This is a genomic window from Xanthomonas sp., from assembly GCF_017163755.1.
Lineage (GTDB): Bacteria > Pseudomonadota > Gammaproteobacteria > Xanthomonadales > Xanthomonadaceae > Xanthomonas_A.
In genome coordinates this window covers 1-106133 of sequence record NZ_JAFIWC010000020.1, presented here as the reverse complement: position 1 = coordinate 106133, position 106133 = coordinate 1, and the positions used below count along the sequence as shown (strand labels likewise).

Here is a 106133-nt window from a genome sequence, read left to right as displayed (position 1 = left end):
CACCACCGGCTTGAGGTTGGCGCGCGCGGCATACACCGCCGCCGTCCACCCGGCCGGGCCGGAACCCAGGATCAGCAACTTGCTGTGTCGTGTCGCCATGGAACTACGCTCCTCGAGGAAAATCCTGGAAATGGCGCCGGCCCAGCCGCAGCGCCACGTGCACCAGCAGGATCAGCACCGGCACTTCGACCAGCGGCCCGATCACCGCAGCGAATGCCGCCGGCGACGCCAGGCCGAACGCCGAGATGGCCACCGCGATCGCCAGTTCGAAATTGTTGCCGGTGGCGGTGAATGCAATGGCCGTGGTGCGCGGATAGTCCTTGGCGATCCACTTGCCCATGAAGAAGCTGAGCACGAACTGCACCACGAAGTAGATCGTCAGCGGCACCGCGATGCGGACCGCGTCCAGCGGGATGCTCAGCACATCGCCGCCTTTCAGGCTGAACATCGCCACGATGGTGAACAGCAACGCCGCCAGGGTGATGGGGCCGATCGCCGGCAGGAAACGTTGCTCGTACCAATGCGCGCCCTTGGCCCGTTTCAGCCAGCGGCTGCTGGCGAAACCGGCGGCGAACGGCAGGCCGAGATAGATCAGCACCGCCTCGGCGATGGTCCAGAAGCCCACGTCGATCACGCTGCCATGCAGGCCGAACAGCGGCGGCAGCACCGACAGGAAGAACCACGCATAGGCGCTGAAGAACAGGATCTGGAAGATCGAGTTGAACGCCACCAGCCCGGCGACGTACTCGTTGTCGCCGCGCGCCAGCTGGTTCCATACCAGCACCATCGCGATGCAGCGCGCCAGCCCGATCAGGATCAGCCCGGTCATGTACTCCGGGTAGTCGCGCAGGAACAGCACCGCCAGGGCGAACATCAGCACCGGCCCGACGATCCAGTTCTGCAGCAGCGACAGCGCCAGCACGCGCCTGTCGGCGAACACTTTCGCCAGTTCCTCGTACTTCACCTTGGCCAGCGGCGGATACATCATCAGGATCAGGCCGATCGCGATCGGGACGTTGGTGCTGCCCACCGACAGCGCATGCAATGCGTCGGGCAGGCGCGGGAACGCCGCGCCCAGGCCGACTCCCAGCGCCATCGCGGCGAAGATCCACAACGTCAGGTAACGGTCCAGGAACGACAGGCGGCGCGGCGGGTTTGCGTCTTGCATGATCGGATCTCGGCGGTCGGGCCCATGCCCGGGCAGCGCCGCCTGGTCGGGCGGCGCTTCGATGCAGCGGCGGCGCGGGCGAGGCGTCAGCCGATCGCCGCGATCGCGTCCAGCGCCTGCTTCAGCGCGGCCCTGTCGTCCCACAGCGCGTCGGGCAGCGCCAGGAATGCGCGCAAGCGCCGCTTGACGGTCGCGTGCGCCTGCGCGAACGCGGTGCGCTTGTCCTCGTCGCTGCCGCCGACCGCTGCCGGATCCGGCAGCCCCCAGTGCGTGCGCACGAAATCGCCGAACACCACCGGGCAGGCCTCGGCGGCGGCGCTGTCGCAGACGGTCACGATCAGGTCCAGCGGCTCGGCGCCGCTAGCGGCGAACTCGTCCCAGGACTTGCTGCGCAGCCCGTCGACCGGCAACCCTTCGCTGGCCAGCTGCGCGATCGCGAACGGATTGACTGTGCCGGCCGGCTGGCTGCCGGCGCTGAACGCGGCGTAGCGGCCTTGGCCCCAGGCGCGCAGCGTCGCCTCGGCAAGCACGCTGCGCGCGGAATTGCCGGTACACAGGAACAGGACCCGCTTGTTCATCGGAGCGTCTCGATAGGATATGGGGATGGTGGTCGGAACGTCAGCGGCGTGCTCAGGACCGACGCGGCCGCCCGGTGACGTTGCGTGGCGCACGCGACGCCGCCGGCGGTGCGGCGTCGGGCAGACAGTCCGCTTCGCCATTGCAGCAGTTGTGGGTCAGGAACCCGAGCAGCGCGTTCATGCCGTCGAAGTCGGCGCGGTAGCAGATGGTGCGTCCGCGCGCCTGGCCGCCGACCAGGCCGGCGGCGGACAACTCCTTCAGGTGGAACGACAAGGTGGCGCCGGGCAGGCCCAGCCGCTGCGCGATCTCCCCCGCGAGCAAGCCGTCGCGGCCGGCCTGCACCAGCAACCGGAATACCGACAGGCGGGTGGCATGACCGAGCGCGGCAAGCGCTTGCGTGGCCTGATTTATTTCCATGTTTCTAGAATAGTCGAATGTTTTCCGGCATGCAAGCGGGGTCAGGAGAACCGCACGCGACTTGGGGCCAGCGCTGTATCCGTGGCATCGAAGCACGTCGCCGCGCATCACCGAGCCGTCGCACGTACCCCTGCTGCTGCGACCAGGAGTGAACGGTCACGAATTCGTGGCACCGCCGCTTCGCGGGAAAAGCCACGATGCCTGGGCCTGGGCCAATCGGTCGCCAGACCCCACTTCTTCCGCGAGACCGAGCAACGCCGCAAATGCACGCACAGGCTGCGGTCCCGCAAATAAATGGCTCGCCATCGCGGTCGCGGCATCGCTGGCAGCCGCGAACCAGCGCCTGCGGCAGTTCGCAGGCACGTTGCCACCGGGCACAGCGCCGACACCCGGCGTCGGGCGCTGCCGACGCAGCACGGTGCGCGTCGCCCTCCTCGCAGCGCGGAACGCATCAACATCACGTCCACGCATCGCCCACAGCGCGCATGCAAGGATGGCCGTCCCACCGCCGATACGCCCGCCATGCAGACCTCTGCCAATGCCGACGACGAATTCGCGCGTCAACGCGTCGTGGACAGCTACCGTATCGTCGACACCCTGCCCGACGGGGTCTACGACGATCTGGTCGGCGTGGCGATGGCGCTGTGCGGCACGCCGATCGCGCTGCTGACGCTGATCGACCGCGAACGCCAGTGGTTCAAGGCGCAGCGCGGGCTGGACATGCGCCAGACCCCGCGCGGCATCGCCATCTGCGACCATGCGATACGCGAGCCCGGCCGGATCATGGAGGTCCGCGACCTGCGCCTGGATCCCCGCTTCGCCGGCAACCCGTGGGTGAGCGGAGGGATTGGCGTGCGGTTCTATGCCGGCGCCCCGCTGCTGACCCCCGAGGGCGTCGCGCTGGGGACGGTGTGCGTGCTGGACCGCCAACCGCGCACGCTGACGCCGCAGCAGCGCGACGCGCTGCAGGCGCTGTCACGCGTGGCCATGGGCTTGATCGACAGCCGCCGCCGCGAGCTGGCCACGGAGCGCGACGGCCTGCTCGGCGCGGCGCACGCGCCGAGCGAGGCGATGGCCACCACCGGCGGCTATACGGTGGCGATCCTGGAATTGCAGGACTTCGCCACTGCCGTGGAGACGATGGGCGATCTTGTGCTCGAGCGCGCGTTGCAGCGCTTGCACCAGTCGCTGGAGGACTGCGTGCACGCGGAACTCGGCGACAGCGTCAACCGGGTCACCGGAAGCCCGGAATTCATCGCCGTGCTGCACGGCGCCGCAGCCGACGACAGCATGCGCCGCCTGCGCCAGGCCGCGCTGCGGCCGGGCGTGGGCGTGGACCTGCGCATCCTGGTCGGCGCGGCGAAATCCGCCCACGAGAACGAGCCACCCGAGCGCGTCTATCTTCGCGCGGACCAGGAACTGAGCCAGCTCAAGAGCCAGGCGTCGTCGGCAGCCGGGAATGCGCCGCCGGCCGACTGATCGGATGCTAGCGTTAGCGCCGTCGCCGGTGGCAAGACAACGCTCTTACCCTTAGCTGCGCTCTTACTCTTAGCTGCGTCTGGCAGTCGCGTGCGCGGCTATGTAGCCACCCGCACCGGCCGGGCCCCTGGAACTTGACCAGCGCGAACAAGTTCATGTCGTGTTCGCAGGCGCCGGCACGTCCAACTCGACCGCGGCTGAGCAGATTGGACTGTTTGGCTTTCTGATAACCCGAAAGCCAGTGCGTGGCATGCCGACTGAAGCCGCGTTCGGGTCATGGGTTGGGTGGATCGAGCCAGCCGCTTGGATTTATGAGAACGCTGAAGCGAGTGGCGTCGCAGGCCGACCGAATCCGCGCTCCGCTCATGCGGGTGAATCGAGCCAGCCGCGCGCCTGCGCGGCGGCGACGTCGTCGGCCGTATCCACGTCCAGCGCCAGCGCCGGAGCGACGACGCAGCCCACCGTGTCCCAGCCCAGCTTCTCGAACAACGTGCGCAGCCCGCGGTCGCCCGCCAGGTTCGCGTGCCGCCATTGCGACTGCGCCACCACGACTGGAATGCCGCGCACGCCGGCGTAGCCGCTGACCGCGCAGCCGGAGGCGGCGCGCCCGGCCGCCTCGAGCAGCGCGTGCAGGTGCACTTCCTCAAGCGCAGGCTGGTCGCAGCCGAGGATCAGGCTGCGCGCGATGGCCGAGTCCTCGCCCACCGCCGCGCGCAGCGCGGCCAGGCTGCTGCCCATGCCCTGCGCCCATTGCGGATGGCCGACGATCTCCACCGGCAGATCCTCCAGCACCGCACGCGTCGATTCGGCCTGCGCGCCGACCACCACCAGGCAGCGCCGCGGCGACGTCGCCAGCGCCAGCCGCACAGCGCGCCGCAGCAGCGGCTCCCCGTCGCGGGTCAGCAGTTGCTTGGGCTGGCCCAGGCGGCGGCTGCCGCCGGCGCCGAGGATCAAGGCCGCATGCGGCTTGGTCATGCCGGCGCGCTCGTTCCAAACCAGGAAACGTCCCAGCCCGCGCGAGCGGTCGCCCACGCGGACGCGAGAGGTCTTTCGGCAGGCCATGCCGCCAGCGCAAACGCCGCGCAGCTCGTGCGCTTGGATACGAAAGGATCGATACAGCGCCGGTCAACCGACATGTCACCGTCCCAGTTCGTCGAAAACGGCATCAGCGTAGGAGCAGGCATGTCGTAGCGGGGTGACTTCCGGCTGCCGCCACGCCCCAAGCGTCAGGCACTGCGATCCGACGAAACGGCAGGCAGCGGCCAGCGCCACCGTTGCAGGCACTCGGCGCCGACAACGTAGCGGTCCGCTCAGTAGAGTCGGGGGCCGCTCGGCTGGATGAGCTTCTTCAAGCCCTCCTGCACGGCTTGCTTTGCCGCGCGGCCGGCCGCATCGATCCCTTCCTCGACCGCTTCGCCAACCGCACGCTGCGCGCGCTGCTTGGCGTCGGCGGCCGCCTGCTTGGCCGATTCGACGGCGTCGTTAACGCCTTCCTGCACCGATTCGCTCAGGCGCTCTGCCTGATAGGCCGCCTCATCCAGCAACTGGATCCGTTCGTGGTCGCGATCGAGCACCCGGCGATACTGGCCCGGCCCATTGGCCTCCCGCCGGGTGCCGCTGCCCAGCACGTTGCGCACCACCCAGCCATCGAAGCCGCCGATCTCGCGCAGCTCCTTTGCTTGCGCATCGGTCATCAGCGGCATCTTGGCCGGGTGTTCGTCGTCGCTGACATTGGGGTTCTGCTGCAGCACCTTCTGCTCGAAATGGTTGAGCTCGTATTGGGCGGCCAGCGCGCGGGCGCGTACTGCGCCCTCGTACTCGCCCTCTTCCTCGTAGCGCTTGGCCTCGGCCAGCAGATGCATGCGCGCCTGGTTCTTCTTGCGGATCTCGTTGGCGAAGATGTTCTTGTCCACCTGCGATACCGGCCCGAGCAGCCAGAACCCGGCGTGCGAATCGTGCACGTAGTCGTCGAAGAAGCGGTCCACCTCCTGCGGGATCGGCGTGGCATCGTCCACCGCCGCCAGCAGATCGCGCTGCACCTGGCTCGGATTCGGCGCGACTTCGATCTTGTGCACGCCGGCACGGGTAGCTATCTGGCGCGTGGACGGACGATGCGCAGCGCGGGCGCGCTCAATGTCCTGCATCCAGTCGCGGTTGCCTTCCTCCAGGTCGACCCGGTCCTGGGCGTTTGAATGCTGCCAGCTCGACATCGCCCGGAACTGCGCTTCGGTTCGCTTGCTCGCGCGCCAGCGCCAGTAGCGCCGCATCTGCTGTTCCATGCGGTTCTCCATCACGCCGCGCTTGGAGCCGGACAGGTTCTCGCTCTTTTCGTTGGCCGGGGTCCATTGCAGGTAGGCGGAGAAGGCTTTTTCCAGCGAGGGATCGACAATGTAGTCTTGGCGCACTTCTGCCTGCAACGCGTCCAAAGGACGCAGTTTTACGCCACCGTTCGCCGCCTCGAAATACATGTCGTTGAGCGGGATCTGCGACATCAGGCTGGCACGGCCGCCGCGCGCCTTGCCCTGGTCGTTGGGGGAATAGCCCCCGCCGATATCCGAATGCGCGCCGGGGTAGACGAATTCCTTGGTGTGCGCCGGCCAGGTCCCGCCGGCGCGCACCGTGGACACCGGGAACGAGCGGCGTATCTCATGCCCGGCCACGTAGTGGACCGCGGCCTCCACCTGCGCCGGAATGCGCATGGTCTTGTTGGCCCAATCGAACAGGCCACTGCCCGCCGGCGAGGAATCGGCCAGCAGCACCGAAGCCACCGTGTCGTAGATACCGAGAAAGCGCAGGTTGACATCGGCTGCACCCACCTTGCCCTCGGTGGCCAGCGCCACCCAGTTGCAGAAGGTCCGCGCTTCGGCCGCGCCGCGCGAGAAGCCGAACACCGACAGGTGTATCCGGGTGATGCGCGGCCGCGTATCGCCGAGTTGCTTGGTCAGGCGCGCGTCCACGCATTGGAAGATCGAGCGCATCTTCCCGTCGCCGAGGCGGTACCAGGTGCGCAGGCCGGTGAAGGTGCTGGTCACCAGATCCTTAGTTTCTTTTTCGTCCAACAAGTCGAAGCCGGTCACCGACGCAGCAACGGCGTTGTAGACCTGCAACAATGCCCAGTGGATGCGATCTTCGCCACCTCGGGCCATGCTCTTGCCCTTGGCGTCCTCGCCCTTTTCGCCGATTTCCTCGAACGGGGTACCGACGCCTGGGACGTAGTAGCGGAAATGCTCCTTGCCATCTTGCTTGTGCGCATCGTACAGGCTGACGATATTGGAATGGCCCTGGCCCTGGCGGTCGCGCTTCATGTTGTTGTTGGTGCCGTCGAAGAACACGGCGACGTGGATCTCGCGCGTGCAGTCCAACCCATCGACCGAGGCCACGCAGGCCTTGCCGGCGCGCTGGCTCAGCTCACGCGGACTGGGCTTGCGCTGGCTGCGCGAGAAGTCCTTGGGCACCTCGGTGCGGCCATCGGGTTTGGCGCCGTACCTGGCGTTGTCCCAATGGTCGCCGGGCGGGGCGCTGGGCAACAATTCGTACGCGGGCGACCATTTCTTCGACAGGAACGGCTGCTGCGCAGTAGGCCGGAAATACAGGATCTGGTCGCCATTGGGCAGGACCAGTGCCGTAGCGACCACCCGTTCGGCGGTCTGGAAATACCAGGTCTCGGTGGAACCGTCCTGCTGGCGCTTGACCGCATACCATCCTGGTTTGAAATCGCTCATGGCTGCTCCTTGGCCTGGGCTGGTTGCTTGGGTGGGGAAGGTGGCGGCGGCCAGTCGTCCGGCTTGACCGGCGCGTCTGGCCCCTTGTAGCCCTGAGAACCGGCTACGCCATTCCAGATCAGCATGCGAACCTGCCCGCCAGGAAGGAAATGTACGTTCAAGCGCGTACCGGTCTTCTCGTAGCGCTCGATCGGGACCACTTTTTCGTGCCATGTCTCGGTTGGGTCGTTACCGCCCGGAATCCCACTTGAGGTAGTCCAACGCACTGTCGCAGTCAGCCCCGGCCGCCACTGGCGCGGATAGGTGACGCAGCACACGAAGCTGCCTCCGCCCTCGAAAGGATAGGAATTGCCACCCCATTGCCCATTCACGTACAGCTGGTGAATGTAGTCCTCGGTGTGGTTGTACGGGCTGATCTTGGCCGCGGCCGTGTCGTCGGCCGGTTCAGCCCGGCATGACGTTAGCACCAGCATGCACAGCACGCCCCATCCCCAGCGATGCCAGCGTCCAGGTCCACGAAACGCGGATCGAGATTGGTCGTTCGTCATCGTGATGCTCCATTTGCCATGCCTGCGGCTGGCGACGTTGTCACTGGGTTTATCGCCGGTTGTGCGGGCGAGGAAGGCGGCGGCCAGTTCTCAGGTTTGACCGGGGCGTCCGGGCCTTTGTAGCCCGGCGTACCCGCCGACGCGTTCGATATCAGCAGGCGAACCTGCGCATCGGCAAGGAAATGAACATTCAACGTGGTTCCGAGTTCATCGTAACGCTCGATCGGGACCACTTTCTCGTGCCAAGTCTCTGTCGGATCGTTACCACTTGGAATCCCGCTGGAGGTAGTCCAGCGCACCGTTGCAGTCAGTTCCGGCTGCCATTGACGCGGGTAGGTAACGCAACACACGAAGCTGCCGCCGCCCTCGAAAGGATAGGAATTGCCACCCCACTGCCCATTCACGTACAACTGGTGAATGTAGTCCGCAGTGTGGTTGTAGGGGCTGATCTTGGCCACGGCCGTGTCGTCGGCCGGCTCGGCGCGGCATGAAGCCAGCGCCAGGCACACCAGCAGTGGGTTGCATACCGGCATCAGCAGCCGTCGTCGCATCATGCGGGCGCGCCATCACTGTCGGCGGTGCGGGACGGTGCGTTGGCCTCGAGCTGGTCCCAGACATCGTCGCCCCATAGCTGCATGCGCTCGACCATGCGGTACTTGCCCAGTGCGAGATCGGCCCACAGTTCCTGGAGGCACGGCAAGCGATGGAAGTCCTCGCCGCAGCTCAGGCTCAGGACCACGAACTGCAGCCGGCTTTCCAGATCGTACACATGGTATCGATCCGCAGTGGCCAGGATGGCACACAGGTGCGCATGGAACTGGCCGCGATCGCGTGCCGGCACCAGGCTGGGCGTCTGTTCCAGCAGCAGGGCGAAGATTGCATCGGGTTCGGCCGCCGCGCGGATCCGGCGGAATTGCGCCGCGCTCAGCCGCAGATGTTCGGCCTCGTCGGCCGTTGCATCGGGTTCTGACTGCCAGTGCCGGATTTCGCCGTTGCGGCCGATCCAACCCCAACGTTGGATCAGTTGCGCAACGCGCGCGCGCTGCGCGGGGTCCAGCGCCTGCAACAGTTCCGGCAATACCCGCGTATCGGCGAAGCGGCAGTGCAGCGGAGCGACCCGGTCTTCGAGCTTGATCCGCGCAAGGTAGCTGGCGAGGCCTTGCAATGCGGTTTGCTCGGCGGCGGTATACAGCCAGCTCAATGCCGGGGCTCCGTCCGTCCAGGCCAGCAAGTCCTGGATTTGCGCGCTGGCGCGCTCGGTTGTCGGTTCCAATGGCAGCAGCCAGACTCCCTGTTCTTCGAATGCGGACAGGTTGGACGATGCATACGCATTGAATGCCGGCCATGAACGGCGCCGGAGGCGGGCATGGAACGCCGCGGCGTCGACCAGCGCCAGATCGGCGAACACCCAGGCAGGCGTGGGTTCGGCACCGATGCGCGCGGCCAGGGCCGCGCGCGCACCCGCGTCGAGATGGTCGATGGCAAAGTCGGCCGGCATGAAGGACGGCATCCCTACTGCAATACCGCGAACGGGGCGCCCGCACGGGCCGCCTTGAGCATGCACTCCACGCACACCGATTGCGGAAATAGCGGAAGTGGAGCGCTGTGGTTCGCCGGCCCCACGAACGACTTCTTGCTCGCATGCACGGTGATGGTGCCGGGGCAGGCGAAGGTGATGTTGCCGCCTTCGATCGTCACGCTGGCACCGCCGGCCACCGCCAGGTGCACCGTCTTGCCCGCGGCCAGTTCCACCTCGGCGTTGGCGCTGACCACCTTCAGCCCCTGCTTGGCCTGCACCCGCACTTCGTCCGACTGCGCCTGCACGTCCAGCTCGCCTTCGCCGCTGACCAGGCTCAGGCTGTTGGCTTGGGTCTGCCCGCCCTCCACCGCCGCGGCCAGCACGCCGATCGCCTGCCCGCTGTGCAGCCGCCCATGGCCGGCGACCGCCAGCTCGCTGCCCTGCCCGCTAGCCAGCGTCAGCGTCTCGCCCACGCTCCAGCTCAGCCCCTGCCCGGCCACCACCCCGATCCCCGCCGGCGACGCCAGCCCCAGCAACGCATCGCCGGTGTGCGGCACCCGGCCTTCGCCCGGACTGGCGCTGCGTTCGGCCGCCGCGCCCTTGGCCTCGGCATAGGCCGTGCCCGGCACCGTGGTCTTCACGCTGCTCAGCAACGCCTGCAGCGGCGCCTGGTCGGCGATCAGTTTCGATTGGTTCGCCTGCTTCGCCCCTTCGTGCGCGGCCAGCTTCACCGTCTGGTGCGTGCCGGCCGCCTGCGAAAACGTCTTGCCCAGGGTCTGCAGCTGGGTCAGCAGCGCGCTGGGCTGCGCCGCCTCGCCGGCCGGGCCCTGGGTCCGCCCGTAGCTGCTCAGCCACAGCCCCGACGTGGCGCGCAGCGCGCCCCACGCGTCGGTGCGCAGCTCGAAGCCTTCGCCGCGGAAGCTGCCGCGGTAGTTGTCGGCCTGGTGGATCAGGTGCCCCAGGCTCAGCTGCGTGGCCGCCTGCGTGGTGGCCAGCTGCAGCCGCAGCTGCTGGTCGCTGTCGTCGAACACCAGCCGGCTGTGGCCCTCGCCGCCCCACTCCTTGGACTTCACTCCCCACAGCGCGGTGGCGTTGCGGTGCGCCGCCTCGCCGCCGCCGGCGCCGTGCCAGGCCGGGGCGTGGCCGCCGGCCAGGTTCGCCTGCGCGCTGCCGCGTCCATCGCGCGCCTGCGCGTAGGCCTGGGTGTCGGCCTCGGCGGCCTGGCCGCCCGGCGTGGCCGGCGTGCCGGCCTCGCCCTTGCCGTTGTACAGCGTGCCCAGCACCACCGGGCGGTCGATGTCGCCCTCCAGGAAGCCCACCAGCACCTCCTGGCCGATGCGCGGCAGGAACTGGCTGCCCACCCCCGGGCCGGCATAGCGCTGCGCCACGCGCAGCCAGGTGCTGTCCTGCGCGGCCGACGCCGCCGCGTCCTGCTGGAAGTGGAACTTGACCCGGATCCGGCCCAGCGCATCGGCGTGGACCTCGTTGCCGCCGGCGCCGGCCTGGCCGTTGGCGCCGACCACCACCGCGGTCTGGTAGCCGGGGGCGGTGGGCCGCGGGTTGAGCCGGGCGCCGGTGCCGTCGGCCAGCACCGGGCGCCACGGCTGCTGCCGGTCCACTGCCTCGAAGGCGTTGCCGTAGCCCACCGCCTCGGCCTGGGTCCAGGTGCTGCGCGCGGCCACCGCGCTGGCCTCCGGCCACGCCGGCGGCGCGCCCAGCTGCGACTGCACCGCCTCGCGCAGGTCCACCGGCAGGTTGTTGATCCCGGCATGCCACAGCCGGGTCAGCAGCAGCTGCGCTGGCGGCGCCTGGCCTTGCTGCGGCGCCTGGGTCAGGGTGAACCAGGTCCCGGCGCGCAGCGTGCGCACCGTGCTGCGGCCCTGCCACGGCGACCACTGCGCCTCGTGCGCCTGCGCCATCAGCCCCGCATAGCGGTCCGCTTCCTGCGCGCTGGCGAAGGCGTACATCCCCACCGGCTCGTACACCTCGCGCAGCGATTGACCGCCGCCGCCGTGCAGCGGCAGCTGCGCGCTGCGCGCCTGGCGGGTCTTGAAGTCCTCGCTGAGCACCGTCAGCCGGCCGCTGCCCAGCCGCCGCGTGGCGCCGATCGCCAGCACGCTGTCGGCCGCCTCGGTCGCGTCGCTGCGGTGGTAGCGCAGCCCGCCGCCCTGCGCCGAACTGGCGTCCTGCGGCTGCGCGGCGCTGTCGGCGAACACCACCAGCTGGTGGCCGCACGGCGCCTGGTCCGACTCCTGCAGCCGCCACCCCAGCCCTTCCTCGGCCAGCAGCCGCTGCACGAAGGCCAGGTCGCTCTCGCGGTACTGCACGCAGTAGCTGCGCGGACGCGCCTGCGCCAGGAACCCGCTCACTTCCTGGCTCCACTGCCAGCTCGCCTGCGGCGCGTAGTCGGCGAACACCGCCTCCACGATCTGCACCAGCGTGCGCTCCTGGAACACCCGGCTGTGCCGGCCCTGCCCCAGCCACCACGTCCACGGCACCAGGCCCACGCGATAACGCGCCAGCCCGCCGTCGCTGCCCAGTTCGTACGCCTCATGCACCAGGCCGCTGCGCGGGCTCTCCCCGCCGCCGGCCAGCTTCGTGTACAGCGTCGCACGACGCCCCAGCCACGCCTCCAGCGGCAACCCCGCCTGCGTGCTCAGCACGTCCACCCACCATACGAATCCGCCGCCCAGGCGCTCTTCGCCGCTCCAGCGCTCGACCAGGGCCTGCGCGTCGCCGTCGGGCAATTCCAGGCGGTACAGGCGCTCGCTTGCGGACAGCTGCGCCAGGGAGGCGGCCAACAAACCCAATGCTTCCATCGCTCTACCTCGATCCTTTTTGGTCCTGGTGCCGGAGTCCTTTCCGCTCCCACACGCCGAAGTTCCACCCGCCATTGCCGCGACCGCTTGCCACTGCACACGCTGCGACTGCATCGCCGCCGCCACGGAGCCGGCGCAAGCGCGCCGCTGGCTGCAAGCCGATGCGTACGCCCGCGCCACCGCCCGAACCGGACGACGGCCCGCGGCCGACGCCTGGCCGCCCATTGTACCTTGCCGAAGCCGCCGGCCAGAGCCGGCGGACGGTGCTGTCCACTGCCGCGCCGCCAGGCCCGCCCGGCGCTTTGCGCCGCATGAATCCTGCGTCACGGGCCGCCGAAAAGCGTTCCGGTAGAGTACCGCCGTCCAATCCAGCACGGCACCGCAATTCCGTCCATGAGCCCAGACCCCGCAAGCGCCGAAGCCAGGGCCCCGGACGACGCTTCCTTCCTGCTCGGCGGTGGCCGCACCGGCGAGCTGATCGGCCGCTTCGACTGGTCGCGCACCCCGCTGGGCCCGTTGTCGGGCTGGCCGCAGAGCCTGCGCACGGTCACCGCGATGCTGTTGCGCTCGCCGCTGCCGATCGTGCTGCTGTGGGGGCCGGAAGGCATCATGATCTACAACGACGCCTACGCGGTCTTCGCCGGCGCGCGGCATCCGCAGCTGCTCGGTTCGGAGGTCCGCCGCGGCTGGGCGGAAGTGGCCGACTTCAACGACAACGTGATGAAGGTCGGGCTGTCCGGCCGCACGCTGTCGTACAAGGACCAGGAGCTCACCCTGTACCGCAACGGGCGCGCGGAGCAGGTCTGGATGGACCTGGACTATTCGCCGGTGCTGGACGACGGCGGCCAGCCGGCCGGCGTCATCGCCTTCGTCGTCGACACCACCGAGCGGGTCCGCGCGCAGGCGCACATCCAGGCCGAGCGCTCCCGCCTGACCCGGCTGTTCGAGCAGGCGCCCGGCATGATGGCGATGCTGTCCGGCCCGGAGCACGTGGTCGAACTGGCCAACCCGGCGTTCGTGCGGCTGATGGGCGGCGGCGACCTGCTCGACCTGCCGATCCGCGACGCGCTGCCGGACATCGCCCGGCAAGGCTTCATCGACATCCTGGACAACGCCTACCGCTCGGGGACGGCGTTCGTCGGCAACGCCGCCAAGGTGCAGTTGCAACACGGCGAAGGCCAGGCGCGCGAGCGCATCCTCGACTTCGTCTGCCAGCCGGTGACCGGCCCGTCCGGCGAGGTCAGCGGCATCTTCATCGAAGGCTACGACGTCACCGAACGGCGCCTGGCCGCCGACGCGCTGCGCGCCAACGAGCGGCGGCTGCGCTTCCTCGATGCGCTGACCAAGGCGACCGCGGCCAGCACCGACGCCAGCGTCATCCTCGCCATCACCACGCGCATGCTCGGCGAACACATGAGCGTGTCGGTGTGCGCCTACGCGGACATGGACCCGGACCAGGACGGCTTCACCATCCGCGGCGACTGGAGCGCGCCCGGCTCGCAGAGCATCACCGGCCACTACAGCCTGGCCGCGTTCGGCCAACTGGCGTTGCACAACCTGCACGCGGGCCTGCCGCTGGTGCTGGACGACACCCGCGCGCAATTGGCGCCGGAGGAAGCGGCCACGTTCCTGGGCATCGGCCTGGCCGCGACCATCTGCATGCCGCTGGTCAAGGAGCACCGCCTGACCGCGCTGATGGCCGTGCACGACAAGGCGCCGCGCCGCTGGACGCAGGAGGAGCAGGCGCTGCTGACCGAAGTGACCGAGCGCTCCTGGGCGCACATCGAGCGCGTGCGCTCGGAAGCGCAACGGCGCCTGGGCGAGCAGCGCTTCGTGCGCGAGCTTGAGCAAAAGGTGGCCGAACGCACCGCCGAGCTGGCGCAGAGCGAATCCAACATCCGCACCATCCTGGAGACCTCGCACCTGTTCCAGGGTCTGCTGGACCTGGATGGCCGCCTGCGCTACACCAACGCCACCGCGCTGGAAGGCATCGGCGCGCGCCTGGACGACATCAAGGGCTGGCCGCTGTGGACCACGCCATGGTTCGCCGACACCGCCGGCGCGCCGGCGCTGGTCGAGGCAGCGGTGCGCCGCGTCGCCGCCGGCGGCACCGAGCACATGAGCATGACCCTCAACCTGCCCACCGGGCTGCGCGCGTTCGACCTGTCGCTGCGGCCGGTGCAGGATCCGTCCGGCGCGGTGGTGGGCATGGTGTTCGAGGCGGTGGAGATGACCGCGCGGATCATGGCCGAGCAGGCGCTGCGGCAGGCGCAGAAGATGGAGGAAATCGGCAATCTCACCGGCGGCATCGCGCACGACTTCAACAACCTGCTGACGGTGATCCTGGGCAGCCTGGAACTGCTGCGCCTGCGCGTGCCCGACGACCCGGCGCTGCTGCGCCTGCTGGACAACGCCACCGCCGGCGCCGAGCGCGGCGCCTCGCTCACCTCGCGCATGCTGGCGTTCGCGCGCAAGCAGGAACTGCGCACCGAGCGGATCGACGTGAGGACGCTGATCGAAGGCATGACCGACCTGCTGGAACGCTCGCTCGGCGCCACCATCGCGGTCGAGCTGCAATTGCCGGCGCGGTTGCCGGCGGTGGAGACCGACGCCAACCAGCTCGAATCGGCGCTGTTGAACCTGGCGATCAATGCGCGCGACGCGATGGACGGCCAGGGCCGGATCGTCATCGCCGCACGCGCGGCGCGGCACGCGCATGCGGTCGACGGATTGCAACCCGGCCATTACGTATGCCTGGCGGTCACCGATACCGGCGTGGGCATGGACGAGGCCACGCTCAAGCGCGCCGCCGAACCGTTCTTCACCACCAAGGGCATCGGCAAGGGCACCGGCCTGGGCCTGTCGATGGTGCACGGCCTGGCCCAGCAGTGCGGCGGGACGCTGTTGATCCGCAGCGCGCCGAGCGCCGGCACCACCGCGGAAATATGGCTGCCCGCGCTGGCCGCCGGCGCCGCGGACACGGCGCCGCGCGGCCGGGCGGCGGCACCGCCGGCGCAGGCCGACGCGGCCGGGCCGTGGAAGATCCTCGCGGTGGACGACGATCCGCTGGTGCTGGCCAATACCGTGCAGATCCTCGGCGAACTCGGGCATCAGGTCGCTGCGGCCGGCTCCGGCAAGGAGGCGCTGGCGATCCTCGACGAGGACGACTTCGACCTGGTCGTCACCGACTACGCCATGCCCAACATGACCGGCACGCAGCTGGCCGTGGCCCTGCGCGCCAGGCGCCCGGCGCTGCCGATCCTGCTGGTTTCCGGCTACACCGACCTCGCGCCCGGCGCTTATCCGCAGATCCCGCGCCTGCCCAAGCCGTATTCGCGCGCCAGCCTGGCGCAGGCGCTGGCAGACGCGATGGGCGCCGGCGAAGGCGCCAACGAAGGCGAAGCGGCGGCGTCGGTGTGCGAGAACTAGGCGACGGGCCGTGGTGGCCGCCGCAGCGGGCGGTCACCGGAACGCCGTGCGGCTAGTGTTGCGCCGAGCTGGAGAACAGGTTGATCACCACGACCCCGGCGGCGATCAGCGCCATGCCGGCGATCGCCGCGGCATCGAGCTTCTGCCCGAACCATAGCCACGACACCAGCGAGATCAGCACGATCCCGATGCTCGACCACAGCGCGTAGGCGATGCCCACCGGAATGCTGCGCAAGGTGAGCGACAGGAAATAGAACGCGACGCCGTAGCCGACGACGACCAGCAGCGACGGCCACAGCTTGGTGAAGCCCTCGCTCGCCTTCAACGACGAGGTCGCGGTCACTTCGCCGACGATCGCGATAAACAGGAACACCCAGTTCTTCATCGCAAGCCACCTTCTTCCGGATTGGGGCGCAGACACTACCCGCCGCCCCCGTATTGCGGGGGTTTTTTGTTTGTGCGCAGCCGGATCCGTGGCGGCGACGCAGGGCCGATCGGATGCGTTGCGCGCTGCGGCCGCGGATCCGGCGATGCTGCGGCCATCCCGGCTCGATTCGTGGCGGCCGTACGCGGCATGCCAGCACCATGGCGTCGGCCGAAGGCGTGGTACCCGCAGCCCGCGCCGTGAGCGCCGGCGATGCGGTCGCGCAACGCCAGCGGCGCCGGAAGCCACTCAGCCATCCTTTGCCAGCCGGCCTGTAGGAAGAAGGCGCGACGGCACTTGCGTCATCCAGGCGACTGACTACGGCAGCAACCGGAACAAGGCTCGACCGTGGCCGGAGCGTGCTCTCAGCCGGTGAGCTCGGCCATGAACTCCTCGAACGACTCGCATACGAATGCCAGCTCGTCTTCGTCCATCAGGTACAGATAGATTTTCCCGTAGTCATCGTTCCTGAGCGACAACAGATAAGAGTTGCCAACACAATCGTATGCGAAGGGAACCAGGCCCTCCAATGACGGAAGGCTGTCGACCAGGTTGCGATAGACCACCTCGACCGGGGCCACGCCGTACTTGATCGGCGTGAAGCCGCCCAGCAGGAAATCGTTGTCGCCGTTGCTGTCCGACAGGTCGCCGCCATTGTGCGCCAGATAGAACTGCCTGAAGGCCTCCGGCAATTGCGCACCGAATCCGTCCTGAAACTCGATCAGTTCCTGCACCGACAGTGCCTGCCCGGAATCTTCGAGGATCAACTTCATTCGAACGCTTCTCTTGTCCTGCTCCTGAACGGGCCGCGAAAGTATAAGCCTCGCCCGCATCACGCCTGCAGGGGCGCCCACGACCGCTCACGACCGCCCGGCCTTGCCGCCATTGCCGACGGCGGCGACCGCGAAGACACGCCCCCGCCCGGATGCGTCTCGCCCCAACCATGAGGTCCAGCGCGCAACGGCGCCATGCCCGCCGGTGGCTATCGCAGGTGAAAGCGCTCGAAACGCTCCAGCGCCGCGCCGATCGCCGCCTTCAGCGCAGGCCGCTGCGGGACCAGCCAGGTCCATTTCTGGATCAGCATCCTGCCGGCCTGGCGGTCCATCTTCAGGTCGAGCGCGGCGACGATGCGATCGCCGACCAGCACCGGCAGCGCGAAGTAGCCCAGCACCCGCTTGGCCGCCGGCACGTAGGCCTCGAAGCGGTGTTCGTAGCCGAAGAACTGCTGCAGCCGCTTGCGCTGGATCAGCAGCGGATCGAATGGCGACAGGAGGTGGGCGAGCGGCTCGTCCGGCATCCGGACGGTCGCTTCCAGCAGCGCCGGCTCGGCCCACAGCGGCACCCGTTCCTGCCCCTGCAGGTGCACGGCGACCAGCCGTCCGCGGCCGACCATGGCCTCGATCAGCGCGCGCACCGCGGGCTTGGCGGCGTTGTTGCCGTAGCAGACCGAATCCACGCCGACCACGCCCTGCGAACGCAGCGCGCGTTGCAGCAGGTACTGCGCGAACTGCGCCTCGCTGGCCGCGCGCGGGCGCCGGCTCCAGCCGAAATGGCGCGCGCTCAGCTCGTAGGTCTTGAGCATGCCGCTGCGCTGGCTGACGACCAGCTCGCCGCTGAAGAAGCCGTAGCGCAATGCCGCGCGCGATGGCTTGCGGCTGCCCCAGGGATGGGTCTTCTCGACCAGCACCTCGTCGTCGATGTCGCGGATCGACAGCGGACCCTCGTCGCGGATGCGCCGCAAAAGCTTCGCGTAGTCGGCGCGATCCACGCTGCCCGCCGCGTCCGCGCGTTCGCGATAGCGCGCCATCTGCGCCACGTACATGCGGTAGTCGGCCACCGGCACGTAGGCCAGCGCATGGGTCCAGTACTCGAACACCGACTTGTCGCGCGACTGCGCCTGGTCCAGGTCGCGCTTGCGGTAGGCGGGAATGCGGCTGTACAGCACATGGTGGTGGCTGCGCTCGATCACATGGATGGTGTCGATCTGCACGTAGCCCAGATGCGCGGTGGCAAGGCGCACCGCTTCGGCGCCTTCGCCGAACGGCGCCGGCACGTTCAGTCGTTGCGCATCGAGCCAGAGCGCGCGAGCCCGGGCGGGGGCCAGCGCGACGGAGGAAGCCGGAGTCTTACGCATCGGCAATCGGGAGGTTGAGATGCGGCAAGCATAGCGGCGCAGCGGCGATGGCGCCTAGCCGCCCGGCTCGCGCCTGTCGCGCTGCGCCGGACGGGCCGAGAAACCGGCCAGGCCACGCAAAAGCCAAGCCAGCCCAACGCTCTTCCGAGTCCCGAGTCCCCAGTCCCGAAACCATCCGCGCAACCGCCCATTCGCACCCGCCTCCCCGCTTGCAGAATAAGTGCATATGCACGTAATCTGCGTCCCATGACCGAAACGCCCTGCCGCTGCACCTGCTTCCTGCTGCGTCGCGCCGCGCGACGGACCACGCAGGTCTACGACCGCGAGCTGGGCAAGGTCGGGTTGAGCCTCAACGAGTATTCGATCCTGCGCCGCGCCGGCCAGCCGCGGCAACTCGGCGCGCTGGCCGAGCGCCTGGGCATGGACCGCAGCACGTTGTCGCGCAACCTCAAGCCGATGCTGGATGCCGGCTGGGTCGAGGAACGGCGCGGCGACGATGCGCGGCAGAAGCTGGTGGTCGTCAGCGCCGCCGGGCGGCGCCTGCTCAAGCGCGCACTGCCGCACTGGCAGCGCGCGCAGGCGCGGATCGACGCGCTGGCCGGGCCGGAGCGGATCGACGCGCTGCACGAGCAGTTGCGCCAGCTCGAGCGCGCCCTGCATACCACGGGCGCCGCCGCATGAGCCGCGCCGCGCCGCATCCCCCCGGCTCCGGCCAGTGGGGGCTGCTGGTCGCCGCATCGGCGATGCTGATGCTGACGATGGGCGCGCGCCAGACCACCGGCCTGTTCGTCGAGCCGATCCACCGCGACAGCGGCGTCGGCATCGCCGCGATCAGCTTCGCGCTGGCGGTGGGCCAGTTCGTCTGGGGCGCGGTGCAGCCGGTGTTCGGCGCCATCGCCGATCAGCGCGGGCCACTGCCGGTGCTGCTGCTCGGCGGCGCGCTGCTGGCGCTGGGCATGGGCCTGGCGCCGCTGATGCCGAGCGAATGGGGCCTGATCTTCAGCCTCGGCCTGCTCGCCGCGGCCGGCGCCGGCGCCGGCAGCTTCTCGGTGCTGATCGGCGCCACCGCGCATCGCCTGGCGCCGGAGCGGCGCTCGTTCGCCGCTGGCCTGATCAACGCCGGCGGCTCGCTGGGCCAGTTCCTGTTCGCGCCGCTGGTGCAGTGGATGATCGGCGCCGCCGGCTGGGCGATGGCGATGACCGGGGTGGCCGCGCTGTCGCTGCTGACCCTGCCGCTGGCCTGGCCGCTGCGCCGCAAGCAGGCCGCGCACGCGCCGACGGCCGCCGCGGCGGCCACGCAGCCCGACGCGGGACTGCGCGCGCAGTTGCGCATCGCCGTGCGCGACCGCAGCTACTGGTGCCTGCACCTGGGCTTCTTCACCTGCGGCGTGCATATCGCCTTCCTGGTCACTCACCTGCCGGGCGAGGTGGCGCTGTGCGGGCTTCCGGCCAGCGTCTCGGCGGCGTCCATCGCGCTGATCGGGCTGTTCAACGTGGCCGGCAGCCTGGTGGCCGGCAAGCTCGGCGAGCGCTACCGGATGAAGTGGCTGCTGCTGGCCATGTACGCCAGCCGCGCGGTGCTGATCGCACTGTACTTGGCGGCGCCGCCCACGGCGCTGACGTTCTACCTGTTCGCCGCCGCGCTCGGCTTCACTTGGCTGGCGACGGTGCCGCCCACCGCGGGGCTGATCGGCAAGCTGTTCGGCCCGCGCTACCTGGGCACGCTGTTCGGGCTGACCCTACTCTCGCACCAGCTCGGCGGCTTCTTCGGCGCCTGGCTCGGCGGCGTGGCGCTTGAGCGTTTCGGCAACTACCAGTGGATGTGGTACGCGGACATGGCGCTGGCCGCTGCCGCGGCACTGGTCAACCTGCCGATCCGCGAGCGCCGGCCGGTGCCCGCCAGCGCCTGAGGCGTGTTGTTGCGCAGCATGGGCGGCATCCCGCCGCCGGTAAATTTCATCGGCCGCAAACGAATTTCCGTGATAGCAAATCCGGAACGCCACGGCGGCGCAAATTCCTTTTGACAGCGCCGCGCCGACACCGGAGGTTCGCTGCTGGATCGCCACTGCCGGCGATCGCACCCCGCATGCCGAGGAGGCCGATATGGACGGACTACGCGCTTTCGCCGTTTCGCTCGCAATCGTGGCCGGCACCGTCGCGGCGGCGCTCGCGCCGCCGGCCGCCGCGCAGACGCTGGTGTGGGAGGACAATTTCGACGGGCCCGGCATCGACGGCAGCAAGTGGATCTACGACGTCGGCAACGGCTGCCAGATCGGCCTGTGCGGCTGGGGCAACAGCGAACTGCAGTACTACACCAGCCGGCCGGAGAACGCGCGGATCGAGAACGGCCGGTTGGTGATCGAGGCGCGGCGCGAGGACTTCCAGGGCAGCGCGTTCACCTCGGCGCGCCTGAAGACCGAGGGCCGCATGCACTTCAAGTACGGCACGCTGGAGGCGCGGATCAAGACCCCGCAGGTGGGCAACGGCCTGTGGCCGGCGTACTGGATGCTGGGCACCATCGGCGTGTGGCCGGCGCGCGGCGAAATCGACCTGCTCGAGGCCGGCTCGGCCTCGGCGATCGCCGCCGGCCTGGCCAACCGCCGCATCGGCGCGGCGGTGCACTGGGACTACAACGGCTCGCAGGCCGACTACGGGCGCGACTACGACCACCCCAGCGACCTGCACACTGATTTCCACGTCTACCGGATGACCTGGGACGCGCAGTTCATCCGCGCCTGGATCGACGACCAGCCGTACTTCGAGTTCGCCATCTCCGACATCGAAGGCGCCTCGCTGCACGAGTTCCACCAGCAGTACTTCCTGCTGCTCAACCTCGCCGTGGGCGGCACCTATACCGGCGTGGGTTCGCCGGCCGGCGTCACCGCGCCGATGCCCGGCAGGCTGGAAGTGGACTACATCCGCCTGTACCAGAATCCGGGAAGCGAACTGTACGTCGGCGCGGCGCATGCGGTGCCCGCGGGCAAGTTCGGCGTCTACACCGAACGCAGCGACACCGTGGGCCAGCTGAACTTCGGCCAGGACGCCGAGCTGTACCTGTGGAACAACCTGACCCCGATCGCCGAGGCGCCGTTCGAAGGCAGCCAGGTGATGGCGTTCCGCGCCAATGCCGGCGCCTGGTGGGGCCTGGGGATCTTCATCGACTACCGCAACCTGGGCGCCTACGCCGGCGGTACGCTCAAGCTGCGCCTGAAGACCACCACCCCTTCCACCTTCAAGATCGGCATCAACACCTCCTTCGGCGACAGCTGGGTGGATTTCGTGCAGGGCGGGCCGCAATACGGCCTGGTCCGCGACGGCGCCTGGCACGAAGTGACCATCCCGTTCAGCGCCTTCTACGACCTGGACCTGCAGGCGGTGAAGCAGATGTTCATGGTGGTCGCCGATCCGCCCGCCGCCGACGTGGCGATCGCCATCGACGACGTCTACTACCAGAGCCCCTAGCGCGAAACCCGCTCGCTGGCCGCGGCGTTGGCGAAGCCCGGTTTCGCCGAGTCGGGCCGCCGGCAACCCTCGCCACGATCATTCTTCGTCGAGATCGTCCTCGGCGACCAGCCCTTGAACGAACCCGGGAAAATCCGCGCAAAGGTAGTTCTCGGACTTGATCTGATTTTCTTCGGGGCTGAGTTCGCCGTAGAAGTTGTCGGTGGTGAAATAGCTGACTCCCCCCATATCCAGATCCAGGCAAAAGAAGTTGCCGCCCAGGTCGTTCGCGAAGGGCAGCAAGCGCGCGGGAAGCACCTGCTTCTTCAGCATCAGCTGGTAGGTGGAGAGCAGCGTGTAATCGCAGTGGGCGATCGGCTTGAAGGCGGCCACTTCCACAGGATCAAAGAACTTCCCGTCGACCCAATATGCCCGCTCCGGCATGCCGCCGTTGTACTTCAGGTAATGATCTCGAAAGGACGGCGGCAGCTTCTTTCCGATCACCGATTCCGCATGGTCCAGATCCGCCGCGGTGACGGCCGCTTCGCAATCCGAGAAGGTGTTCTCAATCAATGCATGTCTCCATTCATGAGCAACGCCGGGCTCCGGTCCATGACAGCCGACCTTGCAGGCGAGCCAGAGCGGACTAGGCGCTCGATGCGGTGCGCGAAGGCGCGTCGCACCGGCGACGGGCTTTCACGCAACGGCTCAGGATAACCCAGCGCGTTTCGCAGATCGCGCAGCGTCGCGGCCGAACCGTCGTGCCATGGTTTGCCAGCGCCCGCCCAAACCGCGCCCTATGCAGTTCGGCGAGCGCGCGCCTGGGGTCGCTTCGGCACGCACGCGCTCGCACGCTGTCGCGCGATGGCGCGGGAGGAGTACAGCGACCACGCCGTGTGCAGCGGGCGGCACGGCCGTACCGCACCGCACCGCACCGCACCACACCACACCGCAGTGCATGCAGCCGCACGTTGCTCGCCTACAGCTTGTAGCTGAACCCGAGCAGGTACTGCCGGCCGTACTCGGTGTATTCCTCCGGCAGGAACAGGCCGGTGCCGGTGCCTTCGCTGACCACGGTGCGGAACGGTTCGTTGCCGACGTTGTTGATCTGGAACATCAGCGACAGGCCCTTGAGCCGGCTGCCGTCGCCGAAGTCGTAGCTCAGCTGCAGGTCGGTGACGCGTTCGCTGAGCGTGTTGCGGTACTGGCGCTGGCCGAACAGCGAGCTGTACTCGCCGCGATAGCCGTCGCGGTAGCGCTGGCTGACCCGTGCGCCAAAGCCGTGCTTCTCGTAGAACAGCGTGGCGTTGGCCACCACCTTGGACAGGCCGGGAATGGTGTCGGTGCCGGGCGAGCTGTCGTTGGGGTCCGGGTCGACCGACGATTCGGTGTAGGAGCCGTTGAGCTGGACGCCGAAGCCGTCCAGCGCCTCGGCGAACACATCGCCGGTCACCGTCGCAGCGAACTCCACCCCGCGCAGGTAGCCGCCGGTGCCGTTGGCCCAGGTGGAGAAGGTGCCGATGTCGGAGATCGGCACTTCGCCGTCGGGATCGTAGCCGCTGAAGTCCCACTGCAGGTTCTGGCGGTAGATGTAGGTCTCCAGGTCCTTGTAGAACAGCGCCAGGCTGACGTAGCTGGCCGACCCGAAGTACTTTTCCAGCGACAGGTCGACCGCGTTGGCGCGGTACGGCTCCAGCGTCGGATTGCCGCCGCTGCCGTTCCATTCGCCGGTGGTCTGGTTGACGCTGGCGTCCGAGTCGGCGCTGAGGTAGTTGATCGGCGGGCGCATCAGCTGCTTGGCCGCGCCCAGCCGCGCCATCCAGCCCTCGCCGAAGTCGAACACCAGGTTCAGGCTGGGCAGCACGTCGTGGTAGCGGGTGCCCAGCGTCTGCGAGCCGACCACCGCGCCGCCGTTGGCGTTGAAGCCGGTGGAGGACTGGTCGGTGCCGATGTACTGCATGCCGGCGTTGCCGCGCACGCGCACGCGCTCGCCCAGGTCCATGTCGATGTTGGCGCGGACGAAGAAGGTATTGACGTCCTCCTCGACCACGTAGTCCTTGCGCAGGTCGTCGTTGCTCTCCGACAGGCTCACCTCGTAGTAGCGGTCGAGCAGCGCGCGCGGATCGTAGCTGAGCACCCCGCCGATGCCGACGAAGCCCAGCGAGGTCGGCGACATCAGCAGCGCCGGGTCCACCCGCACCGGCACGCGTCCGGGCAGGTCGGCGAAATACACCTCGGCGCGCTTGTCCTTGCTGCGCCGGTTGAGATTGACCCCGACGTCGAAGCTGCGCACGAAGGCGGTATCGACGTTGTAGTTGAACTCGAAACGCGCGGCCTTGATCTCGTCCTTCTGCCAGGAATTCTCCAGCCGGCCGTCGTGTCCCCAGTGCTGCGGATCCCACAGATAGACCGCGCCCGGGTCGGCCATGTCCGGCAGCGCGTAGCGGCCGTAGCCGGGGCTGAGCGGCACGTCGAAGCCGATGTCCTGCTGGCCGAGCAGGCCCGCGTAGGTCTCCAGTTGCGACTGCCGGCGCTCGGCGCGCGAGTAGTTCAGGTCCAGGGTCAGCGTCCACGGATCCCAGGAAAAGGTATTGGCCCATCCGGCGGACAGGATCTTGTCCTGGCGCCGGTTGCTGTCGTTGCGGATCACCGGCTGGGCGCCGGTGAGCGTACCCTGGACGATCACCGGCACGCCGTCGCGGTCGGTGGTGACCACGTCCCGGTAGCCGACCTGCCCGCCGGCATCGTTGGTGAAGAACGGGTCGTTCGACCACATCGTGCCGTGGGTGACCTCGTCCTGGTCGAACTTGGAGTAGTACAGGTCGAGCAGGCTGTGGAAGTGCTCGTTGGGCTTGAACTCCAGCGCGCCCATCACCCCGTCGCGGGTGAGGTCGCGCGACTTCACCCACGCCTCCGAGCCCTGCAGCGCCACCGCGTCGGCCGGCTTGCCCGGCTGCGGCGCGCCCCACACGTCGGTGTTGGCCCACCACCACTCCTTGTAGTGCTTCTCCTGGAACGGCGAGTTGAGCCGCGCCACGCCCAGCGCCACGCCGATGGTGCCGTCGGCGAACTGGTCCACGTACGACGCGCTGGCGCGGTAGCCGCTGTCGTCGCCGTCGTCGCTGAGGCTCCCCAACGAGTTCCTTTCGCCGTGGCCGCTCACCACGATGCGGCGCTCGTCCAGGTCCAGCGGGCGGATCGTGCGCAGATCCACCGTGCCCGACAGCCCCTGCCCCATCACCGCCGCGTCGGCCGTCTTGTACACCGTCACCGCGTTGATCAGCTCGGCCGGATACTGGTCGAACTCCACGCCGCGGCTGTCGCCGGTGCTGACCTGCTCGCGGCCGTTGAGCGTGGTGCCGACGAACTGCTCGGACATGCCGCGGATGTTGATCACCTGCGAACGCCCGTCCACGCGCTGGGTGGCGATACCGGGCAGGCGCGAGATCGAGTCGGCGATGCTGATGTCCGGCAGCTTGCCGATGTCCTCGGCCGAGATCGCCTCCACGATCGAGGTGGACTCGCTCTTGGTCTCGATCGAGGTCTCGATGCTGTGGCGGATGCCGGTGACGCTCACCGTCTCGAGCGTGGTCGCCTCCTGCCGGGCCTGGGCAGCCGAATCCTGGGCCTGCGCGGCGGCCACGGCGCCCAAGGCGATGCAGCAGGCCATGGCCAGACGGCATGGGTTCCCCAGCAAGAATGCGCCGCGCGCGATGCGCCGCGACGCGATGGCGTTGGCTGTCATGAGCTCCCTCCAGGCCCGTGTCGACCACCGTGACTTACGTTCCGCGCGGCGCGCATGTCAACTTCGGCGACAGCGCGCCGCCGCCACGGCCGCGGAAAGACCTTGAATGCAGGGCCTGCGCGGGTGCGCCGCATTGGGCGGATGTGGCAGCGCAGCATCGCTATCGCGCCGTTTTCCCGTACCGTTGCGGCCTATCGCGCAGCCGCAGGAGGCCGCCCATGCCCGCAACCAAGCGTCCGTCCGTCACGTTCTGGCGCTGGGCCGCGTTGGCCGCGTGCATGCACACGGTCCCGGCGTTCGCCGCCGATGTCGCGGTCTGGACCACGACCGCCGATGGCGCCAGGCAACTGGATGCGAGCACGTTGCCGTTCGATAGGAATGGCGCCGGCGCGGCGGCGCAGATCCGTATCGACGCCGAATCGCGCTTCCAGTCCATGGTCGGTTTCGGCGCCTCCATCACCGATGCCTCGGCGTGGCTGATCCAGAACAAGCTTTCGCCCGAACAACGCCAGGCGTTGCTGCGCGAGCTGTTCGGCCGCGACGGCGGGCTCGGCCTGAGCTTCTCGCGCCTGACCATCGGCGCGTCCGATTTCTCCCGCAGCCACTACAGCCTCGACGACCCGCCGGGCGGCGCGGCGGATCCGCCGCTGCGCCATTTCAGCATCGCGCTCAACCGCGACGACGTGATCCCGGTGGCGCGCGCCGCGCTGGCGATCAATCCGCAGCTGAAGATCATGGCTTCGCCATGGAGTGCGCCGGCGTGGATGAAGGACAGCGCCAGCCTGGTCAAGGGCCGCCTGCAGCCGGAACACTACGATGCGTTCTCCCGCTACCTGCTGCGCTACGTGGACGCGTACCGCGCCGAAGGCATACCGATCTTCGCCCTCACCGTGCAGAACGAGCCGGACTTCGAGCCCGAGGACTACCCGGGCATGCGCCTGAACGCGCCGGCGCGCGCGCGGCTGATCGGCGACCACCTGGGACCGATGCTGGCCGCGCGCAAGGACGCGCCGTTGCTGTTCGACTGGGACCACAACTGGGACAAGCCGCAGGAGCCGCTGGCGGTGCTCGGCGACGCCAGGGCGGGTGGCTACGTCGATGGCGTGGCCTGGCATTGCTACGCCGGCGAGCCGGCCGCGCAGAGCCCGGTGCGCGATGCGTTCCCGGACAAGGACGTGTACATGACCGAGTGTTCCGGCGGCACCTGGGAGCCGATCCGCAGCGGCGGCATGACCCTGATCGCCCGGCGCATGCTGATCCAGCCGGTGCGGCACTGGGCGCGCGGCGTGCTGTTCTGGAACCTGGCGCTGGACGAGAACCGCGGCCCGCATGCCGGCGGCTGCGCCACCTGCAGCGGCGTGGTGGCGATCGATTCGCGCAGCGGCGCGGTCACGCGCAATGCCGAGTACTACGTGCTGGCCCACGCCAGCCGCTTCGTGCGGCCCGGCGCCGAGCGCATCGCTTCCAGCGATACCGGCGGCGCAGGGCTGGACAACGTCGCCTTCCGCAACCAGCACGACGGCTCGCAGGTGCTGCTGGTCGCCAACTCGGCCGCGCATGCGCAGGCGATCGCCGTGCGCGACGGCGAACGCGGCTTCGCCTACCGGATGCCCGCCAGGAGCGTGGCGACCTTCGTGTGGGCGGCGGCGTCCACGCGCGCGGCAGGCGAGCCGCCCGCCGCGGCCGCGCCGGCCGACGCGCGCTAGGGCCTAGCCGGGCAGCCCCGCCGAGCGCGCGGAGAGCGCGCCGCGGCGGCCGGCGAACACGCTCAGCATCGGGCTGGTCATCACCGTGGTGGCCAGCGCCATCACCAGCAGCATGGTGAACAGCTGCGGGCCGATTAGCCCGGCGTCCAGGCCGACCTTCATCACGATCAGCTCCATCAGCCCGCGTGCGTTCATCAGCGAACCGACCGCGAAGCTGTCGCGCCAGCCGAAGCCGCTGAGCCGCGCCCCGGCCGCGCCGCCGAACACCTTGCCGACGGTGGACGCGAGCACGATGACGAGCAACGCGCCCAGGCCCGCGCCGACGAACGCGTCGCGCGTGGTGTTGAGCCCGGCCAGGGCGAAGAAGATCGGCATCAGCACGGCGATGGACACGTATTCCAGCCGCTCGATCATGCTCTTGAGCAGGCGGTCGTCGCGCGGCAGGCAGGCGCCGAACAGGAACGCGCCGAACACCTCGTGCAGTCCCAGCCACTGGGTGACCGCCGCGCAGGCGAAGGCGCCGACCAGGATCGCCGCCAGCACCATCATCGGCGGATTGCCGTCAGGTGCGGTGCGCCGCAGCAGCCACGCATAGGCCGGGCGCAGGATCCCGAACAGCACCACGCACAGCACCACCAGCCCGACCACGGTGCGCAGGAAGCCGGCGTAGCCCCCGTGGCTGCCGATCATCGCCACCACGAACGCCAGCATGATCCACGCGAACACGTCGGCGAGCGCGGCGCTGGACAGCGCCAGCCGCCCGACCGTGGTGGTGGTGAGCTGCCGGTCCTTGAGGATGCGCGCGAGCACCGGGAACGCGGTGATCGACATCGCCGCGGCCATGAACATCGCGAACGGCCAGAACCCGGTGCCCGCCGGCGCCAGCGGATGCAGCAGCGGCGCGGTGGCGATGCCGAGTCCGATCGGCAGCGCCACGCTCAGCACGCCGACCCAGCCGGCCTGGCGCATCTGCGCGCGCACGCCATCGGGGAAGCGCAGCTCGACCCCCACGATGAACATGAACAGGATCAGGCCGATGGTCGACAGCGAGGTCAGCCCGGGCAGCGAGGCCTTGGCGAACACCATCGCGTGGACCTCCGGCAGCCACGCGCCGAACACGATCGGACCGAGCAGCAGGCCCGCCGCCATCTCGCCGATCACCTGCGGCTGGCCGACGTACTTGAGCAGCATGCCGCACAGCCGCGCGGTCACGATGATGATCACCAGTTGCAGCAACAAGGGGCTATGGGCCATCGCAGGGTTCCTGGTCGGAAAAGACGCAACACGGAGCCGCCACGGCACGTCGCGCGACCGCGCACAGATCCGCGCGGCCGCGTTCGGACGCCCGCTCCCCCGGCGCCCGCCGCGATCATAGCGCCATGCGGCGGAGGATTGCCGCCCTTGGGGCAGACGAAGGAAGCGCCAGCGGCGCGCGCGGCGCCGCCGCCTGGGCGGGCCGGACGCACCGCTGCAGCGCCGGTCCAGGACGACCGCCGCCGGCGACCTAACCTGCTCGCCGCCGATGCGACCGGAGCGTGCATCGAAGCCAGGTCCCTGGCTGTCCAGACGGCGCGGAGCGCGACGATCGTTGCCAGTGACGATGGCCAGGCCCATGTTGCCGCGCGCCTCGTCTGCCGGGAACGCGCCTGGCGATCCCGCGGCCTGCCCGGTCGGCGGGGTCACGCCGCGAAGGCAGTGCCCGTCGTGCGCGGGAGCGCGGCATGGGCAAAGCTAGGAATGCGACGCAGATGCCCTGCCGCCGCATCGCGACCGAAGCCGCTCCGGCACCTAGCGCAGGCGCTTGTTGAGATAGATGCGTTCGTGCCCGCCCGGGAGCCCGCCCACGCGTGCGAGGACGCCGTAGCCCAGCTTGAGATAGAAGGACTCGGCCTGCCACGAGAACGTGTCCAGGCATGCGACCACCGCACCGTGCTGCAGCGCCTGGCGCTCGGCCTCGCCGATCAGCGCGGTCGCCACGCCATGGCCCCGGTAGGCCGCGTCCACCCACAGCACGTCGATCTGCAGGCAGCCCGCGCAGGCGTCGCCGAACACGCCGCCGATCGCACGGCCGCCGGCCTCGCGCGCCACGAGCCGGATGTGCGCCGAGTCCAGCGCCTGCCCCGACGCACGTCGATTGAAGGCCAGCAGCCGGTCGCAGACGGCCTGGACTTCATCCGCACTCGCTCGATCCAAGGTGACGTTCATGGCATCCGCAAGCGGCATCGGGATGGCGATTCTAGAAGACGGCGCGGCCAGCGGATCGCGCATCGGAGGCGGCGCGTGGCCAGCAGTTCGTACGGGCCGGCACGCGGCGCGGCGCGCGGCGCCCGACGCTTGCATCGGTGGCCCACGCACGCAACCAAGAACGTGACAGACGAACCGTCACTGCGGCGGGCGCGGCCAGGTTTTCGTCGCCCGCGCCAGATGGTAAGCCACCAGCGCATTGGCGTGGCCATGCTCCAACGGGTGTTCGGCCTTACCTGCTAAGAAGACAGCTCCGGGCTGTCGAACGGCACGAAGTCCATCAGCGAGTTGACCGCATCCTCGGCCGCAGCGCCGTCCAGTTCCGCGGCGACATAGATCTGGAACGCCACCTTCGGCGGTTCAGGATGGTAGGGCCCGGTCGCATGCCGGTAGCGGCGTCCGTCGATCTCCAGTACGGGGGGCGAGTCGGCGCATACGCTCCTGCCATGCAGCGGCCCGCCCGCCAGCCAAGTTCTGATAGGCATTGCAGCTTCCCCAGGGCGCCTGGGTGGCGCGCGAGAAATCATACGCTTCACCGGATTGTCTTGGAAAACCGCAGCCTAGGAATCGGCGGCCGAAGGCGACGTGGCTGCCGGGTGAAGGAGGCGTCGCGACCGCCCCCGGTCGGTGCGCGGTGCCGGGCCGGTGCCGGGCCGGTGCGGGGACGGCCGACCGGGCCGCCTGCGCGGCCGCCGCGGCGGCAGGTCCGCGCCGGCTTGCGCGCCCGGCACCACGACGCCCATTCGCACACCGCCCTGCCGCTCATCCGTAGCCCGGCGCGCCCCTCGCTGCGACACCGCTGCTCCCTGGGAGCCGCCCACGCCTCGTCGCTCCCCACCGGCGCGTGGGCGCCAACGGCGGTGTCAAAAAAAATTCATCGAAAAAGCGGTGCCCGACCGGCGCTCGCCGCCCTCGTAGTCAGGCATGCGCGAACGATCCCGTCTCGCCACGCCCGTCACCACCCCACCGGACCCTACGATGCGCCGAACCCTGTTCCTCTCGATCGCCCTTGCCCTGCAGGCCGCCACCGTCACCGCCACCGCGCAGGACGCCGGCATCGCGACCGACGCCATTCCGTCGCAGCCGCTGGACCGCGCGCTCAACGCGCTGTCGCGCCAGACCGGGCTGCAGTTCGTCTACAGCGCGCAGGCGGCCGGCAACCTGCGCACCCGCGCCATCCCGGCGGGGTTGCCGCCCGAAGAGGCGCTCAAGCAGCTGCTCGGCGGCACCGGGCTGCGCTACCGCTACCTCAACCCGACCACGGTGACGATCGAGGCGGACGCCGGCACCCCGAGCGCGCCGGCCACCGCGCCGCCGGCCGCCCAGGCGCTGCCGGATGGCGCCGCCCCCGCGCTGGCGCACGCGCAGGCCCCGCTGCAGGAGCTGGAGAGCATCGAGGTGGTCGGCAGCTACAGCCGCAGCCTGGAGCAGGCGGTGGACATCAAGCGCTCGACCATCGGCTTCTCCGACTCCATCGTCGCCACCGACGTGGCCGACTTCCCGGAGCAGAACCTGGCCGAGGCGCTGCAGCGCATGCCGGGCGTGACCATCGAGCGCAACAAGGGCCTGGGCAGCAAGGTCAACGTGCGCGGCCTGCCGTCCGAGTACACCCACGTGGCGATCAACAACCTGGCCACGGCCTCGGGCAGCGGCGGCCGCGACGTGGAATTCGACATCTTCGCCTCGGAGATCATCCAGCAGGTGACGGTGCAGAAATCGCCGACCGCCGCCGACGAGGAAGGCGGCATCGCCGGCTCGGTGCAGATCTCTACCGCGCGCCCGTTCGACTACCAGGGCCGCACGCTGGTGGCGTCCGCCGAAGGCGCCTACAACTCCATTTCCGAGGAGACCGATCCCAAGTTCTCGTTCCTGGCCAGCGACACCTGGGGCGACTGGGGCGCATTGGCCTCGTTCTCCAAGGCCAAGCGCACCAACCGCACCGATTCGACCTCCGGCATCAACTTCCGCCCCATGTCGCGTTTCCTCGGCGCATCGGGCTCCCGCGGCACGCAGGCCGCCGCGGTACTGGCGCGCGATGCCGGGGTGATCGTACGCGACCGCACCGACACCGACGAGACCAACCTGATCGTGTTCCAGGACAAGGTCGGCGACCGCGTCTACCTCAACGAGCAGGACAAGTGGGGCGCCACCGCGTCGCTGCAATACAAGCCCAGCAACGACTTCAGCCTGACCTTCGACGCGATGGTGGGCGCCTACGACACCACCGAGGACGAGTACGACGCCGCCGCCTATTCCGCCTCCAGCCGCAGCACGCTGGGCACCATCCACGAGTACGACGCCACCACGTTGTCCGAGTACGGCATGGTGGTGCTGCGCGACGTGTCCTACACCGCCACCCAGCACGAGATCCTGAGCAAGGAGCGCATCAACAAGACCGACTACAGCCAGTACAGCGTGGCGCTGGACTGGAAGGGCGAGGGCTGGAACCTCGACACGATGCTCGGCTACTCCGGCGCGGAAAAGACCCTGGACTACTCCAACCTCAAGCACGTGGCCTACGCGCCCTCGCGCACGCGCTGGAGCGGCCACAGCGGCGAAACCGTGCCCAGCGCCAGCCCGGGCAGCATCGACATGTACGACGCGTCGGACAAGTACCTGTTCGAGGCCTACGAGACCACGCTGGAGAAGGTCACCGACGACAAGTACGCCGCGCAGCTGGATTTCGCCAAGACGCTGGACCTGGCCTTCCTGCCGGCGCTGCACAAGGTGCAGTTCGGCGCGCGCTACACCGACAAGTCGAAGGAGCGCAACTACGGCGAACTGAAGATCACCGGGCCTGGCGCCGGCAACACCTCGTGGGTCAATACCCGCACCCTGGCCGACAACCCGCTGCAGTGGATCAGCGACATCGTCCCCGGCGGCGCCTACAGCGTGAAGGACCTGGACTGGATGCAGGTCTCCAACGACTACGCGCGCGGCGCCTACCGCTATCCCGGCTTCGTCACCCCGTTCGAAGACGGCCAGTACTACCGCGTGGACGAGGAAGTCACCAGCCTGTACGCGATGGCCGACCTGGCCTTCGACATCGGCCGGGTGCCGCTGTCGGTGAACGCCGGCGCGCGCTATGTCGACACCTCGGTGCTGTCCTTCGGCTACCACCAGGTCCAGAACGCCAACGGCAGCACCGGCTACACCGACACGCCGGTGTCCAAGAAGGGCGACTACGACGACGTGCTGCCCAGCCTGAACATGACCGCCGAGCTGTCCGAAGGCCTGCTGCTGCGCGCCGCCGCGTCCAAGACCCTGATCCGCCCGGCGCTGACCGACATCGCCTACAAGCGCACCGCCAGCTGGAGCTCGTTCCGCTTCACCGACGGCAATCCGGACCTGCAGCCCACCTACGCCAAGCAGTGGGAAATCGGCGTGGAGCGGTACCTGGACAACGGCGGCCTGCTGGCGGCGTCGTACTTCCACAAGAAGATCGACGGGGTGGTGGTCAACTCGCTGACCAGCGTGGTCCAGGACGTGGCGGTGTACAACGCCAACGGCACCCTCAACGGCTACTACGACTTCGACGTCTACCAGCCGGTGAACGCCGACGGCACCTACGACGTCGACGGCGTGGAGCTGATCGCGCAGTTGCCGCTGAGCGCGCTGCACAGCGCGCTGGACGGCTTCGGCATCAACGCCAACTACACGATGCTGGACAGCTCGCTGGCCGGAGAATCGGACCTGGGCATCAGCACGCCGATGCCGGGGCTGTCCGAGAAGACCTACAACTTCACCGTGTACTACGAGAACGACCGCTTCGACGCGCGCCTGTCGTACAACCACAAGGACGAGTACGTGGAGTCGATCGGCTACGACATGTACCCGATCTGGCGCGACGCGTACGGGCAGCTGGACGTGTCGATCGGCTACCGCCTGACCGACAACGTCAAGATCAGCCTGAAGGGCATCAACATGACCGACGAGGAGACCACCGGCTACACGATGGATCCGTCGTTCCCGACCATGTACGAGCGCTCCGGCCGCCGCGTCAGCCTGGGCATCCGCGCCGACTTCTGAGCTGGGCCACCGCCCCGCCGTGGCGGTCCTGACGACCGCCATGGCCGCTATCGCGCGAGCACCTCGCGCGCTACCCGGCGCCGCTGCCGAAGAACCAAGGAACATCCGATGCGCCTGCTGCTCCTGCTGCCGCTCGCCGCGCTGATCGCGTGGCCGGGCCCTGGCCATGCGGCCGAAAACGACGACGGCCGCCGCTGGCAGGCCGGCGACCACCACGTGCACAGCGAGTGGAGCGTGGACTGGGACCGCACCACCTCCCCGCCTACGCCGATCCGCGGCGGCGACTCGCCCTACTCGCGCACGCGCAACGCCCGGCAGGCGCTGGCGCATGGACTGAGCTGGATGGTGCATACCGACCACGGCGGCCCGGGCCACTCGGTGGTGAGCCGCGACCATGCCTGGCCGGCGCTGCTGCAGGCCAGGCGCGAGGTGCCGGCGTTGCTCCAGTTCAACGGCATGGAATTCGACGTGCCGGCCGGCGAGCACGCCTCGCTGATCATCGCACCGGGGCCGCAGGAGCGCGAACAGCAGCTGGCGATCGAGCGCGACTACAGCCGCGCCGAGCCCCTGCAACCGGGCAGCCGCGACGACGGCCGACTGATGCTCGACGCGCTGGCGCACATGCGCGCGCTGCCGGTGCCGCCGCTGGTGTTCGTCAACCATCCCTCGCGCACCGCCACCGGCGTCGGCCGCTGGGGCGAGGTGGATCCGGCGGAGCTGCTGGCCTGGCACGACGCCGCGCCACGGGTGCTGGTCGGCATGGAAGGCGCCCCCGGGCACCAGGCCACGCCCGTCCACCGCGGGCTGTACCGCAACGCCGGCGCGCCCACGTTCGGCGGCTTCGACCAGATGACCGCGCAGGTCGGCGGGGTGTGGGACGCGCTGCTGGCGCAGGGCCGGCGCTTCTGGATCACCGCGACCTCCGACTCGCACGTGAACCTGCGCGACGGCGGCCGCGACTTCGATCCCGGGCAGTACAGCAAGACCTACGTGTGGGCGCGGCACGAGGCGCACGACATCCTCGACGGCCTGCGCGAGGGCAGGATGTTCGCGGTGACCGGCGACCTGATCGACGCGCTGGAACTGACGGTGCAGGCGAGCGGCGACGCCGGGCGCAGCGCCACGATGGGCGGCACGCTGGCGGTGCCGGCCGACGGTACGCTGCAGGTGCGGTTGCGGGTGCGCCAGCCGGCGCAGCCGAACTTCAACGGCCAGCGCCCGGCGCTGCGGCAGATCGAGCTGATCGTGGGCGCGCCCGGCGCGGACGGCGTGCTGCAGATGCGGGCCAGGCGCTTCGGCGCCGGCGACTGGCACAGCGACGGCCCATGGCGATCGGTGTCCTGGACGCTGCCGGTGCCGCCGCGCGACGGCTTCGTGCGCGCGCGCGGCAGCAGCACCGGCGAAACCGTGCCGCTGGCCGACGTGGCCGGAGAAGACCCGTGGCAGGACCTGTGGTTCTATTCCAACCCGGTGTTCGTCGAGACCGCGCGCTGAGCGCCGGACGTGCAGCGGCGCGCGCTGCCGCGCCTTGACCCAAAGCGCATCGGTGGGTTTTTCCTGCTGCGGCAGGGGGATCGAATGCGGCGCCGCTGCGGCCACGACCGCGGCGTGCGTCTCGGACGGCGGCGTGCGCTGCCGGCGGCGAAAAGTGGGCGAGCGCTCGGCCACTCGATATCGGCGGATCGTTGCGCCATCTCATCCGGTGGTCCAGCCGCGGGCCGCGTACGCGGCCGCGCATCCGTCCCGGCCTCGGCATGGCACGGAATTGCAAGACGTCCGGCCGCGCACGCCCTACCCTGCCCGTCGCAACTGCACGGATGCCGGGGCGATGCGCCGCGTTGCCTGCCTGGTCCGGCGCGCTTTCCATCCCTGGAGGCAACACCTTGTCCATGCCGTCTCGCGCGTACTCGCCCGGCCTTTATGCGCTGCCGCACGATCCCGTGCGGCGGCCGGCCGCGGACCCGCGCTGGAGCCGGCGCGGCCTCGCCACCGCACGGGGGCGCGGCGCAGGCGGGCCGCACCGCTTCGCATGAGTCCCCGCCCCCCCGCGTTCGATGTCCGATCGCCGCGCCGGCGCGTCGTTTGCGTTTCCGTTTATCCACCACCACAGGAGAAGCAGTTCATGAGCACGATCACCACCCGCGACGGCGTCGAGATCTTCTACAAGGACTGGGGCCCGAAGACCGCGCAGCCGATCGTCTTTCACCACGGCTGGCCGCTGTCCAGCGACGACTGGGACGCGCAGCTGCTGTACTTCGTCGGCAAGGGCTACCGCGTCGTCGCCCACGACCGCCGCGGCCATGGCCGCTCCAGCCAGGTCGGCGAAGGCCACGACATGGACCACTACGTCGCCGACGCGGCGGCGGTGATGGAACACCTGGACCTGCGCAACGCGGTGCACGTCGGCCACTCCACCGGCGGCGGCGAAGTCGCGCGCTACGTGGCCCGGCACGGCAAGGACCGCGTGGCCAAGGCGGTGCTGATCAGCGCGGTGCCGCCGATCATGGTCAAGACCGCGGCCAATCCGGGCGGCCTGCCGATCGAAGTGTTCGACGGCCTGCGCGCGGCGCTGGCGGCCAACCGTTCGCAGTTCTACCTGGACCTGCCGACCGGGCCGTTCTACGGCTTCAACCGGCCCGGCGCCGCGGTGTCCCAGGGCACCATCCAGAACTGGTGGCGCCAGGGCATGACCGGCGGCGCCAAGGCGCACTACGAGGGCATCAAGGCCTTCTCCGAGACCGACTTCACCGACGACCTGAAGGCCATCGAGGTGCCGACGCTGGTGATGCACGGCGACGACGACCAGATCGTGCCGATCGCCGACGCCGGCCTGCTGTCGGTCAAGCTGCTCAAGCACGGCACCCTGAAGGTGTACGAGGGCTACCCGCACGGCATGTGCACCACGCACGCCGAGGTGATCAACGCGGACCTGCTGGCCTTCATCCAGGCCTGAACCTGGCCATGGTGCGGGCCGAGGGCGGACTTGTCCGCCCTCTTCTCGCATCGCGGACTTGTCCGCCCTCTTCCGCGTCGCGGACTTGTCCGCCCTCTCCCGCGTCGCGATCTAGTTCGCCCTCTTCCCGCAGCGCGGACGTGCCTGCCCTCTTCCCGAGTCGCGGACCCGTCCGCTGCCTTGTTCGCGCTGCGGTTCCCCTCGTCTTCTCGCGTTGCGGACTGTCCGTCTGTTTCCATGGCGGACGTCCGCCATCTTTCCGCACCGATGCGGCCGCCCATGCGACATCGCACGCACCGGCCGCCGCGCGCCGCCGCCTTCGAGGAACCACGCCATGGACCAACGCCAGCACGCCGAGCACGGCGCCGCCGCACTGTCCGGCCCGCGCGCCTTCGCCATGGCCGCCGCGGCCGGCATCGCGGTGGCCAACATCTACTACAACCAGCCGATGCTCGGGCTGATCGAGGACGACCTGCCCGGCCGCGCGACCGGCCTGGTGCCGACCGCCACGCAACTGGGCTACGCCATCGGCCTGTTCCTGCTGGTTCCGCTGGGCGACCTGGTCGAACGCAGGCGGCTGATCGTGGTCCAGTTCGCGGTGCTGGCGCTGGCGCTGGTCCTGGCCGCGCTGGCGCCGAGCGCGATGCTGCTGCTGATGGCCTCGCTGTGCGTCGGGCTCGTCGCGACCGTGGCCCAGCAGATCGTGCCGTTCGCCGCGCACCTGTCCTCGCCCGAGCGGCGCGGCGCCACGGTCGGCATGGTCCTGGCCGGCATCCTCAGCGGCATCCTGCTCAGCCGCACCCTGGCCGGCGTGGTCGCCACGCACGGCGGATGGCGCGCGATGTTCTGGCTGGGCGTGCCGATGGCGCTGGCGGCCGGCGCGCTGATGCGGCTCAAGCTGCCGTACAGCAGGCCGCAGTCGCCGCTGGGCTACGGCCGCCTGCTGCATTCGATCCTGCACCTGTGGCAGGAGTTTCCGCCGCTGCGCCTGGCCGCGCTCACCCAGGCGTCGATCTTCGCCGCCTTCACCGTGTTCTGGACCGTGCTCGCGTTCCGCCTGCAGGCGCCGCCGTTCGGGCTGGGCGCCGACGTTGCCGGCCTGTTCGGCATCGTCGGCGCGGTGGGGATCCTCGCCGCGCCGCTGGCCGGACGCTTCGCCGACCGGCGCGGCGCGGCGCCGGTCGTGGCGCTGGGCGCCGGCCTGACCCTGCTCTCCTGGCTGCTGTTCGGACTGTGGACCTCGCTGGCCGGCCTGGTGGCCGGCGTGGTGCTGCTCGATTTCGCGATGCAGTCGGCCCTGGTCTCGAACCAGCACCTCGTCTTCGCCTTGCGCCCGGAGGCCCGGGCGCGGCTGAACACGGTGCTGATGGGCGCGATGTTCCTCGGCGGCGCGTTCGGCTCGGCCACCGCCACCGCCGCGTGGCAGGCCGCCGGCTGGCCGGCGGTGGTGGCGCTGGGCCTGGCCTTCGGCGCCATCGCCACCGCGCTGCAGGCGGCGGGCCTGGTGCGCTGGCGCAGACGCGCGCGCGCGGCGGCAGCGCGTCCGCCTGCGCGCTGAAGCGCAGCGCGCGCTCCGGCGGCGGCGCTTTGCCTACGAGCGCAGCGCGGACGCTCGGATCGACGTTGCGGCGGAAAAACCGAGAGCGTCCGGCGTGGACGCGTGCCACCGGCCGCCGCCGGGCGTTACCGCCACCGTCCTGGACGCGCGAGCGTCAGTGCAGTCGCGCATCGCCCCAGGCGATCGACAGCGGGCGCCCGGTGGCCGCGGCGCTTTCGGCAACCAGTTCGAGGATCTCCACGCCCGCGACCTGCACATCGAGTTCGGCCGGCGCCTCGCCGCGGCGCAACGGCCCGCTCGCGAACAGCAGCGTGCGGTCGCCGTAGACCTTGAACACCACCGGCACGCCGGTATCCGGGGAACTGTCGTCCACGCCGACCGTCGCGGTGAAGCGGCCGAACTGCCGCCTGGCCAGGACTTCCATGCGCGAATCGGCCAGTATCCCGATGCCGTAGTCCTGGCGCCGCCCGGCCAGGCTGATCCGGCCGCCGTGCGGGGTGAAGTCGGCGCGCGCGCCGCCCGACGCCGCGGTCACGTCCGCATTGACGCTGGTCGTGCCATCGACGGCGACGTTGATCCGCCCGGGCATCTCGCTCAGGAAATGGCCATCGCCGGCCAGGGCCTGCCCGCCGATCTTGAACATCCGCGTTTCGCGCGGCGCGACGGCGACCGGCAACCGCTCGCGCGCCGCGGGAAGGTCCTGATGCGCCCACAGGTCGCGCACGCGCGCCTCGGTGCCGGGCTTGAGCTTCAGCTGGCGCCAGGTCACCTCCACCTGCGCCGGCCGGGTCCCGCGATTGAACACCGCCACGGCACGCTCGCCCGGCTGCGCCAGGGTCTTGACCAGGACCTGCACGCGGCTGTCGTCGTGGACGAGGGCGCCCTGGTTGCCCGCCGGATCCTGGTTGACCGCGATCACTTCCCGGTTGCGCAGGATGTCGAGGACCGGCCGCGGCGCCTTGGTCAGGTCGAAGCCCATCAGCAGCGGCGCCGACAGGATCGACCACAGCGAGAAGTGCGTCCGGGCCTGCGCCAGGTGCGCGCCGTCGAACTCGCCGAGCCCGATCGCCAGCATGTCCGGATCGTTCCAGCGTCCCGGCCCGGCGTACATTTCGCGCGTGGACGCGCTGTCGAAGTTGTGCAGCATGCTGGCCCATTCGGGCTCGATGTCGGCGCTGGTGCGCCAGAGGTTGCCGTGCCGTGCGCCCCAGCGGCGCGAATCGGCCTCGCCCCACGCGCAGATCGCCAGTACCGCGTCGCCGTCCGGATCGAGTTCCTTCAGCAGGCGGCCGATCCGGGCGTAGCGCGTCTGCACCGCGTCCAGGTCGGAACGCTCGGGCTGCCCGCGCACGAACTGCGGCGCGAATTTCCGGTAGCGTCCGGCGACGACCATCTCGTCGGCCGGCCCGTAGTCGGCGATCCCGCAGGCATCGACCTTGACGTAGTCGAATCCCCACTCCTGGAAGAACAGGCGCAGGTCCTGGTACTCGTAGCCGTCGAGGCCGACTTCGCGTTCGGCCAGCGTTCCCTCCGGCAAGTTGGGGCTGTCGCGGTCCCAGCGCTGCGAGCAGGTGTTCTTGCCCGAATCGGTGTAGATCCCGGCCTTGAATCCCATCGCGTGCAGGCGATCGGTCAGCGGGCGGAAACTGGTCACGCCCTGCGCGCCCGCCGCCGCGCTGGGGAAGATCGCGCGGCGGATGGCGATGCGCCCGTCGGCGCCGCGCCTGAGCCACCAGCCATCGTCGAGATTGATGTAGCGGTAGCCCGCCTCGGCCAGGCCGGTGCGCTTGATCGTCTCGGCGGCGGCGATGATCTTGGCTTCGTCCACGTCGGTGCGGAAGGCGTTCCACGGATTCCAGCCCATCGGCGGCGTCTGGGCGGCGGTGCCGCCGTGGACGGAGAAGCTCCCGCTCGGCCGCAGTGCGTCCGCCTGCGCGAAGACGCCCGCGGGCAGGAACAGCGCTAGCGGCAACATTGCGCGTAGTACGGGCATCAGAGGGCGGAACATGGCGGCACCGTGGCTGATTGCGTTGCGCGGGTGATGTGCGCAAGGCGCCGCGTCCCGGGAAGGACGAGGCACCCTGGCGGCGAGGCTGGCCTTTTCGCCAGTTCGGCGGCCCGCCGGCGCTAGAAGCGCAGGCTCGCGCCGAGCGTGACCGAGCGTCCGTAGCGGTTGTAGCCCTGCAGCAGCAGCGGGTTGCCGTTGATGCTGTAGGTCTGCTCGTCGTCCAGCAGGTTCTGCCCCTCCAGGCTGATGCTGAACATGTCGTTGACCTTGTAGGACACGTGCGCGGTGAGCCAGGTGATGGCGTCGGCCTGTTCGTTGTAGCCGGTGCCGATCACGTTGATCGCGGTGACGAAGCCGTCGGTGTGGTCGGCGTTGGCGCCCAGCGACCACTTGCCCTTCTCGTACATCAGGCCCAGCGAGTAGGTCGCCGGCGCGATGCCCTCGAGCGGACGTTCCTCGTCGCCCACCCAGCTGCGCGACCAGTTGCGGGTGTACTGCGCGCGCACGCCGAAGCCGTTGTCCCAGAAGTGCTGCAGGCCCATTTCCAGGCCGCGCACCTTGGCGTAGTCGCCGTTGATCGGGCGCATGATGTTGAACAGGTGGCCCGGCACGCCGATGTCCTGGCCCGGTTCCCAGCTGGTGGTGATCTGGTTCTCGATGCGCTTGTAGAACGCGGCCACGTTGACGATCGACTGCTCGGCGAAGTACCACTCCAGCGACACGTCGCCCTGCTTGGCGCTGTAGGGCTTCAGGTCCACGTTGCCGCCGTAGATCTGGGTGAACTCGCCCCACGACACGCTGGCGGTGGTGTTGGTCGGCGCCAGCTTGTCCACCGGCGGGCGCGCCATGGTCTTGGCCGCGCCCACGCGCAGCTGCAGGTCGTCGGTGAAGTGCCAGATGAAGTTGGCCGACGGCAGCACGAAGGTGTAGTCGGCGTCCTGCACGATCGGGGTCGGGTCGGCGTACTCGGCGGTGTAGTTGAACGCGCCGTTCTCGGTGATGCTCAGGATCTTGGCGTCCCACGCCTGCGCGCGGGTGCGGGTCTTGACCAGGCGCACGCCGACGTCGCCGTTCCAGCGTTCGCCGGACAGTTCGGCCTGCACGTAGAAGGCGTTGGTCTTCTCGCTGACCCGGTAGCTCTCCAGCGGGTTCCACGCCGGCGCGGCCATGGCGAAGTCGTAGGCGGTGCCGTCCGGGCGCGGGTTGCCGTCGTAGGCCTGCAGCTGGGCCAGGTAGTTGGGCACGTCGAAGGCCAGGAAGCTGCGCGGGAAGCGGCTGTCCATCTTGTCCATGAAATGCGGCAGGTTGAAGGTGTGCGAAAGCACGCCGCCGCCCAGTTCGCCGACGTTGATCGCGTTGTCGACCGAGTAGTAGTCCGCGCCGCCGTTGAGCGTGTTGTTGATCAGGTCGCGGGTCTTCTCGCGCTCGGTGCGGGTCACGCCGAAATGCAGCCGGTCCACGCCCCAGCGGCCGACGAACAGCTTGCCGGCCACGGTGCCGCCGGTGATCTCGTCGCGGATGTTGTCGCCGCGCAGTTCCATGTAGTGGGTGTTGAAGTCCGAGCCGGTGAACTGGCCGTTGGCCAGGCCGCCGGCCAGGTCGCGGCCGTCGTCGAAGGTGGCGCTGACGTTCGGCACGCCGTTCGGCGCCAGGGTGATGCGCGCGCTGTTGGGCTGGTTCATGCGCAGGACCACGTAGGTGTCCTGGCCGCCGGAATAGCGCTTGGAGGTGGAGCGGTAGACGTCGCCGGTCAGGGTCAGGTCGTCGCTGGCCTTCCATTCGCCGTTGAGGCCGTACAGGTCGGTGTCGACCACGCGGTGCTCGGTCTGGTTGAGCAGTTCCGGGTTCAGCCGCAGCTCCGGGTCCGGGTTGTTCATGGTGAAGCCGGTGACGATGCCGTCGCGCACGCTGATGTCGGACCAGCGCCCGGGCGCGAACAGCGGGTAGTAGGACTGCTGGTAGGACACCTGCGGCGAGTCCAGCCGGGTCTTCAGCCCGTCGGCGACGATGCGCACGTTGTCGCTGGGGCGCCATTCGAACTTGCCGGAAAACGCGCGGCGCTTCTTGTCTTCCAGGATCGAGCCGACCCTGAACTGGCCCGGCGCGATCAGCCCGTACTCGTCCGGGTCCAGCTCGCCGTTGCCGTTGGGATCGATGTTGCCGCCCCAGGCGTTGCCGCCCCAGTTGGGATCGTTCGGATCCGGGTTGCGGGTCCAGCCGCCGTCGTTGCCGGCGATGTCGGTGCGGTCCTTGCGCTCGGCGTAGACCACGCCGAGCAGCACGCCCATGGTGTCGCCGGCGAAGGTGTTGCTGAAGGCGGCGGAGAACTTGCGCCCGTTGAGCTCGGACATCTGGTTGCGGTCGCCCTCCACGCGGACGATGCCGTGCGCGCCCTTCTGGTCGAACGGGCTGGCCGAGCGCAGGTTGATCAGGCCGCCGATGGCGCCTTCGGTCAGCGCCGCCTGCGCGCCCTTGATCACGTCGGCGCCGCTGATCACGTCGGCCGGCAGCACGTCGTAGGCGAAGTCGCGGCCGGCGCCGTCGGTGGCCAGGATGCGGCCGTTGAACGTGGTCAGGGTGTATTCCGGGCCCAGCCCGCGCACGCTGACCTTCTGCCCTTCGCCGCCGGCGGTGCGCGAGATCGACACGCCGGTGATGTGGCTGAGCGAATCGGCCACGTTGTCGTCGGGGAACTTGCCCAGTTCCAGCGCGCTGATCGAATCCTGCACCGTGGCGGCGTCGCGCTTGAGCTCGGTCGCCCGCGCCATGCTGCCGCGCACGCCGGTCACCACCACGGTTTCCAGCGTCGCCGGATCGCCGGCCGCCGCGGCGCCGCCCTGCGCCTGTACCGTCTGCGGCGCTGGCGCGACCGGGTCCTGCAGGGCCTGCGCCGAGGCCGTGGCCGGCAGCAGCAGGGCGAGCGCGATTCCACGGTACAGCGTGTTCCGATGCAGGGGTGCGGCGTTCACTGGGTTCTCTCCTCAGGGTGCGCGGTGGCCGGCGTGCCGGTTAAACAACGAAACCGAGCCTATAACATGTTTCGTTTTGCATCAATAGCGAAACACAACGAAATACGGCATACTTTTGCCGCCTCCGAAGGAACTCCCATGGCCGCCACCCGCGACACCAGCCAACGCCGTCTGCAGATCAGCGAACTCGTGCGCCAGCAAGGCAGCGTGCAGGTCGCCACCCTCGCCCAGCGCTTCGGGGTGAGCATGCAGACCGTGCGCAAGGACCTGCGCTACCTGGCCGAACGCGGCGTGATGGCGCGCGCGTATGGCGGCGCGATCGACAGCGGCATGGTCGGCGGCAGCACCGCCGAACCGCCGTACGAGGCCAAGCGCACCGTGCACCTGGACGAGAAGCGGCGTATCGGCGAGCGCGCCGCGGCCCTGGTCAAGCCCGGCGACACCATCGCCATCGACTCGGGCACCACCGCCATCGCCCTGGCCGAGGCCCTGCCCGACCTGGACGTTACCGTGGTCACCAACGACTTCGGCGTGCTCACCGCGCTCACCCCCAAGAACCACATCAACATCGTCATGCTCGGCGGCGAGCTGCGCCGCCGCAACATGGCCTTCTACGGCGGGCTGACCGTGGAGGCGCTTGGCGCGCTGCACGTGGACAAGCTGTTCCTGGGCGTGGACGGCTTCGACCTGGAGCGCGGCATCACCACCCACTACGAGCCCGAAGCGCTGCTCAACCGCAAGATGGTCGAGGCCGCGCGCATGGTCATCGCCATCACCGACAGCTCCAAGTTCGGCAAGATCTGCCTGCACCGCATCATTCCGGTGGCGGTGCTGGACACGCTGATCACCGATACCGGCGCGCCCGAGCAGATCGTGCAGGCCAGCGAGCAGCTGGGCTTCGAGCTGCTGCTGGCGTAAGCGCCGTCGGTCCGCGCCGCCCGCTCGCGGCGGAAGGCAGCAGCGCTTCTCTGGCCCGCTTGCAGACAAGGCGCCTGCGCAAGCGCCCCGGGCGGCCGGCCATCAAGGCGCCCGCAAACTTCCTCGGCCCAAACCACCCGTAAGCGTTCCGCATCGCCCCGCCATCGATGCGAGCCGACGCCCCCCTGTAGGAGCGGCTTCAGCCGCGACAGGCTTCACCGACAAAGCCGACCGGAGGCATCCAGCGCGCTCCCGGCGCCGGCGGCCGCCAGATATCGTGCGAAACACGCTCTAGCCACCCGCCTGCTCGACCGGCCTTGCCGGCGCGAACACGCGCACCGCATTGCCGTAGTAGATCTTGTCGATCACCGCGCGCGGCAACGCCAGGCCCGGCACGTCGGCATCGATCGCCTGCACCCGCTGCGTCTGGCCGGTGGCCAGGTAGCGCCAGTCCGCGCGCCATACCGCGTGCGCCTCGCGCTTGAAGTCCTCCGGCTTGGCGTCGGGAGCGAAGGTCAGGTCGGTGCCGTAGAGCAGCCGGTCCTGGTAGCGGATGAAGAAGTCGCGCACCTTGCGCCGGTCGCGCACCGACTGGTACTGCACCTGGCTCATGCGCGCGGCCAGGTCGACGCTGGCGTTGGGGAAACGGTCGAGGAACGCGGCCAGGCGCTCGACGTCGTATTCCAGGCTGCCCATGTGCGCGCCGACGAAGCGCAGTTGCGGATGCGCGGCGACGAAGCGGTCGCGCGCGGCGATCTGGTCCTCGTAGCCGGGCTGTTCCGGGTGCAGGTACATGTGGTAGGCCGGATGGTTGCGGTAGTACTGGCGGTCGTTGTCGGTGGTCATCTGCTCCAGCGGCAGCCAGCAGTTGTGCGGCTCGCCCTGGTGCCCGATCAGCGCCACGCCCAGCGCGCGTACCCGCTCGGCCACCGGCGCCAGGCCGGGGTCGTCGAGCATGATCAGGCGGCCGCCGGGGTCCTTCTCCACCATGCCGACGTTCTTCCAGATCTTCACCGCGCGCGCGCCCTGGGCCACGTCGCGCGCCAGCCCGGCCTCGGCACGCGCGGCCCAGCCCGGGGCAGCGTAGCCCTTCATCGAAAAGGTGGCGGCCCAGTGGAAGCGCGCCGGGTCCTGCCTGGCCAGCTTCAGGGCCGCCTGGCGCTGCAGCGCCAGGCTGGGAAAGTCCGGATAGTCGACGTTGATCGACATCAGCTCGAAACCATCGGCGCGCGCCTGCTCGAGGAACGCGCCGTCGGCGCGGTTGGCGTGCACGTGGGCGTCGTATTTGCGCACGCGCGCGAAGTCGTCCATCGAATACGCGGCGTCCGCCGCCACGGGCGCCGCCGGCGGCGGCGGCGTGGCGGCGGATGCCGCCAGCGCGAGCAGCGTGGCGGCCACGCCGGTAGACAACGTACGCAGGAAAGCGGTCATGGCAACGCCTCTTGTTATATAACGAAACTTATCTGCACCATATCGCAACAAAACGCTTGCATCAACCGCAACGGCTGACGCAGAATCCAGGCTCCTCAACGGGATTGCCGCCATGCCTCCGATCGCACGTCGCACCATGTTGAAGCTCGTGGCCGGCGCCGGCGCCTGGGCCACCGTGCCGATGGCGCTGGCCGCGCCGGCGCGGACCCAGGGAGCTTCGGCGATGGCGCACGACGCGGTGCTGTCGATCGCCTTCGACCGCCGGCTGCACACCCGCCTGCTCGCCCGCGGCAAGCCGCTGACCCCGTACCAGCCCAGCGAGAGCCTGCTGCTGGCAGATGGGGCGCTCGAGGATTTCGCGCTCACCGCGCAGCGGTCCATGCCGGTCAACGATGCGCGCCACGGCCGCGGCCAGCAGTCGATCGTCACCGGGCGTTCGGCGCAGGGCATCGAGAAGCAGGTGGCGGTGACCTTCTTCGATGCCCTGCCCGGCCTGGCCGTGCTGCAGACCCGCTACCGCAACGATGGCCACAGCGCGCTGGAGATCGCCGGCTGGCGCAACGCCGCGCACGAACTGGCCGACGCGCCGGGCGGGTTCTGGAGCTTCTCCGGCACCACCCACACCGACCGCCGCGACTGGGTCCAGCCGCTGGGCGCCGGCTTCGCCCAGCGCAACACGCTGGCCATGGATTCGTCCGACTACGGCGGCGGCACGCCGGTGGCCAACATCTGGCGCCGCGACGTGGGCCTGGCCGTGGGCCATATGGAACCGGTGCCGCGCCCGCTGGACCTGCCGGTGCGCAAGACCGCCGGCGGCGCCAGCATCGCGGTCGAATCGGCGCAGCCGGCGACGCTGGCGCCGGGCCAGACCCTGGTCACCGAGCGCACCCTGCTGGCGGTGCACCGCGGCGACCATTTCGCGCCGCTGCAGCAGTACCGGCAGTTCATGCAGGCCGAAGGCATCGTCGCGCCGCAGGCGCCGGCGTCGGCGTTCGCGCCGATCTGGTGCGCCTGGGGCTACGAACGCAACTTCAACCTGCGGCAGATCCTGGACACCCTGCCCAAGGCACGCGAACTGGGCTTCGAATGGGCGGTGCTGGACGACGGCTGGCAGACCAACGAAGGCGACTGGCGCATCGACCGGCGCAAGTTCCCGCGCGGCGAGGCGGACATGCGCGAGTTCGTCGCGCAGGTACGCAAGCAGGGCATGCGCCCGCGCCTGTGGCTGGCGCCGCTGGCCGCCGATCCGGGCAGCGACGTGCTGCACGAGCACGTGGACATGCTGCTGCTGGACAAGGACGGCGCGTTCCAGACCGTGACCTGGTGGAACGCGCTGACCCAGTGCCCGGCCTACCAGCCGACGATCGATTTCTACGTGGCGCTGGTGAAGAAGGCGATCGGCGACTGGGGCTTCGAGGGCATCAAGCTCGACGGCCAGCACCTCAACGCGGTGGCGCCGTGCCACAACCCGGCGCACCGCCACGCGCATCCCAGCGATTCGGTGCAGGGCCTGGCCAGGTTCTGGGACGCGATCCATCGCGCCGCGCACGAGGCCAACCCGGACGCGGTGGTGGAGTTGTGCCCCTGCGGCACCGCGTTCGCGTTCCACAACCTGCCGGCCACCGACCAGTACCCGGCGTCCGACCCGCTGTCCTCCTGGCAGGTGCGCAGCAAGGGCAAGAGCATGAAGGCGCTGATCGGCGCGCGCAGCAGCTATGCCGGCGACCATGTGGAACTGGCCGACGGCCATGACGACTTCGCCTCCAGCGTCGGCATCGGCGCGGTGATCTCGTCCAAGTTCACCTGGCCGCGCGACATCGACAATCCGAGCGTGCCGCTGCCGCCGGGCGGCTTCGTGCTGACCGCGCGCAAGGAAGCGCTGTGGCGCAAGTGGGTGGACCTGTACAAGCGGCACATGCTGCCGCAGGGCGACTACCTGGGCGCGCTGTACGACATCGGCTTCGACAAGCCCGAGGCGCACGCGATCGCCAAGGACGGCGCGATGTACTACGGCTTCTACGCCGCGCGCTGGGACGGCCCGCTGCAGCTGCGCGGCCTGGGTGCCGGCCGCTACCGGGTGCGCGACCTGTTCAACGACGTGGACCTGGGCGAAGTGGCCGCCGGCGAGGACACACTGACGCTGGCGTTCGAGCGCTTCGCCCTGCTCCAGGCCACGCCGCTGGGAGCGTCCGCGTGAGCGCTTCCCCGCTCGCGGCCGCTTCGCCGCGGCGCCGTCCGTGGCTGGCGTTCGCGCTGTCCACCGTCGCCCTGTGGGGCGTGTGGGGCGCGCTGTCGCCGCTGTCCGCGCAGCACGGTTTCCCCGATACGCTGGTGTACTGCGTGTGGGCGCTGACGATGATCGTGCCGGCGCTGTACATCCTGTGGCGCGGCGGCTGGGCGCTGGAGCGCTCGCCGCGCGCGGTGATCTACGGGCTGACCATCGGCCTGCTCGGCGCCGGCGGGCAGATGCTGCTGTTCCACACGCTGACCATCGGCCCGGCCTATTTCGTGTTCCCGATCATCTCGCTGTCGCCGGTGGTCACCATCGCGCTGTCGTTCCTGCTGCTGCGCGAACGCACCGGCTGGCTGGGCACGCTGGGCATCGGGCTGGCGCTGGTGGCGCTGCCGCTGCTGGACCTGTCCTTCGGCCGCGGCGCCGGCGAGGGCCTGGGCTGGTTCCTGCAGTCGCTGCTGATCATGCTGGCCTGGGGCGTGCAGGCCTATTTCATGCGCCTGGCCAACCACAGCGTGCGCGCCGAGAGCATCTTCTTCTACATGGCGCTGGGCGCGCTGCTGCTGACCCCGGTGGCGCTGGCGATGACCGACTGGCGGCAACCGGTCAACCTGGGCCTGGACGGGCCGTGGATGACCGCGGCGATCCAGTTGCTCAACGCCATCGGCGCGCTGACCCTGGTGTACGCGTTCCGCCACGGCAAGGCGATCGTGGTCGCGCCGCTGACCAACGCCGGCGCGCCGCTGGTGACCGCGGTGCTGTCGCTGATCTTCGCCAGCGTGGTGCCGGGCCCGCTGAAGATGGCCGGCCTGGCCCTGGCCCTGATCGCCTCGCTGCTGCTGGTGCTCGAACCCGAGCGCGACACCGCCGCCGCCCCCCTCCCCTGACTGGACTCCCCCATGCACGTCCTGCTCGACCTCATCGACCGCCACAAGCGCGGGCACGCCATCGGCGTGACCTCGATCTGCTCGGCGCACCCCCTCGTCATCGAAGCCGGCCTGCGCCATGCCCAGCGCAACGGCCAGGATCTGGTGCTGTTCGAAGCGACCTGCAACCAGGTCAACCAGGACGGCGGCTACACCGGCATGACCCCGCGCGACTTCGCCGGCTTCGTCCACGCCATCGCCGAACGGGTCGGCTTCGACCCGGCGCGCATCGCCCTGGGCGGCGACCACCTCGGGCCGAATCCGTGGACCGCGCTGGACGCCGGCGCGGCGATGGACAAGGCCGAGACCATGGTGGCCGCGTACGTGGCCGCCGGCTTCCGCAAGATCCACCTGGACTGCTCGATGGCCTGCCAGGGCGATCCGCAGCCGTTGCCCGAGGCGGAGATCGTGCGCCGCGCGGTGCGCCTGTGCCAGGCCGCCGAAGCGGCCCACGCGCAGGCCGGCGGCGAGGCGCCGGTGTACGTGATCGGCACCGAGGTGCCGGTGCCCGGCGGCGCCACCGAAACCATCGAAGGCCTGGCGCTGACCACGCCGCAGGCCGCGCTGGCCACCATCGAGGCGCACCGCCAGGCGTTCGCGCAGGCCGGCCTGGCGCAGGCCTGGCAGCGGGTGCTGGCCTCGGTGGTGCAGCCGGGCGTGGAATTCGACCACCACAGCGTGGTCGACTACCGGCCGGACGCGGCGCGCGCGCTGAGCCAGGCGATCGAGCCGGTGCCGGGGATGGTGTTCGAGGCGCATTCCACCGACTACCAGACCCGCGACGCGCTGCGTGCGCTGGTGCGCGACCACTTCGCCATCCTCAAGGTTGGCCCCGGCCTGACCTTCGCGCTGCGCGAGGCGCTGTGGGCGCTGGACGCGATCGAGCGCGAGTGGATCGACGCGCCGCGCCGCGCGCGCCTGCGCGAGGTCACGCTGGAACGCATGCGCGAGCTGCCCGGCCACTGGCAGCGCTACTACCACCGCCAGGGCGATGCGCTGCGCGTGGACCTGCAGTACAGCCTCAGCGACCGCATCCGCTACTACTGGCCCGACCCGGCGATCGAGCAGGCCCGCCAGCGCCTGTTCGACAACCTGCGCGCCGACCCGCCGCCGATCTCCCTGATCAGCCAGTTCCTCCCCCACGCACTGCATGCGCTGCGCAACGGGACCGCGAGCAACGATCCGCAGTCCCTGGCCATGGCGCACATCGGTGCCGCACTCGACGACTACCATCATGCATGCCATCCCCATGACCAGCACTGAGCACCTGGGCGCGAGCGAGGCCGAGCTGATCGCCTCCGGCGCGATCTGGACCGCGCGCGAGATCGAACAGCAGCCGCGCATGCTGCAGCAGACCCACGCGCTGGTGGGCCGGCTGCACGCCGCGATCCAGGCCTTCGCCGCGCCGCTGGCCGGCAATCCCGCCGCCCGGGTGATCCTGACCGGCGCCGGCACGTCGGCCTACATCGGCCAGTGCGTCGCGCCGCTGCTGGACCGCGCGCTGGCCGCGCGCGTGGACGCGGTGCCCACCACCGACATCGTCTGCGCCCCGCAGCTGTACCTGGACCCGCAGCAGCCGCTGCTGCTGGTGTCCTTCGGCCGTTCCGGCAACAGCCCCGAGAGCCTGGCCGCGGTGCGACTGGCCGAATCGCTGGTGCGCGACGTGCGCCACCTGGTGGTGACCTGCAATGCCGACGGCGCGCTGTGCTCGGTGCCGGTCGCCCACGTGATGACCCTGCTGCTGCCGGAGCAGACCCACGACACCAGCTTCGCGATGACCTCCAGCTTCAGCTGCATGCTGTACGCGATCGTCGCCGCGCTGCTGCCGGCCGGCAGCCTGGACCGGCGCATCGGCGCCATCGCCGGCGCCATGGAGCGGGTGATCGAACAGTCGCGCCCGCTGCTGCAGTCGCTGGCGCTGGCGCGCCACGATCGCGTGGTGTACCTGGGCAGCGGCCTGCTGCAGGGCCTGGCGCGCGAGGCGTCGCTGAAGCTGGGCGAGCTCAGCAACGGCGCGGTGGCGACCTGCTTCGACTCGCCGCTGGGATTCCGCCACGGGCCCAAGACCTTCATCACCGCGCGCACGCTGGTGGTGGTGTTCGTGTCCAACGACCCGCTCACCCGCCGCTACGACCGCGACCTGATCGACGAACTGCGCCGCGACGGTTGCGCCGCGCGCATCGTCGAGGTGAGCGCGCAGCCGCGCGCCGAGGCCGGCGCCGACGCCATCGCCGTGCCGGGCATGGCCGACGCGGCGGACCTGGACCTGCTGTGGCCGTACGTGGCCGTGGCGCAGATCTACGCGTTCATGACCTCGCGCGCGCTCGGCGTCAGCCCGGACAATCCCAACCCGGCCGGCACCGTCAACCGCGTCGTGCAGGGCGTGCGCCTGTACGCGCTGGACGCATGAGCGCGCCCGTGTACCTGGGCGTGGACGGCGGCGGCACCAGGACCCGCTTCGCGCTGATCGACGAGGCCGGCCGCCTGCTCGCGCAGGCCCAGCTAGGCACCACCTATCACCCGCACGTGGGCCTGGACGGGGTGCGCGCGATCCTGGCCGATGGCGTGGCGCAGGTGCTGGATGCGGCCGGGCGGCCGCTGCAGGACATCGCCTACGCGTTCTTCGGCCTGCCCGCCTATGGCGAGGACAGCCACGCCACGGCGCAGCTGCAGGCCTATCCGGCGGCGATCCTGGGCCATGCGCGCTATGTCTGCGACAACGACATGGTCTGCGGCTGGGCCGGTTCGCTGGGCTGCGCCGACGGCATCAACATCGTCGCCGGCACCGGCTCGATCGGCTACGGCCAGCGCCGCGGCGCCGCCGCGCGCGCCGGCGGCTGGGGCGAGGCGTTCTCGGACGAAGGCTCGGCCTACTGGATCGCCATGCGCGGGCTCAACGCCTATTCGCGCATGAGCGACGGGCGCCTGCCCAAGGGTCCGCTGCACGCCGTGTTCAACGCGCATTTCGGCCTGGAGCACGACCTGGACATCTGCGCCCACGTCTACGGCGGCCAGACCTATGCGCGCGGCGACCTGGCGCAGCTGTCGCAGCGGGTGGCCGAGGCGGCGCGCGCCGGCGATGCGGCGGCGGTGGCGATCTTCGCCGACGCCGGGCGCGAACTGGCCCAGGTCTGCGACGCGCTGCGCGTGGCGCTGGCGTTCGCGGCGGACGAACCGGTGCCGGTGTCGTACTCCGGCGGCGCGTTCAGCGCCGGCGACCTGCTGCTGGCGCCGTTCCGCAGCGCCTTGCACGCGGCGAGCCCGGCGTTCGAAGTGCGGCCGCCGCTGCATGCGCCGCACTACGGCGCGGCGCTGTACGCGGCGCGGCTGGGCGGCCGCGCGCTGGAGGGCGTGCAGGCACAGGGCGCCTGATCCGCAGGCCGCGTTCGCCCTGCCGCGCCACGCGGCATCCGCGGAACCGCCGGCGACACGCCCGGCCTGCGGCCGCCGACGATGCGGCACCGCCCACCGGCATGCGCCGGCATCGGTGCAACGGTGCAACGGCTGCGCGGTCGCCACCGCTAGGCGTAGGCCACCCAGCCGCGGAACGCCATGCCGGCATAGAACTGGCTGATGCCGCAGAAGCCGGCCTCGCGCAGCAGCGCTTCGTCCTGCTCCGGCGCCAGGATGCTCAGCCGATCGCCGATCGCCGCGCGCGCGGCCTGCGCCTTGTCCGGCTCCACGCCGGAGGCCACCGCGAAGGCGGCATAGCGCGACAGCCAGCGCGCACGCTCGTCTTTGCCCTGCGCGAAGCTGAAATGGGCGACCACGAACGCGGCGCCGGGCCTGAGCCGGCGCCGGACCTCGGCCAGCGTCCGCCGCCGCGCGTCCGGCGCCAGGAAATGCAGGGTCAGCAGGCAGCTGGCCGCATCGTACGGGCCCTGCGCCGCGTCATCGATGTAGCCGCGCTGCAGGCGCACGCGCGGCGCCTGCGGTCCGAGCGTGCGCCGCGCCAGATCCAGCATTTCCGCCGACGGGTCTATGCCGTCGAACGTCCACCCCGGATGGGTGTCGGCGAACAGCTTCAGTTCCAGGCCGCCGCCCGCGCCCAGCACCAGCACCCGCGCGTCTGGCGGCGCCCGTTCGGCGAGCAGGATCGCGCTCATGCGCTGCATGTCGGCGAAGCCCGGCACCAGCCGCGGCGGACCTTCGGTGTAGTGGGCAACGGCCTGCGCATCGGAGAAGTTCATTTCAGCCACCTTAAATGTAACCAATGTAGTTACATGATAGCGCGGATCGCGGCATCGCCGTCGCCGCTGCCTGGACGGCCGCAGGCTGGCCTGCTCCGTGCCAGCAGGGACCTTTGCCACGCCGCGCTCGGCACCGTGGTGCGCCCCCGGCCGCGGCGACAACGAAGGCACTGGCCACGCAGCGTCAGCTGGGCCGGATGGATGCGGCTGCCGTTGCCGCCGACGTTTTCCTCGCCGCTGGCGGCCACGTTCTCGTTCGCGCGTGGTCGTCGGTCGTCGTTGCCCGCAACGCCAGCGCGCCTTGTCGTCGCTGCGCACGACGCGTGCGGCCCACGCCGCCGGTTCCGCGCATCGGCGCGGCGCCGGTAGAATTTCCCGATGACCGTTCCCTTTCCGCCGCAGGCGCTCGACGCGACCGCACTGCTGAAGCAGCGCCTCGGCGGCGACCTGCTCGCCGTGTACCTGTACGGCTCGTTCGTCGACGGCGGGCTGCGTCCGCACAGCGACATCGACCTGCTGGCGATCGCGCGGCGGCCGTTGAGCGAGACCGAGCGCGCCGGCACGATGGCCGCGCTGCTGGCGCTGTCGGCGCCGCCCGGCGACCCGGCGCGGCGCCCGCTGGAACTGACCCTGCTCGTGCTCGCCGACGTGGTGCCGTGGCGGCATCCGGCGCGGCGCGAACTGCAGTTCGGCGAGTGGCTGCGTCCGCAGCTGAGCGCCGGCCAGGTGCCGGCGGCGGAGCGCGATCCGGATCTGGCGTTGCTGCTGACCCAGGCGCGCACGCGCGGCGTGGCGCTCGCCGGCCCTGCGCCGGAACGGCTGCTGCCCGCGGTGCCGGACAGCGACCTGCGCGCGGCGATGGCGGCGATGCTGCCGGAGGTGGCGCAGCACTGGCCGGGCGAAGAGAAGCACGCCCTGCTCACGCTGGCGCGGATGTGGATCACCCTGTGCAGCGGCGACATCGTGCCCAAGGACGTCGCCGCCTCGCGCGTGGGTGCGCAGCTGCCGCCCGAGCACCGCCCGGCGCTGGAACGCGCCCGGCAGGTCCATCTGGGCGCGGCCGGCGACGATTGGCGCGACTGGCAGCCGCAGGTCGGGCGCTGTATCGGATACATGTCGGATACGATGCAGGCGTGGCTGCGGTCGCCGCCGTGACTTCGCGCGAGCGCGCTTCACCCTCGCCCCGTTGCGGCGCCGCCGTCTTCGTCCCCGCGGGCCTGCTCATACGCCCTCATGCGCCTTGCGACGCACCCTGGCGCCGCGCCGCGTCGGCACGTCGGGCGGCGACGTGAAGAGCACGCATACGTCCGATTAACTAAACTTTGCCCTCTGCTTCCAGATATCCCCCGCCATGTCCGTCACCGCCGAACCGATGCTCGGCACGCCCCACGAGCACCCCAGGCCGAACAGCCTGCAGGCGCTGGCCGATGCCGACCAAAGCGTCCTTGATGCCATCCCCGCCGGCATCTACGTCTGCGACGCCGACGGCACGATCCTGCGCTACAACCGCCATGCGGCGCGGCTGTGGGGACGCGAACCGCGGCTGGGCGACGTGCGCGAACGCTACTCCGGCGCCCATACCCTGTTCCTGACCAACGGCGAATGGCTGCCGCACGACCGCACGCCGATGGCCGCCGTGCTGCTGACCGGCGAACCGTGCTACGGCCACGAAGTGGTGATCGCGCGGGAAGACGGTTCGCGCCGCACGCTGCTGCTCGACATCGAGGCGCTGCGCGACAGCCAGGGCCGCATCACCGGTGCGGTCAACTGCTTCCGCGACATCACCGAGCACAAGCATGCCGAGGAGCAGAGCCGCCGCCAGCAGCAGGATCTGGAGGATTTCTTCGACAATTGCGCGGTCGGGCTGCACCTGGTCGCCGGCGACGGGACCATCGTGCGCGCCAATCAGGCCGAGCTGGAGCTGCTGGGCTACAGCGCCGAGGAGTACATCGGGCGCTCGATCACCGACTTCCATGTCGACCAGGACGTGATCCAGCAGATCCTGCAGGATCTGCTCGCGGGCAAGAAGGTCGACAAGCGCGCCGCGCGCCTGCGCGCGCGCGACGGCTCGATCCGGCACGTGCAGATCACCTCCAACTCGCGCTACGCCAACGGCCAGTTCGTCAACACCCGGTGCTTCACCGTCGACGTGACCGAGCAGCACATCGCCAACGAGGCGCTGCGCGAGCGCGAGCACCAGCTGCGGCAGATCCTCAACGCGCTGCCGGCGGCGATCTACATGACCGACGCCCAGGGCAGGATCACCTTCTTCAACGAGGCGGCGATCGATTTCTCCGGCCGCCGCCCGGTGCTGGGCAGCGACGAGTGGTGCGTGACCTGGCGCCTGTACGAAGCCGACGGCACGCCGCTGCCGCACGACCAGTGCCCGATGGCGGTGGCGCTGCGGGAACAGCGCGAGATCCGCGGCGTGGAGGCGATCGCCGAGCGCCCGGACGGCACCCGGGTGCCGTTCATGCCCTTCCCGACGCCGCTGCGCGACGAGAGCGGCACGGTCATCGGCGCGGTCAACATGCTGGTCGACATCACCACCCGCAAGCGCGCCGAAGAGGAGCAGCAGGCGCTGATCCACGAGCTCAACCACCGGGTCAAGAACAGCCTGGCATCGGTGCAGTCGATCGCCTTCCAGACCTTCCGCGCCTCGCCGGCGCCGGAGGAGTTCATGGCCAAGTTCCAGGGGCGCCTGCTCGCGCTGAGCAAGGCGCACGACCTGCTGACCCGGCGCAGCTGGACCGGCCTGCGGATCGACGAACTGCTGGAGACCGAATTGCGGCCCTATGCGGTCTCCGGGCACGAACGGATCCACCGGGGCGGGCCCGACGTGTTGCTGTCGCCACGCATCGCCCTGGCGCTGTGCATGGTCCTGCACGAACTGGCGGCCAACGCGGCCAAGCACGGCGCGCTGTCGTGCGAGACGGGGCATGTGGAACTGCAGTGGTCGGCCGACGCGTCCTCGTTCGAGCTTTCCTGGCACGAGCGCGGCGGCCCGGCGGTGGCGGCGCCGGCCACGCGCGGCTTCGGCACCCGTTTCATCGACCGCTGCGTGGCCAGGGAACTGGGCGGCGACGTGCATCTGAGCTTCGAGCCCGGCGGCATGCGCTGCCGCATGCACTTCTCGCTCGACTGAGGCCGCCGATGCAACCGAGCGCAAGCCTGCGCGTGCTGATCGTCGAGGACGAGAGCCTGGTGGCGATGATGATCGAGGACATCCTGACCTTCCAGGGCCTGGACGTGGTCGCCAACGTCGCCTCGGTGCCCGCGGCGCTGCACGCGGTCGAACAGGGCGGATTCGACATCGCCCTGCTCGACGTCAACATCGCCGGGCAGCAGGTGTTTCCGGTCGCCGATGCGGTGCTCGGCCGCGGCCTGCCGCTGGTGTTCGCCACCGGCTACGGCCTGCAGGGCATCCGCGAGGACCTGCGCCACCTGCCGGTGGTCGCCAAGCCGTTCTCCCCGGACCACTTGGTCCGCTGCCTGCGCGCGGCGGCCGCCCAGCACGCCCGGCCGGCCGCAGGGGACGTCCCGGTCTGATCGGCGGCCGGTCGAACACCGCGCCGCCCGCCAGCGTTGCGGCATGGGTGCCTGCCGCGCCGCTGCCGCCGCGGCTGTTTGCGCGGCTATCCGGTGGCCCCGGCGCGCGTTGCTCGGCCGGTGCCACGTGGCGCCTCACAGCACGATCCCGCTCGCCGGCGGCGGGCCGGCGCTCACTCGCCGCGGTATTGCTCGTCCGACACCTGCTCCAGCCACTGCACCGGCGATCCGTCCAGCGACTCGGCGATCGCGATGTGGGTCATCGCCACCTGCGCGGTGGCGCCATGCCAGTGCTTCACGCCCGGCGGGATCCACACGATGTCGCCGGGCCGGAGCTCCTTCGCCGGCTTGCCCCATTCCTGCACGCGGCCGACGCCGGCGGTGACGATCAGGGTCTGGCCGAGCGGGTGGGTGTGCCAGGCGGTGCGCGCGCCGGGCTCGAAGCTGACGGTGGCGCCGCCGACCCGCGCCGGGGCGTCGGCCTGGAACGGCGCGTCGATGCGCACGCCGCCGGTGAAGTAGTCGGACGGGCCCTTCGCCGAGGCGGACGCACCGGCCCGGGTCACCTTGATCGGCTTGCCTTCCGCCTCCGGCACGGCGGTGGCCATCATCGACAAGGACATCGCGGTGGCGAACAGGTTCATGGGGATCTCCTTGCTGTGTGTGTAGCCCGACTCTAGGCGCGCCCGCGCGTGGCCACCAGCCGCTGCGACCGCATGCCGCCATAAACCCCGCTCATCAATCGCCGCACGCCTTGCAGTGGAAGGCGATGCGGGTGATCGCCCCAGGTTGGCCGGACGCGTTGCGTCGCCATGGTTCAGGCCCACGCAGGCCATCCCGGCGCGGACACGTCCCGCCGGCGGCCCAGGCGCGCCAGGTCCAAGCGCTGGCGGCCGCATGCGCCGGGCGACCGACCCGCTGCGGCCGCGCTCACATGTCCGGCCATCGCCTGCCGATGCGGCGGCCTCGCCGCGGTGGCCGATAGGCGCACAGGAACAGTGCCACCGCGCCTTCGACATGGGCCGTGCGCGCAGCCGAGGTCGCGAACGGCTCGCCGATCAGCAGCGCGCGCGCCATCGGCGCGCCGGCGACCAGGCCGAAGAACTGCTGCGAGGCGCGCGCCGGATCCGCAACGGCGAGCGCTTCGCGCGCCGCCTCGCGCACGAGCAGCGCCTGCATCGCCCGGTCGTAGCGCGCGAAGCACAGGTCCCAGTACAGGTCGGAAGGCTGCACGGGAAACTGCCTGGACAACGCGAGCATGCGGTGGACGCCGCGTAGCGCAGGCGCGGTGGCGACGGACAGGATCGCATCGGCGACCGCGGCCAGGCGTTCCGGCAGCGCGCCGCGCAGCGTCGGCAGCCGCGTCCATGGATCCGGCGCCTCGCCGAGCAGCTCGTCCAGCGCGGCGCGGAACAGCCGTTCCTTGTTGCCGAAGTACGCGTACACGGTGGCCTTGGACGCGTCCGCGCACGCGGCGATCGCGTCCATGTTGACCCTGTCGAAGCCCTGTTCGGAAAACAGGCGCCGCGCGGCGTCCAGGATCGCGCGCCGCTTGCCCTGGCTTGCGTCGCCGCCGCCGCCGACCCGGCGCCGCGCGCCGCACGACCGTTCGCCCCGGCCGGCGGCTAGCCGCACCACGTCGCCGCCTCGTCCGGCGCAGCGGCGCCCGTGGTGCATCGGCGTCCGCCGCCAGCGGCCCTGCGCAGTTGCAGCGCGGAGCGATCGCCGCCGACGGCGAAGGCCGGCAGCGGCCGTGCCCCATCGGCGCACCCTGCGCGCGCGCGACCCATCTCAGGCGCCGGGCGCAGCCGAAGCCGCCGGCGGCGCGGTGGGCCGGCCGCCGCGCTTGAACAGGCCGGACACCAGGACGAAGAACAGCGGCACGAAGAAGATCGCCAGGATCGTGCCCGAGAGCATGCCACCGATCACCGCGGTACCCAGCGCATGCTGCGCGCCGGCACCGGCGCCGCTGCCCAGCACCAGCGGCACCACGCCGAGGATGAACGCCAGCGAGGTCATCAGGATCGGCCGCAGGCGCATGCGCGCCGCTTCCAGCGCCGACTCCACCAGGCTCTTGCCGCCCTCGTGCAGCTCCTTGGCGAATTCCACGATCAGGATCGCGTTCTTGCAGGCCAGGCCGATCGTGGTCAGCAGGCCGACCTGGAAGTACACATCGTTCATCTTCCAGGTAAGGATCGCGCCGAGCAGCGCGCCGAACACGCCCAGCGGCACCACCAGGATCACCGCGAACGGGATCGCCCAGCTTTCGTACAGCGCGGCCAGGCACAGGAACACGATCAGGATCGACAGGCCGTACAGCAAGCCGGTCTGCCCGCTCGACGCCTTCTCCTGCCGCGACAGCCCGGTCCACTCGTAGCCGATGCCCGGCGGCAGCTTGGCCGCCGCGGCCTCGACGATGGCCAGCGCCTGTCCGCTGGAGGCCGCGCCCGGCATCGCCATGCCCAGGATCTCCACCGACGGCACGCTGTTGTAGCGCTCCAGCCGCGGTGAGCCGGTGGTCCAGCTGGCGGTGGCGAAGGAACTGAAGGCGACCATCGTGCCGGCGCCGTTGCGCACGTACCAGCGGTCGATGTCCTCCGGCAGCATGCGGTACGGCGCATCGGCCTGCAGCATCACCTTCTTGACCCGGCCCTTGTCGATGAAATCGTTGACGTAGGTGCTGCCCCAGGCGCTGGAGAAGGTGCCGTTGATGTCGGCGATCGACAGGCCCAGCGTCTGCGCCTTGTGCGCATCGATCTCCAGCTTGAACTCCGGCGTGTCCTCCTGCCCGTTCGGGCGCACCGCGACCAGCCGCTTGTCCTGCGACAGTTCGGCCAGCAACTGGTTTCGTGCCTGCATCAGCGCGGCGTGGCCGAGATTGGCGCGGTCCTGCAGCATCAGGTCGAAACCGGTGGCGTTGCCCAGCTCGGACACCGCTGGCGGCGCGAACGCGAACACCCTGGCGTCACGGATGCCGGCGAAGAACGCGCCCGCCTTCCCCGCCACCTCGGTCACGCTCTGGCCCTTGCCGGTGCGCTCGTCCCACGGCCGCAGCTTGACGAAGGCGAAGCCCACGTTCTGCCCGCTGCCGGCAAAACTGAAACCGGACACGGCGAAGATGCCGGCGACCGAGTCCTTCTGCTCCACAAGGAAGTGCTGCTCGACCTGGCGGATCACCGCGTCGGTGCGCGCCGCGGTGGCGCCCGGCGGCAATTGCACCAGCGCGAACAGCGTGCCCTGGTCCTCGTCCGGCAGGAAGCCGACCGGCAGTTTCATGAAGCCGAACACCACCAGCGCCAGCAGCACCGCATAGGCGAGCATGTAGCGCCAGCCCTTGCCCAGCATGTGCCGCACGATGCCCTGGTAGCGGCCGTTGCCGCGGTCGAACACGCGGTTGAACCAACCGAAGAAGCCGGTGGTGGCCATGCCGTGCTGCCTGGCCGGCTTGAGCAAGGTGGCGCACAGCGCCGGGGTCAGCACCATCGCCACCAGCACCGACAGCGTCATCGCCGCGACGATGGTGATCGAGAACTGGCGGTAGATCACGCCGGTGGAGCCGCCGAAGAACGCCATCGGCACGAACACCGCGGCCAGCACCAGGGCCACGCCGACCAGCGCGCCGGTGATCTGGCCCATCGACTTGCGCGTGGCTTCCTTGGGCGGCAACTGCTCCTCGTTCATCACCCGCTCGACGTTCTCCACCACCACGATCGCGTCGTCCACCAGCAGGCCGATCGCCAGCACCATCGCGAACATGGTCAGCGTGTTGATGGTGAAGCCGAACGCGGCCAGCACACCGAACGTGCCCAACAGCACCACCGGCACGGCGATGGTCGGGATCAGGGTGGCGCGGAAGTTCTGCAGGAACAGGTACATCACCAGGAACACCAGCACCACCGCCTCGACCAGGGTGCGCACCACCTCTTCGATCGAGATGCGCACGAACGGCGTGGTGTCGTACGGCTTCTGCACCTTCATGCCGGGCGGGAAGAACTTCTCCTGCTCGGCCATGCTGGCGTCGATCGCCTTGACCGTGTCCAGCGCGTTGGCGCCGGTGGCGAGCTTGATCGCCAGGCCGGCGGCCGGCTTGCCGTTGTAGCGGCCGACGGTATTGTAGCTCTCGCTGCCCAGCTCGATGCGGGCCACGTCGCGCAGCCGCACCTGCGAACCGTCGGACTGCGTGCGCAGCAGGATGTCCTGGAACTGCGCGGCGGTCTTCAGCCGCGTCTGCGCGGTGATGGTGGCGTTGAGCTGCTGGTTGGCGGCGGCCGGCAGCGCGCCGAGCTGGCCGGCGGAAACCTGCGCGTTCTGCGCCTGGATCGCGGTCCTCACGTCCAGCGGGGTCAGGCTGAAGTTGCTCAGCTTGTTGGGGTCCAGCCAGATCCGCATCGAATACTGCGAGCCGAACAGCGTGGTATCGCCCACGCCCTCGACGCGGCTGATCGCCTCCTGCACGTTGGCGGCCACGTAGTCGGACAGGTCCGAGTCGCTCATGCTGCCGTCTTCGGAGGTGAAGGCCAGCACGTTGAGGAAGTTGGTCGCCGACTTGGTCACGGTGACGCCCTGCTGCTGCACTTCCTGCGGCAGCAACGGCGTGGCCAGCGACAGCTTGTTCTGCACCTGCACCTGCGCGGTGTCCGGGTCGGTGCCGTTGTCGAAGGTCAGGGTGATGGTGACCTGGCCGCTGGACTCGCTGGTGGAGGCCATGTAGCTGAGGTGGTCCAGCCCCTTCATCTTCTGCTCGATGACCTGGGTGACGGTGTCCTCGAGGGTCTTGGCCGAGGCGCCGGGGTAGTTGGCGGTGATCGCCACGGCGGGCGGCGCGATGCTCGGGTACTGGGCGATGGGCAGGGTGGCGACGGACAGGATGCCGGCCAGCATCACGATGATGGCCAGTACCCAGGCGAAGATCGGGCGATCGATGAAGAAGCGTGCCATGTCGGTCTACGGCCTCAGTTCGCCGCGCGCGGCGCGGGGTTCGCGGCAGCAGGCGCGGCCGGCGCCGCCTTGGGCTGCCACGGCACGGTCTTGACCGCCACGCCCGGCCGCGCCCGCGACAGGCCCTCCACCACCAGCTGTTCGCCCGGCTTCAGCCCGCTGCGCACCAGCCACTGGTCGCCGATCGCGCGATCGGTCTCCAGCACGCGCAGCTGCAGCTTATGGTCGCTGCCGACCACGTACGCGGTGGGTTTGCCGGCGCCGTTGCGCGACACCGCCTGCTGCGGCACCAGCAGGCCCTGGTCCTGCACCCCCTCCTGCAGCACCGCGCGCACGTACATGCCGGGCAGCAGCTCCGCGTTCGGGTTGGGGAACACCGCGCGCAGGGTGATCGAGCCGGTGTCCTGGTCGACGGTGACGTCGGAGAACTCCAGCCGCCCCGGCAACGGATACGGACTGCCGTCCTCCAGCAGCAGCGACACCCTGGCCGCCGTCGCGTCGGCCTTCTCCAGTTCGCCGCTGGCCATCGCCTGCCTGAGCCGCAGCAGCGAGGCGCTGGGCTGGGTGACGTCGACGTAGATCGGGTCCAGCTGCTGGATGGTGGCCAGCGCCGCGGTCTGGCTGGCGGTGACCAGCGCACCGGCGGTGACGCTGGACTTGCCGATGCGCCCGGAGATCGGCGCGTCGACGCGCGCATAGGCCAGGTTGATGCGCGCGCTCTCCACATTGGCCTTGGCCGCGGCGACGTCCGCTTCGGCCTGCCCCAGCGCCGCGTCGGCATCGTCGCTGTCCTGCCGGCTGATCGCAGACACCTTCACCAGCGCCCGGTAACGATCGGCCTTCAGCCGCGCGGTGCGCAGCGTCGCCTGGGCCCGGCCGAGCGCGGCCACGTTGCTGTCGTAGCTGGCGCGATAGCTGGCCGGATCGATCTGGTACAGCGTCTGACCGGCCTTGACCTCGCCGCCCTCGCGGAACTTGCGCACCTGGATGATGCCGTTCACCTGCGGCCGCACGTCGGCGATCAGGTACGGCAGGGTGCGCCCCGGCAACTCGGTGGTCAGCGCCACCGGACGCGCAGCGACGGTGAGCACGCCCATCTCCGGCGTCCCCTCCTCCGGCGGCGGGCCGCCCGGGGGCGAACCGCACGCGCTCAGCAGCAGGGAGGCCGCCACGGCCAGGGCCAGCGATAGACGAGAGGACAGGACAGGACGCACGTGGGGAATCTCCGGCAGCGACGCGGACAGGATGGGAAAGATAAACGGTACGGTTCGGTATACTAATCATGCGATCCGGTGCCGTCAATCATTTCTGCCCTCCCGGTATACTTAAGCGCCACTCCTTGATGGCCGAGCGATGCGCGTCAGGACAGAAGCCAAGCGGGACGCGATCGTCGAAGCGGCGGCGGCGGTGTTCTTGGAAGCCGGATTCGAGGGCGCCTCGATGACCCAGATCGCCAGCCGCGCCGGCAGCTCCAAGCGCACCCTGTACGGCTACTTCCCGTCCAAGGAGGAGCTGTTCGTGGCGGTGGCGCACAGCGTGGCCGAGCAGTACATGGAACCGCTGCTGGCCGCGTTGATGCAGAGCCGGGACGACCTCCCGACCGCGCTGCAGCGCCTGGGCGAGAGTGCGCTGGCGTTCCTGTGCTCGGAGCAGTCGGTGCAGGTCTGGCAGACCATCATCGGCGTATCGGGCCGCTCCGACATCGGCCTGCTGTTCTTCCGAAGCGGCCCGGACGAAGGCATGAGCCGCCTGGGCATGTTCCTGCAGCAGCAGATGGACCTGGGCCTGCTGCGCCGCGCCGACCCGATCGTGGCCGCCCGGCACCTGGCCGGGCTGCTCGAGGCGGAGACGCTGATGCCCTGCCTGTTCGGCGCGCTGAAGAATCCGTCGCCGGACTACCTGTGCGAGGCGACGCAGCGCGCGCTGCAGGTCTTCCTGTCCGGATACGCGCCGCTGCCGGTCGCCAGCTAGCGAAACGGATACCCGATCCGGTACCGGCGCGTGCGGCGAGCGTCCGCGCCAGCCGCACCGACCGGCACCGTTCTCGAATGCCTATCGGGTGAGCACCGAGGCGGCCGATGCCATGGCGCGCACGGAGGACGACGAGACCGCCGTTCGATGCCGTTGTGCAACCCGGCGACGGCCCGCGCGGCAGCCGACACGTCCCGTGCATACGGCACCGGGCGCCCGCGATTCGTGCCATGCCGCACGCGGTCCGCAACGGCGTGGCCTGTCGCCGCTCGGCTTCGCGTTTGCATCTGCATGCAGGCGGACGCTCAGCCGCACCGCCGCAGCCGTCGCAGCCGTCGCAGCCGTCGCCACCATCCAAAGGGAGTCATGCCATGCATACCAGGCCGATAACGCTGTGCGCGATCCTGTTCGCCTGTTCGGTCCATGCCGGACCCGCCATGGCGGCGGGAACCGCAGTGACCTGCGAACCCGGTTCTGAGAGCGTGTGCGACGAATGGTGTACGCACGCAGGGGGAGGCATGTCCAGCAACCCGGACGGTTCGGTCACCTGCACGGTAATGGAGAGCGCCAGGCTGAAGAAGGCGCTCGCTACGCCGATCGCGCCCTCGCGGCGCAACAAGATGAGCGCGGCGCTGGAGAACCTGGAGTGCCGCTGCAAGGCCGCTGCCACTCCCCCGGCCACCGGGCGCGCCGGGCCATCCAAGCGATCAGGCGACAAGTGAGCCGGCGGCGAATGAGCACGAACGCACCGGCCGCGCCAGCGCGTCGTCGCTTCGGCGTTCGCGCGCAGCGCAGTTCGCAGGTGCGGCTGCAGGGACTTGGCGGCGACTGGCGAGGGAGCCAACTTGACTGAGGAAAAGCCTTCAGGGCCCGCTGCCGCCAAGGCCTGGGGATTCAGAGGGTCGCCGATCCGGCGCAGCGCGCGCACAGGCCATGCACTTCCAGCGTCTGCGCCTGCGGCTGGAAGCCCAGCGCCTTGGCGCGCTGCTCCAGTTGCGCGACCACGTCGCGGTCCTCGAGTTCGACCGCGCTGTGGCAGCGGTCGCAGATCAGGAACGGCACCGAGTGCTGGGCGCTGCTGGGATGGTGGCAGGCGACGAAGGCGTTGACCGACTCGAGCTTGTGCACGAAGCCGTTGGCCATCAGGAAGTCCAGCGCGCGGTACACGGTGGGCGGGGCATCGGCGCCCACGCCCTTGCCTTCGCGCACCCATTCCAGCAGCTCGTAGGCCTTCACCGGGCGCCCGGCCTCGGCGATCAGCCGCAGCAGGTTGGCGCGGATCGGGGTCAGCCGCAGGCCGCGCTCGCGGCTCACCCGCTCCACCACCTGCACGAAGGCGTCGGCGTCGTGGACGTGGTGGTGCGGCTCGGTGCAGGCGGTCTTCTTGCTGGACATGGGACTCTCCGGGGAAATCAGCTTCCCGCTGGGATCTTGATGAGCGCGGCGTCGATGCGTTTCAAGGCCTGCTCGCGGCCGGCCAGGTAGACCGTGTACGAGATGTCCGGGCTGACCTGGGTGCCGGTGATGGCCACGCGCAGCGGCTGCGCCACCTTGCCCATGCCGATCTCCAGCGCGGCGGCGGCGTCGTGCAGCGCCGCCGACACTGCCTCCACGGTCCACTCCCCGGCCGCCGCCAGCAGCTCGCGCGCCTTGCCCAGCGCCAGTTCCGCGCCCGGCTTGAGGTGCTTGGCCACCGCCGCCTCGTCGTAGCTTTCCAGCGGCCGGTACCAGACCACGGCCTTCTCGGCCATCTCCTTCAGGGTCTGCACGCGCTCGCGCAGGGCCACCACCACGTCGACCGGCGCCGGGCCGGCGGCCGGGTCGATGCCGAGCCGGGCCAGCTGGTATTCCAGCTGCGGGGCGATCGTGGCCGGATCGTCGGTCTTCAGGTAGTGCTGGTTGACCCAGCCGAGCTTGGCCATGTCCAGGCGCGCGGCCTTGGAGTTCACGTCGGTGACCGAGAACAGCTCGATCAGCTCCTGGCGGCTGAAGATCTCCTGGTCGCCGTGCGACCAGCCCAGCCGCGCCAGGTAGTTGATCAGCGCGTGCGGCAGGTAGCCGGCGTCCCTGTACTGCATCACGTCGGCCGCGCCGGTGCGCTTGGACAGCTTGGCGCCCTGCTCGTCCAGGATCATCGGCATGTGCGCGAACTTCGGCACCGGCGCGCCGAGCGCTTCGTAGATGTTGATCTGGCGCGGGGTGTTGTTGATGTGGTCGTCGCCGCGGATCACCTCGGTGATGCCCATGTCCCAGTCGTCCACCACCACCGCGAAGTTGTAGGTGGGATAGCCGTCGGGGCGGAAGATCACCATGTCGTCGAGTTCGCTGTTGGCGATCTCGATGCGGCCCTTGATCAGGTCGTCGAACACCACGCTGCCGCCGATGGGGTTCTTGAAGCGGATCACCCGGTTGGGGTCGTCGCGGTACGGCAGGTGTTGCTCGCGCGCGGCGCCGTTGTAGCGCGGCTTCTCCTGTCTGGCCATCGCCGCCTCGCGCATCGCCTCGAGCTCTTCCTTCGACTCGTAGGCGTAGTAGGCCTTGCCGGCGGCGAGCAGCTGCTCGGCCACCTCGCGGTAGCGGTCCAGGCGCTGGGTCTGGTAGATGGGGCCTTCCTGGTAGTCCAGGCCCAGCCACGCCATCGCCTCGAGGATGGCGTCGATGGCCGCCTGGGTGCTGCGCTCGCGGTCGGTGTCTTCGATGCGCAGCACGAACTGCCCGCCGCGATGGCGCGCCTCCAGCCAGCAGTACAGCGCGGTGCGCGCGCCGCCGATGTGCAGGTAGCCGGTGGGACTGGGGGCGAAACGGGTGCGGCAGGTCATGGAACGCTCGGAGCAAAACGGGAATCGGGCGATTTTACCCTGCCGGGCGTACCGCTGCCCGACGCCGGGACGGCGTCGGAATTGGCGCTGTGGGGGCGCTTTCCATTGTGGGAGCGACTTCAGTCGCGACAGGCGTTACCGGTCATGCCCGTCCGACTGAAGTCGCTCCCACAACGGATCCCTCGACGGCCGTGACCTGCGCTAGCGCAGCAGATCGCCGTGAACGACACATTCGCCGTCGCTGCGCGCCGGCCCCGGCGCGTCGTACAGCACCAGCCAGCCGGGCTGCGCGCCGGCCAACCCCGAGGGCAGGCTGCACAGCGCTTCGGCGCGGTCGCAGTCCTCGCCGTGCGGCAGCGCGAGCGAGGCTTCGATGTCGGTATGGAAGCGCACCGGTTCGCGGTTGCCGGCCAGCAGCGGCATCGCGCCGGGCCACTTGAACAGGCGGATCTCGCCGTTGAGCACCATCGTCGGGCCCGCGAGCAGGTACAGGTCGTCGCCGCGCACGTGCAGGTCGCGCACGCCCAGCCCGCCCAGCTGCAGGAAATGCTTGCGCAACAGGGTGCCGTCCGCATCCAGCGGCGCCAGCCGCAGATGTCCGTCGTGCGCCTGCACGGCGATCTCGAGCAACGCCGACCAGCCGCGCAGCACCGGCCCGCGCAGGCCGAGCAGCAGGCGCTCGCCCTGCACCGCCATGCCCTCGATGTCGAAGCCGTTATCCTTGCCGGGGATGTCCAGGAACGGCGCGAAGTGCGGGTCGTCGGCCAGCAGCCGGGTCAGCTGGTTGTGCCGGGCGCCGCCCTTGAGCGCCAGCGCACGGCGCCCGTCGCGGGCTTCGCGCACCGGCTGCGGCACGCCTTGCGCATCGCGCTGCAGCGGCAGGCAGGCCAGCAGCCGGCGGTTCTCGTCGAGCTTGACCTTGGCCAGGCGTTCGCCGTTCTCGGCGTGGCTGCGGCCGGGCTTGGCGTTCTTGCGCTTGAGCCCGTGCGAACCGACCACCCACAGGAACCCGTCGGCCACCGCCATGCCTTCCAGGTCGGCCTCCTCGCCGGCCTCGCCCGGCAGGTCGAGCAGTTCGGCCAGCGCGAAGCTGCGTCCGGCACCGAAGCGCAAGGTCTCCGACCCCAGCGGCTCGAGCCGGCGCAGGCGTTCGATGGCGCAGGCCTCGTCGCCGGCCACCCACAGCCAGTCGTCGGTGAACGCGGCGCCGGACAGGTTGGCATGCACCAGCGCGCCGGGCGCGAATTCGAGGCGGACGGCGTGCGGCAGGCGGGTGGTCGGCATGGGCGGATGAACATCGGTGGGAACGGGGGCACAGCAGAACGCATCGTACGTGTGCGCGGCGTGTCGCGCTGGCGATCGCGCATGGCGGCAGCAAGCGAGACCACCGAGGGCCGCTTGCGGCGCGCCGCACCGCGGTGTGCGCTAGGCGAAGCCGTTCAGTGCGGCGCGGGCGATGGCCGGGGCGAGCTGGCCGCGCCAGTCGCGGTCGTTGGCGACCTGCGCCTGCGCGCGGCTGGCCTCGAACGCGGCGAAGTCCAGCTCGGCGATCGCCCACACCTGCTCGCCACGGGTCTGCGCGAGCATGCCGTCGGCCGGGAAGCCGGCGTCCATCGGCGCATAGATCGCGGCCTCGCCGGTGTTCACGTCCAGCGCCGGACTCCATTCGGCCAGCCCGGCGGTCACCGACTGGGCCACGAAGATGCGGTTCTCCAGCGCGCGCGCCAGGCAGCCGACGCGCACCCGGGTGGCGCCGGCCTCGGTGTCGGTGCAGCTGGGCACCAGCAGCAGCCGCGCGCCGGCCTCGTACTGCGCGCGCACCGGCAGCGGGAATTCGCTGTCGTAGCAGACCGCCACGCCGGCGCGCACGCCGTCGGCGTCGAACACCTTCAGCGCGTCGCCGCCGTCGATGATCCCGGTCGTCTTCTCGAATCCGGTGAGCTGCAGCTTGTCCTGCCAGCCATGGCGGCCGTCGGGGTCGAACCAGTACGCGCGGTTGCGGTAGCGGCCCTCGCCGGTGGCCAGCAGGAAGCTGCCGGCCAGCAGATGCAGCCGGTGCTGCCGGGCAAGGCGTGCGAACAGCTCCAGGTACTGCGGATGCAGGGCCTGCGTGGCGGCCAGCGACGCGGCGAGATCGGCTGCGACCGCGGGCGCGAACGTGGCCGCCAGTTCCAGCGACAGGTACTCCGGCAGCACCGCCAGCTGCGCGCCGGCCTGCGCCGCCGCGCCGACCAGCGCGGCCTGCTTGTCGGCGAAGGCGGCGAAATCGGCCGGGGCGCCGACCGGATACTTGGCGACGGCGATCTTCATGCGGCGGGCTCCAGCGGACGGGTCCAGAAGGTCAAGGTGTGCATGATTTCGCCGCGTTCAAGCTCGTCCCAGGCCAGTTGCATGCGCAGCGAGGGTTGCCGGACGTAACCGCGCTTGTGCCAGAACGCGTCGTTGCCGCGGTAGCCGGGGGGACGGCGCGGATCGTCCACCGCGCGGTCCACCGCGCAGAACGCGGTGAGGCGGAACCGGCCGAGCGCGCGCGCGTGCGCCTCGCGGTGGTCGAAGAACGCATGGCCGGCACCGCGGCCGCGGTAGGCGGGCAGCAGCACCGATTCGCCGAAATAGAACACGTCCTGCACCGCGACCGGCCCTTGGGTGAACGCCGCGCCGAACGCATCGGCATCGTCGGCCAGCGGCAGCCCGGTGGAGGCGCCGACCACCCGTTCGCCGTCGCGCGCCAGCACGAACACGCTGTCGGGCGAGGCGGCGTAGGCGGACAGGTAGTCGCGCTCGTAGGCTAGGTCACCCGCGTACAGATAGGGCCAGTCGCGGAACACCGCGATGCGCAGCCGCGCGACATCGTCCAGGAACGGGGCGATCTGCGTGCCGCGCAGGCGCTGGATGGGGAGCGGAGAGTCCATCCGTGAACTCTACCGCAGGCGTTTCCCTGGCGCTGCCGGCTTGGCGATGCCCTGATCGGTGTTGCTCCTGGCGCCGTCCCTGGCGGCGGGCGTCCTGCCCGGTACTGCGTCCTGCGGCCGCGTCCATGGCCGCGACTGTGTTGCGCGATAACGCTTGCCGGCCTATCCACGCGTGTCGCCATGCATGGCGGTGGCATCCCTGCCCGGTGTTGCGTCCTGCGCGGGCGTCATGGCCGCGGCTACGTTATGCGCTAGCGCTTGCGGCCCATCCACGCATGTCGCCATCCATGGCGTAGGCATCCTTGCCCGGCATCGCGTCCTGCGGCAGCGTCCATGCCCGCGATGCCTTGTTGCGACGGCGGGCAGCACGCACGCCGCAAGCAAAACGGCGTTTTCGCCAGCGCCGTCACGCGCTCATCGCCACCAGCGGCACAGCAGCGCCGCCTGCGCCGGCAGCACCAGCAGCCGCGCGCGGCCGTGCGCTTCCCAGGTCACGAATCCGGGTCCGTGCGCGGGCTGCCCGCCCTGCCCGGCCGGCACCCAGGCCGAATCGCGGCGCAGGGCGCGCCACGCGCAGTAGCGCCAGGGCTCGGCCTCCCCGGGCAAGGCGGCGCGAGCCTGCAGCGCCGCCGCCAGGAACGCCAGGCCGTGCGCGGCCAGCGCCTCGCGACTGCGCTCGCTCAGCTGCAGCCACAACGCGCCGCCGCGGTCGGCGGCGGTGACCAGCGCCGCCTGCACGCTGCGCGCCAGCGCCGCGCCGGCATTGCCGCGGTGCAGGCCGCGGGTCTCCAGGGCGTCGGGCAGCAGGGCCTGGACGCGCCTATGCAGATGGATGTGCGCCGACATGCCGTCGTCCTCGTCGGATGCCAGCTCAGCGCAAGGCCGCGCCGAGTTCGTACCAGTCGATCTTGCGGGTGATCCACATGATCGCGGCGAGGATGCCGAACAGCAGCAGCGAGCCCATCAGCAAGGCGCTGTCCTCGGAGGCCAGCAAGCCGTACAGCGCGCCGTACAGCAGGGTGAGCATGCTGGCGAAGCCGGCGGCACGGCCGCGGCTGCGCAACACCCCGGCCAGATAGAAGAACTGCAGGCCGATGCAGGCCACCGCCGAGATCAGGTACGCCTGCCAGAACGCTATGTGCTCGGACAGGCTGAGCAGCAGCAGGAAGAAGATCGCCAGCGCCAGGCCCACCAGCAGGTACTGCAGCGGATGGATCGGCAGGCGCTTGATCAGTTCGAACAGGCCGAAGGCGACGAAGGTCAGCACCACGAACAGGATGCCGTACTTGCTGGCGCGATCGGCCTGGGTGTAGACGTCGACTGGATCGACCAGGTCCACGCGCAAGGCATCGACCTCGCTGCTGCCGGTCGCCAGCTGCGACTGTGCGCCGGTGGCCAGCGACGACAGCGCCCAGCTGGCCTGGAAACCCTGCGGGCCGAAGCGGCGCTCGTTGGGCAGGAAGCGGCCGCCGAACAGCGGGTGCGGCCACGGCGAGGTCAAAGCGATCTGGTTGTCGTCGCCGACCGGCACGATCGACAGCGCCTGGGTGCCGTCGAGCACGAATTCCATTTCCACGCCGTGCACGTCGGTAAGCCGGCCCTGGCCGCTGTCGGCCAGCGCCGGCAGCACCGCATGCACGCCCTTGGAGACCCCCTCCATCGCCAGCGAGCCCGGCTGCAGCCCCAGCGCCTTGCCGTCGATGCGCAGGTTGGGCGTGCCGACCAGGCCGCGCACGTCCTCGATGCCGAGCACCAGGTAGGGCTGGCCGTAGGTGCGGCCCTCGACCGCCTCGTAGTCGAGGTCGTCGAACTGCGCCTTGAGCCGCGCGTGCAGGCTGTATACCTGCACCTTGAACAGGCCGATGCTGCGCTGCGACGGCTTCATCTCGCCGGTGATCGACAGGTGCCGCGGGGTCTGCAGGTCGTAGCCGGTTTCCGTCTCGCGCTTGACGATGCGCTTGCCGTCGGCGTCGACCACCGCGACGTCGCGCACCTGCGACCAGGGCAGCACGCGCACCGGGCCGAGCAGGCGCTGCTCGCCGGCCTTGCTCTGCGACACGCGCTCGACCGCCTCGTCGCGATAGCGCTCGCGGCCGCTGATGGTGCCGCGGATCATCAACAGCGGGATCAGCAGCAACAGGATCAACCCGCCGATGGTGGCGAATCGCAGGACAAGCTTCAGGGATTTCATCGACGGTCCTCGGTGTTGGAGGACGCCAGGGTGCCGCGGCCGCGTGTGCGGGGTTTGAGGCGAGTTTGAAGCGAGTGTGAAGTGGGCGGCGCGCGTTCGAAGAACGGCTTGCATGCCGACGCCGATCCTGGGCGGGCTGAGCGTGGCCAGGCACTCCACGCGCTACTGGTCCGCACATGCGGCCGAAAGCGGCACCGCGTCGAAGCGCCGCGGTTGCGGCTGATGCCGGCGCGTTCGCGGTCAATGCGTCGGGGCTGAAGCCCCTCCCACAGTGCACCCATCAGGCACCAATGCTTCCTGCGGAGCGGCTTCAGCCACGCGCGCGCTTCAAGGAACTCGTCGCTGCCGGCGATCTGTCGGGGCTGAAGCCCCTCCTACAGGGTTCCAGCCAACCCCACGCAAGCCCGCTTTAGCCCGCTTTTGCGGCTTCAGCCGCGACGAACGCAGCGGCAGGCTTTCCGACACCGGCACGTCGTCGGGGCTCGAGCCCCTGCAGTGAACCAACCGACCAAGCGCGAACCCGCCCCCTGTAGGAGCGGCTTCAGCCGCGACGAACGAAGCGGCAAGCTTCCGACGACGGGCATCGGCGGGGCTCGAGCCTCCTGCAGCGACCATCCGACAGGGCACGAATCCGCCCCTGTGGGAGCGACTTCAGTCGCGACGCGCGAAGCCTCAGCCCGCCGGCAGCGACAGCCGCGCCACCGCGCCGCCGCCTTCGCGGTTGCGCAGGCTCGCTTCGCCGCCGTGCAGCCGCGCCACTTCGCGCACGAAAGGCAGGCCCAGGCCGGAGCTGCGCTGCCCGCTCGCCGGCCGCGCCAGCGAATAGAAGCGTTCGAAGACCCGCTCCAGCGCGTAATCGGGAACGCCGGGACCCTCGTCCTCCACCAGCAGCACGAGGCGCGCATCCGCGGTGCGCTCGGCACGCAACGCGATCGCAGCGCCGGCCGGCGAGAACGCGATCGCGTTGTCGAGCAGGTTGTGCAAGGCCTGGCGCAACAGATAGGGATCGCCGGCCAGCGCCAGTTCCGTGTCCGGCAGTTGCACCTGCAGGCGCACGCCGCTGCCTTGCAGCTGCGGCGCCAGCGCCTCTTCCAACTGCGCGAACAGCGGCGCGAGCACGATCCGCTCGCGCCGCTGTAGCCAACCGTGCTGCTCCACTTCGGCCAGCGCCAGCAGCTTGTCGATGGTCCCGGTCAGGCGCTGCTGCTGCTCGGCGATGTTGCGCACGAAGCGTTGCCGCTCCGCCTCCGGCAACGGCTCCTGCAGCAGCTCGGCGGCGCCGCGGATCGCCGCCAGCGGGCTCTTCATCTCATGGGTCAGCGATTGCACGTACTGCTCGACGTAGGCCTTGCCTTCGAGCTTGCGGCGCATGGTCTCCAGCGCGCGCCCCAGGTCGCCGATCTCGTCGCGGCGCGGCGGTGGCGGCGGCACCGGCTCGCCGGCGCTGACCGCCTGCGCATAGCGGTTGAGCCGGCCGATGCCGCGCAGCAGGCCCCAGGTCATCAGCAACCCGATCAGCGCCGAGATGCCGATCAGCCAAGCGCCGCGCAACAGGATGCTGCGCTGGCTGGCCACGATGAACGGCTCGATGCTGCGGTTGGGCTGCGCCAGGGTCAACACGCCGATCAGGCGGCGGCCGTCGGCCGGGTCGAAGATCGGCGCGGCCACGTGCATCACGGTATGGTTGGGGTCGCCATCGCCTTCGGCGCTGGAGCGCGCGCCGTACTCGCCGCGCAACGTGCGGTAGACGTCGTTCCAGCGCGAGTTGTCCCGGCCCAGGTCCTGGCCGCGCGAATCGAACACCACCACGCCGGCCGCATCGGTGATGGTGACGCGGTAATCGACGCTGCGCTTGGGGAAGCGCCACACCATCGCGCGCGGATTGCGCCGCTGCGCGGCGCCCAGGTCGCGGGCGAAGGCGCCGCTGCCGATGCGCCCGGCCTTCAGGTCGTCCGCGGCCATCTGCGCCAGCACGTTGGCCGCGTCCACCAGGGTCGATTCCATCGCCTGGCGCACGCCGGGCTTGACTTCGTTGACGAACACCCGCATCACGAAGAACGCGGCGACGCCGACGATCAGGAAGAAGCCCAGGAACAGCTTCAGCCCCAGCCGCACCTCAGGCCTCCAGCGCGTAGCCGACGCCGCGATGGGTGCGGATCGGGTCGTGCGCGGCGCCGGCCGCGCGCAGCTTGCCGCGCAGGGTCTTGATGTGGGTATCGACGGTGCGGTCGGCGCTGTCGGCGCTACTGTCCCAGCCGCGGTCCATCAGCTGCGCGCGGCTGAGGATGGCGCCGGGACGCTGCAGCAGCGCGGCCAGCAGCGCGTATTCGTAGCGGGTCAGGTCCAGCGCGGTGTCGCGGAAGCGGACGCGGCGGCCGTCACGGTCGATCGCGAAGTCGCCGTGCTGCTGCCAGCCCGGCTCGGCGGCGGCCGCCGGCAGCGCCGGCCGCCGTAGCCGCGCGCGCACCCGCGCGACCAGCTCGCGCGGCGAGAACGGCTTGGTCATGTAGTCGTCGGCGCCCAGCTCCAGGCCGAGCACGCGGTCGATCTCGTCGTTGCGCGCGGTCAGGAAGATCACCGGCACCTGGCTGAAGCCGCGCAGTTCGCGGCACACCTCGAAACCGCCCAGGTCGGGCAGGCCGACGTCGAGCACCACCACGTCGATGCCGCCTCCGCGCAGCTGCTCCAGCGCCTGCCGCCCGAGCAGGCAATGGCGGGCGTGGTAGCCCTCGCTGCGCAGCGCGTAGAGCACGGTATCGGCGATGGCGGTTTCGTCCTCGACGACGAGGACGCAGGGGGCGGCGGGCGCGGACATGGCGCGCAGCATAGCCGCAACCCGCGCCCGCCCGTACACTGCCGCGATGAACTACCGCCACGCCTACCACGCCGGCAACCATGCCGACGTCCTCAAGCACACCGTGCTGCTCGCGCTGATCGACGCGCTCAAGCGCAAGGACAGTCCGTTCTTCGTGCTCGACACCCATGCCGGGCGCGGCCGTTACCTATTTGCCGCCAGCGAGAGCCGCAAGACCGGCGAAGCGGCCGCCGGCGTGCTGCGGCTGATGGGCCAGCCGACCTTGCCGGAGGTGCTGGAACGCTACCTGCGCGCGGTGCAGGCCGACAACCCGGTCGGCGCGAAGGATGCGAGTCCCTCGCAAAAGCCCGCACGTCCCTGTGCGGGGATTCAATTGAAGCACTATCCCGGCTCGCCGCTGCTGGTGGCGCAGGCGATGCGCGAGCAGGACCGGCTGGCCGCGTGCGAACTGCAGCCCGAGGAGGCGGCCGAGCTGAAGGCGCTGTTCGCCAACGACCGCCGCGTGCAGGTGCATGCAGGCGACGGCTACGCGTCGATCAGGGCGTTCCTGCCGCCCAAGTCGGGCGCGGCCAAGATCGGCCGCGGCCTGGTGCTGATCGACCCGCCGTACGAGGCGCAGGACGCCGAGTACCCGCTGATCGCCGCGACCTTGCGCGAGACGCTGACCCGCTGGCCGCAGGCGATGTGCGCGGTGTGGTACCCGATCAAGCAGCGCCGCAGCCTGCAGCCGTTCTTCCGCAAGGCCGCGGCGATGCCGGTCAAGTCGGTGCTGGTGGCCGAGCTGCAGGTGCGCCCGGACGATTCGCCGCTGCGGCTCAACGGCAGCGGCATGCTGCTGCTCAATCCGCCGTGGCAGTTCGAGCAGGCGCTGGCGAGCGCGTTGCCGGCGCTGAAGACCCACCTGGGCGAAGCGGGCGCCTCCACGCGCCTGGAGTGGCTCAAGCGCGAGGAGTGAGCCGCGCCTGGCGCGCCGGGCGGCCGCGCGTGCCGGACCGGCGTGGCCGAACCGGCGCGCGGCGGCGGCCTGCCTGGGCTGCGCGGGCGCGGCGCCCTGGCGGAGCCGAAGCCGGCGCAGCGAGGCGCCGGGTCAATAGCAATCCCAGTGGTACGCGACCCGGCTGAAGTCGCCGCGCTGCAGGTCCGCCGGATCGATGAAGAAGTTGGCGATGCCGCTGTCGCCCCACATCATCGCCTCGTCGCTGTCCAGCTGCAGCAGCAACACCTGCCGATCGCGCGGCGTGCGCGGGTCGCTCTGGGTGAATTCCGGATAGCCGCCGAGCTTGTGCCCGCCGCGGCCCAGCGCCTCGTACAGCGCATCGTCCACCGCGTCCTGCGGTATCCCGCGCAGCCGTGCGTAGGCGGCGGCGACCTCGTCCAGCGGCCGGCCGAGCGCCTGCTCGAACTGCACGTCGCTGCTGCCGATGGTCTCCTCGCCGGCGGCGAAGTGCATCGCCCGGGGGCGCGAGGGATCGAAGGGCAAGGTGTCGGCGGCCGGCAGCGGCACCCGGGCCTGCGGCGCCGTCGGGTCGGGCCGCGGCCAGTACACGACGCGGAAGTTGCGTTGCGCGCTCAGCGCGGCCAGGTCCATGTCGCCGTCGAAGTTGGCGCCATAGAAGTCGTCGCCGCCGATGAAGAACTGCAGCATGCCCTGCGCCGGGTATCCGCGCAGCGGCGGCATCTTCGCCAGGTCGACCTGCGCCAGCAGCGCCAGCGGCTGGCCCTGGGCGTCGCGCGGATACGCCTGCTCCGCGGTCCAGTACGGGCGCCCGCCGACCTTGCTGGCCAGCCGGTCGTCCTGCGCCATCGGCTGCAGGCGCAGCTGCGACACCGGCCTGCGCGTGGCGTCCAGGCGCGGGCGATACGGCGCCAGCGCCACGTCGGCCTGCACCTTCGCCGCGGGCGCTGCGGGCGGCGGCGGCGCGGTGGGCGGCAACGGCACCTGCAGGCTGCGGGTGAGCCACCAGCTGCCGCCCATCGCCAGCCCCGCCAGCAAGGCGGCCAGCGCCAGCGCGATCACGGTGGACACGGCGACGGCGTGCGCGGTCTTCATTCCATGGCTGCTCGTTGGGGCCCGGCGCTACTGTAGCAACGTCCGCTCAGCTGCCGGAAGCGGCCGCCGGCGCGCCCGGCTCGGGCTCGAAGAAGCTCCAGCGCACTGTCGGGAACTGCTGCTTCAGGCCGCGCTCGATCCGGGTGATGTCGGCAAGCAGCGCCGCCGCATCGTGTTTCTGGCGCAGCGTCGCCTGCACCGACACCATCACGTCCTCGCCCAATTGCACCGCGATAAGGTGGATCACCCGCTCGATCTCCGGCCGCGCCTGGAAGAACGCGTGCAGCTGCCGCTGCATCGCCGGGTCCACGCTCTGCCCGATCAGCATCGCCTTGATCTCGATGGCCACCAGCACCGCGACCACGATCAGCAGCGCGCCGATGGCGATGGTGCCCAGCGCGTCCCACAGCGGGTTGCCGGTCAGCACCGTCAGCAGCACCGCGGCCAGCGCCAGCGCCAGGCCGAGCAGCGCCGCCAGGTCCTCGCCGAAGATCACGATCAGCTCGGCCTGGCGGCTCTCGCGGAACCAGGTCCACAGCGAACGCGGCCCGCGCACCTTGGCGATCTCCTGCAGACAGGTGCGCAGCGACACGCCCTCGGCGACGATCGCGAAACCCAGCACGCCCACCGCCCAGCCCCAGCTGCTCAGCGGCTCGGGCCGCAGCAGCTTGTGCACGCCCTCGTACACCGAGAACATGCCGCCGATGCAGAACAGCATCACCGCCACCAGGAACGACCAGAAATAGATCGCGCGGCCGTAGCCCAGCGGATACTCGGCGCTGGCCGGGCGCCTGGCCTGGCGCATGCCCAGCAGCAACAGCAGCTGGTTGCCGCAGTCGGCCAGCGAGTGCACGGTCTCGGCGAGCATCGCGCCGGAGCCGGTGGCCACCGCGGCCGCGCCCTTGGCCAGGGCGATGGCCAGATTGGCGCCGAGCGCGAAAAAAATCGCGCGCTGCGAATCACCGCTGCCGGACATGGCCTATCCTTATCGAAAATCGCTCCATAGGGTAGGCAAGTGTAGTGAGCGCTGCGTTCACGGCATCTGCCACAGGTAATGCGAGAATCCAGGCTTCGTCGAGGATCGTCCGGCAATGGCTACCCGCAACCGCATGCCGCCTTGGCATGAAAACTTCACCTTGCCCAGTGGGCGCGAACTGCTGATCCGGCCGATACGCCCGGAGGACGGCGAGCCGTTGCAAGGCGTGTTCGCCCTGCTCGGCCCGGCCGAGATCCGCGAGCGTTTCCTGCATTCGATGCAGGAGCTCAGCGCGGACATGGCGCAGCGCCTCACCCATCCCAATCCGAAGACCGAACTGACGCTGGTGGCGGCCGAGCCGCTGCCGCCGGGCGAAGCGGTGGTCGGCGCGGTGGCGCGCGCGGCGATCACGCCGGGCACGCGCGAGGCCGAGTACGCGATCCTGGTCAGCACCTTCGTCGCCGGACAGGGCCTGGGCCGGCAGCTGATGCGCAAGCTGGTGAAGTGGGCGCGGCGCAAATACCTGGACCGGCTGTACGGCGACGTGCTGGAGACCAACCTGCCGATGCTGCAGCTGGCCGAGTCGCTGGGCTTCAAGCCGATGCCGCACCCGGACACCCCGGGCCTGGTGCGCGTGGTGCTCGAACTGGGCAACTGAGGGCGAGAAGTTCCGCCGCATGCCTGTGCGCCCGCACCGCACGGGCGATCCCCGGCTGCGCTCTTACGAGTCCCGAGTCCCGAGTCCCGGGTCCCGAGTCCCCCAGTCCCCAGTCCCCCAGTCCCGAGCCTTGCTAAACTAGCCGGTCCATGGCGTCCCTCCCCTTCCCCGTTCCGCCGCTGCCCAAGTCCGGCCAGCTCCGCGCCTATTGGCGCGCTCCCGCCGCCTCGTCCGCGCTGGCTTGGCACATCGCCTGCGCCGCCGACGCGCATCGCGGGCCGCTGCTGGTGGTCGCGCGCGACAACCAGGGCGCGCACCAGATCGAAGCCGACCTGCGCACGCTGCTCGGCGGCGACACGGCGCTGCCGGTGGTGCCGTTCCCGGACTGGGAGACCCTGCCCTACGACCAGTTCAGCCCGCACCCGGACATCGTCAGCCAGCGCCTGGCGGCGCTGCACCGGCTGCCCTCGCTGGCGCGCGGCATCGTGGTGGTGCCGGTGCAGACGCTGATGCAGCGCGTGGCGCCGCTGCGCTACATCGTCGGCGGCAGCTTCGACCTGCGCGTGGGCCAGCGCCTGGACCTGGACGCGGAGAAACGGCGGCTGGAGAGCGCCGGCTACCGCAACGTGCCGCAGGTGATGGACCCGGGCGATTTCGCGGTGCGCGGCGGCCTGCTCGACGTGTACCCGATGGGCGCCGAGGCGCCGCTACGGATCGAGTTGCTGGACGAGGACATCGATTCGATCCGCGCGTTCGATCCGGAATCGCAGCGCTCGCTCGACCACGTGCAGGCGGTGAAGATGCTGCCCGGGCGCGAGGTGCCGATGGACGAGGCCAGCGTGGAACGCGTGCTGGCCACGCTGCGCGAGCGCTTCGACGTCGATACCCGGCGCAGCGCGCTGTACCAGGACCTGCGCGCCGGGCTGGCGCCGTCGGGCATCGAGTACTACCTGCCGCTGTTCTTCCAGGCCCCGCGCGCGGCGAAGGACCCGCACGCCGCCACCGCCACGCTGTTCGACTACCTGGGCGAGTCGATGCTGCCGCTGATCGCGCCGGGCGTGGGCGCGGCCGCCGACGCGTTCTGGGCGCAGACCCAGAACCGCTACGAGCAGCGCCGCCACGACGTGGAACGCCCGCTGCTCGCGCCGGAGGAGCTGTACCAGGCGCCGGACACGCTGCGCGAACGGCTCAACACCCTGCCCCGGATCGAGGTCTGGGCGCCGGACCACGCGCGCTTCGACGAGGCCCGGGCGCTCGGCGACCAGCCGCTGCCGCCGCTGCCGGTGGCGGCGAAGGACGCCGCCCCGGCCGCGGCGCTGAAGAGCTTCCTGGACAACTACCCGGGCCGGGTGCTGATCGCCGCCGATTCGGCCGGCCGCCGCGAAGCCCTGCTGGAAGTGCTCGCCGCGGCGGGACTGAAGCCCGACGTGATCCAGAATTTCGCAGCGTTCCTCCCTTCTCCCACCGGGAGAAGGTGGCGCGAAGCGCCGGATGAGGGTACGGCGCCCGCCGGATCTGTGCCGAAGAAGGCCGCTTCGTCCGCGCAATCCAGAACCGGGCAGACGCAACTCCCTGGTGGTCGTACCCTCACCCCAACCCCTCTCCCGGGGGGAGAGGGGCTCGACGCCGATGGGGCGGCGCGTTTCGCGATCACCGTCGCGCCGCTGGACGACGGCTTCGCGCTGGACGATCCGCGCATCGCGGTGCTCACCGAGCGCCAGCTGTTCCCCGAGCGCGCCAGCCAGCCCAAGCGCAGCCGCCGCGCCGGGCGCGAGCCCGAAGCGATCATCCGCGACCTGGGCGAGCTGTCCGAAGGCGCGCCGATCGTCCACGAGGACCACGGCGTGGGCCGCTATCGCGGACTGATCGTGCTCGAGGCCGGCGGCATGCCCGGCGAGTTCCTGGAGATCGAATACGCCAAGGGCGACCGGCTGTACGTGCCGGTCGCGCAGTTGCACCTGATCAGCCGCTACTCCGGCGCCTCGGCCGAGACCGCGCCGCTGCATTCGCTCGGCGGCGAACAATGGAGCAAGGCCAAGCGCCGTGCCGCCGAGAAGGTGCGCGACGTGGCCGCCGAACTGCTGGAGATCCAGGCGCGCCGGCGCGCGCGCGCCGGCCTGGCGCTGCAGGTGGACCGGGCGATGTACGAGCCGTTCGCCGCCGGCTTCCCGTTCGAGGAGACCAGCGACCAGCTCGCCGCGATCGACGCCACGCTGCGCGACCTGGGCAGCAGCCAGCCGATGGACCGCGTGGTCTGCGGCGACGTCGGTTTCGGCAAGACCGAGGTCGCGGTGCGCGCCGCGTTCGCCGCGGCCAGCGCCGGCAAGCAGGTCGCGGTGCTGGTGCCGACCACGCTGCTGGCCGAACAGCACTACCGCAACTTCCGCGACCGCTTCGCCGACTGGCCGCTGCGCGTGGAGGTGCTGTCGCGCTTCAAGAGCGCCAAGGAGATCAAGGCCGAGCTGGAGAAGGTCGCCGACGGCGGCATCGACGTGATCATCGGCACCCACCGCCTGCTGCAGCCGGACGTGAAGTTCAAGGACCTGGGCCTGGTCGTGGTCGACGAGGAACAGCGTTTCGGCGTGCGCCAGAAGGAAGCGCTCAAGGCGATGCGCGCCAACGTGCACCTGCTCACGCTCACCGCCACGCCGATCCCGCGCACGCTGAACATGGCCATGGCCGGGCTGCGCGACCTGTCGATCATCGCCACCCCGCCGCCGAACCGGCTGGCGGTGCAGACCTTCGTCACCGCCTGGGACAACGCGCTGCTGCGCGAGGCGTTCCAGCGCGAGCTGGCGCGCGGCGGGCAGCTGTACTTCCTGCACAACGACGTGGAGAGCATCGGCCGCATGCAGCGCGAGCTCAGCGAACTGGTGCCCGAAGCGCGCATCGGCATCGCCCACGGGCAGATGCCCGAGCGCGAGCTGGAGCGGGTGATGCTGGATTTCCAGAAGCAGCGCTTCAACGTGCTGCTGTCGACCACGATCATCGAATCGGGCATCGACATCCCCAACGCCAACACCATCATCATCAACCGCGCCGACCGCTTCGGCCTGGCCCAGCTGCACCAGCTGCGCGGACGCGTAGGCCGCTCGCACCACCGCGCCTACGCCTACCTGCTGGTGCCCGACCAGCGCAGCCTCACCGGCGATGCGCAGAAGCGGCTGGACGCGATCGCGTCGATGGACGAGCTCGGCGCCGGCTTCACCCTGGCCACCCACGATCTGGAGATCCGCGGCGCCGGCGAGCTGCTGGGCGAGGACCAGAGCGGGCAGATGGCCGAGGTCGGCTTCAGCCTGTACACCGAACTGCTCGAGCGCGCGGTACGCAGCATCCGCCAGGGCAAGCTGCCGGACCTGGACGCCGGCGAGGAAGCGCGCGGCGCCGAAGTGGAACTGCACGTGCCGGCGCTGATCCCGGACGACTACCTGCCCGACGTGCACACCCGCCTGACGTTGTACAAGCGCATCTCCAGCGCGCGCGGCGCCGAGGAACTGCGCGAGCTGCAGGTGGAGATGATCGACCGCTTCGGCCTGCTGCCGGATCCGGTGAAGCACCTGTTCGCGATCGCCGAGCTCAAGCTGGGCGCCAGCGAACTGGGCATCCGCAAGCTCGACCTGGGCGAGAACGGCGGCCGCATCGTGTTCGAGGCCAAGCCGCGGATCGATCCGATGACCATCATCCAGATGATCCAGAAGCAGCCCAAGCTGTACACGATGGACGGCCCGGACAAGCTGAAGCTGAAGCTGCCGTTGCCCGAAGCGGCGGACCGTTTCAATGCCGCGCGCGGCCTGCTGGCGGCGCTGGTGCCGCGATAGGCGCGCCGTCGCTTGCGTCCCGCTTGCCGCCGAGCGCGCGGCCTCGGCGGGCCGAACACCAACGCAGGTAACGCAACCCGGGCGGCCGATCCTACCGGCCCGGTTTTTCGACCGCGGAGCTCATCGCCGATCTTTTCGACGCCCCCGCCAGCAGGTTAGCCCCTGCCCGTCAGCGTGCCCGATCGATCCGCCACCACCTCTGGCCTTGAACGGCCTCGACGTCTTGCCGTCGCTGGCGCGTGGCACGGCGCATGCATGCGCTCTGCATCAGGAGCGGCAGGGTTGCAAGGCAACTGGAATGCGCTCCTAGCTTTCCCATATGAATGCGGTCGTGTTCATCCCCCAAGGGCGCCAATCCGGGATTAGGCCTAAATATTCCCGAAGCGCGCCGATATCTGCTGATAGCGGATGCAGAGGGTGACCGCGGTTCGACCTGCATCCGCACCGGCCGTGCGCGATTTCGCGGCCTCCGCTTCCTGCTCGCCCTGGAGATGTGCCATGCGCCCGAAACTCGTCGACTCCCCGTCCGTCCCGCTGCAACTGAACATCGACGGCGACATGACCATCCGCCGCGCAGCCGAGTTGAAGCCGCTGCTGTTGCCGGCGCTGGAGCATCCGGGCGGCCTGCAGCTGCAGTTGCAGGCCGTCACCGAGATCGATGCCACCGGCCTGCAACTGCTGCTGGCGACCCAGGCCGCGCTGCGCGCGCTCGGCCGACCGTTCGCCATCGACGGCTGCAGCCAGCCGGTGGCCGATGCGCTCGACCTGCTCGGCCTGCGCGAGACCCTCGCGCCGTCCAGCGACACCCTCCACTGATCCGGCACCGGCCCGCCATGAATCTCGATCAATTGCTGCAGACCTTCATCGCCGAAAGCCGCGACCTGCTGGAGGACATGGAACGCAACCTGCTGGAGGCCGAACGCGGCGAAGCCGGCGCCGACGCGGTCAATGCGATCTTCCGTGCCGCGCACACCATCAAGGGCTCCGGCGGGCTGTTCGATCTGGCCCAGCTGGTCGGTTTCACCCACGTCGTGGAAAGCGTGCTCGACCTGGTCCGCGAGGACGCGCTGGCGCTGGACTCGGAGCTGATCCAGCTGCTGCTGGCCTGCTGCGACCACATCCGCCTGCTGGTGGAAGCGGCCGCCGGCGCCGAGGCGGACGAAACCGCTCTGGCCGCCGACGGCAAGCCGCTGCTCGCGCGGCTGCAGACCTACCTGCAGCCGCTGGCCGCCCCGGCGACGGCGACGGCCGCGCCCGCCGCCACCGGGGCCGCGCCGGCCCATACCGGCTACTGGCGCATCTCGCTGCAGCTGTTCAGCGACGCGCTGCGCTTCGGCAACTCGCCGCTGCACCTGATCCGCTGCCTGCGCAGCCTGGGCACCGTGGAAGCGGTACGCACCCGCCACGAGCGCGTGCCGGCGCTGCCCGACCTGGACCCGGAAGCCTGCTACCTGGGCTTCGACATCCTGCTGCGCTCCGATGCGCAGCAGGCGGCGGTCGAGGACATCTTCGAATTCGTCCGCGACGACTGCGAACTGCGGGTGGTGGCGGTGGACCCGCAGGGCGACGCCGCCAATCTGGAACTGCCCTTGCTGGTGGCCGAACCCGGCAGCCATGCGCAGGCCGACGACTTCAGCGGCTTCGACGCCCCTGCAGCGACGGCCGCACCGGCTCCGGCCGTCGCCACCGCCTCGCAGGCCGCCGGCGCCAAGCCGTCCTTCGCTGCGCGCGGCGACGGCAATGCGGCACGCGCAGCCGACGGCGGCTCGATCCGCGTGGATGCCGACAAGCTCGACCGCATGATCGACCTGGTCGGCGAACTGATCATCGCCGTCGCCAGCACCGGCGCCAACGCGCAGCGCACCGGCGATGCGCTGCTGCTCGAATCCACCTCGATCCTGGCCGGGCTGGTCGAGGAAGTGCGCGAGAGCGCGCTGCAGCTGCGCATGGTCAAGATCGGCGGCACCTTCAGCCGCTTCCACCGCGTGGTCCACGACGTGGCGCGCGAGCTGGGCAAGGACATCGTGCTGGTGGTCAACGGCGAGGACACCGAGCTGGACAAGTCGGTGGTGGAGAAGATCGCCGACCCGCTGACCCACCTGGTGCGCAACGCGATGGACCACGGCATCGAGCCGGCCGAGCTGCGCCAGGCGCGCGGCAAGCCGGTGCGCGGCACGGTGCGGCTGAACGCCTTCCACGATTCGGGCAGCATCGTCATCCAGATCAGCGACGACGGCGGCGGCCTGAACCGCGAGCGGATCCTGGCCAAGGCGCTGGAGCGCGGATTGATCGAGCCGGGGCGCCATCTCTCCGACCGCGAGGTGTTCGCGCTGATCTTCGAACCGGGCTTCTCCACCGCCGAGAAGGTCACCAACCTGTCCGGCCGCGGCGTCGGCATGGACGTGGTCAAGCGCAACATCACCGCGCTGCGCGGCAGCGTGGACATCGCCAGCCAGCAGGACGTGGGCACCACCATCTCGGTGCGCCTGCCGCTGACCCTGGCGATCATCAACGGCTTCCAGGTCGGCGTGGGCAGGTCGGTATTCGTGGTGCCGCTGGACATGGTCGAGGAATGCGTGGAGTTCGCGCCGAACTACCAGAGCGACTACATCGACCTGCGCGGCAACGTGCTGCCGTACGTGCGCCTGCGCTCGCTGTTCGACATCCCCGGCACCCCGCCGCCGCGCGAGAGCATCGTGGTGATCCGCATGGGCGCGCAGCGCTTCGGCCTGGTGGTCGACACCCTGCTCGGCGAATGGCAGACGGTGATCAAGCCGCTGTCGAAGATCTTCGCCGGGGTCAAGGGCATCAGCGGCTCGAGCATCCTCGGCAGCGGCGGCGTGGCGCTGATCCTGGACGTGCCCTCGCTGCTGCAGCAGATGCAGCCTGGCCACGAAGCGCTGGCGGCCTGACGCCATGCCGCGCAACGCGTCGCGCCCCATTCCGCATCCTTCCCCGGCGTCATGAACCACCACGCACGCGCCGAAGCCGATGCATCGGCGCGCAGTCGGGCTCCGGCGCCACGCCCGTAGCCCACCGACCACCTCCCAGACCGTTCGCTCCAACGACAGGAATACGTCCATGTTCGTCAAGACCGCCATCTCCACCAAGGTTTGGACCGCCACGGCAATCGCCGTGGCGCTGCCGCTGGCCACGGTCGGCGCCGGGTACGCGCTGGCGCTGCCGCACGGACGCTTGCTGCTGCTGAGCCTGCTCGCCGCCGTCGCCTCGGCGTTGCTGCTGGGCTGGGCCGCCACCACCGCGCTGCACTCGCTGGGCATCGCGACCGGCACGCTGGCCCAGTTCGCGCGCGGCAACTTCGAACCGGTGCTGCCCGCCATCCCGGCGGAGCGGGCCTGCGAAGTGCTGCAGGCGCTGCGCCAGGTGCAAGGCAGCGTGCGCCAGGTCAATGCCGAGATCAACCGCATGTCGCGCGAGCACGACGCCGGCGATATCGACGCGACCATCGACGGCAACGCGCTGTCGGGCGAGTATCGCGACATCGCCGAGAACATCAACCGCATGGTCGCCGGCCATATCGCGGTGAAGAAGAAGGCGATGGCCTGCGTGGCCGAGTTCGGCCGCGGCAACTTCCACGCGCCGCTGGAGACCTTCCCGGGCAAGAAGGCGTTCATCAACGACACCATCGAACAGGTGCGGCGCAACCTGACCGGGCTGGGCGCCGAGATGAACCGCATGTCGGCCGAGCACGACGCCGGCGACATCGACGCGACCATCGACGCGATGCGCTTCGACGGCGATTTCCGCAGCATGGGCGAAGGCATCAACCGCATGGTCGCCGGCCATATCGCGGTGAAGAAGCTGGCGATGGGCTGCGTGGCCGAATTCGGCCGCGGCAACTTCGAAGCGCCGCTGGCGCAGTTGCCGGGCAAGAAGGCGTTCATCAACGACACCATCGAGCAGGTGCGCGGCAACCTGAAGGCGCTGATCCGCGACACCGACCTGCTGGTCACCGCGGCCAATGCCGGGCGCCTGGAAGTGCGCGCCGACGCCGCGCAGCATTCCGGCGACTTCCGTCGCATCGTCGAAGGCATCAACCATACCCTGGACGCGGTGATCGAGCCGGTCAACGAAGCGCGCCGCGTGCTCAGCGCGATCGAGGAAGGCGACCTGACCGTCACCGCCGCCACCCACTACCACGGCCAGCTGAAGGAACTGTGCGAGAGCGTCAACAGCACCATCGCGCGGCTCTCGCTGGTGGTCGCCGAGGTCAACGTCAACGCCGAGGCGCTGGCCAGCGCTTCGGAAGAAGTCAGCGCCACCGCGCAGTCGCTGAGCCATGCCGCCAGCGAACAGGCGTCGGGGGTGGAGGAAACCAGCGCGTCGATCGAGCAGATGACCGCGTCGATCGCGCAGAACACCGACAACGCCAAGGTCACCGACGGCATGGCCGCCAAGGCCGCGCGCCAGGCCGCCGAGGGCGGCGATGCGGTGCGCTCGACGGTGGCGGCGATGAAGGAGATCGCCAAGAAGATCGGCATCATCGACGACATCGCCTACCAGACCAACCTGCTGGCGTTGAATGCGGCGATCGAGGCCGCGCGCGCCGGCGAGCATGGCAAGGGCTTCGCCGTGGTCGCCGCCGAGGTGCGCAAGCTGGCCGAGCGCAGCCAGGTCGCCGCGCAGGAGATCGGCCAGGTCGCCGACAGCAGCGTGGAACTGGCCGAGAGCGCCGGCAAGCTGCTCGACGAGATGGTGCCGTCGATCAAGCGCACCTCCGACCTGGTGCAGGAGATCACCGCCGCCTCCGAGGAGCAGGCCTCGGGCGTGGGGCAGATCAACACCGCGGTGATGCAGCTGAGCCAGACCACCCAGCAGGCCGCGTCCAACTCCGAGGAACTGGCCGCCACCGCCGAGGAGATGAGCAGCCAGGCCGAGCAGCTGCAGCAGTTGATGAGCTTCTTCCGCACTGCCGATGCGTCTGGGCTGGGACGCAAGTCTGCGTCCGTCGCCGCGCGCCCGGGCCGCAAGCCGGTCGCGCGCGCGCGTCCGCTGGCCTATGCCCGGGATGCCGGGCTGGCGCTGGTGCAGGCGCCGGACGAAGCGCATTTCGACACGTTCTGAATCCGCGGCCCGCATCGCAGCGGGCCCGCGCTCCACCCTCCACCGCGGCCCGGCCCATCGGCGATACGGCACGCGACCACGTCCTACAACCCAGAGATTCCCGCATGTTCGACAACCTCAAAATCGGCACCCGCATCGGTCTCGGCTTCGCCGCCGTCCTGGCGCTGATGCTCGGCATGGGCCTGTTCGCAACCAAGAAGATGGCCGAGGTGAACCAGGCCTCGACCGACATCGCCGGCAACTGGATGCCCAGCCTGCGCTACGTCGAACAGATGAACACCAACACCTCCGACCTGCGCGTGCTCGAGCTGCAGCACGTGATGAGCGCGCAACCCGAACAGATGCAGAAGCTGGAACGGGCGATGGACCAGGTGCTGGCCAGCTACAAGGACAACCGCGACAACTACGTCAAGCTGATTTCCTCGCCCGAGGAAAAGGCGATGTACGACGACTTCGTGCGCAAGTTCGAGCAGTACCTGGCGCTGCACGACCGCATGCTCGGCCTGTCGCGCGAACTGAAGACCGCCGAGGCGCAGGCGCTGCTGAGCGGCGAACAGCAGGCGCTGTTCGACGATTCCTCGGCCACCCTGCTGCGGCTGGTGGACATGAACATCAAGGGCGGCGACGCCGCCAGCGCGGCCGGCGATGCGCTGTACGCCAGCGCGCGCAACTGGATCGTCGCGGTGATCGCGCTGTGCGTGCTGATCGGCATCGGCGTGTCGGTATTCATCGTGCGCGGGCTGATGCGCCTGCTCGGCGGCGAGCCGGCGTACGTGGCGCAGATCGCCAACCAGGTGGCGCGCGGCGACCTGTCGATGAGCGTGGCCACCCGCGCCAACGACGACAGCAGCGCGCTGTACGCGATGCGCAGCATGGTCGAGCGGCTGAAGCTGGTGATCGACGGCCAGCGCCGCGTGGTCCACGCCGCCAACCAGGGCGACTTCTCCGAGCGCGTGGCGCTGGACGGGCTGGCCGGGTTCCAGCGCGACATGGGTCAGGGCCTGAACGACCTGGTCGCCACCACCGGCGGCAGCATCCAGGACGTGGTGCGGGTGATGGGCGCGATGTCCGACGGCGACCTGACCCAGACCATCGGCAAGGACTACGCCGGCGCCTACGCCGAGATGAAGAGCTACGTGAACAACACCATCGAACGCCTGTCGCAGGTGGTGGGCGAAGTGAACGGCAGCGCCGAGGCGCTGGCCAGCGCCTCCGAAGAGGTCAGCGCCACCGCGCAGTCGCTGAGCCAGGCCGCCAGCGAGCAGGCCGCCGGCGTCGAGGAGACCAGCGCGTCGATCGAGCAGATGACCGCATCGATCGCGCAGAACACCGACAACGCCAAGGTCACCGACGGCATGGCCAGCAAGGCCTCCAGCCAGGCGATGGACGGCGGCGAATCGGTGCGCGCGACGGTGACGGCGATGAAGCAGATCGCGCAGAAGATCGGCATCATCGACGACATCGCCTACCAGACCAACCTGCTCGCCTTGAATGCGGCGATCGAGGCCGCGCGCGCCGGCGAGCATGGCAAGGGCTTCGCCGTGGTCGCCGCCGAGGTGCGCAAGCTGGCCGAGCGCAGCCAGATCGCCGCGCAGGAGATCGGCGCGGTGGCCAGCTCCAGCGTGGAACTGGCCGAAAGCGCCGGCAAGCTGCTCGACGAGATGGTGCCGTCGATCAAGCGCACCTCCGACCTGGTGCAGGAGATCACCGCCGCCTCCGAGGAGCAGGCCGCGGGCGTGAGCCAGATCAACACCGCGGTCAGCCAGCTCAACCAGACCACCCAGCAGGCCGCCTCCAACTCCGAGGAACTGGCCGCCACCGCCGAGGAGATGAGCGGCCAGGCCGAGCAGCTGCAGCAGCTGATGGCGTTCTTCAAGCTGTCCGCCGCGTCCGCGCCGCCGCGCCGCAAGCCGGTCCAGCGCAAGCCGCAGGCGGCACGCGCGCCGGCGCGGCACACGTTCACCCAGTTCGCCGGCGACCGCCACCTCGCCGTCGCCGGCGAGGCGCCGGACGAAGCCCACTTCGATGCATTCTGAGGACCGGCCATGAATCCGCTCGAGACATCCGCAAGCGCCGGCGCCGATCTGGCCCCGGACCAGTTCCTGACCTTCCTGCTCGGCAAGGAGATGTTCGGGGTCGGCATCCTGGGCATCAAGGAGATCATCGAATACCGCGCGCCGACCGACGTGCCGATGATGCCGCCGGCGCTGCGCGGGGTGATCAACCTGCGTGGCGCGGTGGTGCCGGTGGTGGACCTGCAGCAGCGCTTCGGCCGCCCCGCCAGCGAGATCACCAAGCGCAGCTGCATCGTCATCGTCGAGGTCGCCAACGGCAGCGAGCGCCAGGTGCTCGGGCTGCTGGTGGACGCGGTGAGCGAAGTGCTGGAGATCGCCGCCACCGACATCGCCGCGCCGCCGGCGTTCGGCGCCGGCATCCGCCGCGACTTCATCCACGGCATGGGCAAGGTCGGCGAACGCTTCGTGATCCTGCTCGACGCCGATGCGGTGCTGTCCACGCAGGAGTTCGTCACGATGGGCGGGGCCGACGCGCCCGCCGAGGAAAGCGTCGCCGCGTAGCCGTCACTCCTGGCGCCGCGCCCCGTCCCGCGCCGTTCTTTCCCCAGCCGATCGGATCCGCATGTCGTCCTCGCCCGAACAAACTGTGCTCAGCCAGCTCGGCCCGGTCCTGGTCGTGGACGACAGCCAGGTACAGCGCGAATACGCCATCGCGCTGTGCCAGCGGCTCGGCGCCGACAGCGTCGAAGGCGTGGAGGACGGCTACGCGGCGCTGGCGCGGCTGGCCCGGGAACCGGCGCCCGGCCTGTTGGTCGTGGACCTGGAGATGCCGGGGCTGGACGGCGTGCAGCTGCTCGACGCGCTGGCCCGCCGCGGCGTGCGCGCGCCGATCGTGGTCGCCTCGCAGCGCGGCGCGGCGCTGATCGAATCGGTGCTGCAGCTCGGCCGCGCGGCCGGCCTGCAGGTGCTCGCCGGACTGGAGAAGCCGCTGCGCGCGCACGAGCTGGTCGCGGCGCTGCAGACGCACCCCAGCCCGGTCGCGGTGCCGCGCCGCGACGACGCGGCCGCGCAGGGCGCGCCCACCGATGCGGCGATGCTGCGCGAGGCGCTGCAGCGCGGCGACATCGAGGTCGCCTACCAGCCCAAGGTGGACATGCGCAGCGGCCAGGTGCGCGGCGTGGAAGCGCTGGCGCGCTGGCGGCACCCGCAGTGCGGGCCGATCGCGCCGGACCGCTTCGTCGCCCTGGCCGAGCGCGAGGGCCTGATCCAGCAACTGACCCTGAGCGTCGCCGACCAGGCGCTGGCGCGGCTGGCGGCATGGCGGCAGTCCGGCCTGCCGCTGACGATGGCGATCAACCTGTCGCCGTGCCTGCTGCGCGCGCCGGACCTGCTCGACGCGTTGCGCGAACTGCTGGCGCGGCACGGCGTGGCGCCGGCCGAAGTGGTGCTGGAGATCACCGAGAGCTCGCTGGTCGAATCCAGTTCGCTGGGCATGCTGGCGCGGCTGCGCCTGCTCGGCTTCGGGCTGTCGATCGACGACTACGGCACCGGTTTCTCGTCGCTGCAGCAGCTGACCCGGATCCCCTTCACCGAACTGAAGGTGGACCGCATCTTCGTGCACGACGCCCACCGCAGCCGGCACCTGCGCACGGTGCTGGAATCGGCGCTGGACCTGGCGCGCCGCCTCGGCCTGAGCACCGTCGCCGAAGGCATCGAGACGGCCGAGGACTGGGCGCTGCTGCAACAGCTCGGCTGCGACCTGGGCCAGGGCTATCTGATGGCGCGGCCGATGTCCGGCGGCGCCCTGCCCGGCTGGATGCGCGACCGCCAATCCCACCTCGCCGCGCTGTGCCCGGCGCCACCGTCACCGCCCTTCCATTGAGCCGCCACCGATCATGACCACCGACATCATCACCGAACAGGAATTCGGGCGCTTCCAGCGCTTCATCTTCGACGCCGCCGGCATCACCATCTCGCCGGCGAAGAAGGCGATGCTGTGCGGCCGCCTGGGCAAGCGCCTGAAGGCGCACTCGCTGCAGACCTACACCCAGTACATGAAGCTGCTGGAAAGCCGCGAAGGCAGCGCCGAGGTGCAGACCGCGATTGACCTGCTGACCACCAACGAGACCTATTTCTTCCGCGAACCCAAGCATTTCGACCTGCTGCGCAAGCTGGCCAGCGAACACAAGGGCAGCGCGCCGTTCCGCTGCTGGAGCGCGGCCAGCTCCAGCGGCGAGGAGGCCTACAGCATGGCGATGGTGCTGGACGATGCGATGAACGGGCGCAACTACGAGGTGGTGGGCACCGACATCAGCACCCGCGTGCTGGCCAAGGCGCGCACCGGCCATTACCCGTTGCAGCGCATCGAGCACGTGCCGCCGGCGCTGCTCAAGCGCTATTGCCTGAAGGGGCGCGGCGAGTACGAAGGCAGCCTGCTGATCGACCGCAAGATCCGCGAGCAGGTGCGCTTCCTGCATGCCAACCTCAACACCAAGCTGCCCAACCTGGGCCAGTTCGACGTGATCTTCCTGCGCAACGTGATGATCTACTTCAACGGCCAGACCAAGCGCGAGGTGGTCGCGCGGGTGCTGTCCACGCTCAAGAGCGGCGGCATCTTCTGCATCGGCCACTCCGAAAGCCTGAACGACGTCAGCAGCGACGTGGTGCAGGTGGCGCCGTCGGTGTTCCGCAAGCCGTGACCGCGCCGGCACTCACTGGGAAAACCTCATGAATACGATCAAGGCCATGGTGGTCGACGACTCGGCGGTGGTCCGCCAGGTGCTGGTCGCCGTGCTCAACGGCGCGCCGGGCATCGAGGTGATCGCCTCGGCGGCCGACCCGCTGCTGGCGATGGACAAGATGCGCCAGCAATGGCCGGACGTGATCGTGCTGGACGTGGAGATGCCGAAGATGGACGGCATCACCTTCCTGCGCAAGATCATGAGCGAGCGCCCGACCCCGGTGGTGATCTGCTCCACGCTCACCGAGAAGGGCGCGCGGGTGACCATGGACGCGCTGGCCGCCGGCGCGGTGGCGGTGGTGACCAAGCCCAAGCTGGGCCTGAAGCAGTTCCTGACCGAATCGGCCGACGAACTGATCGCCACGGTGAAGACCGCCGCGCGCGCCAACGTCAAGCGCCTGGCCGCGCGCGCCAGCGCGCCGCCGATGGAGCCGGAGGCCAAGCACAGCGCCGACGTGATCCTGCCGGCGCAGGGCGCGCGGCCGCTGGCGCAGACCACCGAGCGGGTGGTGGCGATCGGCACCTCCACCGGCGGCACCCAGGCGCTCGAGGAAGTGCTGGCCGCGCTGCCGCGGGTCTGCCCCGGCATCGTCGTGGTCCAGCACATGCCGGAGAAGTTCACCGCCGCCTTCGCCGCGCGGCTGGACAACCTGTGCCACATCGCGGTGAAGGAAGCGGCCAACAACGACCGCGTGGTCCCGGGACGCGCGCTGATCGCGCCGGGCGGCAAGCACATGCTGCTGCGCCGCAGCGGCGCGCAGTATTTCGTCGAAGTGGTGGACGGGCCGCCGGTGAACCGGCATCGCCCGTCGGTGGACGTGCTGTTCCGTTCCGCCGCGCGCGCGGCCGGCGGCAACGCGCTGGGCATCATCATGACCGGCATGGGCGACGACGGCGCGGCCGGCCTGCTGGAGATGCGCCAGGCCGGCGCGCGCACCGTGGCCCAGGACGAGCAGACCAGCATCGTGTTCGGCATGCCCAAGGAAGCGATCAAGCGCGGCGGCGCGGAGAAGGTGCTGCCGCTGGGCGCGATGGCGCGCGAGATCGTGCAGCACCTCGGCTAGCGCGATTTCGGATCCGGATGCAGCGACTTGTGGGAGCGACTTCAGTCGCGACGGGCTTTACCGATAATGCCTGTCGCGACTGAAGTCGCTCCCACATGGATCGTCTCGCCGCAGCCCCTACAGCTGCGACTCCAGCGGCAACCAGCCGATCACCCGCGCCGCGGCGCGGCGCCCGATGCCCGCTTCCGGCTCGCGGTCCCAGCTGCGCGGCGGCTGCGCCGCGTCGTCGTGCCAGCGCAGCGCACCGTCCTGCAGCGCCAGCCGGTAGCTCACCGGCGCCGACACCTTGGCCGCGTACAGCCGCTCCAGCTCGGCCGCCGCGGCGCGGTCGCGGAACAGCAGGCCCATCTCGGTGTTGAGGTTCATCGAACGCGGGTCGAGGTTGAACGAGCCGATGAAGCCGCCGCGCCCGTCGACCACGAAGGCCTTGGTGTGCAGGCTCGCGCCGCTGGAGCCGAACAGGCTGCCGCCCGGGTCGCCCTCGGGCTTGAGCTCGAACAGCGACACGCCCTGGCGCAGCAGCGGCGCCCGGTAGCCGGCGTAGCCGCCGTGCACCGCGACCACGTCGTTGGCGGCCAGCGAGTTGGTCAGCACGCCGACCGCCACCCCGCGCCGGCGCAGCTGGCCGATCCAGCGCATGCCCTCCTCGCCCGGCACGAAGTACGGCGAGATCAGCTTGAGCTCGCGCTGCGCGTGCGCCATCTCGCCGACCAGCACCGGCGTCATCCAGTCCGCGCGCGGCGGCGCGCCTTCGGCCTTCTCCGGGGGGTCGGACACGATCCGGGCATCGGCACTCCAGTGGATCGGCCGCTCGCCCTCGACCAGGTTGCGCACGCTGGGCGCCTGCCGCAGGCGCTGCACGTAGGGGTGCGCCCGCGCCGAGCGCAGGCCGGCGTCGAGGCTGGCGCGCAGCCTGGCCAGCGCGTCCGGCTCGGCCTGCACCAGGGCGCCGAGCGGCACCGCGGTGCGGCTGTTCCAGTAGGCGTCGAAGATCTGCGCGGCCTGCGCCACCGCCGGCCCGACCACCGCCGCGTCGGTATCCATGAAGTTGGTGTCGCGCGCCGCATCGAAATACTCGTCGCCGATGTTGCGCCCGCCGACCACGGCCATGCGCCCGTCGGCGATCCAGGCCTTGTTGTGCATGCGGCGGTTGACGCTGACCAGCCGCAGCGCCATCTCCACGCCGCGCATCAGCGTGCCTTCGCGCGCGCGGGTGGGATTGAACAGCCGCACTTCGATCAGCGGATGGCTGTCCAGCGCGGCCAGCACCGACTTGCTGCCGTGCACGTTCATGTCGTCCAGCAGCAGGCGCACGCGCACGCCGCGGTCGGCGGCGCGCAGCAGCTCGTTGTGCAGCAGGTTGCCGGTGAAGTCCGGGCGCCAGATGTAGTACTGCAGGTCCAGGCTGCGCCCGGCCGCGCGCGCCGCCACCGCGCGCACCGCGAAGGCGTCGATGTTGTCGGGCAGGATCACCATGCCGCTGCGCCCGGGGTGGGCCGCGGTCAGCGGCGCCACCACGCGGTCGATCGGCGTGCGCAGCGCGTCCGCCGGCAGCGCATGGCTGGCCGGGCCGCGCACCCGGTCGGCGAAGCGGCCGTAGCCGTACAGCGTCGCCAACGAGGCCAGCACGAATGCCGCCAGCGCGATGCCGCTCCACTTCAGCGTTTTCTTCTTCATTGCCTGCTTCCCGGGAAGTCGGCGCAGTGTAGGCAATGCGATGTGTAGGCGGCTGCGCGGCCGCCGCCGTGCTGCGCCGGCGCGCGGCCGTGGAGCAACCCAGCGCTGTTGCGGATGATGCCGCTGGACAGGAACAGGCCCTCGATGTAGTGGCCTTGCCGATGGCGCTGGTGCCGGAGCGGTTGAGGTAGATGTCGTAGTCGAAGCCGGTGTCGCCCAGCGGGCCGCGCCCGCGCCTCAGCCCGAGTTGATGTGCTCCTTGCAGTACAGCCGCCGGTACGCGGTCGGGGTCATGCCCAGGCGCTGGCGGAAGATGCGGCGGAAGTAGCCGCCGTCGCTGAAGCCGGCACGCTGCGCGACCTCATCGACGGTGCAGGTGTTCACCAGCAGCAGCTTCTCGGCGAAGGCGATGCGCTGGCGGTGGATCGCCTCGGTCAGCGTGGTGCCGAACGCGCGCCGGTAGATGCGCCCCAGATAGTCCGGATTGCAATGCAGTTGCGCGGCCAGCGTGGACGCGTTGAGCGCGGTGTGGAACTGGGTGCCGATCAGCTGCCTGGCGCGGTACGCCAGCGCCACCCCGGCGCGATCGGAATCGTGCGGGTCCGGCCAGGCGCCGGCCACGCACTGCAGCATCGACAGCACGATCGGCTCGAGCATCGGCAGCGCGCGCCGCTCCTCCTGTTCGCTGAGGAACCAGCGGAACAGGCCGACGAAGCGTTCCGGGTCGCGGATCGCGGTGCGCTGCGGCATCGACAGCGCCACCGCATGGTCCGCCGCGGCCACGCCCGGTTCCAGTTCGAAATGCACCCAGTAGAAGCGCAGCTCGTCGGGAAAGCGGCCCAGGCCGGCGTGCTCGCGTCCCGGCCACAGGATCAGGGTCTCGCCGGGGCCGATGTGGAAGTCGGTGTCCTGCTCGCGGATCGACAAGGTGCCGCGCTCGACGAAGATCAGCTCGTAGGACTGGATCACCCGCGCCGGATGCGCGCCGACCCCGCGGGAAATGAACAGGCCGCCGTTCTGGACCCGGATCGGATAGGCGACTGCGAGTTCGAGCATGTCGGAAGCGTCTCCCCGCCACGAATGGCACGCTGCACTGCAGCAATGATGGCGCGGCATGGCCGCGTGCGCCGCCGCGGCCGCGCAGGTCGGAATCGTACCGTTTTTATACCGCGCCGGCTCTTGTTCCGGCGCCGGCGGCGTGCGACGTTGGCCTGGCGCCGCGAACCGCGCCTCCCGCAAGGAAACGTACCGTTGAATGCGACCGCCGTTCCCGCCGCCGCAGCCGGCGCCAGCCCGGCGGCCACGCACAAGCTCTCGCGCGTGGAGAAGTTCGGCTACGGCCTGGGCGATGCCGGCGGCACCATCGTCACCTGCCTGATCGCCAATTTCCTCACCTTCTTCTACACCGACGTGTTCGGCCTGACTCCGGCGCTGGTCGGCACCCTGTTCACCGTGCTGCGCGTCGCCGACGCGGTGTCCGACCCGCTGATGGGCATGCTCGCCGACCGCACCCGCAGCCGCTGGGGCCGCTTCCGCGGCTGGCAGCTGTGGATCGCGCTGCCGATCGGCATCGCCTGCGTGCTGACCTTCAGCACCCCGCAACTGGGCTACGCGGCCAAGGTGGCCTACGCCTTCGCCAGCTATTTCCTGCTGTCGCTGTGCTACACCGCGATCAACGTGCCGTACTGCGCGCTGATCAACAGCATGACCGGCGACCACCGCGAAGTGGTCTCGGCGCAGTCGTGGCGTTTCGTGCTGTGCGGCGTCGCCGGCTTCCTGGTCTCGGTCGGCCTGCCGTGGCTGGTGCGGGTGCTCGGCGACGGCGACGCCGCGCGCGGCTACCAGCTCGGCGTGGGCCTGCTCAGCGGGCTGGCGGTGGCGATGTTCCTGTGCTGCTTCTTCGCCGTGCGCGAGCGCGTGCCGGTCAGCCTGCTGGGCGAGGCGAGCATCGGCCAGCACCTGCGCGGGCTGCTGCGCAACGACCAGATGCGCCTGGTGCTGCTGATGTCCTTCCTGCTGATCAACGTGTTCAACATCCGCGGCGGCGGCTACCTGTACTTCATCACCTACGTGCTGGGCGGCAGCGCCGGCTACGCCTCGCTGTTCTTCGCGATGGTGGCGCTGGCCACGGTGCTCGGCGCGATCGTGGTCAACGCGCTGTGCCGCCGCTTCGATCCGCTGGCGCTGTACCTGCACACCAACCTGGCGCTGGCCGCGCTGGGCGTGCTGCAGTGGTGGATGCCGACCGGTCCCGGGCAGCAGACGCTGTGGCTGGGGCTGATCTTCGCCAACTGCCTGGTGCTGGGCTTCGCGCTGCCGCTGCACTTCTCGATCATGGCCTTCGCCGACGACTACGGCGCCTGGAAGAACCGGGTGCGTTCCTCCGGCATCAATTTCGCCTTCAACCTGTTCTGCATCAAGCTGGCCTGGGCCTCGAGCGCGGTGGTGATCAGCTACCTGTTCGTGCGCGTGGGCTACCGCGCCGGCGCCGAACACCAGACCGCCGCCTCGCTGCAGGCGATCACCCTGCTGGAAACGCTGATTCCCGCGGCCATCCACCTGCTGCTGGCCGCGGTGATCTACCGCTGCCGCCTGCGCCGGCCGCTGCTGGCCGAGGTCGCCGCCGACCTGGCCGCGCGCCCGGTGCACTGACGCCCTTCCCTCTCTCCCCCTCCAAGGATCGACTCCTCCATGCCGCTTTCGCTCGCCCCGCCGCCCGAACTCCCGCTCGACCGCCTGCGCATCGCCGATCCGTTCTGGCAGCGTTACCAGCGCCTGGTGCAGGAGGTGGTGCTGCCCTACCAGTGGGATGCGCTCAACGACCAGGTGGCCGACGCCGAGCCCAGCCACGCGATCGAGAACTTCCGCATCGCCGCCGGCCGCAGCGACGGCGCGTTCTACGGAATGGTGTTCCAGGACAGCGACGTGGCCAAATGGCTGGAAGCGGTGGCCTACCTGCTCGCGCAGCATCCCGATCCGGCGCTGGAACGCGATGCCGACGCCACCATTGAGCTGATCGGCGCCGCGCAGCAGGCCGACGGCTACCTCAACACCTATTTCACCGTGAAGGCGCCGGAGCAGCGTTGGACCAACCTGGCCGAATGCCACGAGCTGTATTGTGCCGGGCACATGATCGAGGCCGGCGTCGCCTACCACCAGGCCACCGGCAAGCGCGCGTTGCTGGACATCGTGTGCCGGCTCGCCGACCACATCGACGCGACCTTCGGCCCCGGCCCCGACCAACTGCACGGCTACCCCGGGCATCCGGAGATCGAACTGGCCCTGATGCGCCTGTACGAAGCCACCGGCGAGCCGCGCTACCTGGCGCTGACCCGCTACTTCGTCGAGCAGCGCGGCCGCACCCCGCACTACTACGACGAGGAATACGAAAAGCGCGGCCGCAGCTTTTTCTGGGGCGGCCACGGGCCGGCGTGGATGATCGAGGACAAGGCCTACAGCCAGGCGCACGTGCCGGTCGCGCTGCAGACCACCGCGGTGGGCCACGCGGTGCGCTTCGTCTACCTGTATGCCGGCGTGGCGCACCTGGCGCGGCACAGCGGCGATGCGCAGCTGCGCGCGACCTGCGAGCGGCTGTGGGAGAACACCACCCAGCGGCAGATGTACCTGACCGGCGCGATCGGCGCGCAGAGCTACGGCGAGGCCTTCAGCGTCGACTACGACCTGCCCAACGACACCGCCTACAACGAAAGCTGCGCCTCGATCGGGCTGATGATGTTCGCCAACCGCATGCTGCAGCTGGCGCCGGACAGCCGCTACGCCGACGTGATGGAGCGCGCGCTGTACAACACGGTGCTGGCCGGCATGGCGCTGGACGGGCGCCATTTCTTCTACGTCAATCCGCTGGAGGTGCATCCGCCCACGGTGCACGGCAACCACACCTTCGACCACGTCAAGCCGGTGCGCCAGCGCTGGTTCGGCTGCGCCTGCTGCCCGCCGAACATCGCCCGCGTGCTGACCTCGCTCGGCCACTACATCTACACCCGCCGCGACGACACCTTGTACGTGAACCTGTACGTGGGCAGCGACGCGGCCCTCGAGGTGGACGGGCAGACGCTGACCCTGCGCCAGCGCGGCGAATACCCCTGGCAGGAACAGGTCGAGCTGAGCGTGGACTGCGACGCGCCGGTCCAGGCCGCGCTGGCGCTGCGCCTGCCGGACTGGTGCCGCACGCCGCAGCTGCGCCTCAACGGCGAGGCGGTGGCGATCGAGGAAAACCTGCAGCACGGCTACTGCGTGCTGCGCCGGCGCTGGCAGCGCGGCGACCGGCTGGAACTGCGGCTGCCGATGCCGGTGATGCGGGTCAGCGGCCATCCGCGCGTGCGCCATCTGGCCGGCAAGGTCGCGTTGCAGCGCGGGCCGCTGGTGTACTGCCTGGAGCAGGCCGACAACGGCGCGCAGCTGCACCAGCTGCGCCTGCCCGCCACCGCCGCGATCCGCACCGCGCCGGGCGACGGCACCCTGGCCGGCCAGGTGCTGCTGCAGGCCGACGGCGAGCGCCTGCACGGCGGCGACGATGCGCAGGCCGACGCGTCGCCGCTGTACCGCTACGACGCGCCGCCGCGGGCGCGGCAGGCGCAGACCCTGACCTTCGTGCCCTACTTCGCCTGGGCCAACCGCGGCGAGGGCGAGATGCGGGTGTGGGTGGACACGTGCGGCGACGGCTGACGGCCGCGAACCTGCGCGGCGACGGTCCGCGCAGGCGCGCCTGGCACGGGCGTGCCTTGCGCGCCGTCGCCGCGGCCGCCTACCAGATGCGCACGCGCTCGGCGTCCGGCCGCAGCATCGCGTCGCCGGCCTTGCACTGGAACGCCTGCGCATAGGCCGGCAGGTTCGACGGCGCGGCGATCGCGCGGAACCTGGCCGGCGCGTGCGGATCGGTGTTCAGCCGCACCTTCAGTTCGCCGTCGGTGAAGTTGCGCCGCCACACCGTGGCCCAGTTCATGAAGAAGCGCTGCTGCTGGGTGTAGCCGTCGATGCGGCGGTCGCGCTGCGGGTCCTGCTTCAGCGCCATCTGCAACGCGTCATAGGCCACGGTCAGTCCGCCGAGGTCGCCGATGTTCTCGCCCAGGGTCAGCTTGCCCTTCACCTTCAGGCCCGGCGCCGCCTCGTAGGCGTCGAACTGCGCCACCAGCCGGTCGGTGCGCTGGGTGAACAAGGCGCGGTCCTGCGGCGTCCACCAGTTGTCGAAGTTGCCCTGGGCGTCGAACTGGCTGCCCGAATCGTCGTAGCCGTGCATCATCTCGTGGCCGATCACCGCGCCGATGCCGCCGTAGTTGAGCGCCGGATCGGCGCCGGGATCGAAGAACGGCGGCTGCAGGATCGCGGCCGGGAACACGATCTCGTTGCGGGTGGCGTTGTAGTAGGCGTTGACCGTCTGCGGGGTCATGTGCCACTCGCGCTTGTCCACCGGCTTGCCGATCTTGTCGAGCATGTAGCGGTAGTTGAACGCGCGCGCGGCCTGCACGTTCTCCAGGTAGCTGGACGCGGTGGTGCGCAGCCCGCTCCAGTCGCGCCAGCGGTCCGGGTAGCCGATCTTGGGGGTGAAGCTGGCCCATTTCTCCAGCGCGCGCTGCCGGGTCTGCGGGCTCATCCAGTCCAGCCGCTGCAGCCGCGCCTTCAGCGCCAGCGACAGGTTGTCGACCAGGTGCTGCATCTGCTGCTTGGACTGGGCCGGGAACGCCGCCTGCACGTACAACTGCCCCAGCGCCTCGCCCATGCTCTCGTTGACCGTGCCGAGCACGCGCTTCCAGCGCGGCAGCATCTGCTTCTGTCCGCGCAGGGTCTGCTGGTAGAAGGCGAAGTTGGCCTGCTCGAACGGATGGCTCAGGTACGGCGCCGCGTCGTCGAGGGTGTGGAAGCGCAGGTAGGCCTGCCAGGTCTCCGCCGGCACCTCGCCCAGCATCCTGTCCAGCTCGGCGAAGAAGCCCGGCTGCGCCAGCGAGAACGTGCCGGCCGCCGGCACCTGCAGCACGTCGAAGAACGCGGCCCAGTCCAGGCGCGGGGTGATCGCGTTGGCGGCGGCCACGTCGACCGGGTTGTAGCGCTTGGCCGGATCGCGCAGCTCGATGCGCGACAGCGAGGCGTTGGCCAGCCGCGTCTCGAACGCCAGCACGTCCTGCGCCTGGCGCGCGGCCTGCGCTTGCGGCGTGCCGGACAACTGCAGCAGCTGCGCGACGTACTTCACGTACGCCTCGCGGATGCCGGCATGCGCGGCATCGGTGTAGTAGCCCTTCTCCGGCAGGCCCAGGCCACCCTGCCCGGCATAGGCGATCATCTGCCCGGAGTTCTTGTAGTCGGCATTGGCGCCGAACGAGAACAGCATGCCCTGGCCCTGCGCGTAGCGCTGGCGCAACCAGGCGACGATGGCCGGCGCGTCGCGCAGCTGCGCGATCGCCTGCAACTGCGGCTGCAGCGGCGCCAGCCCGGCCGCGTCGATCGCGGCCTGGTCCGAGCCGGTGTGCCAGATGTCGGCGAGCTTGGCCTGGATCGAACCCGGCTGCGCGCGCGCGGCGGCGAGCTTGTCCATCAACGCGTGCTGGACCGCCAGCGAGCGTTCGCCGAGCAGTTCGAAGCTGCCCCAGGTGGTGCGGTCGGCCGGCACCGGGTTCGCCGCCAGCCACTTGCCGTTGACGAAGCCGTTGAGGTCGGCGCAGGCATCCACCGACGGGTCCAGATCGGCGCTGCGCAGGCTGATCGGCGGCGCGTCGGCCGCGCCTGGCGCCGGCGCGGGCGCCGCTTCCGCGGCATGGGCGGCCGCGGGCAGTGCGGCGACACCGGCAGCGATGGCGAAGGCAAGCGCCGCGGGCGCGAGGCGACGAGGAATCATGCGGGTCTCCGGCAATGGACGAGCGCGCCTGGCCGGCGCAATGGCCCAGGGTAGCGGTCGCGCGCGGCGCGACCTTGGGCCAAAGGTCATGCGCCGCGGCACGAACGCCCCCCGCCTGCGGCCCATGCGCCGGCGTCCGGTCGGCCTGCGGCGCGCGCTGCAGGCCACGCTCACGGCCAGCAAGCGAGCGAGCGCCGCGACGCTGGATCGCCTGCGCTACACCGCCGCCAGGATCGCCTGGCGCTGCCGCTCGTATTCGGCCTGATCGATCACGCCCCGGGCATGCAGGTCCTCGAGCGTGCGCAGGCGCGCTTCCACCGTGGCCGCGGGCGGCAACGGCGGCGGTGCCGATCCGGCCACCATCGACGGATGCGAATGCCGGCGCGCACGCACCGCCAGCCACACCACCACGCCGATCAATACCGGGAACCCGAGCAACACCAGCAGGACCAACGCATGCCAGATGCTGACACCACCCATGTAGCGCTCCTTGTCGTCTTCGAGATCCCCGCACGATTGCGGCGATCATGGGAACGGCCGCGACTTCGCGTGTGGCGCTCCCTCGCCGCCGCGGAAGACCGCGAGGGTGCGCGAATGCAGCGACCGATGCGTTGCTGGCCGGCAGCCGAGCGCCGTGCGCTCGCCATCCGGCGCCGTCTCGCGATTACTTGGCCTTGCCCTGGTTGGCGACGGCCTCGGCGGCCTTCTTCGCCGCTTCCGGATCGCCGAGGTAACGGTAGGACTGCACCTTCAGCTCGTCGTCCAGTTCGAACAGCAACGGGATGCCCGTGGGGATGTTCAGCTCGAGGATGTCCTCGCGCGAGACGTCGTTGAGGTACTTGTACAGCGCGCGCAGCGAATTGCCGTGCGCGGTGACCAGCACCGTCTGCCCAGCCTTCAGCTGCGGGGCGATGGCGTCGTGCCAGTACGGCAGCACGCGCTCGAGCGTGGTCGCCAGCGACTCGGTGGCCGGCAGCGCGTTGCGGTCGAGCGTGGCGTAGCGGCGGTCGTGCAGCGGATGGCCCGGGTCCTCGGCATCCATCGGCGGCGGCGGGATATCGTAGGAACGGCGCCAGATCTTGACCTGGTCCTCGCCGTGCTTGGCCGCGGTCTCGGCCTTGTCCAGGCCCTGCAGGCCGCCGTAGTGGCGCTCGTTGAGGCGCCAGCTCTTGCGCACCGGCAGCCAGTCCTGGTCCAGCGCCTGCAGCGCGCCCTGCAGGGTATGGATCGCGCGCTTGAGCACCGAGGTGTGCGCCACGTCGAACTGCAGCCCCTCCTCGCGCATCAGCCGGCCGGCGGCGGCGGCTTCCAGCCGGCCCTGCTCGGTGAGGTCCACGTCCACCCAGCCGGTGAAGCGGTTATCCAGGTTCCACTGGCTCTGGCCATGGCGCAACAGTACGAGTTTGCGGGTCACTGCGACGGTCTCCGTTGGGGGATGCGTGGGGTCGTGCGGCCCTGGATTGTAGCGGGATCGCCGCAAGGGGATGCCGCGGCGGCCGTATCGGGAATCGGCGAGCGCATTTTCGATCCAGGCGATGCCCTTCGTGGGAGCGACTCCTGTGGGAGCGACTTCAGTCGCGACGGGATTCCCGGCAAAGCCCGTCGCGACTGAAGTCGCTCCTGCAACGCTTTGCCAGCTGCAAGACCAAGTCAAAAACTCGCCATCCAACGTGGCCATCTCCGTCGCCTGGCGAGCGCAGCGCCGCCACGCCCGCCGTCATCGCAAGCGCACCGGCCTGCACGCCACGGCCACGACCGCGGCGCGATCATCGGCGCATGGATACTTCCCCGCACAGCCCGGTGTTCGGCGACTGGGACGGCAGCGTCGTGCAGGCGCGCGCATTGCAGGCCACGCTGGCGCAGCGGGTCCGCCTGGTCGACGAGGCACCGGCGGCGCCGCGCTGGCTGGGCGGTTTCGACGTCGGCTTCGAAGACGACGGGCGCATCACCCGCGCCGCGGCGGTGCTGCTCGACGCCGACACCCTGCAGCCGCGGCAGCTGGAGATCGCACGCGTGCCGACCTCCATGGCGTACGTGCCGGGGCTGCTGAGCTTCCGCGAACTGCCCGCGCTGCTGGCGGCCCTGGCACGGCTGGCGCACGCGCCGGATCTGGTGTTCGTCGATGGCCAGGGCATCGCGCATCCGCGCCGGCTCGGCATCGCCGCGCATTTCGGCGTGGTCACCGGCCTGCCCAGCATCGGCGTGGCGAAGAAACTGCTCGCCGGCCGCTGCGCCGAGCCCGGCCCTGCGCCGGGCGAGCGCAGTCCGATCGTGCACCGCGGCGACACCGTCGGCTGGGCGCTGCGCAGCAAGGCGCGCTGCAAGCCGCTGATCGTCTCGCCCGGGCACCGCGTGTCGGTGGACGGCGCGGTGGCGTGGACGCAGCGCTACCTGCGCGGCTACCGCCTGCCGGAGCCGACCCGGCTCGCCGACCGCCTCGCCTCTCGCCGCGGCGAGATGCCGCTCGTCGACGCCGACGCGCCATCCCTGTTCGGCCGCGACGACGCCGCGCCGTAGCGCCTGCGGGCGCGGCGACGCGACGGGCGGCGAGCCTGCGCAGCGGCCTCCATCTGCGCGAGCCGAACGAAGCGGCGGCGCAGCGCCTACTGCGCGGACGCTAGTTCGCCCGGCCGCGGCACGCCGGCGACGAGCACGCCGGTACAGGACACTGCGTCTTGCCGCGCCGCACTGCCGCCGCCGCGGCGCGCATGCGAAGCTGGCGGCTCCTTTCCCCGGAGCCGCTGCAATGACCACGCTGATCGCCCCCCGCGTCCACGACATCGGCGGCTTCCAGGTGCGCCGCGCCGTGCCCAGCCTGCAGGCGCGCAGCGTCGGGCCGTTCGTGTTCGTCGACCACATGGGCCCGGCGGTCTTCGAACCGGGGCACGGCGTCGACGTGCGTCCGCATCCGCATATCGGCCTGGCCACGGTCACCTTCCTGTGGTCGGGCGAGATCGGCCATCGCGACACGCTGGGCTCGGACCAGGTGATCCGCGCCGGCGACGTCAACTGGATGACCGCCGGGCGCGGCATCGCCCATTCCGAGCGCACCCCGGCGCCGGAACGCGCCCAGCCGCATCCGCTGCACGGCATGCAGACCTGGGTGGCGCTGCCGCGCTCGGCCGAGGAAACCGAGCCGGCGTTCTACCACCACGCCGCAGCGACGCTGCCGCAGCAGCGCCGCGACGGGGTCTGGCTGCGGGTGATCGCCGGCCGCGCCTACGGCGAGGAATCGCCGGTCAAGGTGTTCGCCGACACCCTCAATGTGGCGCTGGACCTGGCGGCCGACGCGGAAATCGACCTGGACGCCGGGCACGTGCAGCGCTCGCTGTACATCCTCGAAGGCGAGGCGCAGCTGGACGGTACCGACGTGCCGGCGCGCCACCTGATCCTGCCCGAGCCCGGCGCGCGCGGCCGGCTGCGCGCCAAGACCCCGCTGAAGGCGATGCTGATGGGCGGCGAGCCGCTGGACGGCCCGCGCCACCTGTGGTGGAACTTCGTGTCCAGCTCCACCGAACGCATCGAGCAGGCCAAGCAGGACTGGCGCGACGGACGCTTCGGGCTGATCCCCGGCGACGACCAGGAATTCATCCCGCTGCCCGAGCCTGGCAAGTAAGGGCTGCCGGCACGCTGGGCCGCCGCCGCGTCCGCAGCGGCGACCGTGGCCGTGCATGACTACGGCACAAACGTTGAACTGAGGCCGTCCGCACTATTCAATGGCGGAACCGCCCACACGGGGCGGCGCCTTTCATGACACGGAGCTCGTTATGTCAATGACCAAACGCCTGACGGCGGAATTTCTCGGTACGTTCTGGCTGGTACTCGGCGGCTGCGGCAGCGCGGTGCTCGCCGCCAAGTTCGGTGGCGACGGCAACCCCCTGGGTATCGGCCTGCTCGGGGTCGCGCTGGCGTTCGGCCTGACCGTGCTGACTGGCGCGTACGCGTTCGGCCATATTTCCGGCGGCCATTTCAACCCGGCGGTCAGCCTCGGCCTGTGCGCCGGCGGACGCTTCCCCATGGCCGACGTGCTGCCCTACGTGGTGGCGCAGGTGGCCGGCGCGATCGTGGCCGGATTCGTCTTGCTGCAGATCGCCCAGGGCGCGCCCGGCTTCGCGATCGATCCGGGCCAGGCCGGCGCATTCGCCAGCAATGGATACGGCGCGTTGTCGCCCGGGGGCTATTCGCTGGTTGCCGCCCTGCTGTGCGAAGTGGTGCTCACCGCGGTGTTCCTGCTGGTCATCATGGGCGCGACCCACCAGAACGCACCGGCCGGATTCGCCCCGATCGCGATCGGCCTGGCGCTGACCCTGATCCACCTGATCAGCATCCCGGTGACCAACACGTCGGTCAATCCGGCCCGTTCGACCGGCGTGGCGCTGTTCGCCGGCAGCGGCGCGATCGGCCAGCTCTGGCTGTTCTGGGTCGCCCCGCTGCTCGGCGGCGTGATCGGTGGCGCGCTCTACCGCGTGCTTGGCAGGCGCTGAACACCGCACCGCGTCCACGCCGCAATGCCGGCGTGGACGCGGCCGGACATCACATCCGGCACGCTACCTGCTGCCGACCGACCCGGGCAATCGCGTCCGCGGCGCGATCGCGGCTTCGCGGCTCGGAGCGAGGCTTGCGGATCGCCGCAGCCGGATCGGCACGCCAATTGTCAAGTGCCGCCAGCTGGGCTATGGTTCGGGACAGCGGCCGGGGCAACTGCAGCCGCACACACCGGGACACGCACTGCGTAGGGGTATGCACTGCACGGATCCCGCAATGGAACGAGGGTGACGTGGCGTGCCGGCCTGCGTGGGCGTGCGCTGAAAAGATCGAGACCGTCGCACTGCGGCGGCGCATGGGGACATCGCGAATGAGGCTTGCAAACTGGCTTACCGGCTCCTTGGTTCTGGCCGCCATCCTGCCTGCGGCCGCCGCCATGGCGCAGCAGGCGCAGAACTGTCCGCCACTGCCGCCGCAGGCGAAGCTGCAGTGGAACGAGCGCAGCGACAAGGGCTTCATCGTGTGCCGGGCCATGGCCGCCGACGGCCGCCAGGTGCTGGGCATGATGCTGACCGCGCGCGACCCGAACATCCCGCTGGCGCGCAACCTGCGCGAAGAGAAAGGCAGCATCGCCGGCGAGAGCATGCACTGGTACCGGCCCGACCTGGGCGGCGTCGACGCCCCCGGCCTGGCCTCGCGCCGCGTCACCGTGGTCGAGCTGGGCGAGGACCACTACGCGCAGGTCTGGATCGACGCCGGCGACGTGCAGGAGCTGCAATCGCTGCAGTCGCTGGTGCAGGGCCTGGACATGAGTCCGACCCGGCTGGCGCTGGATCGCTGACTGTCCGCGAAGTCCTTGTAGGAGTCAACTGTCATGCAGGAGCGATCCCAGGAGGGGCATAAGGCGCTCGATCACGCGCGATGGCGTTGAGCC

Annotated in this window: 80 protein-coding genes and 1 pseudogene; 38 read left to right on the top strand and 43 right to left on the bottom strand. The window is 70.3% G+C overall.

Annotated elements, in window-relative coordinates:
- The 4 genes and pseudogenes from JR065_RS14475 to JR065_RS14460 form a co-directional block, all read right to left on the bottom strand.
- A pseudogene (locus JR065_RS14475) lies at window positions 1-99 on the bottom strand (thioredoxin-disulfide reductase); the annotation flags it as partial.
- A gap of 4 nt (window positions 100-103) precedes the next feature.
- Window positions 104-1168 (bottom strand): ACR3 family arsenite efflux transporter, encoded by a 1065-nt coding sequence (arsB, locus tag JR065_RS14470; protein WP_206234971.1) that lies wholly within the window; start codon window positions 1166-1168, stop codon window positions 104-106.
- 86 nt (window positions 1169-1254) lie between these two features.
- Entirely contained in the window at window positions 1255-1746 is a 492-nt protein-coding gene (locus JR065_RS14465) for an arsenate reductase ArsC (RefSeq protein ID WP_206234970.1), read from the bottom strand.
- A gap of 52 nt (window positions 1747-1798) precedes the next feature.
- Window positions 1799-2164, bottom strand: a complete 366-nt coding sequence (locus JR065_RS14460; protein ID WP_206234977.1) for an ArsR/SmtB family transcription factor — start codon at window positions 2162-2164, stop codon at window positions 1799-1801.
- Between the two features lie 522 nt (window positions 2165-2686).
- On the opposite strand from JR065_RS14460, the gene JR065_RS14455 reads away from it, so the two are divergent.
- Window positions 2687-3643 carry a diguanylate cyclase domain-containing protein gene (locus tag JR065_RS14455; protein WP_206234969.1) on the top strand — a complete coding sequence of 319 codons (957 nt, stop codon included), beginning with the start codon at window positions 2687-2689 and terminating at the stop codon, window positions 3641-3643.
- A gap of 363 nt (window positions 3644-4006) precedes the next feature.
- On the opposite strand, the gene JR065_RS14450 is transcribed toward JR065_RS14455, so the two are convergent.
- From JR065_RS14450 to JR065_RS14425, 6 genes are all read right to left on the bottom strand, one after another.
- Entirely contained in the window at window positions 4007-4618 is a 612-nt protein-coding gene (locus tag JR065_RS14450; RefSeq protein WP_206234968.1) for a nucleotidyltransferase family protein, read from the bottom strand.
- A gap of 335 nt (window positions 4619-4953) precedes the next feature.
- The gene (locus tag JR065_RS14445; RefSeq protein ID WP_206234966.1) at window positions 4954-7365 is read right to left on the bottom strand and encodes a T6SS phospholipase effector Tle1-like catalytic domain-containing protein; all 2412 of its coding nucleotides are present in this window, start codon (window positions 7363-7365) and stop codon (window positions 4954-4956) included.
- The gene (locus JR065_RS14440) at window positions 7362-7913 is read right to left on the bottom strand and encodes a DUF3304 domain-containing protein (RefSeq protein WP_206234965.1); all 552 of its coding nucleotides are present in this window, start codon (window positions 7911-7913) and stop codon (window positions 7362-7364) included. Before JR065_RS14440 ends, JR065_RS14445 begins: the two co-directional genes overlap by 4 nt.
- The gene (locus tag JR065_RS14435) at window positions 7910-8467 is read right to left on the bottom strand and encodes a DUF3304 domain-containing protein (protein ID WP_206234964.1); all 558 of its coding nucleotides are present in this window, start codon (window positions 8465-8467) and stop codon (window positions 7910-7912) included. The genes JR065_RS14440 and JR065_RS14435 overlap by 4 nt, the downstream gene beginning before the upstream one ends.
- Window positions 8464-9411 (bottom strand): DUF4123 domain-containing protein, encoded by a 948-nt coding sequence (locus tag JR065_RS14430; RefSeq protein WP_241093632.1) that lies wholly within the window; start codon window positions 9409-9411, stop codon window positions 8464-8466. The genes JR065_RS14435 and JR065_RS14430 overlap by 4 nt, the downstream gene beginning before the upstream one ends.
- A gap of 14 nt (window positions 9412-9425) precedes the next feature.
- On the bottom strand, window positions 9426-12251 hold the full coding sequence (locus tag JR065_RS14425) for a type VI secretion system Vgr family protein (protein ID WP_206234961.1): 2826 nt from the start codon (window positions 12249-12251) through the stop codon (window positions 9426-9428).
- A 393-nt stretch (window positions 12252-12644) separates the two neighbouring features.
- Here JR065_RS14425 and JR065_RS14420 point away from each other — a divergent pair, with 393 nt between their 5' ends.
- A complete protein-coding gene (locus JR065_RS14420; protein WP_206234960.1) occupies window positions 12645-15680 on the top strand; it encodes a PAS domain-containing protein in 3036 nt (1011 codons plus the stop codon).
- Window positions 15681-15732: 52 nt separating this feature from the next.
- On the opposite strand, the gene JR065_RS14415 is transcribed toward JR065_RS14420, so the two are convergent.
- The 3 genes from JR065_RS14415 to JR065_RS14405 all read right to left on the bottom strand — a co-directional run bounded on the left by JR065_RS14415 (window position 15733) and on the right by JR065_RS14405 (window position 18157).
- Window positions 15733-16065, bottom strand: a complete 333-nt coding sequence (locus tag JR065_RS14415) for a DMT family transporter (protein WP_206234959.1) — start codon at window positions 16063-16065, stop codon at window positions 15733-15735.
- A gap of 404 nt (window positions 16066-16469) precedes the next feature.
- Complete coding sequence (locus JR065_RS14410) at window positions 16470-16877, bottom strand: SMI1/KNR4 family protein (protein ID WP_206234958.1); 408 nt, start codon at window positions 16875-16877, stop codon at window positions 16470-16472.
- 209 nt (window positions 16878-17086) lie between these two features.
- Window positions 17087-18157 carry a winged helix-turn-helix domain-containing protein gene (locus JR065_RS14405; RefSeq protein ID WP_343237274.1) on the bottom strand — a complete coding sequence of 357 codons (1071 nt, stop codon included), beginning with the start codon at window positions 18155-18157 and terminating at the stop codon, window positions 17087-17089.
- 327 nt (window positions 18158-18484) lie between these two features.
- Here JR065_RS14405 and JR065_RS14400 point away from each other — a divergent pair, with 327 nt between their 5' ends.
- From JR065_RS14400 to JR065_RS14390, 3 genes are all read left to right on the top strand, one after another.
- Window positions 18485-18919 (top strand): MarR family winged helix-turn-helix transcriptional regulator, encoded by a 435-nt coding sequence (locus JR065_RS14400; RefSeq protein ID WP_206234955.1) that lies wholly within the window; start codon window positions 18485-18487, stop codon window positions 18917-18919.
- On the top strand, window positions 18916-20148 hold the full coding sequence (locus JR065_RS14395; protein WP_206234954.1) for an MFS transporter: 1233 nt from the start codon (window positions 18916-18918) through the stop codon (window positions 20146-20148). Before JR065_RS14400 ends, JR065_RS14395 begins: the two co-directional genes overlap by 4 nt.
- 193 nt (window positions 20149-20341) lie before the next feature.
- Complete coding sequence (locus tag JR065_RS14390) at window positions 20342-21700, top strand: glycoside hydrolase family 16 protein (protein ID WP_206234953.1); 1359 nt, start codon at window positions 20342-20344, stop codon at window positions 21698-21700.
- Between the two features lie 78 nt (window positions 21701-21778).
- Here the strand turns inward: JR065_RS14390 and JR065_RS14385 are convergent, their stop codons facing one another.
- Together JR065_RS14385 and JR065_RS14380 are read right to left on the bottom strand one after the other, a co-directional pair.
- Window positions 21779-22252 carry an SMI1/KNR4 family protein gene (locus tag JR065_RS14385; protein ID WP_206234952.1) on the bottom strand — a complete coding sequence of 158 codons (474 nt, stop codon included), beginning with the start codon at window positions 22250-22252 and terminating at the stop codon, window positions 21779-21781.
- A gap of 406 nt (window positions 22253-22658) precedes the next feature.
- Window positions 22659-25424: a TonB-dependent receptor gene (locus JR065_RS14380; RefSeq protein ID WP_206234950.1), complete on the bottom strand. Its 2766-nt coding sequence runs from the start codon at window positions 25422-25424 to the stop codon at window positions 22659-22661.
- Between the two features lie 218 nt (window positions 25425-25642).
- On the opposite strand from JR065_RS14380, the gene JR065_RS14375 reads away from it, so the two are divergent.
- Window positions 25643-27130, top strand: coding sequence for a glycoside hydrolase family 30 protein (locus tag JR065_RS14375; RefSeq protein ID WP_241093631.1), 1488 nt, complete (start codon window positions 25643-25645; stop codon window positions 27128-27130).
- 3 nt (window positions 27131-27133) lie between these two features.
- Here the strand turns inward: JR065_RS14375 and JR065_RS14370 are convergent, their stop codons facing one another.
- From JR065_RS14370 to JR065_RS14360, 3 genes are all read right to left on the bottom strand, one after another.
- Window positions 27134-28384, bottom strand: coding sequence for a cation:proton antiporter (locus JR065_RS14370; protein WP_206234949.1), 1251 nt, complete (start codon window positions 28382-28384; stop codon window positions 27134-27136).
- Between the two features lie 534 nt (window positions 28385-28918).
- A complete protein-coding gene (locus tag JR065_RS14365) occupies window positions 28919-29398 on the bottom strand; it encodes a GNAT family N-acetyltransferase (protein WP_241093630.1) in 480 nt (159 codons plus the stop codon).
- A gap of 215 nt (window positions 29399-29613) precedes the next feature.
- A complete protein-coding gene (locus JR065_RS14360) occupies window positions 29614-29859 on the bottom strand; it encodes a hypothetical protein (protein ID WP_206234948.1) in 246 nt (81 codons plus the stop codon).
- 493 nt (window positions 29860-30352) lie between these two features.
- On the opposite strand from JR065_RS14360, the gene JR065_RS14355 reads away from it, so the two are divergent.
- From JR065_RS14355 to JR065_RS14340, 4 genes are all read left to right on the top strand, one after another.
- Complete coding sequence (locus tag JR065_RS14355) at window positions 30353-33403, top strand: TonB-dependent receptor (protein WP_206234947.1); 3051 nt, start codon at window positions 30353-30355, stop codon at window positions 33401-33403.
- Window positions 33404-33511: 108 nt separating this feature from the next.
- The gene (locus JR065_RS14350) at window positions 33512-34897 is read left to right on the top strand and encodes a hypothetical protein (protein ID WP_206234946.1); all 1386 of its coding nucleotides are present in this window, start codon (window positions 33512-33514) and stop codon (window positions 34895-34897) included.
- 628 nt (window positions 34898-35525) lie between these two features.
- The gene (locus JR065_RS14345; RefSeq protein ID WP_206234945.1) at window positions 35526-36356 is read left to right on the top strand and encodes an alpha/beta fold hydrolase; all 831 of its coding nucleotides are present in this window, start codon (window positions 35526-35528) and stop codon (window positions 36354-36356) included.
- A 334-nt stretch (window positions 36357-36690) separates the two neighbouring features.
- On the top strand, window positions 36691-37914 hold the full coding sequence (locus JR065_RS14340) for an MFS transporter (protein WP_206234944.1): 1224 nt from the start codon (window positions 36691-36693) through the stop codon (window positions 37912-37914).
- 154 nt (window positions 37915-38068) lie between these two features.
- Here the strand turns inward: JR065_RS14340 and JR065_RS14335 are convergent, their stop codons facing one another.
- A complete protein-coding gene (locus JR065_RS14335) occupies window positions 38069-39889 on the bottom strand; it encodes an NPCBM/NEW2 domain-containing protein (protein ID WP_206234943.1) in 1821 nt (606 codons plus the stop codon).
- A gap of 152 nt (window positions 39890-40041) precedes the next feature.
- On the bottom strand, window positions 40042-42891 hold the full coding sequence (locus JR065_RS14330) for a TonB-dependent receptor (protein ID WP_206234942.1): 2850 nt from the start codon (window positions 42889-42891) through the stop codon (window positions 40042-40044).
- Between the two features lie 138 nt (window positions 42892-43029).
- Between JR065_RS14330 and JR065_RS14325 the strand changes: the two genes are divergently transcribed.
- Window positions 43030-43809: a DeoR/GlpR family DNA-binding transcription regulator gene (locus JR065_RS14325; RefSeq protein ID WP_206234941.1), complete on the top strand. Its 780-nt coding sequence runs from the start codon at window positions 43030-43032 to the stop codon at window positions 43807-43809.
- A 291-nt stretch (window positions 43810-44100) separates the two neighbouring features.
- Here the strand turns inward: JR065_RS14325 and JR065_RS14320 are convergent, their stop codons facing one another.
- Entirely contained in the window at window positions 44101-45240 is a 1140-nt protein-coding gene (locus tag JR065_RS14320) for an amidohydrolase family protein (protein WP_206234940.1), read from the bottom strand.
- A gap of 136 nt (window positions 45241-45376) precedes the next feature.
- Here JR065_RS14320 and JR065_RS14315 point away from each other — a divergent pair, with 136 nt between their 5' ends.
- Genes JR065_RS14315 through JR065_RS14295 form a run of 5 tightly spaced genes read left to right on the top strand, consistent with a single transcriptional unit; the run spans window position 45377 to window position 51771 of the window.
- Window positions 45377-47437 (top strand): glycoside hydrolase family 36 protein, encoded by a 2061-nt coding sequence (locus JR065_RS14315; protein WP_241093629.1) that lies wholly within the window; start codon window positions 45377-45379, stop codon window positions 47435-47437.
- Window positions 47434-48360: an EamA family transporter gene (locus JR065_RS14310; RefSeq protein ID WP_206234938.1), complete on the top strand. Its 927-nt coding sequence runs from the start codon at window positions 47434-47436 to the stop codon at window positions 48358-48360. Before JR065_RS14315 ends, JR065_RS14310 begins: the two co-directional genes overlap by 4 nt.
- Before the next feature lie 12 nt (window positions 48361-48372).
- Window positions 48373-49662 carry a D-tagatose-bisphosphate aldolase, class II, non-catalytic subunit gene (locus JR065_RS14305; protein WP_206234936.1) on the top strand — a complete coding sequence of 430 codons (1290 nt, stop codon included), beginning with the start codon at window positions 48373-48375 and terminating at the stop codon, window positions 49660-49662.
- Complete coding sequence (locus JR065_RS14300) at window positions 49649-50809, top strand: SIS domain-containing protein (protein ID WP_206234935.1); 1161 nt, start codon at window positions 49649-49651, stop codon at window positions 50807-50809. Before JR065_RS14305 ends, JR065_RS14300 begins: the two co-directional genes overlap by 14 nt.
- Complete coding sequence (locus JR065_RS14295; protein WP_206234933.1) at window positions 50806-51771, top strand: N-acetylglucosamine kinase; 966 nt, start codon at window positions 50806-50808, stop codon at window positions 51769-51771. Before JR065_RS14300 ends, JR065_RS14295 begins: the two co-directional genes overlap by 4 nt.
- Before the next feature lie 149 nt (window positions 51772-51920).
- Here JR065_RS14295 and JR065_RS14290 read toward each other — a convergent pair whose 3' ends face one another.
- The gene (locus JR065_RS14290) at window positions 51921-52589 is read right to left on the bottom strand and encodes a class I SAM-dependent methyltransferase (protein WP_241093628.1); all 669 of its coding nucleotides are present in this window, start codon (window positions 52587-52589) and stop codon (window positions 51921-51923) included.
- Between the two features lie 378 nt (window positions 52590-52967).
- On the opposite strand from JR065_RS14290, the gene JR065_RS14285 reads away from it, so the two are divergent.
- From JR065_RS14285 to JR065_RS14275, 3 genes are all read left to right on the top strand, one after another.
- Window positions 52968-53744 carry an aminoglycoside adenylyltransferase family protein gene (locus tag JR065_RS14285; RefSeq protein WP_206234932.1) on the top strand — a complete coding sequence of 259 codons (777 nt, stop codon included), beginning with the start codon at window positions 52968-52970 and terminating at the stop codon, window positions 53742-53744.
- A gap of 196 nt (window positions 53745-53940) precedes the next feature.
- Window positions 53941-55734 carry a sensor histidine kinase gene (locus JR065_RS14280; RefSeq protein WP_206234931.1) on the top strand — a complete coding sequence of 598 codons (1794 nt, stop codon included), beginning with the start codon at window positions 53941-53943 and terminating at the stop codon, window positions 55732-55734.
- Window positions 55735-55742: 8 nt separating this feature from the next.
- A complete protein-coding gene (locus tag JR065_RS14275; RefSeq protein ID WP_206234930.1) occupies window positions 55743-56138 on the top strand; it encodes a response regulator in 396 nt (131 codons plus the stop codon).
- A 173-nt stretch (window positions 56139-56311) separates the two neighbouring features.
- Here JR065_RS14275 and JR065_RS14270 read toward each other — a convergent pair whose 3' ends face one another.
- The 4 genes from JR065_RS14270 to JR065_RS14255 form a co-directional block, all read right to left on the bottom strand.
- Window positions 56312-56782, bottom strand: a complete 471-nt coding sequence (locus JR065_RS14270) for a (R)-mandelonitrile lyase (RefSeq protein ID WP_206234928.1) — start codon at window positions 56780-56782, stop codon at window positions 56312-56314.
- A gap of 286 nt (window positions 56783-57068) precedes the next feature.
- Window positions 57069-57776 (bottom strand): TetR family transcriptional regulator, encoded by a 708-nt coding sequence (locus JR065_RS14265; RefSeq protein ID WP_206234927.1) that lies wholly within the window; start codon window positions 57774-57776, stop codon window positions 57069-57071.
- Window positions 57777-57929: 153 nt separating this feature from the next.
- Window positions 57930-61076 (bottom strand): efflux RND transporter permease subunit, encoded by a 3147-nt coding sequence (locus tag JR065_RS14260; RefSeq protein ID WP_206234926.1) that lies wholly within the window; start codon window positions 61074-61076, stop codon window positions 57930-57932.
- Window positions 61077-61090: 14 nt separating this feature from the next.
- Complete coding sequence (locus JR065_RS14255; protein ID WP_206234925.1) at window positions 61091-62290, bottom strand: efflux RND transporter periplasmic adaptor subunit; 1200 nt, start codon at window positions 62288-62290, stop codon at window positions 61091-61093.
- Window positions 62291-62429: 139 nt separating this feature from the next.
- Between JR065_RS14255 and JR065_RS14250 the strand changes: the two genes are divergently transcribed.
- Both JR065_RS14250 and JR065_RS14245 read left to right on the top strand, forming a co-directional pair.
- Window positions 62430-63047 carry a TetR/AcrR family transcriptional regulator gene (locus tag JR065_RS14250; protein ID WP_206234924.1) on the top strand — a complete coding sequence of 206 codons (618 nt, stop codon included), beginning with the start codon at window positions 62430-62432 and terminating at the stop codon, window positions 63045-63047.
- A 518-nt stretch (window positions 63048-63565) separates the two neighbouring features.
- Window positions 63566-63769 carry a hypothetical protein gene (locus tag JR065_RS14245; protein ID WP_206234923.1) on the top strand — a complete coding sequence of 68 codons (204 nt, stop codon included), beginning with the start codon at window positions 63566-63568 and terminating at the stop codon, window positions 63767-63769.
- 172 nt (window positions 63770-63941) lie between these two features.
- On the opposite strand, the gene JR065_RS14240 is transcribed toward JR065_RS14245, so the two are convergent.
- From JR065_RS14240 to creB, 9 genes are all read right to left on the bottom strand, one after another.
- Window positions 63942-64442 (bottom strand): transcriptional repressor, encoded by a 501-nt coding sequence (locus JR065_RS14240; protein ID WP_206234921.1) that lies wholly within the window; start codon window positions 64440-64442, stop codon window positions 63942-63944.
- Window positions 64443-64459: 17 nt separating this feature from the next.
- Entirely contained in the window at window positions 64460-65866 is a 1407-nt protein-coding gene (gene gltX, locus JR065_RS14235) for a glutamate--tRNA ligase (RefSeq protein WP_206234920.1), read from the bottom strand.
- 201 nt (window positions 65867-66067) lie between these two features.
- Complete coding sequence (locus JR065_RS14230) at window positions 66068-67150, bottom strand: DUF3616 domain-containing protein (protein ID WP_206234919.1); 1083 nt, start codon at window positions 67148-67150, stop codon at window positions 66068-66070.
- Between the two features lie 141 nt (window positions 67151-67291).
- On the bottom strand, window positions 67292-68176 hold the full coding sequence (locus JR065_RS14225; protein WP_206234917.1) for a carbon-nitrogen hydrolase family protein: 885 nt from the start codon (window positions 68174-68176) through the stop codon (window positions 67292-67294).
- A complete protein-coding gene (locus JR065_RS14220; RefSeq protein WP_206234916.1) occupies window positions 68173-68778 on the bottom strand; it encodes a GNAT family N-acetyltransferase in 606 nt (201 codons plus the stop codon). Before JR065_RS14220 ends, JR065_RS14225 begins: the two co-directional genes overlap by 4 nt.
- 414 nt (window positions 68779-69192) lie before the next feature.
- Window positions 69193-69624: a hypothetical protein gene (locus JR065_RS14215; protein ID WP_206234915.1), complete on the bottom strand. Its 432-nt coding sequence runs from the start codon at window positions 69622-69624 to the stop codon at window positions 69193-69195.
- Between the two features lie 25 nt (window positions 69625-69649).
- Window positions 69650-70969, bottom strand: coding sequence for a cell envelope integrity protein CreD (creD, locus tag JR065_RS14210; protein ID WP_206234914.1), 1320 nt, complete (start codon window positions 70967-70969; stop codon window positions 69650-69652).
- A 672-nt stretch (window positions 70970-71641) separates the two neighbouring features.
- Window positions 71642-73084 carry a two-component system sensor histidine kinase CreC gene (gene creC, locus JR065_RS14205; RefSeq protein ID WP_206234913.1) on the bottom strand — a complete coding sequence of 481 codons (1443 nt, stop codon included), beginning with the start codon at window positions 73082-73084 and terminating at the stop codon, window positions 71642-71644.
- Window position 73085: 1 nt separating this feature from the next.
- Window positions 73086-73796, bottom strand: a complete 711-nt coding sequence (gene creB, locus JR065_RS14200; RefSeq protein WP_206234912.1) for a two-component system response regulator CreB — start codon at window positions 73794-73796, stop codon at window positions 73086-73088.
- 34 nt (window positions 73797-73830) lie between these two features.
- Here creB and JR065_RS14195 point away from each other — a divergent pair, with 34 nt between their 5' ends.
- Window positions 73831-74739, top strand: coding sequence for a 23S rRNA (adenine(2030)-N(6))-methyltransferase RlmJ (locus JR065_RS14195; protein WP_206234910.1), 909 nt, complete (start codon window positions 73831-73833; stop codon window positions 74737-74739).
- 132 nt (window positions 74740-74871) lie between these two features.
- On the opposite strand, the gene JR065_RS14190 is transcribed toward JR065_RS14195, so the two are convergent.
- On the bottom strand, window positions 74872-75834 hold the full coding sequence (locus JR065_RS14190) for a YwqG family protein (RefSeq protein ID WP_206234909.1): 963 nt from the start codon (window positions 75832-75834) through the stop codon (window positions 74872-74874).
- A 46-nt stretch (window positions 75835-75880) separates the two neighbouring features.
- On the bottom strand, window positions 75881-76810 hold the full coding sequence (locus tag JR065_RS14185; protein ID WP_206234908.1) for a cation diffusion facilitator family transporter: 930 nt from the start codon (window positions 76808-76810) through the stop codon (window positions 75881-75883).
- 115 nt (window positions 76811-76925) lie between these two features.
- Here JR065_RS14185 and JR065_RS14180 point away from each other — a divergent pair, with 115 nt between their 5' ends.
- On the top strand, window positions 76926-77468 hold the full coding sequence (locus tag JR065_RS14180; protein ID WP_206234907.1) for a GNAT family N-acetyltransferase: 543 nt from the start codon (window positions 76926-76928) through the stop codon (window positions 77466-77468).
- Between the two features lie 149 nt (window positions 77469-77617).
- Window positions 77618-81286 carry a transcription-repair coupling factor gene (gene mfd / locus JR065_RS14175; RefSeq protein ID WP_206234906.1) on the top strand — a complete coding sequence of 1223 codons (3669 nt, stop codon included), beginning with the start codon at window positions 77618-77620 and terminating at the stop codon, window positions 81284-81286.
- Window positions 81287-81654: 368 nt separating this feature from the next.
- Here mfd and JR065_RS21750 read toward each other — a convergent pair whose 3' ends face one another.
- Entirely contained in the window at window positions 81655-81786 is a 132-nt protein-coding gene (locus JR065_RS21750; RefSeq protein WP_277420151.1) for a hypothetical protein, read from the bottom strand.
- Between JR065_RS21750 and JR065_RS14170 the strand changes: the two genes are divergently transcribed.
- The 8 genes from JR065_RS14170 (at window position 81785) to JR065_RS14135 (ending at window position 92190) form a co-directional block, all read left to right on the top strand.
- On the top strand, window positions 81785-82102 hold the full coding sequence (locus JR065_RS14170) for an STAS domain-containing protein (RefSeq protein WP_206234905.1): 318 nt from the start codon (window positions 81785-81787) through the stop codon (window positions 82100-82102). The two genes, JR065_RS21750 and JR065_RS14170, sit on opposite strands and share 2 nt — an antisense overlap.
- Window positions 82103-82119: 17 nt before the next feature.
- Window positions 82120-84198 carry a chemotaxis protein CheA gene (locus JR065_RS14165; RefSeq protein ID WP_206234904.1) on the top strand — a complete coding sequence of 693 codons (2079 nt, stop codon included), beginning with the start codon at window positions 82120-82122 and terminating at the stop codon, window positions 84196-84198.
- Window positions 84199-84367: 169 nt separating this feature from the next.
- Window positions 84368-86371 carry a methyl-accepting chemotaxis protein gene (locus JR065_RS14160; protein WP_206234903.1) on the top strand — a complete coding sequence of 668 codons (2004 nt, stop codon included), beginning with the start codon at window positions 84368-84370 and terminating at the stop codon, window positions 86369-86371.
- A gap of 104 nt (window positions 86372-86475) precedes the next feature.
- Complete coding sequence (locus tag JR065_RS14155; protein WP_206234902.1) at window positions 86476-88407, top strand: HAMP domain-containing methyl-accepting chemotaxis protein; 1932 nt, start codon at window positions 86476-86478, stop codon at window positions 88405-88407.
- 9 nt (window positions 88408-88416) lie between these two features.
- Window positions 88417-88947, top strand: a complete 531-nt coding sequence (locus tag JR065_RS14150) for a chemotaxis protein CheW (protein WP_206234901.1) — start codon at window positions 88417-88419, stop codon at window positions 88945-88947.
- A gap of 61 nt (window positions 88948-89008) precedes the next feature.
- Window positions 89009-90268, top strand: a complete 1260-nt coding sequence (locus JR065_RS14145) for an EAL domain-containing response regulator (protein WP_206234900.1) — start codon at window positions 89009-89011, stop codon at window positions 90266-90268.
- 13 nt (window positions 90269-90281) lie between these two features.
- Window positions 90282-91085: a CheR family methyltransferase gene (locus JR065_RS14140; RefSeq protein ID WP_206234899.1), complete on the top strand. Its 804-nt coding sequence runs from the start codon at window positions 90282-90284 to the stop codon at window positions 91083-91085.
- 28 nt (window positions 91086-91113) lie between these two features.
- Complete coding sequence (locus JR065_RS14135; RefSeq protein ID WP_206234898.1) at window positions 91114-92190, top strand: protein-glutamate methylesterase/protein-glutamine glutaminase; 1077 nt, start codon at window positions 91114-91116, stop codon at window positions 92188-92190.
- 117 nt (window positions 92191-92307) lie between these two features.
- Here JR065_RS14135 and JR065_RS14130 read toward each other — a convergent pair whose 3' ends face one another.
- Together JR065_RS14130 and JR065_RS14125 are read right to left on the bottom strand one after the other, a co-directional pair.
- On the bottom strand, window positions 92308-93867 hold the full coding sequence (locus JR065_RS14130; protein WP_206234897.1) for a phospholipase D family protein: 1560 nt from the start codon (window positions 93865-93867) through the stop codon (window positions 92308-92310).
- Window positions 93868-94104: 237 nt separating this feature from the next.
- A complete protein-coding gene (locus tag JR065_RS14125; protein WP_206234895.1) occupies window positions 94105-94923 on the bottom strand; it encodes an AraC family transcriptional regulator in 819 nt (272 codons plus the stop codon).
- 195 nt (window positions 94924-95118) lie between these two features.
- Between JR065_RS14125 and JR065_RS14120 the strand changes: the two genes are divergently transcribed.
- Window positions 95119-96519, top strand: coding sequence for an MFS transporter (locus JR065_RS14120; protein WP_206234894.1), 1401 nt, complete (start codon window positions 95119-95121; stop codon window positions 96517-96519).
- 39 nt (window positions 96520-96558) lie between these two features.
- The gene (locus tag JR065_RS14115) at window positions 96559-98553 is read left to right on the top strand and encodes a glycoside hydrolase family 127 protein (protein ID WP_206234893.1); all 1995 of its coding nucleotides are present in this window, start codon (window positions 96559-96561) and stop codon (window positions 98551-98553) included.
- A gap of 79 nt (window positions 98554-98632) precedes the next feature.
- Here the strand turns inward: JR065_RS14115 and JR065_RS14110 are convergent, their stop codons facing one another.
- The 3 genes from JR065_RS14110 to gpmA all read right to left on the bottom strand — a co-directional run bounded on the left by JR065_RS14110 (window position 98633) and on the right by gpmA (window position 102128).
- Window positions 98633-100714 (bottom strand): M13 family metallopeptidase, encoded by a 2082-nt coding sequence (locus JR065_RS14110; RefSeq protein WP_206234892.1) that lies wholly within the window; start codon window positions 100712-100714, stop codon window positions 98633-98635.
- A 216-nt stretch (window positions 100715-100930) separates the two neighbouring features.
- Window positions 100931-101194, bottom strand: a complete 264-nt coding sequence (locus JR065_RS14105) for an SHOCT domain-containing protein (RefSeq protein WP_206234891.1) — start codon at window positions 101192-101194, stop codon at window positions 100931-100933.
- A gap of 184 nt (window positions 101195-101378) precedes the next feature.
- Complete coding sequence (gpmA, locus tag JR065_RS14100; protein WP_206234890.1) at window positions 101379-102128, bottom strand: 2,3-diphosphoglycerate-dependent phosphoglycerate mutase; 750 nt, start codon at window positions 102126-102128, stop codon at window positions 101379-101381.
- 362 nt (window positions 102129-102490) lie between these two features.
- Here gpmA and nfi point away from each other — a divergent pair, with 362 nt between their 5' ends.
- The 4 genes from nfi to JR065_RS14080 all read left to right on the top strand — a co-directional run bounded on the left by nfi (window position 102491) and on the right by JR065_RS14080 (window position 106040).
- The gene (gene nfi, locus JR065_RS14095; protein ID WP_241093627.1) at window positions 102491-103231 is read left to right on the top strand and encodes a deoxyribonuclease V; all 741 of its coding nucleotides are present in this window, start codon (window positions 102491-102493) and stop codon (window positions 103229-103231) included.
- A gap of 229 nt (window positions 103232-103460) precedes the next feature.
- Window positions 103461-104330, top strand: a complete 870-nt coding sequence (locus JR065_RS14090; RefSeq protein ID WP_206234889.1) for a pirin family protein — start codon at window positions 103461-103463, stop codon at window positions 104328-104330.
- A 151-nt stretch (window positions 104331-104481) separates the two neighbouring features.
- Window positions 104482-105198: an aquaporin Z gene (gene aqpZ / locus JR065_RS14085; RefSeq protein ID WP_206234888.1), complete on the top strand. Its 717-nt coding sequence runs from the start codon at window positions 104482-104484 to the stop codon at window positions 105196-105198.
- Between the two features lie 371 nt (window positions 105199-105569).
- A complete protein-coding gene (locus JR065_RS14080; RefSeq protein WP_206234886.1) occupies window positions 105570-106040 on the top strand; it encodes a hypothetical protein in 471 nt (156 codons plus the stop codon).
- The last annotated feature ends 93 nt before the right edge of the window (window positions 106041-106133 follow it).

Coding starts and splice junctions, on each gene's coding strand:
- arsB (WP_206234971.1), bottom strand. CDS start 1,168: ATGCAAGACGCAAACCCGCCGCGCCGCCTGTCGTTCCTGGACCGTTAC.
- JR065_RS14465 (WP_206234970.1), bottom strand. CDS start 1,746: ATGAACAAGCGGGTCCTGTTCCTGTGTACCGGCAATTCCGCGCGCAGC.
- JR065_RS14460 (WP_206234977.1), bottom strand. CDS start 2,164: ATGGAAATAAATCAGGCCACGCAAGCGCTTGCCGCGCTCGGTCATGCC.
- JR065_RS14455 (WP_206234969.1), top strand. CDS start 2,687: ATGCAGACCTCTGCCAATGCCGACGACGAATTCGCGCGTCAACGCGTC.
- JR065_RS14450 (WP_206234968.1), bottom strand. CDS start 4,618: ATGACCAAGCCGCATGCGGCCTTGATCCTCGGCGCCGGCGGCAGCCGC.
- JR065_RS14445 (WP_206234966.1), bottom strand. CDS start 7,365: ATGAGCGATTTCAAACCAGGATGGTATGCGGTCAAGCGCCAGCAGGAC.
- JR065_RS14440 (WP_206234965.1), bottom strand. CDS start 7,913: ATGACGAACGACCAATCTCGATCCGCGTTTCGTGGACCTGGACGCTGG.
- JR065_RS14435 (WP_206234964.1), bottom strand. CDS start 8,467: ATGATGCGACGACGGCTGCTGATGCCGGTATGCAACCCACTGCTGGTG.
- JR065_RS14430 (WP_241093632.1), bottom strand. CDS start 9,411: ATGCCGGCCGACTTTGCCATCGACCATCTCGACGCGGGTGCGCGCGCG.
- JR065_RS14425 (WP_206234961.1), bottom strand. CDS start 12,251: ATGGAAGCATTGGGTTTGTTGGCCGCCTCCCTGGCGCAGCTGTCCGCA.
- JR065_RS14420 (WP_206234960.1), top strand. CDS start 12,645: ATGAGCCCAGACCCCGCAAGCGCCGAAGCCAGGGCCCCGGACGACGCT.
- JR065_RS14415 (WP_206234959.1), bottom strand. CDS start 16,065: ATGAAGAACTGGGTGTTCCTGTTTATCGCGATCGTCGGCGAAGTGACC.
- JR065_RS14410 (WP_206234958.1), bottom strand. CDS start 16,877: ATGAAGTTGATCCTCGAAGATTCCGGGCAGGCACTGTCGGTGCAGGAA.
- JR065_RS14400 (WP_206234955.1), top strand. CDS start 18,485: ATGACCGAAACGCCCTGCCGCTGCACCTGCTTCCTGCTGCGTCGCGCC.
- JR065_RS14395 (WP_206234954.1), top strand. CDS start 18,916: ATGAGCCGCGCCGCGCCGCATCCCCCCGGCTCCGGCCAGTGGGGGCTG.
- JR065_RS14390 (WP_206234953.1), top strand. CDS start 20,342: ATGGACGGACTACGCGCTTTCGCCGTTTCGCTCGCAATCGTGGCCGGC.
- JR065_RS14380 (WP_206234950.1), bottom strand. CDS start 25,424: ATGACAGCCAACGCCATCGCGTCGCGGCGCATCGCGCGCGGCGCATTC.
- JR065_RS14375 (WP_241093631.1), top strand. CDS start 25,643: ATGCCCGCAACCAAGCGTCCGTCCGTCACGTTCTGGCGCTGGGCCGCG.
- JR065_RS14370 (WP_206234949.1), bottom strand. CDS start 28,384: ATGGCCCATAGCCCCTTGTTGCTGCAACTGGTGATCATCATCGTGACC.
- JR065_RS14365 (WP_241093630.1), bottom strand. CDS start 29,398: ATGCGCGATCCGCTGGCCGCGCCGTCTTCTAGAATCGCCATCCCGATG.
- JR065_RS14360 (WP_206234948.1), bottom strand. CDS start 29,859: ATGCCTATCAGAACTTGGCTGGCGGGCGGGCCGCTGCATGGCAGGAGC.
- JR065_RS14355 (WP_206234947.1), top strand. CDS start 30,353: ATGCGCCGAACCCTGTTCCTCTCGATCGCCCTTGCCCTGCAGGCCGCC.
- JR065_RS14350 (WP_206234946.1), top strand. CDS start 33,512: ATGCGCCTGCTGCTCCTGCTGCCGCTCGCCGCGCTGATCGCGTGGCCG.
- JR065_RS14345 (WP_206234945.1), top strand. CDS start 35,526: ATGAGCACGATCACCACCCGCGACGGCGTCGAGATCTTCTACAAGGAC.
- JR065_RS14340 (WP_206234944.1), top strand. CDS start 36,691: ATGGACCAACGCCAGCACGCCGAGCACGGCGCCGCCGCACTGTCCGGC.
- JR065_RS14335 (WP_206234943.1), bottom strand. CDS start 39,889: ATGTTGCCGCTAGCGCTGTTCCTGCCCGCGGGCGTCTTCGCGCAGGCG.
- JR065_RS14325 (WP_206234941.1), top strand. CDS start 43,030: ATGGCCGCCACCCGCGACACCAGCCAACGCCGTCTGCAGATCAGCGAA.
- JR065_RS14320 (WP_206234940.1), bottom strand. CDS start 45,240: ATGACCGCTTTCCTGCGTACGTTGTCTACCGGCGTGGCCGCCACGCTG.
- JR065_RS14315 (WP_241093629.1), top strand. CDS start 45,377: ATGTTGAAGCTCGTGGCCGGCGCCGGCGCCTGGGCCACCGTGCCGATG.
- JR065_RS14305 (WP_206234936.1), top strand. CDS start 48,373: ATGCACGTCCTGCTCGACCTCATCGACCGCCACAAGCGCGGGCACGCC.
- JR065_RS14300 (WP_206234935.1), top strand. CDS start 49,649: ATGACCAGCACTGAGCACCTGGGCGCGAGCGAGGCCGAGCTGATCGCC.
- JR065_RS14295 (WP_206234933.1), top strand. CDS start 50,806: ATGAGCGCGCCCGTGTACCTGGGCGTGGACGGCGGCGGCACCAGGACC.
- JR065_RS14290 (WP_241093628.1), bottom strand. CDS start 52,589: ATGAACTTCTCCGATGCGCAGGCCGTTGCCCACTACACCGAAGGTCCG.
- JR065_RS14285 (WP_206234932.1), top strand. CDS start 52,968: ATGACCGTTCCCTTTCCGCCGCAGGCGCTCGACGCGACCGCACTGCTG.
- JR065_RS14280 (WP_206234931.1), top strand. CDS start 53,941: ATGTCCGTCACCGCCGAACCGATGCTCGGCACGCCCCACGAGCACCCC.
- JR065_RS14275 (WP_206234930.1), top strand. CDS start 55,743: ATGCAACCGAGCGCAAGCCTGCGCGTGCTGATCGTCGAGGACGAGAGC.
- JR065_RS14270 (WP_206234928.1), bottom strand. CDS start 56,782: ATGAACCTGTTCGCCACCGCGATGTCCTTGTCGATGATGGCCACCGCC.
- JR065_RS14260 (WP_206234926.1), bottom strand. CDS start 61,076: ATGGCACGCTTCTTCATCGATCGCCCGATCTTCGCCTGGGTACTGGCC.
- JR065_RS14250 (WP_206234924.1), top strand. CDS start 62,430: ATGCGCGTCAGGACAGAAGCCAAGCGGGACGCGATCGTCGAAGCGGCG.
- JR065_RS14245 (WP_206234923.1), top strand. CDS start 63,566: ATGTCCAGCAACCCGGACGGTTCGGTCACCTGCACGGTAATGGAGAGC.
- JR065_RS14240 (WP_206234921.1), bottom strand. CDS start 64,442: ATGTCCAGCAAGAAGACCGCCTGCACCGAGCCGCACCACCACGTCCAC.
- gltX (WP_206234920.1), bottom strand. CDS start 65,866: ATGACCTGCCGCACCCGTTTCGCCCCCAGTCCCACCGGCTACCTGCAC.
- JR065_RS14230 (WP_206234919.1), bottom strand. CDS start 67,150: ATGCCGACCACCCGCCTGCCGCACGCCGTCCGCCTCGAATTCGCGCCC.
- JR065_RS14225 (WP_206234917.1), bottom strand. CDS start 68,176: ATGAAGATCGCCGTCGCCAAGTATCCGGTCGGCGCCCCGGCCGATTTC.
- JR065_RS14220 (WP_206234916.1), bottom strand. CDS start 68,778: ATGGACTCTCCGCTCCCCATCCAGCGCCTGCGCGGCACGCAGATCGCC.
- JR065_RS14215 (WP_206234915.1), bottom strand. CDS start 69,624: ATGTCGGCGCACATCCATCTGCATAGGCGCGTCCAGGCCCTGCTGCCC.
- creD (WP_206234914.1), bottom strand. CDS start 70,969: ATGAAATCCCTGAAGCTTGTCCTGCGATTCGCCACCATCGGCGGGTTG.
- creB (WP_206234912.1), bottom strand. CDS start 73,796: ATGCTGCGCGCCATGTCCGCGCCCGCCGCCCCCTGCGTCCTCGTCGTC.
- JR065_RS14195 (WP_206234910.1), top strand. CDS start 73,831: ATGAACTACCGCCACGCCTACCACGCCGGCAACCATGCCGACGTCCTC.
- JR065_RS14190 (WP_206234909.1), bottom strand. CDS start 75,834: ATGAAGACCGCGCACGCCGTCGCCGTGTCCACCGTGATCGCGCTGGCG.
- JR065_RS14185 (WP_206234908.1), bottom strand. CDS start 76,810: ATGTCCGGCAGCGGTGATTCGCAGCGCGCGATTTTTTTCGCGCTCGGC.
- JR065_RS14180 (WP_206234907.1), top strand. CDS start 76,926: ATGGCTACCCGCAACCGCATGCCGCCTTGGCATGAAAACTTCACCTTG.
- mfd (WP_206234906.1), top strand. CDS start 77,618: ATGGCGTCCCTCCCCTTCCCCGTTCCGCCGCTGCCCAAGTCCGGCCAG.
- JR065_RS14170 (WP_206234905.1), top strand. CDS start 81,785: ATGCGCCCGAAACTCGTCGACTCCCCGTCCGTCCCGCTGCAACTGAAC.
- JR065_RS21750 (WP_277420151.1), bottom strand. CDS start 81,786: ATGGCACATCTCCAGGGCGAGCAGGAAGCGGAGGCCGCGAAATCGCGC.
- JR065_RS14165 (WP_206234904.1), top strand. CDS start 82,120: ATGAATCTCGATCAATTGCTGCAGACCTTCATCGCCGAAAGCCGCGAC.
- JR065_RS14160 (WP_206234903.1), top strand. CDS start 84,368: ATGTTCGTCAAGACCGCCATCTCCACCAAGGTTTGGACCGCCACGGCA.
- JR065_RS14155 (WP_206234902.1), top strand. CDS start 86,476: ATGTTCGACAACCTCAAAATCGGCACCCGCATCGGTCTCGGCTTCGCC.
- JR065_RS14150 (WP_206234901.1), top strand. CDS start 88,417: ATGAATCCGCTCGAGACATCCGCAAGCGCCGGCGCCGATCTGGCCCCG.
- JR065_RS14145 (WP_206234900.1), top strand. CDS start 89,009: ATGTCGTCCTCGCCCGAACAAACTGTGCTCAGCCAGCTCGGCCCGGTC.
- JR065_RS14140 (WP_206234899.1), top strand. CDS start 90,282: ATGACCACCGACATCATCACCGAACAGGAATTCGGGCGCTTCCAGCGC.
- JR065_RS14135 (WP_206234898.1), top strand. CDS start 91,114: ATGAATACGATCAAGGCCATGGTGGTCGACGACTCGGCGGTGGTCCGC.
- JR065_RS14130 (WP_206234897.1), bottom strand. CDS start 93,867: ATGAAGAAGAAAACGCTGAAGTGGAGCGGCATCGCGCTGGCGGCATTC.
- JR065_RS14125 (WP_206234895.1), bottom strand. CDS start 94,923: ATGCTCGAACTCGCAGTCGCCTATCCGATCCGGGTCCAGAACGGCGGC.
- JR065_RS14115 (WP_206234893.1), top strand. CDS start 96,559: ATGCCGCTTTCGCTCGCCCCGCCGCCCGAACTCCCGCTCGACCGCCTG.
- JR065_RS14110 (WP_206234892.1), bottom strand. CDS start 100,714: ATGATTCCTCGTCGCCTCGCGCCCGCGGCGCTTGCCTTCGCCATCGCT.
- JR065_RS14105 (WP_206234891.1), bottom strand. CDS start 101,194: ATGGGTGGTGTCAGCATCTGGCATGCGTTGGTCCTGCTGGTGTTGCTC.
- nfi (WP_241093627.1), top strand. CDS start 102,491: ATGGATACTTCCCCGCACAGCCCGGTGTTCGGCGACTGGGACGGCAGC.
- JR065_RS14090 (WP_206234889.1), top strand. CDS start 103,461: ATGACCACGCTGATCGCCCCCCGCGTCCACGACATCGGCGGCTTCCAG.
- aqpZ (WP_206234888.1), top strand. CDS start 104,482: ATGTCAATGACCAAACGCCTGACGGCGGAATTTCTCGGTACGTTCTGG.
- JR065_RS14080 (WP_206234886.1), top strand. CDS start 105,570: ATGAGGCTTGCAAACTGGCTTACCGGCTCCTTGGTTCTGGCCGCCATC.